Annotated in this window: 95 protein-coding genes, 1 other RNA gene and 1 pseudogene (2 of these 97 only partly in view); 40 read left to right on the top strand and 57 right to left on the bottom strand. The window is 41.9% G+C overall.

What is annotated here, in order from left to right:
- The 4 genes from ACN222_RS14065 to ACN222_RS14050 all read right to left on the bottom strand — a co-directional run.
- A protein-coding gene (locus ACN222_RS14065; RefSeq protein ID WP_010996968.1) for a cysteine peptidase family C39 domain-containing protein crosses the window boundary here: on the bottom strand, positions 1-2,403 show its 5' portion. The gene continues 732 nt to the left of window position 1, outside the view; the window shows 2,403 of its 3,135 coding nt (coding positions 1-2,403); its start codon is at positions 2,401-2,403; the stop codon falls past the left edge of the window.
- A 929-nt stretch (positions 2,404-3,332) separates the two neighbouring features.
- The gene (locus tag ACN222_RS14060; protein ID WP_010996967.1) at positions 3,333-5,747 is read right to left on the bottom strand and encodes a GH116 family glycosyl hydrolase; all 2,415 of its coding nucleotides are present in this window, start codon (positions 5,745-5,747) and stop codon (positions 3,333-3,335) included.
- Between the two features lie 104 nt (positions 5,748-5,851).
- Positions 5,852-6,073, bottom strand: a complete 222-nt coding sequence (locus ACN222_RS14055; protein ID WP_010996966.1) for a hypothetical protein — start codon at positions 6,071-6,073, stop codon at positions 5,852-5,854.
- Positions 6,074-6,196: 123 nt separating this feature from the next.
- On the bottom strand, positions 6,197-6,895 hold the full coding sequence (locus ACN222_RS14050; RefSeq protein ID WP_010996965.1) for a Coq4 family protein: 699 nt from the start codon (positions 6,893-6,895) through the stop codon (positions 6,197-6,199).
- A gap of 100 nt (positions 6,896-6,995) precedes the next feature.
- Here ACN222_RS14050 and ACN222_RS14045 point away from each other — a divergent pair, with 100 nt between their 5' ends.
- A complete protein-coding gene (locus ACN222_RS14045; protein WP_044521510.1) occupies positions 6,996-7,649 on the top strand; it encodes a TetR/AcrR family transcriptional regulator in 654 nt (217 codons plus the stop codon).
- Between the two features lie 104 nt (positions 7,650-7,753).
- Here the strand turns inward: ACN222_RS14045 and rimM are convergent, their stop codons facing one another.
- Entirely contained in the window at positions 7,754-8,494 is a 741-nt protein-coding gene (rimM, locus tag ACN222_RS14040; protein ID WP_010996963.1) for a ribosome maturation factor RimM, read from the bottom strand.
- A gap of 3 nt (positions 8,495-8,497) precedes the next feature.
- On the bottom strand, positions 8,498-9,781 hold the full coding sequence (locus tag ACN222_RS14035; RefSeq protein WP_010996962.1) for a valine--pyruvate transaminase: 1,284 nt from the start codon (positions 9,779-9,781) through the stop codon (positions 8,498-8,500).
- Between the two features lie 292 nt (positions 9,782-10,073).
- Here ACN222_RS14035 and ACN222_RS14030 point away from each other — a divergent pair, with 292 nt between their 5' ends.
- Positions 10,074-11,183 carry an S-(hydroxymethyl)glutathione dehydrogenase/class III alcohol dehydrogenase gene (locus ACN222_RS14030; protein ID WP_010996961.1) on the top strand — a complete coding sequence of 370 codons (1,110 nt, stop codon included), beginning with the start codon at positions 10,074-10,076 and terminating at the stop codon, positions 11,181-11,183.
- A gap of 64 nt (positions 11,184-11,247) precedes the next feature.
- On the opposite strand, the gene ACN222_RS14025 is transcribed toward ACN222_RS14030, so the two are convergent.
- Positions 11,248-11,877 (bottom strand): Uma2 family endonuclease, encoded by a 630-nt coding sequence (locus ACN222_RS14025; protein ID WP_044521508.1) that lies wholly within the window; start codon positions 11,875-11,877, stop codon positions 11,248-11,250.
- 173 nt (positions 11,878-12,050) lie between these two features.
- On the opposite strand from ACN222_RS14025, the gene fghA reads away from it, so the two are divergent.
- Entirely contained in the window at positions 12,051-12,899 is an 849-nt protein-coding gene (gene fghA / locus ACN222_RS14020) for an S-formylglutathione hydrolase (protein ID WP_010996959.1), read from the top strand.
- A gap of 238 nt (positions 12,900-13,137) precedes the next feature.
- Here fghA and ACN222_RS14015 read toward each other — a convergent pair whose 3' ends face one another.
- A complete protein-coding gene (locus ACN222_RS14015) occupies positions 13,138-13,554 on the bottom strand; it encodes a hypothetical protein (protein ID WP_010996958.1) in 417 nt (138 codons plus the stop codon).
- A gap of 544 nt (positions 13,555-14,098) precedes the next feature.
- On the opposite strand from ACN222_RS14015, the gene glgP reads away from it, so the two are divergent.
- From glgP to ACN222_RS14000, 3 genes are all read left to right on the top strand, one after another.
- Positions 14,099-16,312, top strand: coding sequence for an alpha-glucan family phosphorylase (gene glgP / locus ACN222_RS14010; protein WP_010996957.1), 2,214 nt, complete (start codon positions 14,099-14,101; stop codon positions 16,310-16,312).
- Between the two features lie 132 nt (positions 16,313-16,444).
- Positions 16,445-16,681: a UPF0175 family protein gene (locus ACN222_RS14005; protein ID WP_010996956.1), complete on the top strand. Its 237-nt coding sequence runs from the start codon at positions 16,445-16,447 to the stop codon at positions 16,679-16,681.
- A gap of 5 nt (positions 16,682-16,686) precedes the next feature.
- Positions 16,687-17,175 carry a DUF3368 domain-containing protein gene (locus ACN222_RS14000; protein WP_010996955.1) on the top strand — a complete coding sequence of 163 codons (489 nt, stop codon included), beginning with the start codon at positions 16,687-16,689 and terminating at the stop codon, positions 17,173-17,175.
- A 42-nt stretch (positions 17,176-17,217) separates the two neighbouring features.
- Here the strand turns inward: ACN222_RS14000 and nifJ are convergent, their stop codons facing one another.
- Together nifJ and ACN222_RS13990 are read right to left on the bottom strand one after the other, a co-directional pair.
- On the bottom strand, positions 17,218-20,817 hold the full coding sequence (gene nifJ / locus ACN222_RS13995) for a pyruvate:ferredoxin (flavodoxin) oxidoreductase (RefSeq protein WP_010996954.1): 3,600 nt from the start codon (positions 20,815-20,817) through the stop codon (positions 17,218-17,220).
- A gap of 312 nt (positions 20,818-21,129) precedes the next feature.
- Positions 21,130-21,570, bottom strand: coding sequence for a YidH family protein (locus ACN222_RS13990; RefSeq protein ID WP_010996953.1), 441 nt, complete (start codon positions 21,568-21,570; stop codon positions 21,130-21,132).
- 483 nt (positions 21,571-22,053) lie between these two features.
- Between ACN222_RS13990 and ACN222_RS13985 the strand changes: the two genes are divergently transcribed.
- Complete coding sequence (locus ACN222_RS13985; RefSeq protein WP_010996952.1) at positions 22,054-22,941, top strand: spondin domain-containing protein; 888 nt, start codon at positions 22,054-22,056, stop codon at positions 22,939-22,941.
- Positions 22,942-23,144: 203 nt separating this feature from the next.
- On the opposite strand, the gene ACN222_RS13980 is transcribed toward ACN222_RS13985, so the two are convergent.
- The gene (locus tag ACN222_RS13980) at positions 23,145-26,852 is read right to left on the bottom strand and encodes an NB-ARC domain-containing protein (RefSeq protein WP_044521506.1); all 3,708 of its coding nucleotides are present in this window, start codon (positions 26,850-26,852) and stop codon (positions 23,145-23,147) included.
- Positions 26,853-27,213: 361 nt separating this feature from the next.
- Here ACN222_RS13980 and ACN222_RS13975 point away from each other — a divergent pair, with 361 nt between their 5' ends.
- The 7 genes from ACN222_RS13975 (at position 27,214) to ACN222_RS13945 (ending at position 35,118) form a co-directional block, all read left to right on the top strand.
- Positions 27,214-28,113 (top strand): pyridoxamine 5'-phosphate oxidase family protein, encoded by a 900-nt coding sequence (locus ACN222_RS13975; RefSeq protein WP_010996950.1) that lies wholly within the window; start codon positions 27,214-27,216, stop codon positions 28,111-28,113.
- Between the two features lie 159 nt (positions 28,114-28,272).
- Positions 28,273-28,683, top strand: coding sequence for a hypothetical protein (locus tag ACN222_RS13970; protein WP_010996949.1), 411 nt, complete (start codon positions 28,273-28,275; stop codon positions 28,681-28,683).
- A 22-nt stretch (positions 28,684-28,705) separates the two neighbouring features.
- Complete coding sequence (locus ACN222_RS13965; RefSeq protein ID WP_010996948.1) at positions 28,706-29,455, top strand: MinD/ParA family ATP-binding protein; 750 nt, start codon at positions 28,706-28,708, stop codon at positions 29,453-29,455.
- A 58-nt stretch (positions 29,456-29,513) separates the two neighbouring features.
- Complete coding sequence (locus ACN222_RS13960; protein WP_010996947.1) at positions 29,514-30,926, top strand: AAA-like domain-containing protein; 1,413 nt, start codon at positions 29,514-29,516, stop codon at positions 30,924-30,926.
- 412 nt (positions 30,927-31,338) lie between these two features.
- The gene (locus ACN222_RS13955) at positions 31,339-31,584 is read left to right on the top strand and encodes a DUF4278 domain-containing protein (RefSeq protein ID WP_044521502.1); all 246 of its coding nucleotides are present in this window, start codon (positions 31,339-31,341) and stop codon (positions 31,582-31,584) included.
- Between the two features lie 102 nt (positions 31,585-31,686).
- Positions 31,687-33,735: a hypothetical protein gene (locus ACN222_RS13950; protein WP_419756863.1), complete on the top strand. Its 2,049-nt coding sequence runs from the start codon at positions 31,687-31,689 to the stop codon at positions 33,733-33,735.
- Between the two features lie 189 nt (positions 33,736-33,924).
- Positions 33,925-35,118: a PD-(D/E)XK nuclease family protein gene (locus ACN222_RS13945; RefSeq protein ID WP_010996943.1), complete on the top strand. Its 1,194-nt coding sequence runs from the start codon at positions 33,925-33,927 to the stop codon at positions 35,116-35,118.
- 14 nt (positions 35,119-35,132) lie between these two features.
- On the opposite strand, the gene ACN222_RS13940 is transcribed toward ACN222_RS13945, so the two are convergent.
- Positions 35,133-38,702: an AAA-like domain-containing protein gene (locus ACN222_RS13940; RefSeq protein WP_010996942.1), complete on the bottom strand. Its 3,570-nt coding sequence runs from the start codon at positions 38,700-38,702 to the stop codon at positions 35,133-35,135.
- 204 nt (positions 38,703-38,906) lie between these two features.
- On the bottom strand, positions 38,907-39,293 hold the full coding sequence (locus tag ACN222_RS13935) for a hypothetical protein (protein ID WP_010996941.1): 387 nt from the start codon (positions 39,291-39,293) through the stop codon (positions 38,907-38,909).
- A 264-nt stretch (positions 39,294-39,557) separates the two neighbouring features.
- Here ACN222_RS13935 and ACN222_RS13930 point away from each other — a divergent pair, with 264 nt between their 5' ends.
- The 3 genes from ACN222_RS13930 to ACN222_RS13920 all read left to right on the top strand — a co-directional run bounded on the left by ACN222_RS13930 (position 39,558) and on the right by ACN222_RS13920 (position 43,342).
- Positions 39,558-39,935 (top strand): hypothetical protein, encoded by a 378-nt coding sequence (locus tag ACN222_RS13930; protein ID WP_010996940.1) that lies wholly within the window; start codon positions 39,558-39,560, stop codon positions 39,933-39,935.
- Positions 39,936-39,997: 62 nt separating this feature from the next.
- The gene (locus ACN222_RS13925; RefSeq protein WP_010996939.1) at positions 39,998-40,438 is read left to right on the top strand and encodes a hypothetical protein; all 441 of its coding nucleotides are present in this window, start codon (positions 39,998-40,000) and stop codon (positions 40,436-40,438) included.
- Positions 40,439-40,567: 129 nt separating this feature from the next.
- Complete coding sequence (locus ACN222_RS13920) at positions 40,568-43,342, top strand: tetratricopeptide repeat protein (RefSeq protein WP_096637268.1); 2,775 nt, start codon at positions 40,568-40,570, stop codon at positions 43,340-43,342.
- 73 nt (positions 43,343-43,415) lie between these two features.
- On the opposite strand, the gene ACN222_RS13915 is transcribed toward ACN222_RS13920, so the two are convergent.
- Positions 43,416-43,541 (bottom strand): hypothetical protein, encoded by a 126-nt coding sequence (locus ACN222_RS13915; protein WP_269083580.1) that lies wholly within the window; start codon positions 43,539-43,541, stop codon positions 43,416-43,418.
- 54 nt (positions 43,542-43,595) lie between these two features.
- On the opposite strand from ACN222_RS13915, the gene ACN222_RS13910 reads away from it, so the two are divergent.
- Positions 43,596-43,883 (top strand): DUF433 domain-containing protein, encoded by a 288-nt coding sequence (locus ACN222_RS13910; RefSeq protein WP_044521494.1) that lies wholly within the window; start codon positions 43,596-43,598, stop codon positions 43,881-43,883.
- Between the two features lie 168 nt (positions 43,884-44,051).
- Here ACN222_RS13910 and ACN222_RS13905 read toward each other — a convergent pair whose 3' ends face one another.
- From ACN222_RS13905 to topA, 5 genes are all read right to left on the bottom strand, one after another.
- Positions 44,052-46,001 (bottom strand): FAD-dependent oxidoreductase, encoded by a 1,950-nt coding sequence (locus ACN222_RS13905; protein ID WP_096637152.1) that lies wholly within the window; start codon positions 45,999-46,001, stop codon positions 44,052-44,054.
- Between the two features lie 450 nt (positions 46,002-46,451).
- Positions 46,452-48,974 (bottom strand): HD family phosphohydrolase, encoded by a 2,523-nt coding sequence (locus tag ACN222_RS13900; RefSeq protein WP_010996935.1) that lies wholly within the window; start codon positions 48,972-48,974, stop codon positions 46,452-46,454.
- Between the two features lie 152 nt (positions 48,975-49,126).
- Positions 49,127-50,062 carry an ADP-ribosylglycohydrolase family protein gene (locus tag ACN222_RS13895; protein ID WP_010996934.1) on the bottom strand — a complete coding sequence of 312 codons (936 nt, stop codon included), beginning with the start codon at positions 50,060-50,062 and terminating at the stop codon, positions 49,127-49,129.
- 138 nt (positions 50,063-50,200) lie between these two features.
- On the bottom strand, positions 50,201-50,644 hold the full coding sequence (aroQ, locus tag ACN222_RS13890) for a type II 3-dehydroquinate dehydratase (protein ID WP_010996933.1): 444 nt from the start codon (positions 50,642-50,644) through the stop codon (positions 50,201-50,203).
- A 458-nt stretch (positions 50,645-51,102) separates the two neighbouring features.
- A complete protein-coding gene (topA, locus tag ACN222_RS13885) occupies positions 51,103-53,748 on the bottom strand; it encodes a type I DNA topoisomerase (protein WP_010996931.1) in 2,646 nt (881 codons plus the stop codon).
- Between the two features lie 449 nt (positions 53,749-54,197).
- Between topA and ACN222_RS13880 the strand changes: the two genes are divergently transcribed.
- The 4 genes from ACN222_RS13880 to ACN222_RS13865 all read left to right on the top strand — a co-directional run bounded on the left by ACN222_RS13880 (position 54,198) and on the right by ACN222_RS13865 (position 57,505).
- Entirely contained in the window at positions 54,198-54,491 is a 294-nt protein-coding gene (locus tag ACN222_RS13880) for a hypothetical protein (protein WP_010996930.1), read from the top strand.
- A 120-nt stretch (positions 54,492-54,611) separates the two neighbouring features.
- Positions 54,612-55,631 (top strand): DUF6745 domain-containing protein, encoded by a 1,020-nt coding sequence (locus ACN222_RS13875; protein ID WP_010996929.1) that lies wholly within the window; start codon positions 54,612-54,614, stop codon positions 55,629-55,631.
- 196 nt (positions 55,632-55,827) lie between these two features.
- The gene (locus ACN222_RS13870; protein ID WP_010996928.1) at positions 55,828-56,127 is read left to right on the top strand and encodes an RNA recognition motif domain-containing protein; all 300 of its coding nucleotides are present in this window, start codon (positions 55,828-55,830) and stop codon (positions 56,125-56,127) included.
- A 217-nt stretch (positions 56,128-56,344) separates the two neighbouring features.
- Positions 56,345-57,505 carry an NAD(P)/FAD-dependent oxidoreductase gene (locus tag ACN222_RS13865; protein WP_010996927.1) on the top strand — a complete coding sequence of 387 codons (1,161 nt, stop codon included), beginning with the start codon at positions 56,345-56,347 and terminating at the stop codon, positions 57,503-57,505.
- On the opposite strand, the gene ACN222_RS13860 is transcribed toward ACN222_RS13865, so the two are convergent.
- From ACN222_RS13860 to ACN222_RS13850, 3 genes are all read right to left on the bottom strand, one after another.
- Positions 57,485-58,222 carry a hypothetical protein gene (locus tag ACN222_RS13860; protein WP_044521491.1) on the bottom strand — a complete coding sequence of 246 codons (738 nt, stop codon included), beginning with the start codon at positions 58,220-58,222 and terminating at the stop codon, positions 57,485-57,487. The genes ACN222_RS13865 and ACN222_RS13860 overlap by 21 nt on opposite strands.
- Positions 58,223-58,230: 8 nt before the next feature.
- Positions 58,231-58,362: a hypothetical protein gene (locus ACN222_RS13855; protein WP_416365148.1), complete on the bottom strand. Its 132-nt coding sequence runs from the start codon at positions 58,360-58,362 to the stop codon at positions 58,231-58,233.
- A gap of 175 nt (positions 58,363-58,537) precedes the next feature.
- Positions 58,538-59,649 (bottom strand): IS630-like element IS895 family transposase gene (locus tag ACN222_RS13850; RefSeq protein ID WP_096637129.1). Its coding sequence is split into 2 segments (ribosomal slippage): positions 58,538-59,145 and positions 59,145-59,649, totalling 1,113 coding nucleotides; the frame shifts between segments, so codons are not numbered across the junction.
- A 578-nt stretch (positions 59,650-60,227) separates the two neighbouring features.
- On the opposite strand from ACN222_RS13850, the gene ACN222_RS13845 reads away from it, so the two are divergent.
- Positions 60,228-61,199: a sensor histidine kinase gene (locus tag ACN222_RS13845; RefSeq protein WP_419756862.1), complete on the top strand. Its 972-nt coding sequence runs from the start codon at positions 60,228-60,230 to the stop codon at positions 61,197-61,199.
- A 380-nt stretch (positions 61,200-61,579) separates the two neighbouring features.
- Here the strand turns inward: ACN222_RS13845 and ilvD are convergent, their stop codons facing one another.
- Positions 61,580-63,271 (bottom strand): dihydroxy-acid dehydratase, encoded by a 1,692-nt coding sequence (gene ilvD / locus ACN222_RS13840; RefSeq protein ID WP_010996924.1) that lies wholly within the window; start codon positions 63,269-63,271, stop codon positions 61,580-61,582.
- Positions 63,272-63,712: 441 nt separating this feature from the next.
- Here ilvD and ACN222_RS13835 point away from each other — a divergent pair, with 441 nt between their 5' ends.
- Positions 63,713-64,951, top strand: a complete 1,239-nt coding sequence (locus ACN222_RS13835; protein WP_010996923.1) for a glycosyltransferase — start codon at positions 63,713-63,715, stop codon at positions 64,949-64,951.
- Positions 64,952-65,123: 172 nt separating this feature from the next.
- On the opposite strand, the gene ACN222_RS13830 is transcribed toward ACN222_RS13835, so the two are convergent.
- On the bottom strand, positions 65,124-65,744 hold the full coding sequence (locus ACN222_RS13830) for a TenA family protein (RefSeq protein ID WP_010996922.1): 621 nt from the start codon (positions 65,742-65,744) through the stop codon (positions 65,124-65,126).
- Positions 65,745-65,774: 30 nt separating this feature from the next.
- A complete protein-coding gene (locus ACN222_RS13825) occupies positions 65,775-66,545 on the bottom strand; it encodes a pentapeptide repeat-containing protein (RefSeq protein ID WP_010996921.1) in 771 nt (256 codons plus the stop codon).
- Between the two features lie 517 nt (positions 66,546-67,062).
- Here ACN222_RS13825 and ACN222_RS13820 point away from each other — a divergent pair.
- Positions 67,063-67,299, top strand: coding sequence for a hypothetical protein (locus tag ACN222_RS13820; RefSeq protein WP_231865457.1), 237 nt, complete (start codon positions 67,063-67,065; stop codon positions 67,297-67,299).
- Between the two features lie 352 nt (positions 67,300-67,651).
- Here ACN222_RS13820 and ACN222_RS13815 read toward each other — a convergent pair whose 3' ends face one another.
- The 4 genes from ACN222_RS13815 to ACN222_RS13800 all read right to left on the bottom strand — a co-directional run bounded on the left by ACN222_RS13815 (position 67,652) and on the right by ACN222_RS13800 (position 71,489).
- Positions 67,652-67,978, bottom strand: a complete 327-nt coding sequence (locus tag ACN222_RS13815; RefSeq protein WP_010996919.1) for an ArsR/SmtB family transcription factor — start codon at positions 67,976-67,978, stop codon at positions 67,652-67,654.
- Between the two features lie 29 nt (positions 67,979-68,007).
- On the bottom strand, positions 68,008-69,219 hold the full coding sequence (locus tag ACN222_RS13810) for an aspartate aminotransferase (RefSeq protein ID WP_010996918.1): 1,212 nt from the start codon (positions 69,217-69,219) through the stop codon (positions 68,008-68,010).
- Positions 69,216-70,406 carry an iron-containing alcohol dehydrogenase family protein gene (locus tag ACN222_RS13805; protein WP_010996917.1) on the bottom strand — a complete coding sequence of 397 codons (1,191 nt, stop codon included), beginning with the start codon at positions 70,404-70,406 and terminating at the stop codon, positions 69,216-69,218. Before ACN222_RS13805 ends, ACN222_RS13810 begins: the two co-directional genes overlap by 4 nt.
- 561 nt (positions 70,407-70,967) lie before the next feature.
- Entirely contained in the window at positions 70,968-71,489 is a 522-nt protein-coding gene (locus tag ACN222_RS13800) for a Ycf51 family protein (protein ID WP_010996915.1), read from the bottom strand.
- A 197-nt stretch (positions 71,490-71,686) separates the two neighbouring features.
- Here ACN222_RS13800 and ACN222_RS13795 point away from each other — a divergent pair, with 197 nt between their 5' ends.
- Both ACN222_RS13795 and ACN222_RS13790 read left to right on the top strand, forming a co-directional pair.
- Entirely contained in the window at positions 71,687-72,604 is a 918-nt protein-coding gene (locus ACN222_RS13795) for an alpha/beta fold hydrolase (RefSeq protein WP_010996914.1), read from the top strand.
- A gap of 204 nt (positions 72,605-72,808) precedes the next feature.
- Positions 72,809-73,813 (top strand): serine/threonine protein kinase, encoded by a 1,005-nt coding sequence (locus ACN222_RS13790; RefSeq protein WP_010996913.1) that lies wholly within the window; start codon positions 72,809-72,811, stop codon positions 73,811-73,813.
- A 126-nt stretch (positions 73,814-73,939) separates the two neighbouring features.
- Here ACN222_RS13790 and ACN222_RS13785 read toward each other — a convergent pair whose 3' ends face one another.
- Positions 73,940-75,121: an aldo/keto reductase gene (locus ACN222_RS13785; RefSeq protein ID WP_010996912.1), complete on the bottom strand. Its 1,182-nt coding sequence runs from the start codon at positions 75,119-75,121 to the stop codon at positions 73,940-73,942.
- Positions 75,122-75,212: 91 nt separating this feature from the next.
- On the bottom strand, positions 75,213-76,430 hold the full coding sequence (locus ACN222_RS13780; protein WP_044521481.1) for an HhoA/HhoB/HtrA family serine endopeptidase: 1,218 nt from the start codon (positions 76,428-76,430) through the stop codon (positions 75,213-75,215).
- A gap of 503 nt (positions 76,431-76,933) precedes the next feature.
- Here ACN222_RS13780 and ACN222_RS13775 point away from each other — a divergent pair.
- From ACN222_RS13775 to menH, 3 genes are all read left to right on the top strand, one after another.
- Complete coding sequence (locus tag ACN222_RS13775; protein ID WP_010996909.1) at positions 76,934-77,335, top strand: metal-sensing transcriptional repressor; 402 nt, start codon at positions 76,934-76,936, stop codon at positions 77,333-77,335.
- A 327-nt stretch (positions 77,336-77,662) separates the two neighbouring features.
- On the top strand, positions 77,663-78,202 hold the full coding sequence (locus ACN222_RS13770; RefSeq protein ID WP_010996907.1) for a GAF domain-containing protein: 540 nt from the start codon (positions 77,663-77,665) through the stop codon (positions 78,200-78,202).
- 114 nt (positions 78,203-78,316) lie between these two features.
- Entirely contained in the window at positions 78,317-79,138 is an 822-nt protein-coding gene (menH, locus tag ACN222_RS13765; protein ID WP_010996906.1) for a 2-succinyl-6-hydroxy-2,4-cyclohexadiene-1-carboxylate synthase, read from the top strand.
- 102 nt (positions 79,139-79,240) lie between these two features.
- Here the strand turns inward: menH and ACN222_RS13760 are convergent, their stop codons facing one another.
- Positions 79,241-79,864: a glycoside hydrolase family protein gene (locus ACN222_RS13760; protein WP_231865564.1), complete on the bottom strand. Its 624-nt coding sequence runs from the start codon at positions 79,862-79,864 to the stop codon at positions 79,241-79,243.
- A 135-nt stretch (positions 79,865-79,999) separates the two neighbouring features.
- Complete coding sequence (locus ACN222_RS13755; RefSeq protein WP_010996904.1) at positions 80,000-80,656, bottom strand: SDR family oxidoreductase; 657 nt, start codon at positions 80,654-80,656, stop codon at positions 80,000-80,002.
- A gap of 175 nt (positions 80,657-80,831) precedes the next feature.
- Between ACN222_RS13755 and ACN222_RS13750 the strand changes: the two genes are divergently transcribed.
- On the top strand, positions 80,832-81,497 hold the full coding sequence (locus ACN222_RS13750) for a DUF1997 domain-containing protein (RefSeq protein ID WP_044521477.1): 666 nt from the start codon (positions 80,832-80,834) through the stop codon (positions 81,495-81,497).
- 50 nt (positions 81,498-81,547) lie between these two features.
- Here the strand turns inward: ACN222_RS13750 and ACN222_RS13745 are convergent, their stop codons facing one another.
- On the bottom strand, positions 81,548-82,018 hold the full coding sequence (locus ACN222_RS13745; RefSeq protein WP_010996902.1) for a DUF4079 domain-containing protein: 471 nt from the start codon (positions 82,016-82,018) through the stop codon (positions 81,548-81,550).
- A gap of 211 nt (positions 82,019-82,229) precedes the next feature.
- Here ACN222_RS13745 and ACN222_RS13740 point away from each other — a divergent pair, with 211 nt between their 5' ends.
- The gene (locus tag ACN222_RS13740) at positions 82,230-83,510 is read left to right on the top strand and encodes an ankyrin repeat domain-containing protein (RefSeq protein ID WP_010996901.1); all 1,281 of its coding nucleotides are present in this window, start codon (positions 82,230-82,232) and stop codon (positions 83,508-83,510) included.
- 593 nt (positions 83,511-84,103) lie between these two features.
- Positions 84,104-84,553, top strand: coding sequence for a cobalamin biosynthesis protein (locus ACN222_RS13735; RefSeq protein ID WP_010996900.1), 450 nt, complete (start codon positions 84,104-84,106; stop codon positions 84,551-84,553).
- 107 nt (positions 84,554-84,660) lie between these two features.
- On the opposite strand, the gene ACN222_RS13730 is transcribed toward ACN222_RS13735, so the two are convergent.
- From ACN222_RS13730 to ACN222_RS13700, 7 genes are all read right to left on the bottom strand, one after another.
- The gene (locus ACN222_RS13730; protein ID WP_010996899.1) at positions 84,661-85,014 is read right to left on the bottom strand and encodes a phage holin family protein; all 354 of its coding nucleotides are present in this window, start codon (positions 85,012-85,014) and stop codon (positions 84,661-84,663) included.
- 361 nt (positions 85,015-85,375) lie between these two features.
- Entirely contained in the window at positions 85,376-86,293 is a 918-nt protein-coding gene (locus ACN222_RS13725; protein ID WP_010996898.1) for a peptidoglycan-binding domain-containing protein, read from the bottom strand.
- Positions 86,294-86,543: 250 nt separating this feature from the next.
- Positions 86,544-87,827 carry a M16 family metallopeptidase gene (locus tag ACN222_RS13720; RefSeq protein ID WP_010996897.1) on the bottom strand — a complete coding sequence of 428 codons (1,284 nt, stop codon included), beginning with the start codon at positions 87,825-87,827 and terminating at the stop codon, positions 86,544-86,546.
- 84 nt (positions 87,828-87,911) lie between these two features.
- Positions 87,912-89,156 (bottom strand): M16 family metallopeptidase, encoded by a 1,245-nt coding sequence (locus ACN222_RS13715; RefSeq protein ID WP_010996896.1) that lies wholly within the window; start codon positions 89,154-89,156, stop codon positions 87,912-87,914.
- A 415-nt stretch (positions 89,157-89,571) separates the two neighbouring features.
- Positions 89,572-89,755: non-coding RNA, 6S RNA (gene ssrS, locus ACN222_RS13710), on the bottom strand.
- 68 nt (positions 89,756-89,823) lie between these two features.
- Positions 89,824-90,966, bottom strand: coding sequence for a 5-(carboxyamino)imidazole ribonucleotide synthase (locus tag ACN222_RS13705; RefSeq protein ID WP_010996895.1), 1,143 nt, complete (start codon positions 90,964-90,966; stop codon positions 89,824-89,826).
- Positions 90,963-91,511, bottom strand: a complete 549-nt coding sequence (locus ACN222_RS13700) for a pentapeptide repeat-containing protein (RefSeq protein ID WP_010996894.1) — start codon at positions 91,509-91,511, stop codon at positions 90,963-90,965. Before ACN222_RS13700 ends, ACN222_RS13705 begins: the two co-directional genes overlap by 4 nt.
- Before the next feature lie 589 nt (positions 91,512-92,100).
- Between ACN222_RS13700 and ACN222_RS13695 the strand changes: the two genes are divergently transcribed.
- The gene (locus tag ACN222_RS13695) at positions 92,101-92,421 is read left to right on the top strand and encodes a hypothetical protein (protein WP_010996893.1); all 321 of its coding nucleotides are present in this window, start codon (positions 92,101-92,103) and stop codon (positions 92,419-92,421) included.
- A 136-nt stretch (positions 92,422-92,557) separates the two neighbouring features.
- Here the strand turns inward: ACN222_RS13695 and ACN222_RS13690 are convergent, their stop codons facing one another.
- The 3 genes from ACN222_RS13690 to rpsD form a co-directional block, all read right to left on the bottom strand.
- On the bottom strand, positions 92,558-94,333 hold the full coding sequence (locus ACN222_RS13690; RefSeq protein ID WP_010996892.1) for a sensor histidine kinase: 1,776 nt from the start codon (positions 94,331-94,333) through the stop codon (positions 92,558-92,560).
- On the bottom strand, positions 94,330-95,376 hold the full coding sequence (gene phnD, locus ACN222_RS13685) for a phosphate/phosphite/phosphonate ABC transporter substrate-binding protein (protein ID WP_010996891.1): 1,047 nt from the start codon (positions 95,374-95,376) through the stop codon (positions 94,330-94,332). Before phnD ends, ACN222_RS13690 begins: the two co-directional genes overlap by 4 nt.
- Positions 95,377-95,887: 511 nt before the next feature.
- Entirely contained in the window at positions 95,888-96,496 is a 609-nt protein-coding gene (gene rpsD, locus ACN222_RS13680; protein WP_010996890.1) for a 30S ribosomal protein S4, read from the bottom strand.
- A 187-nt stretch (positions 96,497-96,683) separates the two neighbouring features.
- Here rpsD and ACN222_RS13675 point away from each other — a divergent pair, with 187 nt between their 5' ends.
- Positions 96,684-97,304 (top strand): hypothetical protein, encoded by a 621-nt coding sequence (locus ACN222_RS13675; RefSeq protein ID WP_044521468.1) that lies wholly within the window; start codon positions 96,684-96,686, stop codon positions 97,302-97,304.
- 50 nt (positions 97,305-97,354) lie between these two features.
- Here the strand turns inward: ACN222_RS13675 and ACN222_RS13670 are convergent, their stop codons facing one another.
- Both ACN222_RS13670 and ACN222_RS13665 read right to left on the bottom strand, forming a co-directional pair.
- Complete coding sequence (locus ACN222_RS13670) at positions 97,355-97,987, bottom strand: hypothetical protein (protein ID WP_010996888.1); 633 nt, start codon at positions 97,985-97,987, stop codon at positions 97,355-97,357.
- A 249-nt stretch (positions 97,988-98,236) separates the two neighbouring features.
- Complete coding sequence (locus ACN222_RS13665; protein WP_010996887.1) at positions 98,237-98,839, bottom strand: cytochrome c oxidase subunit 3; 603 nt, start codon at positions 98,837-98,839, stop codon at positions 98,237-98,239.
- Positions 98,840-99,016: 177 nt separating this feature from the next.
- Here ACN222_RS13665 and ACN222_RS13660 point away from each other — a divergent pair.
- Positions 99,017-99,304: pseudogene (locus ACN222_RS13660) on the top strand (four helix bundle protein); the annotation flags it as partial.
- 69 nt (positions 99,305-99,373) lie between these two features.
- On the opposite strand, the gene ctaD reads toward ACN222_RS13660, so the two are convergent.
- The 6 genes from ctaD to uvrC all read right to left on the bottom strand — a co-directional run bounded on the left by ctaD (position 99,374) and on the right by uvrC (position 106,481).
- The gene (gene ctaD / locus ACN222_RS13655; protein WP_010996885.1) at positions 99,374-101,041 is read right to left on the bottom strand and encodes a cytochrome c oxidase subunit I; all 1,668 of its coding nucleotides are present in this window, start codon (positions 101,039-101,041) and stop codon (positions 99,374-99,376) included.
- 33 nt (positions 101,042-101,074) lie between these two features.
- Positions 101,075-101,989: a cytochrome c oxidase subunit II gene (locus ACN222_RS13650; protein ID WP_010996884.1), complete on the bottom strand. Its 915-nt coding sequence runs from the start codon at positions 101,987-101,989 to the stop codon at positions 101,075-101,077.
- A gap of 24 nt (positions 101,990-102,013) precedes the next feature.
- Positions 102,014-102,619, bottom strand: coding sequence for a DUF2231 domain-containing protein (locus ACN222_RS13645; RefSeq protein ID WP_010996883.1), 606 nt, complete (start codon positions 102,617-102,619; stop codon positions 102,014-102,016).
- Positions 102,616-103,116, bottom strand: coding sequence for a DUF2231 domain-containing protein (locus ACN222_RS13640; RefSeq protein WP_010996882.1), 501 nt, complete (start codon positions 103,114-103,116; stop codon positions 102,616-102,618). The genes ACN222_RS13645 and ACN222_RS13640 overlap by 4 nt, the downstream gene beginning before the upstream one ends.
- A gap of 772 nt (positions 103,117-103,888) precedes the next feature.
- Positions 103,889-104,068, bottom strand: coding sequence for a replication restart DNA helicase PriA (locus ACN222_RS13635; RefSeq protein WP_084789136.1), 180 nt, complete (start codon positions 104,066-104,068; stop codon positions 103,889-103,891).
- A 529-nt stretch (positions 104,069-104,597) separates the two neighbouring features.
- A complete protein-coding gene (gene uvrC, locus ACN222_RS13630) occupies positions 104,598-106,481 on the bottom strand; it encodes an excinuclease ABC subunit UvrC (RefSeq protein ID WP_010996881.1) in 1,884 nt (627 codons plus the stop codon).
- 642 nt (positions 106,482-107,123) lie between these two features.
- Between uvrC and ACN222_RS13625 the strand changes: the two genes are divergently transcribed.
- The gene (locus ACN222_RS13625; RefSeq protein ID WP_010996880.1) at positions 107,124-107,303 is read left to right on the top strand and encodes a hypothetical protein; all 180 of its coding nucleotides are present in this window, start codon (positions 107,124-107,126) and stop codon (positions 107,301-107,303) included.
- An 11-nt stretch (positions 107,304-107,314) separates the two neighbouring features.
- Here ACN222_RS13625 and ACN222_RS13620 read toward each other — a convergent pair whose 3' ends face one another.
- Positions 107,315-107,737, bottom strand: coding sequence for a response regulator (locus ACN222_RS13620; RefSeq protein WP_010996879.1), 423 nt, complete (start codon positions 107,735-107,737; stop codon positions 107,315-107,317).
- Between the two features lie 457 nt (positions 107,738-108,194).
- Positions 108,195-109,634, bottom strand: a complete 1,440-nt coding sequence (locus ACN222_RS13615) for a deoxyribodipyrimidine photo-lyase, 8-HDF type (protein ID WP_096637151.1) — start codon at positions 109,632-109,634, stop codon at positions 108,195-108,197.
- Positions 109,635-109,867: 233 nt separating this feature from the next.
- On the opposite strand from ACN222_RS13615, the gene ACN222_RS13610 reads away from it, so the two are divergent.
- Entirely contained in the window at positions 109,868-110,416 is a 549-nt protein-coding gene (locus ACN222_RS13610) for a 1,2-dihydroxy-3-keto-5-methylthiopentene dioxygenase (protein ID WP_010996877.1), read from the top strand.
- 6 nt (positions 110,417-110,422) lie between these two features.
- Here ACN222_RS13610 and ACN222_RS13605 read toward each other — a convergent pair whose 3' ends face one another.
- Both ACN222_RS13605 and ACN222_RS13600 read right to left on the bottom strand, forming a co-directional pair.
- Positions 110,423-111,322, bottom strand: a complete 900-nt coding sequence (locus ACN222_RS13605; protein ID WP_010996876.1) for a S66 peptidase family protein — start codon at positions 111,320-111,322, stop codon at positions 110,423-110,425.
- 131 nt (positions 111,323-111,453) lie between these two features.
- Complete coding sequence (locus ACN222_RS13600; protein WP_010996875.1) at positions 111,454-112,752, bottom strand: ABC transporter substrate-binding protein; 1,299 nt, start codon at positions 112,750-112,752, stop codon at positions 111,454-111,456.
- Positions 112,753-112,942: 190 nt separating this feature from the next.
- On the opposite strand from ACN222_RS13600, the gene ACN222_RS13595 reads away from it, so the two are divergent.
- The gene (locus ACN222_RS13595) at positions 112,943-113,686 is read left to right on the top strand and encodes a class I SAM-dependent methyltransferase (RefSeq protein ID WP_010996874.1); all 744 of its coding nucleotides are present in this window, start codon (positions 112,943-112,945) and stop codon (positions 113,684-113,686) included.
- 71 nt (positions 113,687-113,757) lie between these two features.
- Positions 113,758-114,846, top strand: coding sequence for a glycosyltransferase family 4 protein (locus tag ACN222_RS13590; protein ID WP_010996873.1), 1,089 nt, complete (start codon positions 113,758-113,760; stop codon positions 114,844-114,846).
- Here the strand turns inward: ACN222_RS13590 and ACN222_RS13585 are convergent.
- A protein-coding gene (locus ACN222_RS13585; protein ID WP_010996872.1) for an RNA-guided endonuclease InsQ/TnpB family protein crosses the window boundary here: on the bottom strand, positions 114,834-115,343 show its final stretch. The gene runs 849 nt beyond the window's last position; only the last 510 of its 1,359 coding nucleotides appear in the window; its start codon lies beyond the right edge, outside the window — the gene reads right to left on this strand; it ends in the stop codon at positions 114,834-114,836. The genes ACN222_RS13590 and ACN222_RS13585 overlap by 13 nt on opposite strands.

Here is a 115,343-nt window from a genome sequence, read left to right as displayed (position 1 = left end):
TGGCGGCATCACAAGTAAAGTTGTTTGGGAACTGGCTTCTGGGACGGCCGCATAAACATCATTGAGTCGTTCCACGGAAATCAATATTTCTTGAAACTCATCCCATAACCCAACTAATGACAAAACTGGATGAGTCACATTCCCAGTTAGCATATTGAAAGCCACAAACTGTCCCAAGGACATTTTCCCACCCATCACCAAAGTAGCCCCAAACCATAAAACCAGGGTACTACCAACATGATTAATTAACGTCCGCGTCACTTGTAAACGATGGGCTAACTTTTGTCCCCGCAACCGCACCTTCAGCATTTTTAAAAACCGCTCTTCCCAATACTTCTGCAAAGGGCGTTCGGCGGTGGCGGTTTTGACTGTCGCCACCCCAGTCATAATCTCTACCATTGAAGAGTGTTGTCTGGCGGATTCCTGAAAAATTTCTCTTGATGCTTGCTTGAGGTAGGGACTGGCAACTACAGTTAAAATCACTACGGGGATAATCCAACTCAAAACTAAAAGAGTGAGTTGCCAACTGTAATAGGTCATCAACCCCAGATAAGTCATTACCATCAAGATATCTACCGCCGCCCCAATTGCCCTACGGCTAATAAACAGTTGAATTTTGCGGTTTTCTTGAACGCGGCTAATAATATCATCTACCTGGCGGGAGGCGAAAAATTGTAAGGGTAACTGCAACGTATAGTTAATAAAACCGCCAATCAAGCTTAAATCTATGCGGTTAGCAAAATAATCTAGTAAGTTTTGGTGCTGCGCCGTTAACACAGTCCGCCAGATACCCAAACATAAAAAGCTGAACGCAAATATATGCAAATTCGGCAAGTTTTTGATAGGCATTACTTGGTCGAGAATCACCTGAGTAAACAGGGGAGTTGCCAACCCAAAAACTTGTACCAGTAAGGAGGCAAGAATTATTTGCCTAAGCACTGTCCGATAATTCCACAATGTTTGCCCATAGCGACCAAGAGAAAATTTTTCACTCTTGAGGGCTTGAAAACTTTCTGTGGGGTCTAATAATAGGGCGTAGCCTGTCCAACTCGTTTCAAATTGCGGACGTGACAGCCATTTCCTACCTACAGCCGGATCAGAAATTAAGACGCGATCGCCTTTAATCTGCCACACTACTACATAGTGATTTCCTTGCCAGTGAGCAACCCAAGGGTTATAGTGCCACTCTAATTTGGGCAAACTTCCCCGCACTGGTAGCACATCATAACCTAAGGTTTGAGCTGCTACGGTCAAACCTTCAAGGGATGCGCCATTGCGGTCTACCTGGGCTAAATTCCTCAAACTATACAGACTTAAGCGTTTACCCCAATATTGACTAATCATCGCCAAACAAGCTGCACCACAGTCTGATGAACTCTGTTGTTGAATAAATGGGTAGGAGTAGGACGACCGTGATTTGTGTTGTTTGACTCCTTGGGGAAAGTCGATATCTTCGATGTCGGATGTGGCTATGGCTGGTGCTGTAAGCGATCGTAAATTCTGTAACTTGGGTAGGGCTATCTGGGGTTTACTATCAGCCGGGACAACATTAACCACCTCAACGGGCGCTTCTATTGGTTGATAGCTTTCAGTAAAGTAATCAGGAGCGATCGCTCTTGCCAAATCCCAATTTTCCGCAGACAGTTGGTAAATTAGCAAATCTGTTTGCGCTGTGCCGTCTGGTAATGTGGATTCAGGGTATCCCCAACTATCCCCTACCATCGGCAAAAAACTTGCTATTGATATTGATTGTACTTGACCACTTGCTAGCCAAAAACGACCTTTTTCTGATGGAGTTGCTTCTAATAAGGATGTGCCGTTTGGGATATGTTTAGCGATTAAATATGGTAGTAATTCTTGGAGTTTTTTGGTCTTGAGAGAATGTAATTTAGTATAAGTTTTAAAAAATATCAGTGCTTGGCGTTCACTGGTTAAGCGCTGCAAGTAACTTTTGAGTTGGGGGATAGCCTGTAACCAAGGTTTTAATTCAGCAGTTGTCGTAGAGATGACAAAGCCATCACTAGCGGCGATCGCTCGATATGGTAATGTTTGATGACAAAAGAAATGATCTGCCCCGAAAGTTTGTTCAGCCGATACCAATTGAGTAGAAACTTCCCGCCCCAGAGTTTGATTAAACCCTAATAAGCGGACTCTACCTTGACAAACTAAGTAAATAACATTACTACTATCTGTAGCTGCTGCATCTACAACATAATTTGCCAGTTCATCACCTAGTTGAAACTGCCGAACTACCCAGTTTTGGCTCAACTCTGAAACTAGACTCGTATCCCCTGCCACTAACCTCACAAGATTGAGGATAGCCACTTCTGGAGTGGGAGATGGCTGATCACTGGGATCTTTTTGCAGCCCTCCCTGAACTCTTAACGACGAAGAGGGATTCATAGTTTAATTTCTGTTTGGTGTGTAAACTCTTGGCTTAGTTCTGAGCAAATAGATAACAGCTATGAAGGCAAATTTATCTAACATCGGCATTTTAATGTACTGCCAATGTATCTTTTAAAAAATCATATTTGGGTGGAAATTTATTCCGGTATTTCCTCAAACTTTACTGAATCTTTAACCAGTATTCATGAACTTTATTTTTAATTCCTGTTGATTATTCATGAGTAAGTTCACTTAATGGTAAAAGTAGATAGTTATTGAAAGAACTATCTATATTTTGTTGAATCACCTTTAATTTATAACAACAGTAATTTTCTTAAAACATCAGGAAAATTATTTTTTTATTTGGAAAAGGTTCTCTATGAACATAAATTTAATAACATTTTTAATTTAGTAATATTTCTAAAAAATGTGAGCAACATCGACATCTGTAAAAATTGGTTTTACTTTGTGTGTATCCGAAGATATTTAAACATTAGTTACATTTTCCCTTGGTTGATTTAACTCCCGGAAAATAAAGCCGAAAATTGTTAACACTGGTTTTTAAATTGCAGGCAGAATCCCACCCAAGAGAGAGATACTAAAGCAAATATAAATGCTATTGTGTATCTCATGTTACAGATTTTTTCCGATAGCAACCTAACAATAACGACAATATTGGCAAGATAGTTGTCACCCCTCACCGATGTACTAAAACTTGGAAATATAGATAAATAAAGCGAAAAAGCAAAAATATTTTTTGGAAAAAACCGGACTTATTCATCAGAATGGTCGGTTTTTTCCATTATTGCCATGAGAAACTTAAGGAAAATTTTATATTCTCATAGAATTGGGAAGCAGTGAGAAAAATAACCCTCTCCTCATTTCTAGTAGCAAATAATATAACAACACATTAGACTAGACGCGCTACTACGTCTGACAACTGACAACTAACCAATCATCAAATATATTGCCCAAATCGCCATAGGGCGGAGATAGGTACTGGCGCGGAAAGTACCGGCGGCGGTGATGGCTTCGGGTGTGCGGAATTGTAAGCCATTATTATAGATTTGCTCTACTACTGCTTGTGTCAACCTGAAACCTTCGTCTTTCATTCCCATTTGTACTAAAAATGCTGCCAACCCAAAGTTAATTCCTGTCCACACTTCTAAGGGGTGGGTAGCTTTCGGGTTCTCTGGTGAACCATCGGGACGTACTCCATTGGCTGCACCAAATTGACCGTCATAAAACTTGAGGAAGCAAGCATCATAAACAGTTTGGAGTGCAGAAATTGCGCGATCGCTTGGTACAATGTCCGGTAATTCCAGTAAGTTGGCGTAGAATTGTCCACACAATTGATCTGCCATAACAACATCAGAACCACTTTCACTATCTAGCCGATAATATTTACCATTCCAGAGTTTTTCTTGATAGATAGGTAGGGATTTTGTTAACCAAGTTTCATAGGTGGATTTTTGGTAAAGTAGATGTTCTTTGGTTGCTGAATCTTGGTGATTTTGTAATAAGATGTCACTGATAGCGATCGCTGCTGCCAATGCAGCCAACCACAAGCCACCACAATAGGCGCTAACTCCTTGCAAACGCCAATCATCAAAGGTTTGGTCTGGCGCACCGGAATTTTCCGGAATCCCATCGCCATCTAAATCGAATGTTTTTACATAATCAAGGGTTTCCACAATTGCATCCCAGCAATCCCTTAAGAACTGCACATCATCCGCACCAGTTAGGAGAAAATCCCGATACACTTGCAAGACAAAATCACAGCCTAAATCCTTCCACAAATTGCAATCTTGATAGCTGGTGTAATTAGTTTTTTCCCAGACGTGTTCATTGGGTGCGCCTAAATCGTGGGGTGTTGCGCCTGGAGTTTTACGCACAGCAATGGGACTTTCTGCCCCAATGGTGTAGTAATAACCAATCACACGGGGGGTATCATCCCCTTGGGGAATTGCCCGCGCAAAAGCCCGCATAACTGCTTTTTCCAGTTCTGGGAACAGTTGCAACAACCCAAAGGAACCATACAGGCGCACATCTAAGCTTTCATACCATCGGTAATCTAGGCATTCCAGCACCGCAAATTGACCGATGGGATCGCATGGTGTCGCCGCACTCCAGAGAGTCCCCCCGCTAGTGAGGTCATAAAGCTCATTAAACAATGCCATTTTGAACCAGTCGGGCAAATCGGGACGATTCAGTATGGGGTCTTGCCAACTTTCGATTTGTTGTTGCCAAGTTTTATACTGTTCTAGAGCAGTAGTTGCGATCGCCCAAGCATGATCACCAGTTTTACCAAAAAAGTCTGTATATCTGCGATAGTAATTCACTCCAGCAGCAAATTCTGTCACAGGTAAATCCCAACTCACCACAAAGGGGATTTCTAAGGTTTCCCCTGGTTGCAGGGTGAAACGTACAGCAATAGCAGCTCCTAACTGTTCATTTTCTGTGACTGACGAGGTATCTATATGATTAGCTAAGGAACCATCCGCCGCAAAACTCTGCCATACCTCCTCACCCGTACCGACAGGATTCCATCGTGTATGGTAAAAAACTTCAACTTGGGAATGTTTCAGAGTTGCAATGCACCAACTCCCCTCACCTTCCTGTAAAGGTTCAGTCATCCCCACCCGCCCCAAAAAGCAACCCAGATGTTGGGGACTTTCATCTAAATAGTTATAATTTCCCCCACTTTCCCCTAAGCGCGGCTGATACTCATAAACCGGGCTACCATCATCCCGCACCCGCACATCAGGAGATTTGAGGGCATTAGTAAACCAACCCACCATATTTTGCCAGGTCAGCATGATACTGAGTGTTATGGGCGCATTCGTGGGGTTATGCGCTTGCCAAGCAAATACCGCTACAGGGTAACTAGTCTCTTGATAATTATTTGCCCAGATAGGGGAAAACTGCTCACAAGTTAACTCTGCCTGAAACACATTCTCATACACAAACCAACTACGGGGATACAAGGCGTGATATGTCCCTGTTGTCTGTGTTTCGCTAGATGCTGGATACCATTGCCAACTTTTCAAGCTTTCATCGTCTGTTGGTTGTGTAGACAAAGCATAAGCTTGGGAAGAAGTGCCATTTGCTTCAAATACACTAAATTGACAGGCGGGAAAATTTTGGAAAATATGCTCACCACCGTCAATGTGCCATAGGTTAAAGTCTCCCCGCGAAGAACGACCAATACAACCAGCACCAAAGCCGCCCAATGGCATACCATGCCAAGGCCCATCATCAATATTACTCGCATAGCGGACAGTATAAGGTTTATCCCAACCTAAGCCAATAGGACGATTCCAAGTAGAGGAGGGAATTTGCGGGGAGAATTGATTTGTCATTAACTGGTGTTACAAGTATGCAGTTACGCTAAGGAAGCTTAACTCGATGTGTAATTTTTCTCAAGTGTTTGGGGATTGGGAACTCAAAGGTTTACGTGATGTTTTTACGCCCAATATTCTGGCTGGGTTAATTCTATAGCGATCGCTAGGAGACTGGCAAAGTCCAACCGATAAAAAAGCTGCCAAAAACGAACTTGTTCCCGTATCTGATGATTACCGTAGGAAAATATTACTCGCCTAGTTTGTATGAGTAATGATAACCAAGGATAGGTATTGCGGATGAGACGAAACCAAATACAGGAAGAATACTTATTTTCATGGCTCATATCCTAAACTTCTTTCCTCCTGATTTGAAAGGGATGTAGGGGTTTAAGGGTATAAGGGTGTAGGAAAAAGACATCTTTCCTGTTTGGCTGTGAAACTCGCTTCATCGGGACTAGCTCTACCATCTAACTAAAAGCTTGAATATTTAATTCATCCCGCCACTGGGATAAAGGTTTTTCCCAAGCTTCTTCCCACTTTTGTGCGAATAACGGTTTGGCTTGCAAACCCATTGTCCAACCTCGTTCAATAGTCTGGAGAAGTTGCGGTAAGTCTTCTGGAGCGAGTAAAGTGGCACTCATCAAGGCATTGGCAATTAGCATACTGGCTAAGGGTAGACGAAATTGTGCTAGATAAAAGGCTTGTAATCCTATTTCGTCAATACCACTGGCGCTGAATCCCGTAACAAGATGCCAAATATCATGGGTTTGCTGCCAGCGATGCTCAATGTAAGCTGTATCTGAATTGACAATAATTTCAGGATCTATGCGTTCAAAGCCAGATTCTTTGAGAGTCGAGGCATAGAGATAACCCAAAGAATCAGCCGGATATTGCAATAGCTGCTCTACGTCGTGGACTGGCGCATAATATCGCTCTTTGATCAAATGCGCTACCTCAGGATCAGTCTGCATACTTTCCGCCGCCAATTCAAAGGCCCGGCTGTGAATTAAGATGCTACTAAGTTCATCCACCGCATCTATGTTGTCTTCTGTTGTTAGTAACGTGAAAAAAGCTTTCATCGCCGTCAAAAACTGGAAATTCATCTGCCGTTGCACTTCCGAGTCAAGTTTTAACGGCTGAACTGGGTGAGTATTTATCGTTTGCATGGCAAGAGCTACTAGTAATAAAATCAATTAAACATGAACATTATTCATGTTTAAAATATACGAACAATGTTCATGTTTTGTCAAGAGCGAAATTAGATTGATGACAGCGAATAATTCTCCCAGTAATTCCAAGATGCGCCGCCAACCCCAGCAGGCGAGGAGTCAGGAGCGAGTTAATTACATTCTGAGTGCAGCCGAGGAATTATTTATTGAGATGGGATATGAGCAGACAACAACAAGAGCGATCGCATCTCGTGCTAAAGTTCCTGTTGGTTCCTTGTATCAGTTCTTCCCGGATAAAGAATCCATTCTCAAAGCCTTAGCTGTGCGATATTTTCAACAGGAATATCAGTTGTTTGCCCAACTGCACACCAAAGAAGCAGAGACATTACCTGTTGCAGTGTATGTTGATCGGGTAATCGATGCGTTCGATCACTTTATGAACAGCCATCCGGGGTATCGTGCTGTGTATGAGCAATTACTGAACTTGATGACATATTCAGCAATTGAAGCAATGGATAACTATGAGTATCGAATTGTGGATGAACTGGCTGCTTTCTTTGCTAAACTCAACCCCAAACTAGAAGCAGAAAAATGCCAAGCGATCGCCTTAGTAGTAGTGAAGGTAGTAAGTGATCTTCTATGGCTGGCTACCAGTCAGACTCCAGCAAAGCGGCAATTGCTGTTAGCAGAAACGAAAATATTGATGTTGGGTTATCTCAATAATTATTTAGGTAATCAGATAAGGGACTAGGGACTGGGGATTGGGGATTGGGGACTGGGGATTGGGGATTGGGGATTGGGGACTTCTCCCCCTGCCTCCCCTGCCTCCCCTGCTCCCTGCCCCTCTGCCTCTTCTCACACTCCGCTTCCTAACTCCAACAACCCAGGTGGGGGGGTGATTTCGATGCGGCGGGTTTGTAAATCTACTACTGGTGCGATCGCCTTGACAAAAGGAATCAGCACAGTCTTTGGTTTTTTGTCGCTAGTAACTGGCTCATGTAGGCTCACTTCCAGTAAATCATTACCAGCCGGGATGACATCAACTACAGCCCCTACTAAATCCCCGGAGGCTTGTAAGAAGACTTCCATGCCGATTAAATCGACCACATGATATTCATCTTCGCCTAGTTCTGGGCGATCGCTGGCTGGCACAAACAACATACAACCCCGTAATTCTTCCGACTGGCTGCGATTTTCTACGCCAGCTAACTGGAGGACATATAAGTTTTTGTTCTCCAGGTAACGACCATGCAGCAATTCTATAGGTTGTGGTTCCGTTTGCCCCGGACGTAATAACCATCGGGTTCCCGGCACTTCAAAGCGTTCGGGAAAGTCAGAATCAGGATAGACTCGCACTTCCCCAGATAAGCCTTGGGCGGAAACGATTTTACCAATTTGTAGCCATTCGTCAGGATTGGGAGTTGTGAATTGGGGATTGGGGATTGGGGATTGGGGACTGGGGACTGGGGACTTCTCTCCCTGTCTCCCCTGCCTCCCCTGCCTCCCCTGCTTCCCCTGCTTCTTCTCCCCCTGCCCCCTGCCCCCTGCTCCCTGCCTCTTCTCCCCTGCCCCTTTACTTTCTTGTTTACGCTTCATTACTTAAGCACTAATGGGTGTACGCTGGTAAATTTGTTCGACTGCTTTTGCTAGACGCTGCATACCAAGGGCGATTTCAGTATCGCTACCAGTCAAGCTGATGCGGACACATTGGTGTTTGTGCGCCCATTCTTCTTTTAAGCCAGGGAAGAATGTACTACCAGGGACGACAATTACCCCAACTTTTTTGAGTTCTTGGTATAATTCCCAATCTGTGATGGGCAAATCTTGTAACCATAGCCAACTAAAGATAGCACCTTCACCACGATGGAGGAACCAAGGTAATTCTTTGGGCATGGCTGCTTCTAAGGCATTCTCGACGATGGCGAATTTGTTTTTGTAGAAGGGACGGATAACTTGTTCCGCGATTTGTGCCAACGCACCAGAGTTAATGGCACGAGCGGCGATCGCCTGCCCATAGCGTGAGGAATGTAAACTAGCATTAGTCTGGAAAGATTCTAGGACTTGAATTAATCTTTCATTACCGATAGCAATACCAATTCTCTCCCCTGGTAAACCCGCTTTCGATAAGCTGGTGCAATGAAGAATATTTTCCCCAAAAATCAGCGACATATCCGTGAAGTTCAACGCCGGGAATGGGGGAGCGTAAGCCGAATCAATCAGCACTGGCACATTATAAGGTGCGGCAAGGGCGGCAATTTTTCTCACTTCGTCATCTGTGAGGACGTTGCCTGTAGGGTTACAGGGGCGGGAGAAAATGACGCAGCCGGTGCTTTCGGAAATAGACACTTGGCTAAAATCGGGGCGATATTTAAAGCTGTGTGCTGCTGCATCAATATCTAGAGAAGGTTTGTAAGCAACTAAAGCTTCGGGAACTAGACAAATACCACCGTAGCCAGTGTAATCGGGACTCAGGGGTAAAACAATTTGCTTGAGGTCGCCGCTACTGGTGTAACCGCCGAAAACATTAGCAGCATAAAAGTACAGAGTTTGACTACCCGGAGTGATTAAGATGTTGCGATCGGTTAAATTCAGACCATAGCGACGGTTAAAATCTTTCACAACCGCTTCAATTAATGGCGCATAGCCTTGACTAGAACCATAGCGACAAACTACTTCACCATATTCTTGACTTGCTAAGAGTTCTGCTGTGCAGTCCCGCCATAACTGTTCTACCTCTGGCAAAATCAACGGGTTCCCCGCACTCAAATTAATTAAATCCTGCCCTCCACCAGACTTCAACGTTTCGATAATGTCCTTCATAATCGCTCGTACACCAGTCAGGTTGGACATTTGATCGCCAATTTTAGTTAGGGCAGGGTTCATAAGCTTTAACAGTAAAGATAATTGAAGGGTTGACAAAAATATGAGTCTAGTGCAGCAGACCAATATCATTTTCTAGGCTTGCCGCCTGTAACTAATGTACCAATCTCAGCAAAAAATGCAATTTTAGTTAGTTTACAAAAAAGTTATGTAAATTTTCTGCAACTACCATTCGATAGAATCTTGCTCACCCCATCATTTTTAATTTTTCAGTGTTGCAGGTAAGATACTCCCAGGTAAGGGCTTTTTTTGAATTTTGAATTTTGAATTTTGAATTGATGAGGAGGGCTAACTCGTGGAAGTGAAAGCAGCAATAGCTTACGGCGCGGGTAAGCCGTTGACAATTGAAACCGTTCAACTAGAGGGGCCAAAAGCTGGGGAAGTATTGGTTGAAGTTAAAGCCAGTGGCGTTTGCCATACCGATGCTTACACCCTTTCAGGAAATGATCCCGAAGGTTTGTTCCCCGCCATTTTAGGACATGAGGGTGCGGGGGTAGTAGTAGATGTGGGCGCTGGTGTTACCAGTGTCAAACCAGGGGATCATGTGATTCCTCTCTACACCCCAGAATGTCGCCAATGTGCCTATTGTTTAAGCTTTAAGACTAATCTGTGTCAAGCTATTCGTGGTACTCAAGGACGTGGTGTGATGCCCGATGGGACTAGTCGTTTTAGTATCAATGGGCAGATGATTCATCACTATATGGGTACATCTACGTTTGCTAACTACACAGTGTTACCGGAAATTGCTGTAGCCAAAATTCGAGAAGATGCCCCATTTGACAAGGTTTGTTACATTGGGTGCGGTGTAACGACAGGTATTGGTGCAGTCATTTATACAGCCAAGGTGGAAGCAGGGGCAAATGTCGTCGTTTTTGGCTTGGGGGGTATTGGTTTAAACGTCATCCAAGGGGCGCGGATGGTGGGTGCGAATATGATTGTCGGCGTAGATATTAATCCCAGCAAACGCGCCTTGGCTGAAAAATTTGGGATGACACATTTTGTTAATCCCCAAGAAGTTGAGGGTGATTTAGTTGCTTATTTGGTGGACTTAACGAAAGGCGGCGCTGATTACAGTTTTGAATGTATTGGTAACGTCAATGTGATGCGCCAAGCCTTAGAATGCTGTCATAAGGGTTGGGGTGTGAGTGTAATTATTGGTGTAGCTGGTGCAGGACAAGAAATTAGTACTCGTCCCTTTCAATTAGTGACTGGGCGTGTGTGGAAAGGTTCTGCTTTTGGTGGCGCTAGAGGGCGTACAGATGTGCCGAAAATTGTTGATTGGTATATGGATGGAAAGATAAATATTGATGATTTAATTACTCATGTGATGCCAATTGAAAAAATTAATGATGCTATGGATTTGATGCACAGAGGTGAATCGATTCGCAGTGTGGTGACTTTTTAATAGCTAGATTGTACTCAGAGTGGGTAATACCCAACTTGATTATATAGAGGCAGGTGCGATCGCTTTACCCCATCTGTCCTCGTACCCATTCCCTAATTACTTGTCGAAATACCCGCCTTCCCGCCATGCGGTATCTTTCAATTAGTGATGGAATTTCTTGAATATTTAAATTAGGAAATACTAAACTTGTTTCGGTTTGGATATATTTCTCACCTTGCAATTGGTAAATTTTGATGTCTCCAGCATCATAACACCAGATTTCAGGCACACCTAACCGAACATAGAGAGGAAATCTATCTAATGATTTACTCGTAACATCAATTTCTAAAGCTAAATCTGGAGGTGGGTCTTGATTTAAATCAAAACTGAGCTTACCTCTAATTAAGGCTTCATTTTGGAAATAAAAGCAATTGTCAGATTCTATCCCAGCCTTTTTTAATTCTCGTTTCCAGGTAGTTGAACCATAACATTCATAATCTAACTCTAAAACTTCAGCCGTATCTTTGATAATGTCACCAATTATTTCTTTATAATATTCGTGTTCTGGTAATGGGGTCATAATCTCTAAAGTGCCATCATCGTAAGCAATCCTAGCTGCTCTACTTTCACCTAAATTTACTAATAAATTCTCAAATTGTTGCCAACTAATATTATGGAGAACTACCCGATCAGCACGAAGTTCAGTTAACAGCATATTTCCTCGCAGCATCAGTGAGTATTAGGCTGAGGAGTGTCAACCTACTTCATTTTATCAATGATGATTGATAAATATTTCCCAACCCTAACCACCTTCTTCCCACGGAACTTTCAACGATGAGCGATCGCTTCTATCCGGGTATACCTACAACAGATGATTTAATTAAGTAGATGAATAATCTCAAACTGATCTCAGAATATCAAAGCTTTGGCGGTAAACTCGGCTTTTATTCTCATCCGTCTTCTACCTGTAACGGGGAAATGCGTTTTGCTGTTTATCAGCCACCGCAAGCAGCCGAAAAACCTCTACCAGTCCTCTATTTTCTTTCTGGTTTGACTTGTACAGAAGAAAATTTTATGGCTAAAGCTGGGGCGCAACGTTACGCGGCTGAGTATGGATTAATTTTGGTTGCGCCAGACACTAGCCCCCGCAATACTGGAATTGCTGGTGAAGATGACGAGTGGGATTTTGGTACAGGTGCGGGTTTTTATGTGGATGCGACGGAAAAACCTTGGCGATCGCACTACCAAATGTATAGTTATATTGTGCAGGAATTACCTGCTTTGATTGCGGCTAATTTCCCTATACAAGCTGAGAAACAAGGGATTTTTGGTCACTCGATGGGTGGACATGGGGCGCTGGTCTGTGCTTTGCGTAATCCCCATATTTTTAAATCTGTGTCGGCTTTTGCACCGATTGTTACACCTATGGGCTGTCCTTGGGGTCAAAAGGCTTTTAGTCGTTATCTCGGAAATAATCAAGCAAGCTGGCTGGCTTATGATGCTAGTGAATTAGTTAAACAGTTGGGATATCACAGCCAAATTCTCATAGACCAAGGTACGTCTGATAAATTTTTAACTGAACAATTATTAACAGATGTATTTGCCCAAGCTTGTCAAGCAGTTAACCAACCGCTTAATTTACGTTATCAAGCAGGCTATGACCACAGTTATTATTTCATTGCTAGTTTTATAGCAGATCATATCCGTCATCATGCAACCTCTTTGGAGCGTAGCTGAGTGCTAATTTCCTACCGTTAAGGAAAGGTTTCGTAGGGTGCATCAGTGGGATAGAACCTAACTATACTTAGAAAGTATTCATACTGACGCACCCTACTGGCTACATTTTGGATATTTCTTTATCTGGAAGTCCCTCAGCAAAATTAACAAGGGCTGTTAACTGTCAACTGTCAACAGCCCTCTAGATGGACTTTACAACTTAAAAGCAGAATCGCCTAATATACTGAAAGCGGAGGGATTAATAACGAAACCAGTTACGATTCCAGTCGTCACGACGGTTATTATCCCAGTCATTACGACGGTTGTTATCCCAGCGACGGTTGTTATCCCAGCGACGGTTGTTATCCCAGCGACGGTCGTTATCCCAGCGACGGTTATTATCCCAACGACGGTTTTTGTCCCAGTCGTTACGGCGATGATTATTCCGATGACGACGGTGATTATCCCGATAGCGACGGTCATTGTCGCGGTCATAGCGGATATTATCCCAGTCATCACGACGGTCGTTATCCCAGTTATGGCGACGATTATCTTGTCTACCTAGCTCAAAAATAGAAAACGCTGGTGTGTTCGCGTCAGCCTTGGGGGAAATAGCCAAAGCTGAAGCGGATGCTATCAAACCAACAAGAAAAACAGAGGTAATGCGATTGATCATATGAGTCTAGAGTTATTGTTTGTAAGTTCTCCAAGCCCAGTCAATTTACACAAAACAGATTCCACATGGCTTTCCATCAAACCTATTAATCTTTACTAGCTGGAAAGGTCTTCTTGGATGCAGAGAATTTTTTTGCCTCTAATACAATTTTGCTAATAAGGTTTTGCCTGGTAACACTATATTGTTATATATTTAAATATTTTTTTACAAAAAAATAAATAAATTAAAATTTAGTGCATAGTATTGATATAAAACAACATCAAAAATTCTAATCAATAATGGTAGTCTCTACAAGATATAAAGAATAAACATCACTAATTTTAGGTAAGTTTTGATGTCAATGAAATCCCCCTAATTCAGGTGCTAGTTAACTACTTGAAACTCAACAGAAATCAACCTGAATGGCGTTGGCTGGGGGTAGATGATGAGTGAAATCGAGAAAAACAAGACGTTTACTAATGCTGTGTTGTCAACCATACAGCAAGAAAGTATTTCTTTGATAACCGCAAGTATCTCACACGTAATTTCCAAAGCGTAGAATTTTATGTCTCAGAGCAGTGCAAATACAGCAGCCTTACATTTAAGTGAAAAGCTACCTTTTTCCCTCAAGCGATTAGCAGATTTAGCTTATAATTATTGGTGGAGTTGGAGTGGCGATCGCCTAGCATTATTCCAAGCCATTGATCCCCAAGAGTGGGAACGCTGTGGACATAACCCAGTGGCAATTTTAGAGTCAGTCAGCTACGAACGCCTCACCCAGTTAGCTGAAGACCCGTTTTATCTCAAGCAAGTTTCTGCCTTGGCGCAGGAGTTTGACCAATATATCAACCAGAAAGATACTTGGGTGAGTCGAGTAGCGCCCCAAGTTTCCCACGAAAACCCCGTTGCTTATTTTTGTGCCGAATTTGGTATTCATGAATCTCTACCAATTTACTCTGGTGGGTTGGGGATTTTGGCTGGGGATCACCTGAAATCATCATCCGATTTGGGTGTACCGTTGGTGGGTATTGGCTTGCTATATCGCCAAGGTTATTTTCGTCAGCGCTTGAGCCGTCAAGGTTGGCAAGAAGATTATTATGTGGATAATTCCTTCCATCGGATGCCCATTGAGTTGATTAAAAATGAGCATGGGGAACCACTAACAATTAAATTGGAGATTCGCCAGCGTCAGGTAACAGTGCAAATCTGGCGCGTGCAAGTAGGAAGGGTAAGTTTATATTTACTCGATAGCGATCGCCATGACAATGATCCCATTGACCGTTGGTTGACAGGACATTTATACGGTGGGAATACAGAAACCCGCATCGCCCAAGAAGTCGTCTTAGGAATTGGCGGTGTGAGAGCGTTGCAAGCCTTGGGGATCAAACCTTCTGTCTATCACCTCAACGAAGGTCATGCCGCTTTCTGTACCTTAGAAATTGCCCGTCTGGAAATCGAACGCACAGGTAAATCCTTCTACGATATTGAAGCCAGTGTGCGGAATAGTTGCGTATTCACCACCCATACACCAGTTCCCGCCGGTCACGATGTCTTCTCACCCGATTTAATTGACTCCTTCTTTGCCCACTACTGGACACAATTACGTCTCTCCCGTGAACAATTCTTAGCTTTAGGCGCACGGCGATTAGGTGACCCCTGGGAACCCTTTGGTATGACTGTGTTAGCCTTGCGAATGTCCCGCGCTTGTAACGGTGTGAGTGAACTACATGGTCAAGTATCCCGCAAGATGTGGACTGTCCTCTATCCCCAAAGGTCGGAGGAGAAAGTACCAATTGGTTACATTACCAATGGTGTACACGCACCCACCTGGACAGCACCTTTATTAGCCGACTTATATAATCAATACTTGGGTGCAGACTGGAGAACCCAAGCCATTGATCCCAAAATGTGGGCAAAAGTGGACGACATCCCCGATGAGGAATTATGGTCACGCCATCTCATCCTCAAAGAAAGATTAGTCGCCTACACCCGTTATAAAGTCAGAAAATCACGGGAACATCGGGGTGAAGACCAAAGACTCATTCAAGCCAGTGATAGTCTACTAGATCCCAAAATCCTCACCATTGGTTTTGCTAGACGCTTCAGCCCTTACAAACGTGGCGACTTAATTTTACGTGATGCAGAACGAGCGTTACGCATTTTCAGCAACGCTGAACGTCCAGTGCAGATAGTGTTTGCCGGCAAAGCCCACCCAGCCGATGAAGAAGGTAAGCGGATTATCCAACGCTTGATGGAATGGTGTCATAATTCAGGCATTATTAACCGTGTCGCCTTTATTGAAGATTACGACATTTACACAGGGCAGAAATTAGTCCAAGGTGTGGATGTGTGGTTAAATAATCCCCGTCGTCCCCTAGAAGCATCGGGAACAAGTGGACAGAAAGTCTGCTTCAACGGTGGGATTAATTGCAGCGTCCTTGATGGTTGGTGGTGTGAAGGTTATCAAGCCGATGCAAATGGTAAAGGCTTAAATGGTTGGGCGATTGGTGAAGATGCTCACACCAGCGACCAAGAATTACAAGACCGCATTGATTCCCAATCCCTGTATAAGTTGCTAGAAGAGGAAATTGTACCTCTATACTACGACCAAGATGCCAACGGGATTCCCCATCGTTGGGTGCAAGTCATGAAAGCATCCATCAAAACCAATGCACCATTATTTAATACAGACAGAATGATTGCTGACTACGTTACACAGGTGTATGTACCAGAAATCTCTACCCGTGTGCAGCCAATTTTAGCTAAGGTTCTGCTGTAGCTAATAATCTAAGTTTCCTGGTTCGGTAAGGGGGTAGTATATCTACCCCTTTTTTTGGTAATTATTGATAAGGATTAATTAAATTATCTAGCCTTTATAATTAAAATAATCTGGATACCTTGGTGAACAAAGATGAGTTTAGTCATTTCTGATGAGATTGTCCAAGCAAGTGGATTATCAGAAAAGGAATTAATTCTCGAACTGATTATCCTATTATTTCAAAAAAAGAACATTAGTCTTGGTAAAGCTTCCCAGTTGGCTCAAGTGCCTTTATTGCAATTTCAACATGAATTGGCAAAGAGAAATATTCCTCTTCATTATGATGAAAGTGACTTAGAAATTGATTTACAAAATTTGGGTATTCTTTAATAATTATGCCTATCGTTAGCAACACTTCACCTATTACTAATCTAGCTGCTATAGGCAAAATTCATTTACTAAAACAACTTTATGGCGGCATTATCATACCATCAGCAGTTTTTCATGAATTAACTCAGTGGGGAGATTCTATACCCGGAGCTAAAGAAGTTAAAACATTGCATTGGATTCAAGTTAACCCAATCACCAACGATGATTTAGTGGTGTCGTTAAGAAATAAATTAGATGAAGGTGAATCTTCTGCTATCGCTTTAGCATTAGAATTAAAGGCTGATTGGTTAATTATAGATGAACAGTTGGGCAGACAAATAGCAATTGAATATAATTTGAAAATTACAGGTATTTTAGGGATTTTGATAGAAGCAAAAAGTCGGGGTTTAATTTTATCAGTTAAACCCGTTTTGGATGATTTAATCAATATAGCAAAATTTTGGGTTAGTCGTTCTCTCTATAATCGTATTTTATCGATTGTTGATGAACAATAATAGGTAATAGATTTGTACCTATTACCTATTACCCATTACCCATTACCTACTTGCCAAATATTGATACATCTGCCAACGTGCATCAACTTCAGCTTGTGCTTGTTCTAGCAGTTGTTTAGCTACTTCTGGTTTACTTTTCGTCAACATCTTGAAGCGATTTTCTTGATACATTGATTGCTCTACTGATTGAGTAGGCGATCGCATATCTAACTGTAAGGGATTTTTGCCCTGTTCTTGCAACAGTGGATTATAACGATACAATAACCAGCGTCCTGATTCTACCAGGGCTTTTTGTTGGTTCATGCCTGTGGTCATGTTGATGCCGTGGGCGATGCAATGGCTGTAGGCAATAATTATAGATGGGCCGTCAAAGGCTTCTGCTTCCAAAAATGCCTTGAGTGTCTGGTCATCTTTTGCACCTAACGCTACACTTGCCACATATACGTTACCGTAATTCATCGCCATTAAACCCATATCTTTCTTTTGTGCAGGCTTACCACTGGCGGCGAATTTAGCGACGGCTGCCTTGGGGGTGGCTTTGGAAGATTGACCGCCGGTGTTAGAATACACTTCTGTATCCATGACCAAAATATTCACGTTGCGACCACTGGCTATCACATGGTCGATACCGCCAAAGTCAATATCATAAGCCCAACCATCACCGCCAATAATCCAGACACTTTTTTTCACTAGGTAATCAGCGAGAGATTTGAGATTTTGGATTTTGGATTTGAGATTGGGGTCAAAGGTGGGAATTTTATCTAACTGTTGCTTTAACAACTCAATCCTTTGGCGTTGTTCCCAAATGTCAGCCTCAGTTTTCTGTGGTGCTTTAAGAATCGAATCTACAAGGTTATCCCCCACTTCCGTGCTGAACTGTTGCAGTAATTCCGCCGCAAATTCTGCTTGCTTATCTAACGACAGACGATAACCAAAACCAAACTCGGCGTTATCTTCAAATAAACTATTAGACCAAGCCGGGCCTCGTCCATCGTTGTTTTTCGTCCAGGGGGTGGTGGGGAGATTTCCGCCGTAAATGGAAGAACAACCAGTGGCGTTGGCAATAACCGAGCGATCGCCAAATAATTGTGTTAATAGTTTTACATAAGGTGTCTCACCACAACCAGCACAAGCACCGGAAAATTCAAATAGAGGTTCTTGCAGTTGTTGTTGGCGAATCTGGTTAAGTTTTAAGTTTCGTCGGTCAGGATTGGGTAAATTCAAGAAGAAATCCCAATTGTCTCTTTCCTGTTCCCGTAAAGGTAGCTGATTTGCCATGTTAATGGCTTTGAGTGATGGCTCGGATTTATTTTTGGCTGGGCAGACATTCACACAAATAGCGCAGCCTGTACAATCTTCTGGAGCGACTTGGATAGTGAATTTTTGGTTAGCAAAGTCTCTGTCTTTAGCATCCACTGACTTAAAAGTAGGTGGTGCATTCTCTAACTCACTTGGCTGATAAACCTTAGCGCGAATTGCCGCATGGGGACAAACCATCACACACTTACTACACTGTACGCAGATATCTGTATCCCACACAGGTATTTCTTGAGCAACGTTGCGCTTCTCCCATTTAGCTGTACCTGTGGGAAATGTCCCATCTGGTGGTAGTGTACTTACAGGTAAGTCATCACCTTGCCACACCATGATTTTTCCCAGAACGTCCCGCACAAACTTGGGGGCGCTGGTGGAGAAGGGACTTTGGTTAGATAGGAGTGCTTCCTCATCTATCCATTTCCCTTTTTCCTCAATGGGAATCTTCACTTCATGTAAATTTTCGAGGGTCTGGTCTACCGCTTGCAAGTTCATGCGGACAACTTCTACCCCTTTCTTACCATAGGTCTTTTCTATCGCTTGTTTTATTTTGGCGATCGCTTGCACTTCTGGCAATACCCCCGCCAAAGCAAAAAAGCACACCTGCATAATGGTGTTAATGCGTCCACCCATCCCACTATCACGGGCGACTTGATTGGCGTTGATGACGTAGAGTTTGAGTTGCTTATCGAGAATTTGCAGCCGGACTTTCAGGGGTAAATTTTCCCAAACAGTAGCCGCATTGTATGGACTATTTAACAAAATAGTCGCCCCATGAGCAGCCGCATTTAAAACTTCGATACGTTCCAAAAATCCCCAGTGATGACAACCAATAAAATTGGCTTGGTCAATCAAGTAAGTAGAACGTATGGGTTGAGAACCGAAGCGCAAGTGAGAAACCGTCATCGAGCCAGATTTTTTGGAGTCGTAAACAAAATAACCTTGGGCGTAATTGTCTGTTCCTTCCCCAATAATCTTAATTGAGTTCTTATTCGCCCCCACTGTCCCATCGGAACCCAAACCATAGAACATCGCCCGGACAACGTTATCCGGTTCCGTGGAAAAGCTAGGGTCATATTCTAGGGATGTATGCGTTACATCATCATTAATCCCGATAGTAAAGTGATTCTTCGGCGTAGCTTGAGCCAAATTATCAAACACAGCCTTCACCATCGCCGGTGTAAATTCCTTCGACGACAACCCATACCTTCCACCAATAATTTTGGGGACTGGGGACTGGGGACTGGGGACTGGGGAATTATTTTTATTTACCCATCCTTCATGAATCGCTGTAACTACATCTTGATACAAAGGCTCCCCCGCGCTTCCTGGTTCCTTAGTGCGGTCGAGGACAGCGATCGCCTGTACACTATGAGGTAAAGCCTGGACAAATCTCTCTACATCCCAGGGGCGAAATAGTCGGACTTTGAGAACGCCTACTTTTTCACCACGGGCGTTGAGATAATCCACTGTTTCATGGACTGTTTCACAACCAGAACCCATGATGATAATTAGGCGATCGGCATCACTCGCGCCGTGGTATTCATATATTTGATAATATCTCCCCGTCCGTTCGCCAAATTTATCCATAATCCCTTGGACAATTGCGGGACAAGCGTTGTAGTAAGGGTTTGCACCTTCACGGGCTTGGAAGAAGACATCAGGATTTTGGGCTGTCCCCCGCAACAAAGGACTATCTGGGGTGAGGGCGCGGGCGCGGTGTGCAAATATTTTATCTTCATTAATGAGCGATCGCACATCATCATCTGCTAAAAGCTCTACTTTCTGTACCTCATGGGAAGTACGGAAGCCATCGAAGAAGTGCAAAAAGGAAACCCGTGTATCTAAAGTTGCCGCATGGGCAATTAAAGCAAAATCGTGACTCTCCTGCACCGAAGCCGAACACAGCATAGCAAACCCAGTACCACGCGCCGCCATCACATCACTATGGTCACCAAAAATTGATAGGGCGTGGGTAGCCAAAGACCGCGCCGCCACGTGAACCACCATACTAGTCAGTTCACCCCCAATTTTGTAGAGATTGGGAATCATCAACAATAGCCCTTGAGATGCTGTGAAAGTCGTACTTAAGGAACCCGTTTGCAAAGCCCCATGCACCGCACCAGCCGCCCCGCCTTCACTCTGCATCTGTACCACACTGGGAACTGTCCCCCAGAGGTTGGGACGACCTTCCGCCATCCAAGCATCAGCCCATTCACCCATTGCTGAAGAGGGGGTGATGGGATAGATAGCAATTACTTCATTTAATTTATAGGCAACACGGGCGACAGCCTCATTCCCGTCAATAGTTGCGAAGGTTTGGCTCATAATCTGATTTTTGTCCTAGTCTCTAAACTGCGAATGGGGAGACAGAAGAATGAGAAGTAGCCAAAGCCAAAAAATTAATACTGATTAAAAATTCTCAATTCGGATGTCATTTGTTGCTTTTATAAAAATGAATATTGATTTGCGGCTAAGGGCTGATTCGACTTTCTGCAAATACTCCATAGATTAGTATCTCATCCGCAATACTTCGTATATATACAATCCATTAGGAATGTACTCTATTGATCAATTAATTATAATGATGGGCTTTGGAGATGATTTTTCTATGGTTGTGGGGTAGAGGTGCGGGAATTGTTAACGCAATTTTTGGGATTGAGGCTGCTTGAAAATAGAAGATGGTCGCGGTATGGATTGCTCCCGTAACAAGAGTAAAGGAATACTTAAAAATCCCAAAATCATCACGACTCCAGTCATGACCCATATTGCTAATCGATTGGGTCGATAGTCGCCTCGCTCTATTTGCCAGAATACCTGATTGTAACGCCATGCAGCTAGAGCGATCGCCAAAATTCCCACAAGCACTAAAGTAATCCCTAAATTCTCTGAGTTGAATAGAGGATTGACAGATGTTTCTCTTTGTGTAATTGCTGTATCAAGCTGACGCAAAAATAACCCAAATCTAGCAATAGCAAACCCAAAACTAATTAAAGCGATAGAAGTGCGTAACCATGCTAAAAAAGTACGTTCATTCGCTTGATGCTCTCGCTGACGGTCTATTTTCGGCAGCTTATTCATAAAGTAATTGGTTTTTAGGCTTATAGAAATACTAATACAAATTTAATATGAAGCTACATATATAGGAATCCGATTTGATTTCTGTTGGCGTAGCCTGCGCTTACACATAAAATTCTCAGTATCTGTAGGGTGGGCATTGCCCACCGGCTCATGGTTTTGGTGGGCAATGCCCAACGCCACTTGCTCCAAGCCGGGAAACCCGTCCAACGCAGTGGCTCCCCTACGTATATTTCAAAAATCAAGTATGAGTCCTATGGCAGATAAAACAAACTAGATAAATTAAAGTAGGAAATAGTATATTGAGCCTCTACCAGGCTAGAAACTGGGAGATTCACAACAATTGAACACTCATGTCATTAACTGCTCCGTTATACAGAAAAGTTAAGATAGCGGTAATTCAGAAACTACATAACTTTTATCAATCGACTGCTGATTGATTAGGCGATATAAAAATGAAGACTCACAATTATTGAGAGCCTAATCATGAAAAATCAGACGAAAAACTGCTGGAAAAATAGAGTACTTACCAGCACCATCTTAGCCATGAGTTCAACATTGATGTTGGCAACATCGGCAACAGCAGCTACTCTGAGAGTCAAGATTGAGAATCTAGCACCCCAAGGGGGTACTTTCTTGACTCCTCTGTGGGTTGGCTTTCACAATGGCAATTTTGATACTTACGATCGCAATGCACCTTTAAACCCTAATTTTCCGGGTACAGAAAGTGTTGTTGAAGATGGTGCAACAGCAGAAATTACAACTCGGTTCGCCAATTTTGGCGCGGGTGACGTTCAAGCTACAATTCTTGGAAATAATGGGATTCCAGGGCCAATTGATCCAGGTGAGACTGCTACATTTGATTTCGATTATCAAGCAGTTCGCAATAGTGGCCGCTTTTTTAGTTATATTTCAATGGTGATTCCCAGTAACGATTTATTCATCGCTAATGGTAATCCTCTGGCTCATCCTATTTTCGATGAAGTAGGTAAATTCATCGGGACTGAATTTTTGGTACTGGGTTCTCAAGTGCTGGACGGTGGTACAGAAGTCAATGATGAATTACCTCAAAATACAGCTTTCTTTGGTCAACAAACCCCTAATACTGGTGTTGATGAAAATGGCGTAGTCCGCCTAGCTTCAGAGTTTGGTGGTTTCTTACCTGCTGGTAGTGGCGGTATTTTAGATGATCCGAGATTTGCGAATGCTAACTTCCTCACCCCAGGCTATCAGGTAGCTCGGATTACTGTAGAAAAGGTTCCCGAACCTGCTGCTAGTGTTGGTTTGCTGGCATTTGCTGGTTTACTGTTGCTAGGACGTGGTTGGCATCGGCAAGTTAAGACTAAATCACTGATGAAAACTGGCGAATTGTAAAAGAGCGTTCGAGATGCGATCGCCTTTAGCAATTATTTTCCTCAATCTAGAAAAATTGAGAAATCAGACTTCTTAAAAAGTTAAGTTTGTCAGGAATAATGATCTCAAAATATGCGCCTAATACACCCTGATCCAGGTTGGGTTAAGCTGCGCTTAATTAAACCTACAATTTTTGAACATTTAAGTCTTGCTGCACTATTTAACTATCTCAAAGCACCAAGAGCTTGTAATGTGAAAATTGTAGCTTTTGTTAACCCTGTGACACCAGTAATATTCATTCCCTCATAAAGCCGTTTCGCCCGCAAAATCTGCAAACATTCACCAGTTTTTACATTCCAAATCCTCACGGTTTGGTCTTGAGAACCACTAGCGACCACTTCCCCATCTGGACTAAAAGCCACAGAAGAAACTAAGTGTGTATGCCCAATGCAGATATGATGACATTTTCCTGTGTTAACATCCCAAATTCTTACGGTTTGGTCATGGGATGCGCTGGCCAGGATTTTTCCATCAGGGCTAAAAGCAATATCAAATACCCAGTTAGTATGTCCAGTCAAGGTTTTGAGGCATTTACCCTGCTGCCAATCCCATATTTTCACTGTTTGGTCGGTGCTGCAAGTGGCAATAATTTCTCCATTGGGGCTAAAGATAGCTGAGTAAACGCGATTACTATGTCCTCGCAATATGCCAACACAACGACCTGTACAACAATCCCATAGTCTCACAGATTGATCAGCACTAGCACTAGCTAAAAGTTGCCCGTCTGGACTCCAAGCCATTCCCAGGATTTTATCGCTATGTTCGCTCAAGGTTTTGAGACATTGACCTGTGCTAATATTCCATAGCTTGACTGTACAGTCAGCGCTACCGGTGGCGATGATTTTACCTTGGGGATGAAACACAACAGCATACACCCAATCTGTATGTTCGAGTAAAATCTGGAAGCATTGACCTGTGCTAATGTTCCACAATCTGACTGAGGAATCTGTACTCGCACTAGCTAGGGTTTGACTGTCTGGACTAAAGGCAATTCCATAAATAAAATCGGTATGCCCTTCTAAGCTGCTGATGTATTTGCCGGTTTGCCAATCCCAGAGTTTAACTGTTTTGTCGTTACTACCACTAGCTAAAATCTGTCTATCAGGACTAAAAGCTACAGGTAATGCCCAATCTGTATTACCGTACCAAGCTTTCAAACATTGACCAGTGCGACAATTCCAGAGCCTCACGCTTTGGTCTAAACTAACACAAGCTAGTGTTTGACCATCTGGGCTAAAGGCGACGGAACAAACTTCATTAGTGTGTCCGTGTAGAGTTTTGATGCAGATATGGGTTTGACAATCCCAGAGTTTAATTGTGCGATCGCCACTACCACTGACTAAAATTTTACTATCAGGACTATAGGCAATAGAATAGACGCTGTTAGTATGTCCGATATAGGTTTTCAGACATTCACCTGTATGATAATTCCAAATTTTAATTGTGCGATCGCCGCTACCACTAGCTAAGGTTTGTCCATCTGCACTAAAGGCTACGGAACGCACCCATCCTGTATGTGATTTTAACGTTCTCAAGCATTTACCTTGAGACACATCCCACAGTTTAATTGTGTGGTCAGCCGCACTACTCGCTAAAGTGTTACCATCTGGACTAAAAGCAACGCAACGCACCCAATCTGTATGTCCTGTCAGCGTTTGCAAGCAAGTACCATCTTGAATATCCCAGAGTTTGATTGTCTTGTCACCGCTTGCACTGGCTAGAGTCTCACCGTCTGGATGAAACGCTACAGAAAATACCTCATGTTCATGCCCAGTTAACGTTTTTATACAAACACCATCGCGGACACTCCAAAGTTTCACATTCTCGTCAGCGCCGCAACTCGCTAATATTTCTCCATCTGGGCTAAACACCACAAAGCGCACCCAATTACTATGTCCTCGACAAATTAGTAATAATTTCCCGCTTTTCACTTCCCATACACGCACATGACAGTCAGTATCGCAGGTTGCTAAAAGTTGACCTTCGGGACTAAAAGCAGCCGATAAAATATTACCTAATGTTTCCGTAAATACACAGCAAGATAAATCTGAGTTAGCAAAATCCACATCATGGAGGTTTACGCCTTGAAGATAAGCTTGCCAAACAGTTAACCCCGAAAAATCATAGCCACTGAGGTCAACTTGTGCATGATGCAGCAAATTAAGAACATTCCCTCCAGCATAGCCCGTTTCTTGGGGCGACTTACCCCGTAGCCTAGAGAGGATGTGAACCAGACAATTACTGATATTTTCCAGACTGCCAAATTCTGTAATTAATTGATTGATTAGAGGCTGAAGAATCAAACTAATTTGACTCTCCCGCACATAATCTTTAGCTTGTGCCTTAATGAGTGCATGAGTAGTAAATAAGGGAGTGCTGAGTGCTGTTAGCGGAAGCGCGGCGTTTAGCTTGTATTGAGTGTGTATTTTCTCTCCCCTGCTCCTCTGCTCCTCTGCACCCCTGCTTCTTACCAGTCCCCATTCCCTCATCTCCTCACACACTTGCTCAATTAAATGATTGCTCACATACTCCATTACTACAGGTTGCTGAGTAAACCCGCCAGCACTTTTTTCAATTAAAGAACGTCTTTGTAGAGAACTTAGAGACTCTAGCAGTTCACGGGGTGGGATATTAGCAACAAAATCGGCTTGTAACTCTGCTAAAGTTACAGGTTCACGATTGATGGCTAACCAGTACATAATCTCTCGTTCCAGAGTTGTGAGACGCTGGAATTGTTGGTCAAGTAAATCCCGAATATCATCAAAAATGAATGTACCTTGCTGAGAAACTTCCAGAAATTGGGAAACATCACCATCAAAAAAGTCGCGGATGGAAGACGCTACAATTTTGAGAGCTAGAGGATTACCGCCATAGCGTGAAATTAAAACTTGCCATTGGTCACAAGAAGCAGCAAATTTACCCTTAACATTAAATAATTCGCGTCCTTCTTGTTCTTGTAACCCTGTCAGTGGTAGAGAACGTACTGGCAAACTATCACCTTCATACTTAGCCAGTCCTTGGGGTTTTTCCCGTGAAGTGAGAATTAAACAACTTTGGTGGGAAGTTTCTGCTATACATTGTAGGAATTGACCGTAACCTTCACATCCAGCACGATAACGACCATTGCGATCGCCTGCTTGTAAAATTGACTCAGCATTATCCAAAATAATTAGACAGCGCGACGAACGTAAATTTTTGAGTAACAGCGAAATTCTCCCCTGTAGATGATTTGATAAATTTGTTTCCTGCTGTCCAGATAAAAATTGAATTAACTCCGCCAAAATATCTTCCACTGGTGGCGCGTTTCGCAAACTACGCCAAATTATGTATTCAGGGGACTGGGAAAGATAAATTTTCTCGCTGTTGATAATTTCCTGCGCTAGTTTTACAGAAAGTGTCGTTTTTCCAATTCCACCCATTCCCAGCAGCGTTATCAAGCGACAATTTTCTTGTGTAACCCATCGCTTCACCGTGTCTAGTTCTTCACTTCGACCATAAAAAATAGATACATCAGGTGCTTCACCCCAATCTGTATGAGGATGGGAAGATGACAAAAATTTTTCTTGTCTGCTTGTTCCTGTGTCTTTTCGTTCCTTGGTGCGTCCTCCCTCCTGCACCTCTTCCCAATTCAACCCCAGTACCTGACAGTAAGCTTTAAAAGCTTCAGCATTAATCGCTTGCTTCCCAGCCAAGAAACGCTTCCATGTTCCTTCTGATATCCCAGCAGCGAGAACACCATTTTCTTGCCAACAAACACCTAAAATTTCACTGGCTAATTCTAGCCATCTAAAATCATCAACAGACCAACCCCTATCACTTCTAGCTTGTTTAATTCTTGCGAGTCCCTGTGGAGAAGCTTTGAGAGTAGCCACGATTTCTCGGTTAATATACCTGCAATTATTTATATATTTACAGAACAGTGACGTTGATTGCAATATCATAAAATTCTGCGATCGCCAAGATCAGTTATCTTTCAACCCATCAATCCAAAACTGATCTTGGAAAATAGAGTTTATATAAAAAATACTAAAGAAATGTATAGGAAATATACGATGTGATTTCTAAGAGGGCATCTATCCCGCCTCAGAATCCATTCCGAGTCTCATAGTACTCCTCTCAAGAGGATTCAATGAGAAATTCCATTCAGTCCACTTCAGTGAACTTTAGCTATTAGACCGGAACTTTGAATTACGTAGCCGTTAGCCTAGCCCTAGACTATGACGAGTTAGTAAAATGTCTTCTTTTCATTCTGGAGAAATTACAGTCCAAACTCAGGCGGGCGTGCGAGAAGAGGCGCAACGTCTATGTCATTTCATCAGTAGCACCATCAAACCACCTGCTGAGGAGTTCCTGCACACACAACAATTAGCAGTTGCTAGTACAGTGGACACAGAAGGTAGAGTCTGGGCATCGTTGTTAACAGAAAACCCTGGTTTTGTAGAAGTATTAAACACACAAACAATACAGATTAATACTATCCCCATACAAACCGATCCTCTACACCAAAACCTAAAAGTCAATAATGATATTGGTCTATTGGTAATTGATTTAGCAAACCGTCGGCGTTTACGTTTAAATGGCAAAGCAGAGGTAAATCAAAAGCATATCAAAGTAGAAATTCAGCAGGTATTTTTTAACTGTCCTAAATACATCCAAATACGTCATATAGAAAAAGCGGTAATTGATGCAATAGAACAACCTGAAGCTTTTACCAGAGATAGTTTAAGTGATACCAATCAACTTTGGATAACCCAAGCAGACACTTTTTTCATCGCTAGTTATCATCCAGAAAGTGGGGCTGATGCTTCCCACCGAGGAGGCTTTCCAGGGTTTATACAAGTTGTGAATAGTAATCAGCTTGTTTTTCCTGATTACTCTGGAAATAATATGTTTCAAACCTTTGGTAACTTAAATGTAAATCCCAAAGCAGGTTTATTATTTATCGACTTTGAAAAAGGGCATACCTTACAAATCACTGGTAAAGCACAGGTAATTTGGGATGTGGCAAGATTAACTGAATTTGCAGGGGCGCAACGTTTAGTAGAGTTTGCTATTGAGCAAGTGTTGGAAAGCTGCAATGCTACTTCCCTACGTTGGCGATTTGGGGAATACTCCCCAGCAAATCCTGGCTAAATTGATTTCCATCTATAAATAATGTCTTTTGTCAAGATCAGTTTTACAAGTACCGCTTTATGACAAAACTGATCTTTCATTATGTCAGGCGATCGCGTCATTCTAAGAAAGTAAAGATCCGCCACTCCCAACGCAGACGTTGATGACATGGAGTAAATCATGCCCCAACATCCCCTTAATATTGGTATCGAAGTAGTTCCAGCAAACGTAATTAACCTCATTGCTTTCAACAATGCAGTAAGGAATAATGCTTCCAGACTAACCCAGAAGCAGTTAAGGAAGAATCAGGTAAAACACAAAGTTAAATTTTACTTACAAGATACCGAAGAGAGTTTAAGGGCAGAAGTTGCAAATTTGCAGCAAAAATTGGCAGTTGTGAAGCAAGAAAAAGCTGAATTAGAAAGCCTATTGCAACAGCAGGAAAAGGAGAAAAAACTCCAACTCCAAGAAATGCAAATAGAGATTGATTTAAACAAACTTGCACATCAAGTAGCAGAAATAACTCAAACAGAATATTTTCAACAATTGCAGATAGAAGTTAAATATCTTCGCAATAGCAAGATATCTTAATCCCAATACGAATTAGTATTCTATGTCTAAAATTATTGCGATTCACTCCTTTCGAGGTGGAACAGGTAAATCTAACTTAACAGCGAATTTAGCAGTCGCAATGGCACTTCAAGAAAAGCGAGTGGCAATTGTAGATACTGATTTACAATCTCCGGGCATTCATGCTCTATTTGGTATTGATAAGACAATTACAGGCAAAACCTTAAATGACTATTTGTGGAATCGTAGTTGTATTGAGGATACCGCCTGTGATGTTACTTCTCATCTAGCAATTTCTCAGGGAACAGTTTTCCTCATACCCTCTAGTATCAATGCTGATGAAATTGCCAAAATTTTGAGCGAAGGATACAACGTTAGTTTACTAAATACTGGCTTTCAAAGATTAATTAAAGAATTAAAATTAGACTACTTATTTATTGATACTCACCCTGGATTAAGCCGAGAAACTTTACTATGTATCGCTATTTCTGACTTGTTAATTATTATCCTGCGTCCAGATCGCCAAGACTTTCAAGGCACGGCAGTAACCGTGAATATTGCTCGTCAACTGCAAGTCCGCGAGATGATGATGGTCATTAATAAGATACCAAATCGCATGAATTTTGCATCACTACAGCAAAAAGTAGAGAAAACTTATAACGTTCCAGTTGCAGGTATATTGCCACTTTCGGAAGATATGGCACAACTGGGCAGTAGTGGCATATTTTGTTTACAATATCCTGACCATCCATTCACTCAAACCCTACAAAAATTAGCAGATAAAGTAAGTTAAGAAATCCGAAGCTATCTATTAATTAAAAAATAAAATAAATTTATAAACATTAAAGAAAATGACGGAAATAATTCAAGAAATAGCAATCACATTTGAAGCAGCTTTGAAAATAGTAGATGCCGCAGTATTTGCCAAAACTAAAAGACATCTGAAAAACATTGAAGTAGCTGTACTACGAGGAGCTTTGCTAGGTCAAAAATATGATAAAATTGCCGAAGAACGTGACTACGCTCCTGAGTACATCAAACATGATGTTGGCCCGAAACTATGGCAGATACTTTCAGCTAGTTTAGGGGAAAAAGTCAGTAAAACTAATTTGATGGCTGTCCTCGCACAACGAGCATCTGAAGAATTAAAAATCGAAAACTCTTCCTCATTAGCCAACTCCCAATCGCCAGTTATTAATCCCCAATCCCTAGAATTAGAATCACCAGTTGGAGTCATAGCATTGGACTCTGCTTTGTATATGGAACGTCCTCCGGTAGAGTCTCGCTGTTATGAGGAAATTACCAGAGATGGGGCGTTGATTCGTATTAAAGCACCCAGTCAAATGGGTAAGACTTCTTTAATGGTAAGAATTTTAGCCCATGCTCAACAACAAAATTCTTCAGTACGTACTGTAGCTTTGAGCTTACAGCGAGCTGAAAGTGCTATTTTTAATGACTTAGATAAATTCTTGCGTTGGTTTTGTGCTGCGATTACTCGTAAGCTTCAGTTACCCCATCGAGTAGAGGATTATTGGAGCGCAACTTTTGGCAGTAAAAGCAACTGCACCGCTTATTTTGAAGATTGTGTGCTACCAGAAATTAATGGTGTTTTGGTCTTAGCTTTAGATCAAGTTGATGAGGTGTTTTTACATCCAGAAATTGCTGATGATTTCTTTACTTTATTGCGTTCTTGGTATGAAGAAGCTGCTTATGGAGATATCGGTAATCCTCTGTGGCAAAATTTGCGTTTGGTAATTGTTCATTCCACAGAAGTATATATTCCTCTAGATATTAATAAATCACCCTTTAATGTGGGTTTAGCAATTGAATTGCAAACATTTACACCTGTGCAGGTATGCAATTTAGCCCAACGTTATGGAATTCATTTATCTGAAAATGAGTTATCAGAATTGATGCAGCTTGTGGCTGGACATCCGTATCTAATACAGCAAGCTTTATATCATTTAGCGCAACAAGACTTGACTTTTAAGCAGTTAATCCAAACCGCAGCTACAGATGCAGGTATTTATAGTAATCACTTGCATCGCCATTTAAGAAGCTTACAAGAACATCCGCAATTAGCAGCAGCCTATGAGGAAGTAATCCGTTCATCAAATCCTGTGGAGTTGGAACAGATTTTAGCATTTAAGTTGCACAGCATGGGGTTAGTCAAGCTGCAAGGAAATCAGGTTATATCCAGTTGTGAGTTATATCGACAGTATTTTGAAGATGCCTTAAGACCAACTGCTACACGTAATATGTAGATACGTGATTAGATTCACTGGCGATCGCTCTCTTCCAAAGTATCCTCTGTCTACCCAGCAATATTTTCTCAACACACGGGCATTTTGCTTGATCGGTGCGGGTGTTCTATCATGTCCTGAAGGTACTTCCTCTTGCTGATAATACAACATAGCAGAGATACCTTTACCTGACACAGTGCGATCATCAAATCCAAAACTCGTCCGTTGAATACCAGGATTATCCCCTACAGGTGCGTCAGATTGTACCCACTGCGCTAGCTAAAAGTTAAGTAAATCGACTCTGTGCTAAATCCTTAACTTTTATACATCGACATTAATTTCTAGAAATCCTATAAATAAATCATTGCTGAAACAAAAAATAAAATGTTGCAGCAAACTAGCAGTTTATTCACTTACAATGAGGCTTAATAAGATGGAAATAAATTATCAATTATTACCCTATAAGTGTGATTATCCTTTATCTAAAATAACAGCAGCAAAAGTATCTTTAAAGTATCGTGGTGCTGATTACAATATTAACTATTCAGTTGTTAATCAAAATGTACCAACACATCAAACTCTAATTTATCGTGGCGCACTTTATATTAAAAACCAAGTTATATCTACAATTTCCCAACCACGGAGAAATTTAAAATATCGTGGTGTAATTTACTCTTAATTTTTCTTAAAATCCACAAATTAAAACTAAATGTAACGCCGCTTCTCCAAAGGTGGTGATATTCCCTATTCTGCCTACATTTATTAATCAAAGGATACTCACATGGCAACTTTTACCGTTACTACACTCAATGATGTTGTTAATCCTAATGATGGGCTGTTGAGCCTACGAGAAGCTGTCACAGCCGCCGAAGCCTTACCAGGAACAGATACGATCGCTATTAATGGCATTGCTCTCTTAAATAGTCCAGTTGTCATCAGACAAGGCAATAGCATTAACTTTCAGGGGAATGGCACTAGTTTTACTGGCTTCAATGGACAGGGGCGCACTTCCCTATTTCTGATTGATAACAGCACTGTTACATTTAATAATTTGCAGATTAACAGGGGTCTTGCTCAAGGAGGCAACGGTAGTCGGGGTGGCGGTGGCGGTTTAGGTGCTGGAGGTGGCCTGTTTCTGAATCCAGGTGCTAATGTCACAGCAGATAATGTTGTGTTTTTTGATAACCGAGCAGTCGGAGGTAATAGTTTTACTGGTCGTGGCGACGGTGGGCGGGGTGGAAATGATTCCTCGGCTGGGAGCAATGGCTTTCCTGGTGGTAGTGGTGGCTTACCAAGTTTCTTTGCCATTGGAGGTATAGTCCCAACTAGTGGGGGTAACGGTGGTGCTGCTGGTCGGATAGTCGGAAGTACAGGCTTGGGAGCTGGTGGCGGTGTGAGTGGTAGCTCAGGAGGCTTTGGTGTTGGTGGCGGTAGTGGCGGCGGCGGAGGTGGCGGTGCTGGCGGTGCTGGTGCTTTCCGAAATGCTACTGGTGGCGGCGGCGGTGGTTTTGGTGGCTATGGTGGTGGCGGTGGTGGCGGCGGCGGCGGTGGTGGTGGCGGCGGTGCTAACGTGTTGGGAGGACAAGCTCGCCCCGGTGGTGCTGGTGGTCTTGGGGGTGCAGCTGGCGCATTTGCTGGGGCTGGACGCGATGGGGCGAATGGAGGTAATGGTCGCTCAACCTTTAACGGCAACAGTCCAGGTAACGGCGGTGTGGGAGGACAAGGCGGCGGTGGTGCAGGTTTAGGAGGTGCAGTCTTTGTCTCTAACAGCGCCACCTTCAACGTCAGGAACAGTTCATTTCTCTTCAATTCTGCTGTTGGTGGTAGTGGCTTTCAAAATGGTCAAGGCCGTGGGGGCGCAATCTTTGTTCAATCAGGTGGTCTATTGCGGGATATGGGTGGAGTGCGTTTCATCCAAAATTCTGCATCAACGGCGAATCCTGATAGCAATATCTATCCAGTTAAAGTCAACCGTGGCGATCGCACTATTGAGGTAGAAGGGTTTCAGGGAGTAGGACGGGGAAGCAATCCCTCGCTGGAAGTGCGGGAAACCTTTGATGAACTCATATTTACAGGAGAGGGTTTAGTTGCCAAAAACTTGCTCCTTACCCAAACTGGTGATGATTTAGTTGTCAGTTTTGAAGGGGTTGATGATACCCAAGTGATTCTCAAGGACTTTGCTTTAGAAAACCTGGATAACTTGCCGATTCCTGGTGGTCAGCATGGTCAGATTGGTAACATCATGTTTGATGGTGATGAAACCCTGCAAGATAGTTTTGATGTCTTTGACGCAGACTCCACGCAAAACAGAATTTGGAATCGCAACACCGTCACCTTCCTGAATGATTTAGATAATCATGTACGTGGCTTTGACAACTCCGATGATGTCATCAACGGTCAAGGTGGTAATGACATTATTGGGGGTTTGAGTGGCGATGATATTTTGCGCGGTGGTGAAGGTAATGATATCCTTTATGCTGGAACAGGTACTGATATTCTCGTAGGTGGGCTAGGAAACGATACCCTGTATTTGGGAAGTGATCGCCACATTGATACAGTAATATATCGTCAAGGTGATGGCAGTGATGTGATCCATCAGTTCCAGCGTGGTGCAGGCGGAGATTTATTGCAATTTGAAGGTATCGAGGCGATCGATGTAGTGGTGCATGGCCGCAATACCTATTTCCATTTAGGTGACGGGGTGACTGGAAATACAGGATTTGGTTCAGGTGAGTTATTAGCCGAGTTACGCGGTGTCGGGGGATTTACCTCAGATAACATCGGGTTAAATCTGGCATCTGGCAATACTGCACAGTTCTTGTTTGCATAAACTACGAATTGCAAAAGTGCGTAGAATAGTGTTTGTATCAATATAAAATTTGCAGACTTACAATAAACTGGGTCGTTGGTATCTCGATGAAGATTACTTGACGGCGGAAAGCTTCTTTTTGCGCGCTTTAGATAACGTAATTGTTGAGTGTAGTGCGATCGCCTGACGACATTACTTAGCCTGTATGTTATGGTAGACACCTTTAAAGCTATGGAGGATACAGGCGTGTCAGATAGCTTGTTTAGCGCATTACGTAAATATCCCAAAAGCCAAGAACTCGATCCAATTGAGAATTTTATTACTGAAGGTTTTGCTTGGCTTTTGAGAAATAAAGAGTTGCTGGCGCGTGAATTTGTAGATTATCTCAATCAAAAATTACCAGAACCTCTTCCTTTAACTCACATATTACCTGAGTGGAAAACTCAATATACATTTCCTGGTGGACAAATAGATATGGTGGCAGATTTTGGAAAATTTGCCTTGATATTTGAACACAAGGTATGGTCATATTTACATCCAGGTCAATTAGATAAATATCGTGAATATGCAGAAGCAAATTTGAAATGGTCACAAGGATACAAATTAATTCTAATTACTGGATTAACTCGACAACATGAACAACAGCCTGATTTAGCTCTGAATTGGAGTGATGTATATAGGTTTTTGAAACATTGGTTAGAAACAAAATCAGAAGATAGTCTAGTTCATGATTTTATAGATATGCTTGCAGAGGAGAATTTAGGCCCAGCAGCACCAGTTTCTTATGAAAGTATAATTTCTTATTTACCTGCTCAATCATTAATACCTAATCTGAAAAACATAACATTACGCGCTGCTGAAGCAGATTGGCGTTGGGTAGCAGAAAAAATTGGATTTAATAAAGATGCACCTATTCCTTTTATGGAAGTGAAATATCAGTGGGGACGATTAGGATTAGATATTTTGGATGGGTGGTTTCCAGGTATATTCATTGGTACTCTTTTAGATGGTTCTGATCATCGTGTGCAGCCTTCCAAGCCCTATTTAAGTCCCGATTTCTGCTTGATTATAACTTTTGATATACACAAATGGAAATCATTTGAAGGACATTTTTTGCATTCTGATGAATATACTAAATTACGCTCAAGATTGAAAAGCAATTTCGGTAAATGGGATTTTCACGATCACATATTTGAAGTAGCGAAACCAAATCGTTGGCATCCTCTTCATCTCAGGAAACCTTTAGCTGAAGTATTTCGAGGTACTATCACCTTTGAAGAGCAAGTTGAAACCTTTATTTCTCAAGGTCGTGAAGTGATTGAATTGCTGCTTGCTGGCGGTGAATTAGAAGCTTTAACAAATCGGCTTCATCCTCTTGCTAGAAATAATATTTCTGCTGTTTAACGATGAGTTACTGACTATAATGCTTTTACTGTACCGAGCTTATCGCACAAAACCCTCTCATGCTCTTTGATATCTGCACTATTGAGTAAATAATCCCTCACGCAATTACAAGCCTGCGCCAACAATTTCTCAGGACTGGAATCAAAATCTAAATTCCAGAGAGTGACTTTACCCAGGGAATCAGAGGAAGCCAAAACCTTTCCATCTGGGCTAAAACTCACGCTTTTAACTCCAGCATCAAGACCTGAAAGGGTTTGCATCTGTCCTCCTTTAAGGTTCCACAGCTTGACTGTCATGTCTTCACTGGCTGTAGCAATGGTTTCTCTATTCGGGCTAAAACTTACAGCATTCACCTCACCTCTGTGTCCCAGCAGAGTCAATAGCTCTTTCCCCTGTCGGTTCCAGAGTTTCACGGTTTTATCTTTACTGGCTGTGGCGATAACTTGACTATCAGGACTGAAGCTTACAGCCTGTATCCCTGCTTGATGTCCTTTGAGGGTAACTAGTTCTTGTCCCTGGCGATTCCAGAGTTTAGCCGTTCCATCTTCACTTGCGGTAGCGATAATTTGGTCATCAGGACTGAAACTAACATTTCTCACGCCGGCTTGATGTCCGCGCAAAGTCATGATTTCTCTACCATTCAAATTCCACAGTTTAACTGTTGTATCCCAGCTTGCACTAGCGATGGTTTTACTGTCGGGGCTGAAAGTTGCGCTTCTGACATCTGCTTGATGTCCGTGCAAAGTTGCTCTTTCTTTACCATTTAAATTCCACAGTTTGACTGTTTTATCTCGGCTGGCGGTAGCGATAATCTGTCCATCTGGGCTGAATTGCAGACTTCTTAAGGTGTCGCTATGACCGTTAAGTGTTACTAGTTCTTGTCCTTGGTGATTCCAGAGTTTCGCCATTGTGTAACGACCAGTTGTACCCAAAATTTTACCATCAGGGCTAAAACTAATAGTTCCTGCCGCAGCTTCACCAAGATTGAAACTTAGGGATTGAAATTTTCCGGCTTCCCCGTTTTCCATATTCCACAATCTCACCGTCCCATCTTCGCCACTGCTAACTAGAAGTTTTCCATCTTTGCTTAAGTTGACACCCCAAACAGCATCGGTATGTCCCCAAAAAACTTGCAATTCTTCGCCTTTGCGGTTCCAGAGTCGCACGGTTTTATCCGAGCTTGCAGTAGCAATAGTTTGACCGTCGCGGCTGAATACTGCACTAGCAACGGTATCACTATGACCGCGTAGTGTTGCTAGTTCTTTCCCTTGTAAATCCCAAATTTTCGCGGTTTTGTCTCGACTTGCTGTTACTAGGTTTTTGCCATCCTCACTGAAATTAACATACATTACCCAATTCTTATGGCCTCCCAGAGACAATAATTCTTTGCCATCTAAAGACCAAACCTTTGCTGTACCATCTCGACTAGCGGTAGCAATCATGTTTCCCTTGGGGCTGAAATGGACAGCAACAACTGGGGCTTTATGGGTAGGGAAAGATTTTAACTCCTGTCCTTGGAGGTTCCAGAGTCTCATTGTCCCATTCCATTCCATTGATGCCACTGTCTTACTATCAGGGCTAAATCCGATACACGCTACCCAATTTTGATGAGTTAAGGTGGCAATTTCTTGACCATCCTCCACACGCCAGACTTTCACGGTTTTATCTCGACTAGCACTGACCAACATTTTGCCGTCAGGGCTAAAATTAACGCTCCACACTGCATCCGTATGACCACGCAAGGTATGCAATAATTTACCGTCACGCTGCCAAATTTTCACGGTTTTATCCCAACTGGCACTGGCGAGTTTTTCTCCATCGGGGCTAAATTTAACTCTTGTGACTACATCCCCATGACCTACTAAACGATTGCGTTCACGTACCCAATATAGAGACTGACGTAAATTCTTTTCTACCTGCACCTGTAATTCTGTATCTGCGTTTTTCCAACCAATCTGGTTTAACTTGATACCAGCCTTGAGACTTTCGAGTAAAGCATCAAAGTTATTATGGGACTCAAAAGCTGTTTCTGAGGAGAGAGCCAAAGCTTTAATCTCGCCTAAGCTTACTTGTCGCTTTTGTTGCGCGGTTTGCCATGTAAGTAAACCTGATAATCCCAAAAGAGAAACAGTCACTAGAGACAGGGCGGATAATCTCACCACTCCCTGCCTAATTGTTTGTTTTGCTTGCTGTTCGGCGGTGAGAAGGATTTGGTTTGCTTGTTGAGATGCAATTAGCGCACTCTGTACCTCGCGTTTCTCTAGTTCCTCACTGGCGGCTAAAAAGCGATAATCCATATTACTCAAACTCTTGCCCTTGGCCCAAGTTTGAGCATCTTTGAGGGCTTGTCCTCGCAGCAGGTTGGTTTCATCCTGATAATTTGAGGCTACCCAAGCGTTAATTAAATCTGCGTAGGGACGTAACTTTTTTAATTGCTTCTCTACCCACTCTAAATTAAAAACTTCTTGATAGATGCGATTATAAACTTGTAAGCTACCTTGTTTTTTAACAACTAACCCTGATAGGAGCAATTCGATTTTTTCTGGTGAATCGTCGGCAGGCACATTATCGTTTTGTAAGATTTGCAGATATAGTCCCAATAATCTGCTGGCGCGTTGTTCGTGGCAAAGTAATCTGTCGCGGATGGTTCTTAAATGGGGTGGTTCATCGAGGGAAGCCCAATTTTCGACGATATGCGATCGCACTATAGCAGATACTTGGTCAGCTATCGCCTCGCTTGGAGTCAATATCTCCTGCATCAGTTTCTTGAGGAAAGGGGATTCTATGGCAGAAAAGCTTCCCTGTTCTCCTGTTTCCCAATGCCAATGCTGTGTAACTAATTGACAAAGTTTTTGAGTTAAAAATGGTTGACCTCCCGTCCAAGCCAGTATTTCCTTCAGTGCTGCTTGAGGATTTTCTACTGTATTCGCCAATCCTATTTCTAAAGGTTGAACTTCTGCCAGATTAAACCCATTTAACTCAATTGCTCGTCCAATATTAAACGGTGTGCGAGCTTTATCTGTAATTAAATCGGAAGGCGTAGCCACACCCAACAGCGCAAAAGTAAAACGCTTATGTTCGTGACAAGCACGAATCAGGGCAAAAAAATCATCAGTATTAAATGGCAAGCTAATAGTACTGTCGATTTCATCAAAGAAAATCACAATTGGCTGCTGAATCAATTCCGGTAAAACAGATTGTAATAATTCAGCCAAGCGACCGACTGGAGACAGGTCTTGTCTTTCTCCTAACCAATTATGAACATTAACTTCAGTAGAAAGCTGGAAACTCCGCACCAGTCGCATAATGATGTCTGCATACCACTGGTTAGAGGTGATGTTGCTGTTGCCAATTCCTGAGAGGTCAACTGTTGTACAAGCAATACCATCTTCTTGCAGACGTTTAGTAACCTGCACCCGCAAGCTAGATTTACCCATCTGCCGACAGTTGAGAACGTAACAAAACTCACCTGCTTTGAGAGCATTGTAAAGCTCTTTGTCTGCCTGCCGTACTACATAGCTAGGTGCATCAACTCTGAGACGACCGCCAACTTGATATTCGTAGGATGAAGTTAGTTTTTGCACGGGTATCTCTGCCTGACAATTCTGAATTAATGCGATACTTTACAAAGTTGACTGCTATATTTATAGAGGTACTGCCCGTGGCTGTCGATGTAGAAAAGTTAAGGATTTTCCTCACTTAACTTTGGCGATTGGCAAGTTGTCAAGGGAATTGTAGAAGGTGAAAGTACACGTTTACGTCATTTCGTTAGTCCATTGCGAATTGGTTTAATATTGAGTTTTAAATTTGGAATTTTGAACACCTTCTAATTTGGGTTGGTTTAATAATGTGGGTGATAAGTGAAGGAATTGCCCTTGTATTGCATTAATTCCGTCTTCAGAACCCTTTGGCCCTCTTGGTCTAGGACGTTCCCGTAATCCTGACGGATTAATTATAGTTGTTTCTTGTACGGCTTCAATTTCATGACCACCGGGGCCACGGGGTCTAGGTCTTGATACTTCATCTACACCAGTGCTTGGTATCTGGGCAATGTAACTAGCATCTAGTCTCTGAATCTGGGAAGCGTTATAATTATTGCTTGCCAAGCTAGGCAAAGCAGTGAGTAATATAGTTGGTAATGCGATCGCTACACTATAAATTTGACTATTCATCATTAACCTACGTTTTTTGTTAAATAATTACTCGTAGCCAAATCACCGGAAATCACAAATAAAAACAAGCTACAGCCATATCTGTATAGATATTGCATTGTGATTGTTAACTACAAACTCAACTTACAGCATTCCTGATTTCCAGAAAAAATTCCCTACATTATTTCAATAGATGTGACTTGTGTTTTTTATGCACAAAGACTAGTAACTACTAATAAAAGTTGTTGACGGTTGACGGTTGACTGTTAACAGCCTTCACGATTGATTATGCAACTTAAAAGCAGAATAGCTTATTACTCCATAATGTTATATCTGTGTGCTAGTGAACTCACTGAAAAAACTTGCGTTGGTCACGAAACTAAGTTGATTGGTCACGAAACTGAGTTGATTGGTCACGAAACTAAGTTGATTGGTCACGAAACTAAGTTGATTGGTCACGAAACTAAGTTGATTGGTCACGAAACTAAATTGATTGGTCACGAAACTGAGTTGATTGGTCACCAAACTAAGTTGATTCGTCACGAAACTAAGTTGATTGTGGACGATAATCTCCGACAGACAGCCTCTTACACTCCGCGCCCCTCTGCGCTTACCTCCGCGACCCTCCGCGTTAAAAATCCCCGAAAATCTAAATTTCCCGCTTAAATTACGGGAATATACACACCAGCCATGTGTTAATAAAAGATATGCCGATAATAAAATAGTACATGGAACCACTAACTACTGCGGCGATCGCCATTGGCACAGTCCTAGCCACCAAAGCCTTAGAAAGAACCGGGGAAATAATCGGTGAAACTCTCTGGGATAAAACTAGTAAGTTTCTCGTCACCTTGAGAAAACACTCTCCCCAGACTGTAGTCGCCATTGAAAAAGCATCAGACGAACCCCTGGATTATGGTAAAGCTGTAATTGATGTAGAAACAGCAACTCAAGCGCACCCAGAAGTTAAGCAAGCTGTACAGGAATTAGCCGCAGCAGCAGAAGTTAATCCTCCCAAAAATTTGGCTCAAATTCTCGAAGAAATTAAAGCAACCATAGAAAAATCGCAACATCCATTTCCTACAACTTTTAACCAAAACATTCAAAAAGCAGTTAATGCCGCACAAAATCAAACTATTGACCAAAGAGGTAGTAGTTTTAATTTTTGACTACAGTCGTCTGGCAGGGAACAGACAAAGTTAACCCCCACAAAATATATACCTCGTGGTTCCGTTCATTTCGTCGGTCGAGAACAGGAACTCAGACTGCTGCATGAAGATTTGCAGCGTGGTAATTATGTGGCAATATCAGGGATGGGAGGCATAGGCAAAACCGAATTAGCCACCCAATACGCCAGACGATATCAAGCTAATTATGATGGTGTTGCTTGGTTTAATGATAGAGCCAACAATCTCGCCGCCGGAATTTTGGAGTCTTTTATCGGTCTTGGTTTAGAGATTCCCCAAGAACTAGGGGGAAGACTATTAACCCTCAAGGAACAAATCGCTTGGTGTTGGCTGCAATATGCTGAATCTCTTTTACCCATATTAATTATTTTTGATGATGTCACAGACCTAGCCAACTTACGGGAAGTTATCCCCACTGATAACCGTTTTCGCGTTTTAGTGACTACTCGCCTGCGGAATTTAGAACCAAATTTTATTCAAGATATTCCCTTAGATGTTCTTTCCCCAGAAAAAGAACCAGACAAAGCATTAGAACTGTTAAAAGGACTGTTGGGAAACACAGACAGGCGAGTTGATAATCAACCAGTCTTTGCCAACGCAATTTGTAAATCTCTGGAATATTTGCCTTTGGGGATAGAGTTAGTGGGGGCTTATTTGCGACAAGACCCGGATTTGTTTCTAGATGTCATGTTAGAACAATTGCAACAGCGCAAATTAGCAGAAGCAGCCTTACAAAACCGGGAAACCCTCACCTCAACCCAATTGGGAGTGAAAGCCGCCTTTGCTTTAACATGGTCAGAACTTGACCCATTAGCCCAACAATTAGGCAGATTTTTGAGTTTATTTTCTCCCCAGTCCATTCTGTGGGATTTGGTGGTGTGGGTGGCGACTAGTGGAGGAGAGGAAGAAGATGACCCCTCTCCAAACCTCTCCCCGACGCGGGGAGAGGCTTTAATTCCCCCATGCCCTGGTAGAGAAGGGGGGTTAGGGGGGTTAGGTTTGTCAGCAGAGGAATTAAACGAGGCAAAAAAGCAACTCTACAAACGTAACTTGCTGCAACTGGTACAAGACAGCCAAGGATATTATCAAATTCATACTCTAGTGCGGTGGTTCTTGCAAGAACAATTAACTGATGCTTGGGAGATGAAAGCGGTTTTAGAAAACACCTTTGCTTGGGCGATGATAAATAAAGCTCAAAGTCTTCCTCCGTTACCCACCTCGAAGGATATCGAACGCATCAAAGATGTTGTTCCCCACATTGAAGACTTAGGAAATCGGGTAATTGACGACATTAATCAAGCAGGTGAGGAACAGATAAATTCCCCAGCATCAGTCCCCAATGATGAAGTAATTTGGGTATTTGTGGGCGTAGCCAGATTTTACAACGGACAAGGACTATATCAATTAGCAGAACCTTGGAATCAGGAATGCCTCAAGGTTTGCCAAGCTGTATTTCCAGGCGACCATCCCAATATGGCTACTAGCTTGAACAATTTAGCTGAACTTTACCGTAGCCAAGGCAGGTATAGAGAAGCAGAACCCCTGTTTATTGATGCTTTAGCGATGACAAAGCGCCTGTTTGTGGGCGACAATTTCGATGTCGCACTAAACTTGAACAATTTAGCTGGACTTTACTATAGCCAAGGCAGGTATGGAGAAGCCGAACCCCTGTTCATTGATGCCTTAGCCATGACAAAGCGTCTGTTTGTGGGTGACCATCCCAATGTGGCTACTAGCTTGAACAATTTAGCTGAACTTTACCGTAGCCAAGGCAGGTATGGAGAAGCCGAACCCCTGTTCATTGATGCCTTAGCCATGACAAAGCGCCTGTTTGTCGGCGACCATCCCGATGTAGCTAGTAGCTTGAACAATTTAGCTGGACTTTACCGTAGCCAAGGCAGGTATGGAGAAGCCGAACCCCTGTACATTGATGCCTTAGCCATGACAAAGCGCCTGTTTGTCGGCGACCATCCCGATGTAGCTAGTAGCTTGAACAATTTAGCTGAACTTTACCGTAGCCAAGGCAGGTATGGAGAAGCCGAACCCCTGTACATTGATGCCTTAGCCATGACAAAGCGCCTGTTTGTCGGCGACCATCCCGATGTAGCTAGTAGCTTGAACAATTTAGCTGGACTTTACCGTAGCCAAGACAGGTATGGAGAAGCCGAACCCCTGTACATTGATGCCTTAGCCATGACAAAGCGCCTGTTTGTCGGCGACCATCCCGATGTAGCTAGTAGCTTGAACAATTTAGCTGGACTTTACCGTAGCCAAGGCAGGTATGGAGAAGCCGAACCCTTGTATTCGGAAGCTTTAGCCATGAGAAAGCGCCTGTTTGTGGGCGACCATCCCGATGTGGCTACTAGCTTGAACAATTTAGCTGCACTTTACAAAAGCCAAGGCAGGTATGGAGAAGCCAAATCCCTGTACTTGGAAGCTTTAGCCATGAGAAAGCGTCTGTTTGTGGGCGACCATCCCGATATGGTTATTAGCTTGAACAATTTAGCTGCACTTTACAAAAGCCAAGGCAGGTATGGAGAAGCCAAATCCCTGTACTTGGAAGCTTTAGCCATGAGAAAGCGTCTGTTTGTGGGCGACCATCCCGATATGGTTATTAGCTTAAACAATTTAGCTCTACTTTATGAAAGCCAAAGCAGGTATGGAGAAGCCGAACCCCTGTACTTGGAAGCTTTGCAGATGTGTCAACGGGTGTTAGGGGTTAATCATCCCACTACGGTGGTAATTCGAGGAAACTTGGCATTTCTGCAACGCCAGTTAACTCCCGTTGCTATTTGGCGACGGCAATTAGGTAGAATTTTACAATTATTGTTGAGAATATTCTTTTTACCATTCTACTGGTTATGGCGATCGCTAAATCGTCATTAATTGGGTAGTTTGGTGGGGTGCGTCAGCATGAATAATTGCTGAGTATATTTAGGTTCTATCGCACTGACGCACCCTACATCTTGGATATTTTTTGATCTGGTAGTTCCTTAAATCGCGTTGCGATCGCTTTGCCATATTGTAGGCGATCGCGCGGAACGAGATCATTGTTTTGCTGCAATTGAATGTGAAATACTGCCAAGCGATGGGAATGTTAACCTAGTTTATGTAAAAACAAAATATCGAGGAACAAACCTTGGTAACTATCACTGATATCGGTACACTTATTACCAGAGATTCTAACTTCCGTGGTGGTCGTCCCATTATTGCCGGAACAGGTACATCTGTGCGTCGAATTGCAGCTTTATATAAGCAAGGTTATAACGCCGAAGAAATTGCTGCTGACAAAAACCATTTGAATATAGCGCAGGTCTATGCAGCGATAACTTACTATCATGCTAACCGGGAAGAAATTGATACAGATTTGGCAGAAGAACAAGCAGAGTATGAAAGACTAGCTGCACTACATAAAGCTGCAACTTAAAAATGAGTATTATTCGTTTATATTTAATTTAAGAGAGCATTCAAATTATACGCATTCTTTATGCAGGGCAAGATATAGAAAGAATTTTAGAGCAAGAATGATATTGCTTAGGGATCTACAAAAGATGCAGATACCCGACTTTTTGAAAAAGTCGGGTATCTATAATCCTTAAATCTGCAACAAACCCTCTGGATTCACCGATAAAAGCGATCGCCTCTGCAAACCTTCTCGGTGTAAAATCTCATTAGCTGCGATTAAACCACTACTGACGGCGCGTTCCATTAAGCCGCAGGGAAAAGGCATTTTTACCCAATCACCAGCAAATAATAAGTTAGAAATGTTTGTACTGGTTTCTGGACGTTCTCCATAACTATTTGGTGGATAGCCAGAAAAGTTATGTTGATTCACTAATTCCCGATGCAGGAGTTTTGCTTGCTTCAACTGGGGGACTATCTCATATAATTCGTTTTCAAAGGTAGTTAACAAAGCTTCTTGGGTGGGAAATTCTTTTTCTTTGTAACAATAGGCGTGTAACTCCACTACACTACCACCAGTCTTTTTTGACCAATCAATAAATTGTTGCTGAATGCGGTGATATAAGGTGATGCTGTCGGTTAACTGATAGCCAGATAAGGAAGTAAAGTTACTTTGTTCCCACTCAAAATCTTGATCAAACCAGAAACGACACACAGCAAAAGGATCAGCGATACTCAAGTTTTCCACTTGCGATCGCACTGTTTGATCTACATCACCACTAATATGCTTAAATAATTGTTGCACTCCAGGTACATCGGTAGCAAACACGTAATAATCTGCGGTGATTGTCTCTGGTAAGGGTGCATCATTGGTTGTAGCTAGCAGTTGCAATTCATCATTTTGTTTTTGTACAACCTGCAACTTTTGTAAATCCCGCTTGGCTGGCCCCTTCAACACTTTACCATCAGCCGCAAACTCAGCCCCATGACAAGGGCAACGGTATTTACCATCTGTGGATTTTTTCACAGTACAACCTTGATGAGTACAAGTGAGAGAAATTGCTGTTTCGCTACCAGATTCTACAGCAAATACTTCATCAGCAGCACCAAAATATTCTGTTTTTTCTTCAGTAATAACTGAGTTACGTTTTACCCAAAAAGGGACATTATTTTGATTATTGCCAACATAATATTTCAAGCCTTGAATTTTACCATCCTTGGCAATAATTTCACTCACCGTAGCATCAGTGATAATTGTCCCACTCTTATTTTTCACACTCTTGGCAATGGGTTGGACTAAACTTGTCCCCATATCATCTTTCGTACCATTAAAAGCCAGTCCTTCTGGATTGCCAAAAAAATAAAAATGGAAGAATTGCATTAATTCTCCCACACTCATCGTATCTGGTGCGTTCAAGCTAGACTTAGCAAATGGGAGAAAATACAAATCATATAAACCTTGGGGAAATTCCGTTTTCACCCAATCAGCCACGGATATATTATCAAAGCGTTGATAATTCTTTTCTCGCTGAAAACCTGTGATGGCTTGAAATACTTGTAGGTGTTTAATCTTCGTTAAATTAATTCCCCATTGGAAGCGATTAGGAGAGGCGATCGCTAAGTCTACAATATTCCAAGGAAATGCTGAATGACTGGGACGAAAAACCTCTGGTTTGTATTGATCTCCTCGATAGACAACTGAATAAAAGTTTAATGATTGGAAATTCTCATTTATTCCCAGTTCTGCAACTATACTTTTCAAATTATAGTACTGGGGAAAAAAGCCATGAAAGCCATGTTCCATCATGAAGGTTTCGCCCACGGCTTCTATTTGCCAGCTAGCAATTTTACCACCGAGTTGGGGTGATTTTTCTATCAGTGTGACTGTAAACCCCCGTTGACTCAATTCATACGCACAAGCTAAACCCGCTAAACCACCCCCGATAACTATGACACTTTTTGCTTGATTCAGTAACCGTGGCAAACTCAAGGTATCTTTTTGAAATACCGTTGGCTTGGGCTTGGTAAACCGAGAGTATCCTGTTACTCCTGCGACTGCACCAACACCAAACACCTTTAAAAGGGTGCGACGGGATATATGGGATATATTAGTAGACTCTGGCAAATTAGATAATAAACTCATTGGTGATAAAATTAACTCTTCACAATGAAATACTGACGTAAATCTATAACTTTAAGCTCATCCCATCCCTAAAAGGGTATAGGATTTCACGTTGACAGTTGACAGTTGACGGTTAACAGTCATCAGTCAGCAGTTAACGGTGGCGATCAAGAAAATTGTCAATGATTTGACGTAGAAAGTGTAATAAATTACATTTGCTTACGATAATGCTGTATGTAGATTTGTTAGCATATATGTATCAAAATAAAAAAGCAACCCCTTGGATTAATACCAATGAGTAAATGTTTTGATAGTTTCAATCAACATATTCTGCTTTTGAATTGCACAATCCATCGTGAGTAATGTCAACAGTCAACAGTCAACAGTCAACAGTTAACAGTTAACAGTCAACACTCAACAGCCCTGATTAGTATTTATGCAATTTAGGCGCGTATTAGCTTAACGATCCAATTACCCCTTACCAGACTTCATCTTGGGATAAGCAATGCGTTTATGATGAAACTGTTGCCAAACTTCTACAAAGATTTCGGCAATTTGTGACATTTCTTCCCGTGTTAAACCGGAATCAATGAGTTGATTGTCTTGCCATCTAGCGCGGAGAATATTATTTAGTACAGTTAATGCCTGTTCAGTATTTACATCCTTGAGCGATCGCAGTGCAGCTTCACAAGCATCAGCCAACATCACTATTCCCGTTTCCCGCGATTGGGGAATCGGGCCGTCGTAGCGAAAATCCACTTCCTTGACGACAATGTTAGGATCTGCCTGTGCCATCTGTTCTGCTTGATGATGAAAATAGGCAATCAACATCGTCCCTTGATGTTCGGGGATAAAAGCTTGAATCGCTGTGGGTAAAAGATGTCTGCGCGCCATTACCAAGCCTTCACTGACGTGCTTTTTAATAATTTCTGCACTCTTCCACGGGTCTTTGATTTCCGTTTCGTGTTTATTTGGCCCCCCCATTTGGTTTTCAATAAAGCCCAGGGGGTCGTGCATTTTGCCAATATCGTGATACAAAGTCCCAGCCCTCACCAATTCCACATTACATCCCAGGTGTTTCGCCGCAGCTTCCGCCAGGGTTGCCACAAATAGGGTGTGTTGAAATGTCCCTGGTGTTTCTGTCGCTAACCGTTTTAATAAAGGTCGATTGGGATTTGCTAATTCTGCCAAGCGAATGGGGGTAACTAAATCAAATAGCTTTTCTAAATAAGGACTTAAGCCCAAAGCCACCACACTCCAAGCCAGCCCAGATAAAGTAAATAACCCTGCTTCTTGGAGGATGAGATACCAGGAGGAGCCAAAAGCCGCACCAATCAGGACTTTCATTAGTAGGTAAACGCCACCTTGAGTAAGAGCGATCGCCCCACCCAAAAGCGCTAATTCCTCACGCGATCGCAATCTGTGGGCGATGTAACTACCTAAAATTCCCCCAGCCGCACCAGCTACTAGCCCAATGGTGCTAATTTCCATACTCATGGGTAGTATGAACAGGAGTAAGCCGATAACTGTCATACTCAACTCCCGGCCATAGAAGCTACCCAACAGCAAACCGACAGCGCTCCAAGTCGTGTAGGGTACACCCATTGCCAGGACTCCTGGCGTACTCAAGGTAAGTAATAAAACTAACAGGCGATCGCGTTGTCTAAGTGGGCATTTACTCCGAGTTTCGACTAGAGCAAATATACAAATTCCCCCTGTCACCAAACCGCCTAATTTCAGCAAGGCTAACCAGTTATTTTCTCGGCTAATCAGTTGATAATGATCTAATACCTCAAAATCCCACTCAGTAATTTCCTTCCCTTTGTTAACGATAATTGCACCTCGTTTCACCTCTACCATCACAGGTTCAATAACAGATGCGGCTTTTTGAGCGTATTTTCTGGTTTGTTCCTCATCTTTCTTCAGATTTGGTTCCAGTACAGCCAACAATAGTTTAGTCGCTAAAGATTCCGCATTTTTGGGGACAAAAGCCTGCACTTGCAAAGTTACGGCATTTTGTAAAACACTTTGGGGTAAACCCGCAGGAATACCTTGGGCTAAAATCCGTTCTGCACCTTGGCGGATTCCCTTTTGTGTTTGAGTCCATTCATAATCTGACAATTCCAGGAGAACAGTTTCGTGATAAATTGTCTGTGTTGTAATTGTATCTACGTGTAAAATTTGGACTCTAGCTTGGGCATAAGCTTCCCTTGCTTGAGTAATTTGGTTGATGAGTCTAGGCAAATTTTGATTGGCAGTTGTCATCCGAAAAGTAGCTAATTCTGCCAACGCTTGCACAAACTGAGTGTTTGTAGAGACTTCAGGATTTTGTGTTTTTGGGGAAGATATACTTTCCTCTGGTTGACCAGCGTCAATAGAAATACCTAGAACTGGACTTTCCTGACTGAGGGAAACTGTCGGAGGGGGAAATACTAAAGAAGTTTGTGTTTTCGTATTCGGGAAATTCTGGGAATTTTCTTGTTTGTGCAGGCGAGTCCTGGGTTTTTCTAAGAACAATCCCAACCTTTTTTGACCCGTATTTTCTAAAGCCATCAGCATCATTTGCCATTCTGCATCAGAACAAGAGCGCAGGTAATGCTGGCTAGATAAGGACAGGACTGAAGTATCATAAAAAGGGAAAGAACCAGCAGATATGCGAATTTCGTTCCCCTGCTCCAGCATTTTCTCTAAGTTTTGGTCGATTTGTGCTGTGATTTTGGCATCGACCATTAACACTGGTGTCGAACTTTTACTAGCTGCTTTGCGCTCAACTTCAGTACGCTTTTTATTTTCGATACTAGCAGTATGAGGCGCTTTAATCGTTTGGGGTGCAACAGTCCCTATTTTCAGCTTTGGTTGATTGTATAACTTATGACCGATTATTCCCGTAAGAGAAACAACTGCGATCGCCAAAACAACGGATGAACGCTGTTCATGCACCCAGCCCAGATTTGCTGCATCTACCCAACTTTTCTTTTTGAACGATTTTGCCATTTTTTGCTAGGTCTCTCAGGCTCAAAAGCTGATGCAACGAGCTTTTTCCACGGTTACGAATTTCTTCAGGGATTAGGGAATAAGTAAGTTATGAGTAGATAGAGAGTTATTACTTCTAATTTTGAATTGATCTGCTCCCTGCTTCTTCCTCTCTAACGCCCTCGAATAATGTGAGGCGCTGCATAAACAGAAAATGGAACCGGTTGATTAAGCATGATAAACCCTGATTCTGAAAACTCTCTGGAATGTAGGGGAAGATTATACACCCCCGACCACACCGCAGCAAGAGCATCGGCCAATTCTAGCATCTGCCAGAGGTTGGTTTCTTCGTTGGCTGCTGAGTTAGTTGGTAAAAGTGAAGTCTGCCAATTAGCAGGAATACCTACAGTACTGTTATAACCTCCAGACAAAGCACCAGTAATAGCTGTTATTGTCTGTGAGTGAATAGATTCTAGTTGCAAACTACGCAAAACTGAGAAACGAAAGTCTTCCAAGGTGCTGAGAAAGCAATAAAATGCCACAGCAGTAGCATAAGAAAGTTTCTCTTCTCTACTCAACTCAGCTTGTAGTCTTTCTAAACCGGCCTGTTCTTCTAACAGTTTGTGTATTATTAATAATTTTTGTGGAAGTAATGTCTTGGTTTCTCCAATAAAAGAGATTATTTGCGGTATCAGGGTGTGGAGGTGCAGCTTTTCTGTCAGTGATTGAGCGATCGCATACCCTATTGCTAGTGTACTATCACGAACAACTAGAGCATCATCCCAGATATTTGACACCCGCGCCAAATTTTGACGCAGTTTCACAGGATTTTCATGAAAAAAAAGCGCTACTGGGATTGTGGCAAAAATTGTATTGTTTTTGATACCTGAGGTTGCAGATGAAGCAATAAATTCTTTTTGATAAAGTGCTAGCCACTCATCTATATCTAGATTTCCCAGCTTAATTAAACTTTCAGTACCAGGAATAATACTTCTAGCAAAGTTGGAGGAACGTTCGCTGTTATTCTTTACTCCACCCTTAGCCAAATTTTCCCCTAATACTCCTCCAACAAAAGCACCCTTAAACCTACTAACCAACGAGTAGCGCATAATCTTAAAAAGTTAAAAGCAAGTTATTCTACCTTTTTACTTTTAACTTTTTTAACAGGAAAAGTGCTGAGTTTAAGCGAGGTTTTAAACCTAACTTTTTTTCATAAATAGATTCTTTCTCACCCCCTGCTCTCCATTTCATCCCTTCAAATGCGCCACTAACCCCTGCAATCCTAATAAATAGCTTTGCACACCAAAGCCACTAATTTGACCAATAACTACGGGGGCGATGTAGGAATGATGGCGGAAATCTTCTCGGCGATAGATATTACTGAGATGGACTTCTACTGTGGGTAAATTTACAGCAGCGATCGCATCTCGTAAAGCTACGCTGGTATGGGTATAAGCTCCTGCATTAATCAAAATTCCCTGATGTTTCCCCAACGCCTCATGAATAGCATCTACTAACACGCCTTCATGATTGGACTGTAGGGGAAACACTTTTGCCTGTAACTTGAGGGCTGCTTCTGCCAATAAGCTATTAATCTCAGCCAAAGTTGTGGAGCCATAAACTCCTGGTTCTCTTTTTCCCAGCAAATTTAGGTTTGGCCCGTGCAGCACCAAAATACTTAGAGGTTGCACTGTCAAGTTTCGTACCTTCAGGCTTTTAGCGACGACGTGAGCGACGATGCTCCCCCCCGGCGGTGGCGATCGTTTACAGGAATCGGAATTAGCTCCGGTTCCGGCTCTGCTTCTGGTCCTAGTAAGGACTCAATTAGCTTTCGTGCCAATTCTTTCAGCTTTTCCAGTACCTTTTCTATATAGTCCATTAAACTGACCGCTCCTGAGATACTACCTCAATTTTGACTAACAGCTACGCAGAAACTGGCGTAATTTTGCACCTCTGGCCTACAACCGAACTCATACACAATTCTGTATTGCAGTCGCAGGCTAATTTTAAAATTTTCGTGTTGTTATCTCTCTTACTTTTTAGAGTATCACATTAGCAACCTATCGGACTGCATCTAAGGGCGGTCATTGGTTATTGGTCATTAGTCCATAGTCGAAAATCTTGGACTGTTGACTGTTGACCATTAACCTTACGCCCCCTTCTTTTTCGTAGCAGCGTTAGATGATTTTGCCGTTGATTTGGATTTAGTTGTACTGGTTTTACTTGTTTTGCGTGTGGTTTTAGCCGTTGCCGTTTTGGCAGATAGTAACTCTAATGCCGTAGCTAATGTTACATCTTCCATTGAAGTCCCCTCAGGAAGACCTACATTGGTCTTACCGTGTTTAATATAAGGGCCATAGGGGCCGTCGTAGATATTTATGGGTGCATCATCCTCTGGGTGTGTACCTAATTCCCGTAAAGCAGCCTTTGATTTACTACTAGTAGAACCACGGGTCTTCTTCGGTTCGGATATCAACTCCAGCGCTCTTTCTAAAGAAATTGTTAAAACATCATCACTCGCTTTGAGAGAACGGTAGTCTTTACCTTCTTTACCTTGGTCATGGACGACGTAAGGGCCAAAACGTCCTAGACTGGCTTGGATCTTCCCGCCAGTACCAGGATGGGTTCCTAAGGTTCGGGGTAGTGATAACAAACCAATAGCCTTCTCTAAGGTGATGTTTTCTGGGGTAACTCCCTTGGGTAGAGAAGCTTGTTTGGGTTTGGGATTTTCATCAGACTTATCACCCAACTGGACATAAGGCCCGTAAGCACCAATTTTCACGTAAATTGGTTCGCCGGTTTCAGGATGGCGGCCTAGTTGGTCTGGCCCGACGGTTTTTTGCCGCAGGATTATTTCCACCTGTTTGGGGTCGAGGTCAGCTGGTGTTAAGTCTTTAGGAATTGAGGCTGTGACAACACCGTCACCGTTTTCCACTTCAATGTAAGGCCCATATTTACCAATACGGACTTTAGCGTCTAAGTTTTCTAGTTCAACAGTTCTGGCTTTACTGGCATCAATTAAGCTTTCTCGTTCTCTGACCAGAGTTTCCAAACCTTTATCCCCTAGATAAAATTTCTTTAAGTAGGGTAGCCACTCAACTTCACCGTCAGCAATATCATCCAAGGTTTGCTCCATTTTGGAGGTAAAGCTGGGGTCAACGATATCAGGGAAATTTTTTTCCAACAAGTCGGTGACGGCGAAAGCGGTAAAGGTGGGAATGAGGGCGTTATTCACCAATTGGGAATAACCCTTATCGATAATTGTGCCGATAATGCTGGCGTAGGTACTAGGACGACCAATGCCTTCACTTTCTAGGGTTTTGACTAGGGTCGCTTCGGTGTATCTAGCTGGGGGTTGGGTTTCGTGACCAACTGCTTCGATATTTTGACAATCTGGATGATCCCCAACTTTCAGACTGGGCAAAATTACCTCTTGGTCTTCCAAGGCTGCTTCTGGGTCATCGGAACCTTCAACGTAGGCGCGTAAATATCCAGGGAAGTCAATCCGCTTACCAGAAGCACGGAAACCAGCGTCTTCTACTTGCAACTGCACAGTAATTTGGGTTTGGCGAGAGTCAGCCATTTGACAGGCGACGGTACGCTTCCAAATCAAATCATAGAGGGCAAGTTCTCGACCACCTAAACCGGTTTCTTGGGGCGTGCGGAAGGTGCTACCAGCCGGACGAATGGCTTCGTGGGCTTCTTGTGCGCCTTTGGATTTGGTGGTGTATTGGCGCTTCTGGGGACTGAGATATTGTTTGCCGTATAATTGTTCTACACAATTGCGAGCAGCTGCGATCGCCTGTTCTGACAAATGCACTGAATCTGTACGCATATAGGTAATATACCCTTGCTCGTATAAATTCTGGGCAATCCGCATGGTGTCCCTTGCTGACAGGCGCAGTTTCCGGTTAGATTCCTGCTGTAATGTCGAAGTGGTAAAGGGTGGCGCGGGTTTGCGCGTCACTGGGCGTTCTTCTACCTCTGAGACATTCCAAGGTTTACCAGTCAGCCGTTCTTGGAGAGCAACTGCTTCTGTTTCACTCAGCAGCACCACATTACGCCCGGCGGTAATTCTGCCGGTAGACGCATCAAAATCGCTCCCAGTTGCCACTTTCGTGCCTGCCAGGGTGGTTAGCTGGGCGGTAAATGGACTTTTGCTTTGCTCCAAATACGCCTTTAAATCCCAGTAGGTACCTTCATGGAAAGCCCGGCGTTGGCGTTCTTTGGTTACCAACAGTCGCACCGCCACAGACTGTACCCGTCCCGCAGATAGTCCCCAAGCAATTTTTTTCCACAGCAGAGGGGAGAGGGTATAGCCCACCAAACGATCCAAAATCCGCCGTGTTTCCTGGGCGCGGACTAGCTGCTCGTCGATGTTGCGGCAGTCCTTCAAAGCTTTTTTGATGGCTTCTTGGGTAATCTCATGAAACACCATCCGCTTTGTCGGTACTTTTGGCTTCAGCAACTGGAATAAATGCCAACTGATGCTTTCACCTTCTCGGTCTTCGTCAGTTGCTAGAATCAGTTCGTCAGCATCTTTCAGCGCTTCTTTGAGCTGGGTGACAACTTTCTTTTTGTCTTTGGGGACAACATACACTGGTTCAAAGTCCGCGTCCACATTTACCCCAAGCTGCGCCCATGCTTCCCCTTTAACACTGGCGGGAATTTCACTAGCTGACTGGGGTAGGTCACGCACATGACCCATCGACGCTTCTACCCGATAGTCTTTTGGCAGGTAGTTACGAATGGTACGAGCTTTGGTTGGAGATTCGACAATGACGAGAGTTGACATGGAATTTCAAAAAAAAGAATAGCTGTGAAGCTAAACAGTCAAATTGAGTTAACTTCGATGAAATGTCAAGATGAAACGTCACGATTGCTTTAGATTGAGCCTCATCAAGACTGTCTGTTGGGTTGAAAATCCTTCAAACTGCGGGTGTAGTCCTTTCTAGAGCATATGTTAGAAGAATGGTGCTGGAATTTCCAGCTATTTCCATCTTTAACTTATCAAAGGCAAATTGGCGACTAGAGTTTTCAATATACCCCGTGAGTTTAGTACAACGATACCTTAGCTTTAGGCAGGAGGCAGGGGAGCAGTAGGGGAGAAACTCTTGCTTGAGAACTCAGCACTCATCACTCCCTAATACCCAGTCCCCAGTCCCCAACATCCTGTGCCAAAATTAAACCAAACTTGAGAGAAAAAGCGAAGAGGGGTTTGTACTTATCCCCAGAGGCAAAATCATGCAGGCAATTCGCCAAGGCGATGTTATTCTACTACCTGTGCAGGAAGTTACTGGAGAAATGATACCTCACTTAACTTTGGCAGAGGGTGAAGTTACAGGGCATAAGCATCGCATCACTGAGGGTGAGGCACAATTATTTAACAAAGATGGCACACTCTACTTGCGTGTGTTTTCCAAGACTGCTTTGCTAACCCATGAGGAACATCAAGCAATTCCCATACCCCAAGGTCATTGGATGGTGAAAATTCAACGCGAATACGAACCTGAAGGTTGGCGTTATGTCGCCGATTAAAAATCCCCGTCTCTCTTACAAACCTCCGTGTCCCTCCGCGTAAACAAACCTCCGCGCCCCTCTGCGTTTTAAAATGCTCTTCCAAAAAATATGTTTATTAGGAATAAACTAAAGTGAAAAATGATAAACCAGTTAACGAATGAGCAAGAAAGTTTGATTACGGTTTATCGAGAGAAGTGGCGAAATATTGCGCTTTTAACCCAAAGAATTAAACGAGAGAAAGCCATAAAAGCGGCAGATCTAGCATATTCTTTACTTGGTAAATCAATACCGAAAATTATCTTTTTAGAAAGCCCTAATCAATTTAATAATAATTTCCTAAAAATTGATGCACACAATTTAATAGAACAATCTTTAGTAAAACAAGTTCAAGTTAAAATAAATTTACCTCTTAAAGAGAAGATAAATAGTCAAATCAATACTGAGATATTCAAAAAGGTAAGAGGAAAAATTTATTATCCTTTTGGAGGTATAAGCAAGAGATTATTGATGTCTATTAGCGAGAATCAGTTTTTATCTTGGGATGATCTTAATTTAATAACAGGATGGGTATATTATGCAACTTATATTGATTATTGTATCTCTGTATTAGGTTGTGAATATCATCATCATCTTTGGGAGTTTTGGTTAGCACTCGCTAATGAGTGTCCCTGGTTCTTTCCTTATAATCATGTTTGTATTATCTGCGATCGCCCACTTCACATCCGCTTCGACAATCAAAATCAACTCCACGCCGAAGGCGAACCAGCTGTAGAGTTTGCAGATGGATACAGTATCTACTCCTATCACGGTATCACCCTACCGGAAAAATACGGCAAACTCCACCCGCAGCAATGGGAACCGCAATGGCTGTTAACAGAAACAAATGCTGAACTACGCCGCGTTTTGATTCAAGGTATAGGTTACGCTCGTATCTGCCAAGAATTGCAAGCGGTTGAATTAGATAGTTGGGCAGAATATACCCTTGTGCAGATTGACAACTCCATTGATGTTGAGCCAATCTACTTATTAAAAATGACCTGCCCCAGCACAGGATTCATTCACGTTTTGCGGGTTCCACCCCAGACAAAATCAGCCCGTGAAGCGATTTGCTGGATAAACTGGGGAACTGATCCAGAGACTTTCTTTGTAGAAACTTAATTTCTAGATAGTCAAAAAGTTTTGTATTATACCATACATTAAAACAAAAATTTCAATACATACTTTACTAATCATGAAGATGTGATAAAATATAATTAGAGAAGTTAAGTTCGGTGATACGTATCTTGTTTTTAGTAATAATTTCAAGCGGCTCTCCGGATAAACATCTCTGCATCAATGGATTCTGGAGAGTTTCATGTCAATATACGTAGGGAATCTGTCCTACAGCGTCACACAAGACGACCTTACTAAAGTATTTTCCGAGTACGGTTCAGTCACACGCGTTCAGTTACCCACAGATAGAGAAACCGGACGTGTTCGCGGTTTTGGTTTCGTAGAAATGGAATCATCAGCCGCAGAAGATGCAGCCATTCAAGCTCTTGATGGCGCAGAATGGATGGGGCGTGTACTTAAAGTTAATAAAGCTCGTCCACGGGAAGAGAAAGGCGCTCGTTCCGGTGGGGGTAGTTGGTCAAGAAATAATGGTGGCTACTAACGTCAATACTGTTTCTTGAGAAAATTTAGTATTTCTTAAAAGCAAATCATCCCATAATCAGCAGATTAGTGATTCACTGATCTGCTTTTTTGTAAAATCATGCAAATACCATTAGGGGAGATAGTAGCGAGCAAGTTGTCAGCCAGACAGAGCGCCCATATATCCTCCCATACTTGCGGGAGAATATCTTGTAAGTCGTCTACAAGCAACCTATTAAATGAAAACTTACGATTGGATTGTGGTTGGCGGGGGAATGACGGGTGCTGTACTCGCCTATGAATTGGTGAAAACAGGCTTTAGTGTACTTTTATTAGAAAAAGACGCTGTAGCCCAGAATGCTACTCGTTACAGTTATGGCGGACTTGCCTATTGGTCGGGGAGTACACCATTAACAAGACAATTATGCCAGGAGGCGCGCGATCGCTACAATATTCTTTCCCAAGAGTTAGATGCTGATATTGAATTGCGAGAATTGGATTTATTGCTGACAATTCCTGCTGACAGTGACCTAGAAGTTACAGCAGAGTTGTATGCTCAGTGTGCAGTACCGCCATGTCTATTAAGTGTACCAGAAGCTTGTGAGTTAGAACCACTGTTGAACCCAGGAGCGATCGCAGGTGCGTTAACTGTCAAACATGGTCATATTCATCCCCAAAAAACTGTGCAAGCTTACATTCAAGCCTTTTTGCGTGCTGGGGGTGAGTTGCAAATAGGTGAAGTATTGCAGGTAATGTCAGGTGGTGTCAAAACGACTACTGCAACTTATCACAGTGCTAATGTAGTCGTTTGCGCTGGTGGACTCAGCCGACGCTTACTAAAATCAGCAGGTGTTTCCATTAAAGTGTATTTCACCCATGCAGAAATAATTGAAACTCCTCCCGTTGATTCGCGGTTAAATACTTTAGTCATGCCAGCGAACCTGCAAAGATTTAAATTAGAGTCTGCATCTACTAAAGTCGATGAATTATGGGATGAATCCGGTAATCAACTGTTACCACCTATATTAGATGCGGGTGCAGTTCAGTTTTTAGATGGAAGTTTACGCTTGGGTCAAATTAGTCGGGTACTGACAGATGTAGATGCTGATATCAACCATGAAGAAAGTGAGCGTTGGTTGCGACAAAGTATTAGTCAAATTTTACCTACATTAGGTGATTTACCAGGAGATTGGCATCATTGTTTAGTTGCATTTAGTAGTAGTGGCTTACCTGTAATTGGTGCTATTCCCGAATTTACAGGCGTGCATATTTTTTCTGGTTTCAGCAATCCTTTAGTTTTGATACCACCATTAGCACAGCGCTTTGCTCAATTTTTATCTGGCACAGAAGATGATATCATTCCCCAATTTTCTGATGTTTTAATATTGACTGGGAGTTAATTTTATTTCCGGATGTTTTACCTCAATGGTATCTGAAGCAATTAGCTCTTGAGCTTCTTGTAAAAGCTGTTGCTGTTCCTGTTGAATTTCTTCCAGGCGATGGGAAATATCTATTAATCTTTGCTGTTTATCTTGATGAAACACTTCAGTTTTCGTCATTGACAAAGCTTTTGCATCGTCTATTATGTGATGATTGCTGATTTTTTGTATAGCGAAGCTGCCAACTTTAGTTAAAGATAAAATCACAAATTGAATTAAAGCCTGAATAAATTTTAATGGTACTTGCAAAATTGACGCGCTAGCTGTCTCAATCAAGCGCATTATTGCTTTGATAATGCTCCAAATGAGAGCTATGGTAAATAGTAGTATGATTAAACTAATAATTGGGTGATTAGTTGCCCAAACTAATATCTGCACTAATCGCCAAAATGTAGGGTGTTGTACTAGCCAATCATTTACAGAAGCATCTATGGCTGTTTTTAGCGCCACAGATGTTGTACTCTTAATTTGTTCTGCCGTTTGCCAGCTTTGTCCCAGAGTTTTTGTAACGGCATCAATAGTTTTATCAGTGGTTGTATTAGTCGTTTCTTGTAAAGATTGCCCAAGTTTTTGTGCTGAGTCAGTTAAAGAGTTAACCCTTTGGTCAACATAACCCTTTGCTGTTTGCCAATGTTGTAATAAACCTTCAGATAAGTTTATTTTTACTGGGAGTGACATAAAACATCTCACAGAGGTTGGAATCGAACTCGCAACCCATCTTGAGGTTGGTTAGTAGGGACTAGCACCGAATCTAAACTTTGATTGGGCAAGATTTCCCAATGATAGCGACGTAAAAGATGGGCTGCAACAATCTTCATTTCCATTTTGGCAAAAGCTATGCCGAAAAATAGTGTCGGCGGCTTTCAAGTTCGCGGGGGTGAAGGTATTGAGCAACACCTGATGCTTGGCTAATTCTGGATATCAGTTGTTTGCGTTCTTCCTTAACTTAATTTCACACCCGTATTTTCTAGTATTTATATAAATATAGGAATCCTATTTGATTTTTGAATAAGTTCCGTACATCTGTAGAGTGTCAAAATCAAAGGTAGTGTGTCTAATAAACCACTCAAATATCCACTTTAAATGTGAAAATGAAGGAATTAAAGCACAAAAACGTCTAACCCATGTTTTGGCTTGTAACCAAATATCCTCTATCGGATTTTGTACTGGGCAATTAGGGGCAAAACGGACACAGTGTATTTTCCATTGCTCGGTTGGTAAGCTTTGATTAACAGAGTCCAAGAAACCTCTAATTTCCTTGGAACGGTGGTAGCTAGCCCCATCCCAAAAAATTAGTAATCGCTGGTCGGGAGAGTTAGCTAGTAAGTATTCTAGGTAGTTGATAGTATTTTTTGAGTTTCCAGCATCATAAGCTTTGAGAACTAATTCTCCAAGGAGATAGTCAACTGCCCCATAGTATGTCTGCTTATCTCGCTCGTTGACAACTGGGACTGCGATTTCTTGGTCACTTTTTCCCCATACATAACCACTTAAATCTCCCCACATTAAATGACACTCATCAATTAACAATACTCTTAACTTTCCTGTTTCGATTTCTTCTCGGTTATTTGCCAGCAATGTTTCAATCTCTTTTTTTTTTCTGCAACAGCATTCTCATCGGCTTTCGGATTTACCTTTGTGGTTTTCTTCCAACTGATTCCTGCTTCGGAGAACAAGTCGTAGTAGCTTTGCTTTGACTCATAAACTACGTCATACTCAAAAGCTAGTTGATACTCTAGTTCCCCAAGCTCCCAACAATCTTTTGTTTGTAGCCAGCTCAACACCTCTTGGAGTTGTTTAGCATTCAGATAGCTCTTTCTCCCTTTGTAGTTTAGTCGCAGTCCGTCAATTCCAGTTTCTTCATAGGCTTGCTTCCAGCCTGTGATTGACCCTCGCGATACGTCTAAAATTTTTTGGATTTCATCATACAAGTAACCTTGATAAACTAGCTTGACTGCCAATGCTTTCCTTACTTCACGCGCATCTGGACACATATCTATAAAATCTTGTAATTCAGCAATCGCATTCAGTGCAGTTTCCTCTTTTAAATATTGCTGCGATACTTCCCCCGCAAGTGTAGTAGCTTGTAAATGCTGACTTTTCATTGTTTACTATTAGACTTTTATCCCTCTCCGTATTATCTCTTGGTCTTGTTCACAAATCAAATAGGATTCCTATAGATGTAATATCTATAACATTAAATACATGAGTATAAAAAATATTTGATGAAGCTAAAAAAGGAGTGAGCGCGAAACCCCCACTATACCTATTTATGAAGCATTACGTGAGCGCTGTAAATCTATTTATATAGATAAAGTTACTGAGACGTATCTCTATAACTTATGTCTACTAGGCGTAGATATAGTAGGAGTTTACAGAGCATCTTGCGGTTTTTTATGTTTATGTCGGCTTAATACTATGTTGAATTCTTCCATTGTTCTGTCTTTCATTATCATTCTGATTACACTTGGGGCTGGGATAATGGGACTATCCATTCTCAAGACTCAAAAAATTCTCAAATTATTCAAGACCGAACCAGAGCAACTGAGTTGGCAAATCATGTTTTTACTAATGATTTTTTTTTCTGGGTGGTTATTTGGGGAGCATCTATTTAACAATTGCGAGGCTGATTGAATGGATACCATTGCTCACTGGGATGGTTTTCTTTTTCGGAGCATTATTCGTGTTTTTTAGTGTTACTATCTACTACCACACACTGCAACGACTATTTATAGTACAGGAAAAATACCGCGCAGCAAAAGAAAATGCTGAATCAGCTTTATTTCAATTAAAAGAAACTCAGCAAGCTCAAATGCAATTAATTCAACGTGAAACTATGTTAGCGTTGGGAACAATGGTTGCTGGGGTTGCCCACGAAATTAATAATCCAGTGAGTTTTATACATGGCAATTTAGAATATCTTCACCAGTATGCTCATGACTTACTAAACCTTGTAACAACTTATGCTTCTGTATATCCAAATCCAGATGTCAGAATTGTTAAGGCTCTTGCTAACAGCGATTTGAAGTATATCCAGAGCGACTTGCCAAAGCTGCTGAATTCCATGCAGGTTGGCGCAGTTCGTATTAAGGAGATTGTAGAATCGCTCTCAAATTTCTCACGTTTGAATGAAGCTAACTATAAAAAAGCTGATATTCACGAGGGTATTGATAGTACACTCGTCATTTTGCAGCATCGGCTTAACTGTGATGGTAGTAATGGCCAGCCTATTTCAGTGATTAAAGAGTACGGGAAAATTCCTCAAATTTTTTGTAATCCACGCTTTTTAAATCAAGTATTTCTAAATTTAATTAATAATGCCATCGATGCTTTAATTTCAAAGTTAGCTACTCTCGCTCCAAATATAGATGAAACACCAACTATTTGGATTCGTACATTTCATTCTCAGGACAATCAAATTACTATCTCAATTGCTGATAATGGTTGTGGTATGAGTGAAGACATTTGTCGGAGCATTTTCCAACCTTTTTTTACTACTAAGCCTGTTGGTCAAGGAACTGGTTTAGGTTTGTCTATTAGCTATCAAATTATTGTTGAGCAGCATGGTGGCTCTATCAAATGTACTTCTATTGAGAACCAAGGAACTAAAATCGATATTATACTCCCAATTAAACAAGTAGAGAATAGCAATTAGGGTAACTTATATGCCAGCCATTTCACGGCTAGGCGGATGCTCGTTGTAGACTTCAGCATTTATCCTCTCTCTTTCCACTAATTCAACGTGAGTTCGACAAGTCTTTTTTGACCTCTCCCCCAGCCCCTGAGACTTTTCGCTCCGACACGGAGAGGGGAGTAAAGAGCTAACATCTCAACGAGAAATGGGGTTTTAAAGCCTCTACGCCACTTGCTACAACGCGGTGGCTTCTCCTTGCAGGCGGGTAGCCGCATCTAGAGGAGAGGGTTGTTTTATTCGTCGAACTCACGTCTAATTAAAACTTAAAATCAAGAAAGGTGATTCTGCACTAATTCAAAATGCAAAATCTAAAAATAGGAGGCTTTTTTGGAATTTACCGCCTATTTATTGAATAAGTCTAAATCGGTGACAGCACCCACACTACTAGAAGCTACCAACTTGGCGTATTTTGCCAGTATGCCTGTAGTGTAACGTGGGGGACGGGGTTGCCAATTGGCACGACGACGGGTTAATTCTTCGTCTGATATGTTCAACTGCAAAGAACGGGCGTGGGCATCAATTGTGATGCTATCACCTTCTTGTACCAGAGCGATCGCCCCACCAACGGCTGCTTCTGGTGCAACGTGTCCCACAACCATACCGTAAGTACCACCGGAGAAGCGTCCATCGGTAATTAGTCCCACTGAGTCGCCTAAACCTGCACCGATAATAGCTGAGGTGGGGGCTAACATTTCTCGCATCCCAGGGCCGCCTTTGGGGCCTTCGTAGCGGATGACAATCACGTCACCGGCTTTAATTTTACCTGCCAAAATTGCATCTAAACAATCCTCTTCTGATTCAAATACTTTGGCTGGCCCTGTAATCACAGGATTTTTCACACCAGTAATTTTGGCAACTGCGCCTTCTGTTGCCAAATTACCTTTGAGTATAGCCAAGTGGCCTTGGGCATACATGGGGTTATTCCAAGGACGAATTACATCTTGATTAGGCGATGGTTCTTCTGGGATATCTGCTAAAACTTCGGCAATGGTTTTACCTGTGATGGTCATACAGTCGCCGTGGAGTAAACCATGCACGAGTAACATTTTCATGACTTGGGGTATACCACCAGCTTTGTGCAGGTCTGTAGCCACATATCTACCGCTTGGTTTCAAGTCGCACAAAACGGGGACACGACCACGAATAGTTTCAAAGTCGTCCAGATTTAGTTCTACACCAGCCGCACGGGCGATCGCTAGAAAATGTAACACCGCATTAGTAGAACCACCCACAGCCATAATTACAGATATGGCGTTTTCTATGGACTTACGAGTGATAATCTGTCTGGGTAATAATTGATGACGAATCGCCTCTACCAATACCTTGGCTGATTCTTCCGTACTATCAGCTTTTTCGTCATCTTCTGCCGCCATTGTAGACGAATAGGGCAAACTCATCCCCAGTGCTTCAAAAGCAGAGGACATGGTATTTGCTGTGTACATCCCACCGCAGGAACCTGCACCAGGACAAGCATTGCGTTCTACTGCTAACAGTTCATTTTCGTCAATTTTACCGGCGCTGTACTCACCAACAGCCTCAAAAGAACTGACAACAGTTAAATCTTTACCGTTGTAATGTCCGGGTTTAATTGTGCCACCGTAAACAAAGATAGCAGGGATATTTATCCGGGCGATCGCAATCATTGCCCCTGGCATATTCTTATCACAGCCACCAATGGCAATTACCCCGTCTAAACTTTGCCCATTACAAACGGTTTCAATGGAGTCAGCGATTACTTCTCGTGATACCAGGGAATATTTCATCCCTTCGGTTCCCATCGAAATCCCATCACTAATCGTAATTGTACCGAATATTTGCGGCTTTGCTCCAGCAGTATTTATACCAGCTTCTGCCCTTTGTGCTAGTTGATTTATCCCCATATTACACGGGGTAATCGTGCTGTAACCATTGGCAACACCTACAATGGCTTTGGTAAAATCTGCATCCTGAAAACCAACAGCCCGCAGCATTGCTCTGTTAGGCGATCGCTGTACCCCTTGTGTGATAGCCTTGCTTCTAAAATTCTCCGACATCGTTTTTCCTTCTGTGCCTTCATCGCTTGTGTTGCGATTGTATTACCTGTATTTTCTCATGCAGATGATGTACTAATTTGCATCCATCTTGAAAGAAAATTCATCTGCTTACCATCACCTATAGTCTAGATTGATGATGATTTGTCATCTAGTCAAATTCACATATATGTATATTTGTCAATAGATAAATCGTAAATTGTATAATAATTCAAATAACAACATTACATTCGTGATTCAACAGCATTATAGATAAATCTAGTGCCTAGTAACGTCTTTGAGTCGGGAAAATTTAGATACAGAGATAAAATACTTGTATCCGATAGCTGATTTCACCGAGAAAAATATTGAAGATTTCATGAAGAATATCTACTGACTCTATGTATACTTAAGCAGATACAGTTAATGTCATAAAAGAATCTTCTACCACCTGAATTCTAATACATGAGTATCAATAAAACTCAGTCATTGTTGCCAGTACCCGCAGGTAATTTACAAGTTCCTGAGTTTCCACCTAGTGATTCGGGTGTGACTGGTCAACCCATCCAGTTTTCTCTCATTATTCCTACTTATAAAGAGAGCGGGAATATTAGGAATGTCATTGAGAGATTAAGTCAGATACTGGATGAGTTTATACCGGGAGATTATGAACTGATTGTAGTAGATGATGATAGCCCAGATGGCACTTGGGAGGTAGCCCTATCTTTGACGGCAGAATATCCACAGTTACGAGTGATGCGACGGCAGGAAGAAAGAGGACTATCTACAGCCGTAATTCGTGGGTGGCAAGTAGCTAGAGGTAGCATTTTAGGGGTCATTGATGGAGATTTGCAGCATCCACCCCATGTATTGCTGGAACTTTTAAGTAAAATCCATAGGGGTGCAGATTTAGCTGTAGCTAGTCGTCACGTAGATGGCGGTGGTGTAAGTAGCTGGAGTTTTATCAGACGTTTTTTGTCTCGTGGGGCGCAATTATTAGGACTAGTCATTCTACCCAGTGTATTGGGTAGGGTTTCTGACCCGATGAGTGGTTATTTTATGGTGCGGCGCAACTGTATTACCAATGCCACCTTTAATCCGGTAGGATACAAAATTTTATTAGAAGTGATTGGGCGAGGTAAAGTAGACGAAATTGCCGAAGCGGGTTATGTATTCTGTGAACGCCAAGAAGGTGAGAGCAAAGTTACTTGGAAGCAGTATGTAGATTACATCCACCATTTAATTCGCTTGCGAGTCTCCACCGGCAGATTGCAAAGGATTCATCAAAGCTTTCCCTTGGATAAATTCATCCGTTTTGGTTTGGTAGGGTTGAGTGGTGTATTTGTAGATATGGTAATACTTTACCTACTAAGTGACCCATCAACACTAGCCTGGCCACTGACCCGCAGTAAAATTATTGCTTCAGAAATAGCGATTTTCAACAATTTTCTCTGGAATGATGCCTGGACATTTGCCGACGTATCAATGCAGCAAAGAGGTTGGAATCAACGTGTGAAGCGATTTTTAAAATTTAATATTGTTTGTCTAGCCGGGGTAGTGCTGAATGTACTGATATTGAATATTATCTTTAATTATCTCATTCCTAACCGCTATATTGCCAACCTGATTGCGATCGCCATAGCCACTGTTTGGAACTTCTGGGTAAACTTGCGCCTCAGTTGGCGAGTCACTCAAGTCAAATAAGTATAGCAATCCGATTTGATTTCTGAATCACTCGTAGAGGTAAGGGACTGGGGACTGGGGAAGGTGGGGCCCCCTCTGGGGATAAGGGGTAATGGGGATTGGGAAGAAAGCAATAAATGTGTACTGAGTTTTATTCAAAAATCAAATATGAGTTCTATAGAATGTGCTGTGATTAAATCATCCAGGCTGCTTGAAAAAATTCTTGTTCGCAAAGCATGGCGTAGCGATAAGTTGAACTGGTTAAGGTATTAGCAGTAGCATAGTTTTCTACTAAACTTTCCAATTGTTGTACTAATGGTAGAAAATCAGCACTACAGTAAGTCCGAATCCAATCAGCGTATTGATGATTAGGAATACCATTCTTAGCTAACTGTTCTCCCAAAAAAGCATACAGACGCATACAAGGAGACATGGCCGCAGCAGTTAAACCTACATCTCCACCCCAAGCAGTAGCCAACAAAAAATCGGTATAGCGACGGGTAGCCACTCCTGGTTGCACAGAATGTAAATCAACTCCCCATTGGACTGCGTAGCTTTCATGTAGACGCATCTCTGCCAATACACCACCAGCTAAATTGTGAAACGTAGTAAAACCTATCCAGTCTGGTGATTTAGCCGCAGCAATACTGTAAGCACGGGCGAAGGCTGCTAAGAAAAAAGCATCCTGCCCTACATAATAAGCAAATTTTTGCTCCTCCAGGCTACCATTACCAATACCTTGAACAAAAGGATGCTCTAGGCAAGCTGCGGCTAAATCTTGATTTGCTGTCCAAAGTTGATTTGAGAAAGTCAAGTCGCTTACCTCCAATTCAAAATTAAGCATTCAAAATGGTAGGAACTGTAGCAATACTGAACCTAGACTGCCTAAAAAGTCGAAAAAACTGGGTTTACCGGCACTTAACTTTTCTGTGTATGGTGTTTGTAGTTCTTTGATGAAAGCTTGGGCTGTTTGTATTCCTGTGGCGTTATCTTGAGAGGTAAAGAGTTTTTCTGCGGTTTGGGCATCTTGGGCTGCACCTTGGCGGTCAAATAGCTGGTATCGAGCAATACCACGGGCTAAATATGCACCAGCGTATTCTGGTTTAGATGCGATCGCCTGGTTAAAATAATTAATAGCCTGTTGTTGATTGCCTTTTTGTGCCTCTGCTACACCCAAAGCATAAAATTCGTCTGGTGTCGCAATTTGCAATGGTATCCCTAACGCACCTTGAAAGTTAGTTCCCTGCAAATATGCACCAGTAAATTCGGCATTACTTAAAAATGTACTTCTTAAATCAGCACCGGCTAAATTTGCTCCACCGAGTTTGGCTTCACTCAAGTTCACCCCAAATAAACCCGCACCACTTAAGTTTGCGCCGCGCAAATCAGCACCACTCAAATTTGCCCGGCTCAGATTTGCACCCGCAAGGTTAGCGCCGCTTAAATTGGCTCCAGTTAAGTCAGCCATCACTAAACCAGCACCACTCAAGTCACAGTTTTGACATTGCTTAGTTGCCAACAACTGTCTAATATGTTCTTGATTTGCGGCTTGGGCAATATTGGTCAAACTAATTGTAGTTATAAAAGTAGTAGCAATAAAAATTAGGTTTTTCATCGTCGGTTTCAGAGTTTTTCTACTCAGTACTCAATCGCTTATAATATGAGTCACTTGAGCAGTTTGCCCTCCGTATAGACCGATATAAAGCAATTAGGACTTACGCACTGAACCAAAAAACTCTTCTGAGGGTGGTCAATAGTCCACAGTCCAAAAACCTTGATTTTGATTATTGACTGTGAGGCAGTCGCATTCTTCTATCAGGTTCAGTAAGATAAAGCGTATAACCCTTTTTACAAGGTCGTTTCAGACTTAAACGGATTTTTAATAGAGAATGTCAAGATATAATCCCTAATAGGGATTGAAACTCTTAAAACTTGTAATTAATAGAAAGTATCAAGATACAATCCCTATTAGGGAAAGAAACTCCCACAACTTCTAAGACGACCAGCTAATTTTCACAAGGAAATTAACAAATTAAAAATCCCCTTACGGGATTGAAACTATGCTAAGTGTCACAAAACCAAGCTTCGGATTGAGAATAAGAAATATCGCTGCCCCTAAAGAAAATGAGCAAATGAGGGCCATTACTTATAGTATGGATTTGCTAATCCCTGGCTTATATATTTGGTTGCCAGCCTTTAGTGTTCGGATTGGTGGTAGTGTACCGGATGATCATCCTTACAAATATCCAGGAATAATTCACAGTGATACCGGAATTGCTTTAGTATTACCAGGGTATAGGATTTTCTCGACCTACCAGGGCAACTATGACCCTAAACAAGCATCTGATACAGGGACTTCCAGCTTTTAGTACTACTGTCTTAGACTCAAGCGCATTTGAAACAACGATGACTAGTGCAGGGTACTCAAAATCAGGAAGCGCGCCAGCACAAGGAAATAGAGTAAAAGTCTGGTGGATTCATAGTAGTTATCCGAGAGTTGAGTCAATATATAGTCCAGACCAAAAGTTGGTAATAACTGCGTATCACGTTGTTTAGAACTACCTCAACCCCTCATTAAATAAGTGAGGGGTTGTTTACTATAGAACTAGTATTTGATTTCTGAAATATAAGTAGGGTGGGCAATGCCCACCCTACTGCAAAGGAATTTAGTTATATAAATCCCTATACCCTTGCCCAGCGTCAGTCCTAACCTATTATCGGCTACTTATTATCACAGCAGCGTGCAGGTAATACTTGCCCAAAGTGTTGGTAATCTGTCAAATACTTTTCTAACACAGCAAATTGAGGCAAATTCAGACTGTAATAAATCCAGCGCCCTTGTTGACGGGAGTTAACTAAACTAGCTTCTTTGAGAGTTTTGAGGTGAAAAGACAGTTTTGATTGACTTACCCCCAAAGCTTCGCACAAGTCACAGACGCACAATTCTCGCTGACGAAGTAATTCCAAGACATTAATCCTGATAGGATCAGAAAGAGCATGGAAACCGGCAGCGATGAAATGAGGAACGGTAGCAGTGGGGGTTTGCATGAATGAAAGTCAATAAAGGGCTGCTATCTCTATTCTGGGGCAGAAACGAGAGCTTCTGGACGATAACGGATGCCAGCTTGCTTAATTCGGTCTAAGGCTTCACCTAAACGATCGCAATCTGCAATTAAGCTTATCCGCACATATCCCTCCCCGGCAACCCCAAAGGCATTACCAGGGGTGACGACAACGCCTGTTTGTTGCAACAAGTTGAGGGCGAAATCCGTTGAACCCATACCCACAGGACATTTCACCCACAGATACATGGTGGCTTTGGTCTTGGGAACATCCCAGCCCAACTCGCCTAATCCTTGGATGAGGAAATCCCGACGGGTGCGGTAGCGTTGTTGTACTTCGTGCAGATAAATATCTGGTAGTTGTAAGGCTGTTTCGGCGGCTGTTTGCAAGGCGGCGAAAATGCCATAGTCCAGGTTGGTTTTGAGTGTCCGCAAGCCTTGAATTACATGACGATTCCCCACAACAAAGCCCACACGCCAACCAGCCATATTGTAGGTTTTCGATAAGGTGTGGAACTCCACGCCGATATCTTTTGCGCCAGGAATTTCTAGTAAGCTGGTGGGTTGATAGCCATCAAAGGCTAACTCGGCATAACACAAATCATGCACCAAGAGAATTTCGTATTTGCGGGCAAATGCCACAATTTCCTCGAAAAATTCACGGGGTGCAGTTGCGCCTGTGGGGTTGCTGGGATAGTTAAAGTATAATATTTTGGCTTTTCTGGCAACTTCTTCAGGAATGGCGGTTAAATCAATTAACCAGTCATTCTCAGGTTTAAGAATTAAGCTGTGGACTGTACCCCCAGCGATTACCGGGCCACGAAAATGGGCGGGGTAGGCGGGAGAAGGAACCAGCACCACATCGCCAGGGTTCACATAGGCGATCGCTAAATGAGATAATCCTTCTTTAGAACCGAGTAGGGGTAAGGCTTCACTATCAGGGTCTAGTACAACCCCATAGCGGCGATTGTACCAGTTAGTAATGGCACGGCGGAAACTTGCTGTACCTTCAAAGGGAGGGTAACCGTGATTTTTGGGGTCTTGCAAAGCTTGGATAGCCGCATCTACCACTGGTTGTGGCGTCGCGCCATCAGGATTCCCCATCCCCAAATCTATTAAATCAATTCCTTGCTCCCTTGCCTTAGCTTTCAGCTCGTCAAGACGGGCAAATACATAAGGTGGTAGTTGCTGTATCCTATCTGCTGGCGTAATCCAATCGAAACTCATTCCTCAACCTCGTCACTTATTCCCCTGGTGGAGACACGATGAACTGAGTCTCTACTATCTGTTGGTGCAGTGGTAGAAACCATCGCTGCCATTAACTGTTCCAACACAACTTTGAATGGTAGACGATGAATGTCAGATTGAGGTGTTAAAGCGATTTCGGCGGCTGTTTGTAACTCGCCTAAGGTAATATTACCCAACCCCAAGTCTCCTAATTTTTGTGGCAGTCCAATCTCTGCATAAAACTTTAATAGTTGTTGTCGTGAGGCGGCTGCTAATTGATTACCTTGTACCATTTCTTCCAGACGCAGCTGTACCAAAATACCGTAGGCAACTTTTTCACCGTGGATACTACTGTGTCCGGCAATGTGGGTTAAACCATTATGGACTGCATGGGCGGCTACTGTACGGCACTGCGCCCCACCGAGTCCACCGATGACACCAGCTAGTAAAACTGTGGCATCAACAACTTCCCGCCAAGCTTCACTACCTGGTTGTTGTAAGGCAATTGCCGACTTTTGGAATAAAATATCGCGTAAAACTCGCGCTTGTTGGACTGCGGAGATAATTAAAGTTTGTTCTAAATGCCCACTACTAACAGAAGCTTCATACCATTTAGCGATCGCATCCCCAATCCCTGCCACTAGTGTATGTTGTGGTGCAGTTTGGATCAAGTCGTAGTCAAGTATCAGCAAGTCGGGACAGCGAGATAAAGCCACATCGTAAAGAAACGCCCCGTCCTCAGAATATACATTTGATAGCGCCGTCCAAGCGGCACAGGTAGCTGCCGATGTGGGAATTGTGACTATAGGTATATCTAACTGATGGGCAACTAACTTTGCTGTATCTAAAGCTTTGCCCCCACCAATCCCGATAATCGTATCGGCTTTATGTTCTTTGGCTGCTTTCCTCAAGGCTTTTAAGCTAACTTCCGCACAATCTGCACCATAAGAGGCTTGGGCAACGTGCAGATTCTGGGCTTCTAAAATTGGCTGTAGTTTCTCTTGGCTGATAGCAACGGTGCTATTACCTGCCACAATTAAAGGACGACTGCCCAATTTGGCAATTTCTGTGGCGGCTACCTGCAATATATTACAGCCACGGATAACTTTTGCCGGGGCAACCGCGAGGGTGATTAATGAACTAGCAGTTTGATTAGACAAGGTTTGATTAGATAATTGATTAGGCATATACTCTAGTTTGCCAAAAACCTTGATATATCTTAATAAAATTAGACTAATTAGAACTTATATCAGTTTCCCCAGAGAAGGGAAACGCTTGTCAGAACATGATTAGCGGGATTGCCTGAAATTAAATATTGCCCATTATCCTTAAATTCTGAACTACCAAACTTTGGAATAAACATATAGTTATTAACAATACCACTGTCAGAATACTCAGCCAAAGTATTGTTATTGATAAAAGCGGCGGGAAACTCCATCCCTCAGAACGCGGGACACTGCACGAACGTGGGTGGTCGAGGTTGCTCAAAGCGCCGACGCAGGTAATAGTCCAATTACCTATTACCAATTACCTATTACCAGATTCCTCATCTGTGGGTGAGGAATTTCATCACCCATGAATGACACGTTGATTAAATTTAGGTAAATAACATCTTAATCTAAAAATAACAAAAATTGTATATGAAAATACAAAAAACTCGTGCGCTCGTCATATTCGGTAAAAGAACATAATACTTGATGTTTGCGGGGCGTTCAGCCCGTGCTGAGTTTGACTCAGCACTCTTGATGTTAAGCTTTTGCTGGTGGCAATTGAGCAAATTTCTCTGGATATATTTCCACTGATATCTGAGTATCTTCTCGACTAGCGAGCGATCGCTTAACTTCTCCCAGGTAAAGTGGTACTGTTAGCCCTGGTTCTGGGTGAATCAGAGTACGAGCGCGAATTGTCACCTTGTTATCATTCCTGTCACCAGAACGCCCAAAAGAATTGAGATTGCTGGCAGCTTGTAATAAAGTTGCTTCTACTTCCGGAGGGGAAATTTTCGGAGATAGGGAGATTACCGCTTGGCTTGAGCCATTATCGTAAACTAGAGTGTACTTAACAGCCCCAGGAATCACGGTACGACTCAAGGGAACTATTGAAAGTCCAAATAAACCAGCAGTCAGTACCAACATAAAGCCAGTCGTACCTACTAGCCGAAAACGGATGCCCCATTTGAACAGGAACGCTAGTATTGCCAAAACTGCAAATATCACAGTGGCAATACCAGACCATTGAGTATATTTCAGAAATTCAGCCGTTGTGAGCATACAGATTGGCTACTTAGGTGTTTTTTATTTGATCACGGACACACCTATTTTACTGGAGTAGTGCATAGAGTAATGGGTAATAGGTAATTGGTAATTGGTAATGAGTGGATTATCTTTTCCTTTGGGGGGGTTTTCTCCTCTGCTCCCTGCTCCCCTGCTTTAATATATAAAGCAATAGTTTAGAAATCTTAATAATAATGACTTTAAAGGCTCAACCGCCAGCAGCGATAGACTACGCCACACAGGTGATCGCTAATTTTGATAAACTAGTGTGGACTTGGCGCAATCACAAAATTCAGTACACAGTCATGGGTACTGGACAGCCATTAGTACTAGTTCACGGCTTTGGTGCTTCCATCGGACATTGGCGCAAGAACATTCCAGTTTTGGCAAATGCTGGCTACCAAATCTTTGCTATTGATTTGTTGGGTTTTGGTGGTTCTGAGAAAGCAGCAATTGACTACAGTGTAGATGTTTGGGTAGAACTGCTCAAAGACTTTTGGACAGCCCATATTCAACAACCAGCCGTATTTGTCGGTAACTCCATTGGTGCGCTTTTAAGCCTGATAATATTGGCAAAACATCCAGAGATTACATCTGGTGGTGTTTTAATCAACTCAGCAGGTGGTTTGAGCCATCGTCCCCATGAACTGAACCCACCACTACGGATTGTGATGGCAACATTTAATAGAGTAGTGCGATCGCCCATTACAGGTAAATTTGTCTTTAACCGTATCCGCCAAAAATCTCAAATTCGCCGCACTCTCTACCAAGTTTACCGCGATCGTACAGCCGTCACTGATGAATTAGTTGATTTACTTTATACCCCATCCTGTGATCCTGGAGCGCAGCAAGTTTTCGCCTCCATCCTCACAGCACCTCCTGGCCCCACACCAGAGGAACTATTACCCCAAGTAGAGCGTCCTTTACTAGTAATTTGGGGTGCTGATGACCCCTGGACACCAATTACAGGGGCGAAGATTTACGAACAAGCCCAGGAGAATGGCAAAGACATAACAATTATTCCCATTCCTGGTGCTGGTCATTGTCCCCACGATGAAGTTCCAAATGTCGTCAACGCCCAGATTATTGATTGGCTTGCACGGAGAAAATAAAGACTGAGATTGGCAAAAGTTAGGAATTGGGGCAAGGAGTAAAGGAAGGAGGGAAAATCTGGGCATCAGTTCTGCTCCCGGCTGCTTCTACTCCCTATGCCCCACTCCATAGCGCGATTAAGGCAGAATGGCAGGTAATAATCTGGGTGAGTATTTATAATTTTTGGATTGCACCTTGACAAAATCAAACTCAGGTGGTGTGTAATGGAGCTTGATGCGTTTAATAAAGGAGCAATTCCCTTAATCAATCATCCAGATTGTTCTGCTTTAGGTTATCAAGTTATTCAAGAACTCGGACGGAACCAAGAAGAAGGTCGCATCACTTATTTAGCTCATCATCATCAGTCTAAGCAACAGGTAGTAATTAAAGAATTTAGTTTTGCTCATACCTATACTGACTGGTGTGATTTTACAGCTTATGAAAGTGAAGCGAAAATCTTGCAAAAACTAAATCATCCCCGCATTCCTCGCTATCTAGATTCTTTTGCAACTCAGACAGGTTTCTATTTAGTCCAGGAGTATAAACACGCTCTACCCTTAAGCTCAAAACGCAGCTTTCAGCCAGAAGAAATTAAGCAAATAGCTGTATCAGTTTTAGAAATTTTGGTGTATTTACAGCAACGAATTGACCCAATTATTCATCGGGATATCAAACCAGAAAATATCTTAGTCGATGAGCAACTGAATGCTTACTTAGTAGATTTTGGTTTAGCTAGGGTGCAAGATACAAAAATAGCTCTCACCAGCTTACTAACAGGAACACCAGGCTTTATACCACCAGAGGAACAATTAGGCTATTCTTTATCTTTGGCTTCAGATTTATACAGTGTAGGGGCGACACTAATTTGTTTACTTGCTAATATCCGTTCTGTAGATATTGGTAAGTTGATTGACAGTAAGGGTTATTTTGATTTTCAGAAACTAGATTCTCAAATCGATTTACGCTTCCGCTCCTGGTTAATGGGTATGGTGGAACCCAAGTGGCAATATCGCTATACTAATGCCGCCGATGCTTTGGCAGCACTACAGCCTATTCAAGTCACTGGTAATGCTACAGCTATGGAAATATTAGCCACAGTCATCAAGTTGAAATATCAAACTACTGTTTTGGGTTTAGCAATAATTGGGGTGCTAGCAGTCGCTGGGGCTACTTTGATACTGTCTCAACAGGGTGGAGCCGCTCAACAGTTACAAGAGGCGAGGAAATAAGGAATTGTGCAATTAGCGCTCTTTTAAGACAGTCGCTACACTAGTTTTTTATTTTTAGCCGTAACTGAACGGTATTGCCTTATACCCCTATACCCCTTTCAAGTCAGGAAGAGACTGCCCTTTGCCTTAGCTCTGAGATAAACGCTGCAATTCTTCACCTGCTAATAATTGATGCGCCTTGGCTAAAAATTGGGGAATTTTATCAGCATGAGGACTATATCTGAGGCATTGCTGCAAGTCTATTTCGTTGAGTTTATCGGCTTTGTTACCAGGGAACCAGTGACTAGCGTTGCCCAATAAGTTGTACCGCATTTTGGCATAGTCCACTAAATCGTAGGTAGTAGCTAGATTTAGCAGCCATAAAATCACCCGGATATTTATCTGACCAGGGGTTTGTTCCCATTGGGGTAAATTGGTTTCCCAGGTTTTTACCCAATCTTCTCCCAAAGAGGCGATCGCTGCATCTTCCAACCTCCCTAAAATTGGTGGTAAAATCTCTGATGCCCGGTTTATTAAGTCCAATGTCTGCAAGTGTTCATCAAAATCTTGGGGTTTAGCTGCGCCTAAACTCAAGGTATGCACTTGAGAATGACTCAGACAAAATAAATCATTAAACACCATCGGACTTAAAGGGGCGCATAAATCCACTAATTTTTGAGGTGGATTATAAAGCTGACCTCCCTTATCTGTGGGGCTAATAATAAACACCCCCATATCATGACGGGTAGCCGCTTCAATGGCTGGCCAATTCCATTGATTGATGTAGTACCAGTGCAGGTTGACATAATCAAATTGGTTAGTATTAATTGCCTGGATGATTACATCCGTAGAACCGTGGGTGGAAAAGCCCACAAATCGGACTTTACCTTCTGCTTGCAACTGTTGCACTACGTCCAAACAACCCCCAGGACGTACACTATAGTCTAATAACTCAGGAGTATTAATTCCATGTATTCCTAGTAAATCTACGTAGTCTAACTGAAGATAACTCAATGATTGCTCAAAAGTTTTGCGGAACTCTTTCCCATCGGCAACAGGCGCAAGTTTGGTTTGGACAATTAATTTTTCGCGGGGAAACTTAGGCAATATTTTCCCCAATTGCATTTCGGAACTACCATAACCACGGGCAGTTTCAATGTGATTGATCCCCACCTCAATAGCGCGATTAATAGTTGCTTCCAGATTTGCTTGCTGATCCGCCGGAATATCCGAATAACTAACATCTTGCCATTTATATTGGTATCTCATGCCGCCGCAAGAGAACACCGGCATCTGTAATTCTGTGCGTCCAAATTTTCTATATAGCATTAAATAGCAGCCCTATAGCAGTCACTAACCTATAAAAAATATAGGGGTATTAAAAAACACCCCTATACTCATGAATCAACCTGATTATTCCTTAAGCAGCATTTTGCAATTCAGCCGTGCGTACTGATAACTGCTGTGTCTGATTACCTCGTTGCAATCTCACTTGTAACGCTTGACCGAGGCGACTGTTTTCCACAACGTTTTGTAACTGTTCCGCAGTGGTGATTGCTTGACCATCAACTTGCAAAATCACATCACCGCGTCGGATACCAGCATTAGCAGCCGGGGAGTTAGGTACTACTCGAATCACCAAAACACCGTTAACTTCGGGAATTGCAAAAGCCGAATTGGGGTCAATATTATTTTGTTGAGCTAATTCAGGTGTTAAAGTTGCCATTTGTACACCTAAATAGGGGTGAGCAACTTTACCATCTCGTTCCAATTGAGTAGCGATCGCTTTAGCTTTATCAATAGGAATCGCAAATCCAATCCCCATTGCATCAGCACGAATGGCAGTGTTAATCCCAATCACTTCACCCTTGTCATTTAACAACGGGCCACCAGAGTTACCAGGGTTAATGGCTGCATCAGTTTGGATGAAATCTAAACGCTTATCAGTAATCCCCACTTGAGCGCTAGAACGCTTGAGGGTGCTGACAATACCCAAAGTAACAGTATTATCAAAACCCAAAGGATTACCAACTGCGATCGCCCAGTCTCCCACTTGGACATTATTAGAAGAACCCAAGGGTGCAACTGGTAGACTATTACCCGCGTTGATTTTCACCACCGCTAAATCCGTGACTTCATCAATGCCTTGCACCTTACCGTCAAAACTACGGCCATCTTTCAGGCGAACAGTCACGCGATCGGCTTTATCTACCACATGGGCATTAGTTAAGATTAAGCCACTTTTATCAATGATAAATCCCGAACCTAAACCACGCATCTGTTCTGGTGGCAACTGTCCCTGAAAGCCTTCACCAAAAAAGCGCCGGAAAAAGGGATCTTCCAAAAATGGATCTACCCGGCGTGTAATTGTGCGTTCTGTATCAATCCTCACCACTGCTGAACCAACACGATTCACAGCTGCTGTCACAAAACTACTGTTACCGATAACAGCCGCAGTTGGTGATTGTCTTTGAGCAACTAGTTCCGGCGCAGATCCAGTTGTACTAGGATTAGGCGCTGGTTCCGCTTGCGACGGCAAAACACGCAAACTGCTAACCGTTAATACAACTCCTATAAATATTGCTAATACATGAGTACCGAGTTGGCGTATAGACCTGGATAATTTGGAAAATTGCATATTCACAACCTAATCTAGAAGTCTAAATTTTGCCCAATTTAAAATTATTTTGACAAATTTGCATACTAATCACTACATGGAAACCTCACATTCCTGCTTAAAATTTCAATCGGCTATAGAAATCGGATTAGATAATTTGAAAAAATCTGAGTGTCTGTAGCAATGCCCACCGTATCACGATCTTGGTGGGCATTGCCCAACCTACTTATCAAAAATCAAGTACTGATTCTCTAGCTCTAATTAAAGTTAATTGAATATTTAACCTCATAGCTATTGTAGAGATTCCCACTTCCAAGGTTCGGGTTTTACCAAAGGACTAGGGATGAGGAGAAAGCAGAGGGGCTGGAACAGGTGTGAGATTTCGAGTTTTGAATGCCCTGTACCCCTGCGGGAAAACAAGCGTTTGATTAATCTCACGCCGAAGTCTACGCGTAGCCTCACCTATTGAAGGGGCTGACCATCTCTAGGGTAGGATCTGAATATTACCAGCGCTATAACTCCCTATGAATGGATCAGACCAATTAGCTCAAGAATCCTTGCCTGTGCCTCAAAAAGTTGAAGAGTCCCACAATCATGATGCAGAACATGACCACAAACATCATACTCACGGACAGGCAGAGTCGGTTCACGCTCACGTTCATAGCGAAGAATCTTTACGGCGAATTGTCAATCGGTTGTCACGCATAGAAGGACACATTCGCGGTATCAAAACAATGGTGCAACAAAATAGCCCTTGTCCTGACGTTTTATTACAAATTGCTGCTGTACGGGGTGCATTAGATAAGGTAGCCAGAATTGTTCTCGATGAACATTTAACAGAATGTATTGCCAGAGCTTCCAAAGAAGGCAATATAGAAGAAGAAATTAAGCAACTTAAAGCAGCGTTAGATAGATTTTTACCTTAATTTTTATATCGATTCCCGGCTTTTAAGATAAGTCGAGAATCTATTTTTTAGTAAGTTAAATTGTAGAATATTTGGACTAATCCAGTATCAAAGCTTTTCACCTCTGGTAAATAGGACTTACGCACCCAGGTTTTCTGTTGAGACCGGGTGTAGGGGTGTAAAGGTTTCAAACATTTATATCCTTCCCTATACCCTTGTTCAAACCCTTTATCTTTCGTTTTCATGCGTAAGTACTTGTAGAAAATTAGCACATTATATGTGTCTATAGAGTGATGTGTTCAGTTATAGGTCATTGACAAGATATGAAAGTTTAGGATTTGCTTGTTAATGAATGACTTAGCTTTACCAGAAATCATACAAAGTATTTTAGATAAACACATTGAGCCAGATGCAGTCTTTTCTGCAATTCTGCCAGCACTGGGAGAAGTATTACAATGCGATCGCTGTTTTCTTTACCTGAGAAATCCGCAAACCCGCCTTGGTAAAGTAGCTTATTGCTGGCGGCGACATCGAGATATTCCCGATATGATCAACTCCCAATGGAATTTAGAGCCGCCATCATTACCCGAAGAAGATCCCTTATTTGCGGCTGCGCTACGAACTGAGGCTTCCGTTTATGTTGAAGATGTGGAAACTGCAAGCCCAAAAGTTGTAAATAAAGAATTTGAGCGCAAGAACTTTGGACATCGAGCCTTGATTCATGCTCACTTTTGCCAAGATGGTCAACTGTGGGGGATTCTACAACCTTGTGTCTTTGGTGAAAAACGCATCTGGTCAGATTTTGATCATGCTGTCATGACTCAATTGGAAAGAGAGTTAACGCCTTTAGCCGTTACCTACGTCACAGCAGAACAGAACCCAATGTGAATGTAGCTTGATACTTGTGAAAAATCAGGAAAGCGATCGCATAACTTTTTCAGTGGTAACATCTCGCCGGAAAATAGACTCTAAATAAGTCATCGATCGCTTTTCTTTTAAAATATGACTATAGAGAATTACCAATTTAATTATTCCCTAACTGGCAATACTGATAAACCTGTGATTCTGTTACTCCACGGTTTCATGGGGAATATTGATGAATTTGACGCGGCTATAGAATTACTAGGTGATGATTTTTCTTATCTCAAACTTGACTTACCCGGACATGGGAAAACTCAAGTGTTGGGTGGAGATGAATATTACTCAATGGCAAATACTGCTCAAGGCTTAATTAATTTATTAGATAAATTAGAAATAACTAAATGCTTTTTAGTTGGCTATTCAATGGGTGGAAGATTAGGTTTATATTTAACTCTACATTTTCCCCAACGTTTTTATCAAGTAGTCTTAGAATCATCCTCCCCAGGTTTAGCCACAGAAGCAGAACGATTAGATAGAGTTAAACGCGATGCCCAAATAGCTAAGAAGCTAGGCAGAAGTTTAGAAAAAACCGATTTTACGACTTTTTTACTTAATTGGTATAATCAGCCTATTTTCGGCAATATAAAAAATTATCCAGAGTTTCCCAGGGTGATAGAAAGTCGATTGCAAAATCATCCCCTGGAGTTAGTTAAATCATTACAATTTATGGGAATTGGTAGCCAGCTATCTTTATGGGAAAAACTGCAAAATAATCAGATTCCTTTACTTTTACTTGTTGGTGAGAATGACAAAAAATTTATAGATATCAATGTCAAAATGACAAAGATAGCCCCAGCATCTCAGCTAAAAATAATTAGTAATGCTGCACATAATATTCACTTTGAGAATACCTTAGAATTTGTGCAGAAACTAAATAATTTTTTTGACATAACGAGGTACTGAGTACACCGCTAATAAAATTGGGCAATCTCCGCGCCCTCTGCGTTTAAAAACATTATTTCTGTACTAACTTAACTCTTAATCACTACAAGTGTTAACTAATGACTATTGACTAGCCCTTGTTAATTCTTCTTGCAACATTTTCTGATAAATTCTAGGCAAAGAACGACTAATAGAATTTGTTTCTATGCCATAACCTAAACTTGTCCAAGTGGGGGAGAGTCGCCGCAAAACGTCATTGATTTTGCCTTGGCGCAGTAGTTGAGAAATATCCACTCCCCAAACCCGCGAATCGTTTAACCAACGGTAAACAACCAAATCTTGATATTCTGGCTCAAAACTGTAGGAAGACCAAAACATCATTTGTGATGGTTTGGGATGATAGCGGGGGGCTATGTCAAACCAAGTAGTGTTGATGATTTGATACCTTCCCGCCGCCGTGGAACAATCACCTGTGTTTGGGCCTGTGACAATAGTGACGCATATCTCAGGATGCTTGCTCAGGTCAGTTACTTGTTGTCCACCATACAACAAAGAGTAGGGGCGGTTTCCATTGGCTTCACTTGCGGAAATGGTACGCATTAAAGCGCGAATATGGGGATCACCGCCTTTCATGACCAAAGGTGGTAAGTTATTTCCAAAGATCGGATCAGAAGGCGATCGCAATTCTCCAAATATATACCATTGAAATAAATACACAAAGCCGAGAAGTGCGGCTATAGGGCCAATGAATTTTTCTGCCCCTTTGAGTTCAAAGCCTTTCAGATTCTCACTCCTTGCAAATTAGCTCTCTAATCTAACAACAAAAATAGACGCACCAATTCCGGTAAAGTTCAAAAATCTTCCTTAGTTATTGACTGTTAACTAACACTGTTGAAATAATTCTGTAAAAGTTTTGGAACTAGCTTCTGGTTTAGCGACAATCTCAACTATTTTATTGCGTGCGTCTGGCTCAAACAAGGACTCGACGCAGACTTGAGCTACTTTTTGCCGAGGAATACTACCATCAAATAAAGTATCAGAACTTTGCATGACGATCGCATCTGAGTTATCCTCGTTCTTCAAACCACCGGGACGAACTATCGTATAAGTAAGTCCGCTTTTTTGCAGATACTCTTCCGCTTGTTTCTTCCACACCAGAATTAGCCAAAATAAGTTCAATGGGTGAAAAAATTGGGAGACACACAAAGAAGTTACTAAGACAAAATTTTCAATTCCCTTGGCTTTTGCCACATCCACTAAATTTTTAGTGCCTTCAAAATCTACTTTATAAGGCCCGGTAGGGTCAAAACTTGGTTTTGCGCCAGTAGCACACAATACCACTGTACTATCACCCAAGGCCGCAGTTAGACTAGCAGGGTTCAACACATCACCCACCACTAATTCTGCATCAGGAGGCAAAATAGCTCTAGCTGTTTGTTCATCTCGTACCAAAGCACGTACAGGAATATTCCGCGCTATCAACTCTTGGACGATGCGGCGACCTGTTTCACCTGTTGCTCCTGCTACAAATGCTTTCATGATTAACGCTATCCTGGGTAACTAATGTATAACTGCTCTGTATATTGTAGTGATTCCATGAAGTTCATGACAGATTCATAAGGTTTCGGTCAAAATAGTAATTTAGTGCTAAACCACCCACACAGCCTGGGAATTATTAATATAGACAAACGCCAAATTAGAGGGGAACGCATTGATGCTTTCAACAAACGGCGAATATCAATCTTTGGATATCACAGAAAAAACTGTGCCTGTTGTTCCCAATTTCCCAGAAACTGAGGATGCAGACACAGGATTGAGTGCTGGTACACTAAGTAAATTTTATGGTCGCTATAGCGACTCAATGGAAATGTATGCTCCAGCACAAAAAGTTGCTGAATATCTTAATAGTCATGGTTCTTGGTTTACACGCTGTGCCGAACCGATGAAAGTGCAACCTCTAGGAGAACATGGTTATGCTCTAACTATTGGTCGTTTTGGCTCTTTTGGTTATGAAGTCGAACCAAAGATTGGTTTAGAATTGTTACCGCCACAAGAGGGTATTTATTGCATCCGGACAATTCCCATTCCTGACTATCAACCGCCTGGTTATGATGTGGATTATCGAGCTGCGCTTCAGTTAAGAGAAGATTTTGGTGAACATACGGTGACAAAAGTTGAATGGGAATTGGATTTAACTGTTTGTCTCCACTTTCCACGGTTTATTCAGCGTTTACCTAAATCTCTAATTCAGTCTACAGGCGATCGCTTACTCAACCAAATTGTCCGCCAAGTTTCCCGTCGCCTAACTCGCAAAGTTCAAGAAGATTTTCACCACTCTGTTGGAGTTTCCTTTCCTGGTAATTGTAAGAAAAAGCGGTAAGTTAATAGTCAATAGTCAATAACCGATGACTAATGACTATTGACTATTGACTAAGCTTGAGTCAGAATTCTTTGGACAATCTGCACGCCAGTGATAGCCTGCCAAGTAAAGAGTCCTAAAATCACGAAGTTGATTAAAATATGACTCACCCTCGCCCAGTTTGCTCCTTTCTGCATATAAGGAGATAGAGCTGCGGAAAATGCAATTAAACCTGTCATACCTAAGCCCGCTAGTAGGTGAGGCCCGACAAATAATTTACCGTTATTAATGTAAGTAACAGCCATCCCACCAATCGCACCTGCTACCATCAAGGCTAAAAGTATCGATCCTATTTGGTAGTGTCTGACATTGTATCTACCTTTAATCAGTTCTTTCTTTTGTTCTCCTTGAGCATTCCTGGTGCGCTGTAGCTGTAGTCCTAAGTAAGCCGCATAGAGTGATAACGCCAATAACACCCACATCATCAATGGGTGAAAGAAGTTTAGCCAATATTTAACCGAGGCAGACAATTCCAGATTCATTGTGTTCTCGCCTAATCCTTAAATCTTAATAAAAATTAGCATAACTCTAAGTTACGTGATTGAGGCCACAGAGTGTGAAGATGATTGTTAAGCCCTGTGAGCCTAGCTGCGCTTAACCCAAGAGGAGCAACTTAGAGCGGTAGCGGGGCGTTGAGCAACTTGCTGAGAAAATAATATTGACTGTTGACTATTGACTAATGACTAATAACTAATGACTAATAACGATGTTTTGCTGCTAAAGGTGGCGAAGAGTGGCGATATCAAGGGGCTGGGTGCGCTACTGGCTGCTGGTGTTGGGGTGGATATATGCGATCGCGACGGGACTACAGCGCTGATGTTTGCTGCTAATCTAGGGTACACGGAAATTGTGCGATCGCTTTTAGATGGGGGGGCTAATGTCAATTTAGCTAGAAAACGCTATGGTTTGACGGCTTTGATGTTAGCGGCTAGTGCTAATCAAGTTGATATTGTGCAGCTTTTAATTTCTAGAGGTGCTGCTGTCAATGCTACCAATGAAGATGGTAGTACGGCTTTAATGGCAGCAGCCCTAAAAGGTAATGTAGAAGTGGCGCGGGTTTTGTTAGCGGCTGGTGCTGATGTCAATATCACCGATAAAGATGATGATACTGCTTTAAAGCTAGCGGTGAAGCGAGGACAAGCGGCTGTAGTGCAGTTAATTTTACCAAGTGGTGCAGACGCTAATTGTGAAGATGAAGAAGGCGAAACCCTGTTAATGTTAGCAGCCGATTCAGGTCATGGGGATGTGGTACAAGTGCTGCTGGCAGCTGGGGTTGATGTCAACGAACAAAACCAAGACGGTGGTACAGCATTGTTAGCAGCCGTAGCAGCAGGAAATGGAGCGATCGCCAAAATTTTACTAGATAGAGGGGCTGATGTAAATCACCAAGACCAAGATGGTGAATCAGCCCTACACCTCGCCACAGTGGAAGGTTACGTTGATGTGGTACAGGTGCTACTGAATCAAGGCGCAAATACCCAAATTAAAAACAAACTTGGCGATACGCCCTTATTGGTAGCAGCATTACAAGGACATGATCAGATAGTCGAAACACTATTGAAATATGGCGCAAATGTGCATGGAGATAATTTAGGTGAGACACCTTTAACCCTAGCCGCATCCCAAGGCCACACCGCAACCGTCAGAATATTGTTAGACTATGGCGCTAATGCCAATATCCCCGCCAGTGATGGTAAAACAGCCTTGATTAAAGCCACGGAACGTAACCATCCGGGGGTAATTCAGTTATTGCTGGCGAAAGGCGCGAATGTTAATTACCAAGACTCTGTGGGGGCTACAGCCTTAATCTGGGCTGCTTCTGGGGGCTATAACAAGGTGGTGCAAATATTATTGGAAGGCGGGGCTGATACAAATTTAAAAAACCGGGGTGGTTACACGGCTTTGATGATTGCCGAGTTTAATGGTTTTAGGAGTATAGTCCAGATTCTCAAGCAGGCTGGGGCGCAGGAGTAATAAAACATTCTCCAGTTTGGGGGAGTCAAAGCTTCTTTGATAATTTTTCCTTTGAAAACCAAATCGGATGCTGAGAAATGGAGCTAAGGACTAAGAAATTTATTTCAAAAAATTACTATTTTTTAGGGAATTCTGACTTAAATTTACTTATTGTTCAAAACTCTTGATATACATCTTGACAGGAAGTAAAAATAACGTTATTTAATTAAATACTAAGCTAAGGAGGTATCAAAAACTATCTCAGAAATGAAAAACTAAAGATATAAATTTAGGTTGAAACTTTTTGACGTGGCTATCGTCGAAAATATGAAGAAATTGAAACACCGAAGTAAACCAGGTAAAATATTTTTGCTTTAAAGATATCAAAAAAGCAAAACTTAAGAAGTAAATATACTTTCTACTTTTACCTCGTCCTCCCCCCGGCGTTTCCTACTGTGCTAGATATGCTCAATATATAGTTTTTCGTTTCTGAGAACAGTATTATAACTATCAGTTTATGGGTATCTTAGTAAACGCCAAAATAGTATAGAATATCAACTTTTTCAGTACTGAGCAATTAAAAGTCTCAAGCTCTACCTAATAGCATTTTAGTAGTGAAACTCGAAATTACTAAACAACCGTTACTTCAGGGAAATTTGTGGCTAGGGTTTGGTTGTCAATCAGGTATTTCTCATCACTTAATCACTGGAGCAATCAACCAAATTTTTCAAGAAAACCAACTTGATCAAAAAATAATTGTAGGTATTGCCACTATTGATACAAAAGTCTCAGAACTGGGTTTAGTGGAATTTTGTCGATTGTTTCAATTGCCATTAAAAACTTTCCCGGCAGAAATGCTGGCTAATGTTGCCGTTCCCAACCCTAGCAGAGTGATTGCCAAAAAAGTGGGAACTGCTAGTGTTGCCGAGGCGGCGGCTATTCTTGCTGCTTCATCTCATCAAAAGCAGAATCTGGGGGTGAAGTTGTTGGTTCCTAAAAGGATTTTTCGCTTACCGGGACAACCAGGAGTAGTGGCGATCGCAGTTGCTCAAGTATCATCATGATCAACAAGCTGAAGTTCGTAGTAAGTGGCTCTCACCGTGAAGAATTACTTCACAGACCCATTTAATCGCTCACTACGAACACAAAGTCAATCTGGCATTAATTACCTTTATTCAACTGCTCGCAGAAGATAATTAATGAGGCTGGAAACAATAGACAGCACAATTGATCCCAAGAAAGCAGCGAAAAAGCCTTCAATTTGGAAGTCAGAACCAGGCATGAGGGCGCTAGCTAACCATAGGGTTAAAGCATTGATGACAAATGTGAATAAGCCAAAAGTCAGTAAGGTAACGGGAAATGACAAAATACTGAGAATTGGTCTGACTAAGGCATTGACTAACCCAATCACTATTACGGCAACTAGAGCCGCGACAAAACTCTTAACAGTGAATCCAGGGACAATATGGGCAGTAATTAGCAAAGCTACCGCAGTAGCCAGCCATGTCAATAAAAAGTGTTTCATCAGTTGTTGTTTGGCAAAAATCAGCAATCACTGGAAGAAGAATTACATAAAACTAGCACTTACGCACCCAGATTTTTTATTGAGACCGGGTGTAAGGGTATAGGGGTATATGGGTGTAAGGGTGTAAGGGTTTCAAACATTTATTTTGAATTTTGTAGCTTTAGCTTCCCGTAGGGTATTTTGAATTGATTCATACCCCTATACCCTTCTCCAAACCCTTGATCTTTTGTTTTCATACGTAAGTCCTAAAAACTAATTTTCGTTGTCCTCGGTGTGAGGAACGAAATTAACGCTGAGTTAAGATAGCCATTGAGGACTCAAAACTCGGCTCAACACCACACTACTGCTAACTTGTTTCAGTCTATCGTCGTTGAGGAGATGAGCGCCGCAATAACGCCTCCCAAGTAGCGCCACCAGCTACGCCGTCAGGTTCTATACCATAGCGTCTTTGAGCAGCTTTGAGTGCTTCCTCAGTCTGAACCCCAAAGTATCCATCCACACTACCCTTTAAAAAACCAAGCTGACTCAATCTTTGCTGTAGCTTGGTAACTTCCGAATTCTTCATTCCTACACGCAAAATCGGCCAGCCTTCGGAGGTGTATTGTATACCAGAAATTCGTTGAGCAGATGGTGTAGGGCCGAAACGTGGGGTGGAAGATGGTCGTTGAGGGGTTTGTTGTCTTGGGGTTGGCGTTGTTGGTCTGGGAGGTGTAGGTCTAGGATTAGCCAGTCTAGGTTCAGGTCTGGTGTTAGCTGGTGGATTGGGTGTTGTTGGTCTGGGGTTAACGGTAGGAGTGGTAACGGGTTGAGTGGGAACAGGGAAACCAGTTGTTGACACGGCTGGTGGATTGGGCGTTGAGTTTGGTATAGACGCTATTGGCGTACCTATTGCTTGACTAGGAAACAACCTTTGCCAGGTAGCAGCATCAACAATGCCATCTGGAGTTAAGCCAGCTGCTTGTTTAAACCCAGACACAGCATTGGCCGTATTCTCGTTGTAGACTCCATCTATTGCACCTGAGTAAAAGCCCAAAAGCCTCAGCGCTGCTTGAAGTTCCGAGACACGTTCACCTTGACTACCAATCTTAAGGGTAGGACGGTTGATAACAACTTGTTGGGCAATTTGTTGTGGTGTGGCGATCGCTACTACAGCCAACGAGTCAACAAACATAGTTGTAGAGGATAACATAAGTAGCCAATACAACTTGCTTGTGCTGAAATAGCAAAATGCCTTTTGTGGTTTTAAGTAACTGATACTTGCTCTCAAGCAGCCTTTCATAGAAATTGCTCTCAGAATCTTCTGATGCTAATATTACTGCCGTGTGAGGTAATTGAGTAGTCTTTTTTGAGTAATGAGTGGTAAGTGATGAAGGGATTAAGACTAAGGAGTCAGACCTCTTTAGGACTTACGCATGAAAACGAAAGATCGAGGGTTTGGACAAGGGTGTAGGGGTATAAATGCTGGAAACCCTTACACCCGGTCTCAACAGATAACCTGTTTGCGTAAGTCCTACTCTTTTAGCATCTACTTAATTAATTGCTCGATTAATTGCCTCTTCCTGCCCAACTAAAGACACATAGGGTTGCTGCAAATACTGCTGTGCCGATGTTAAAGCGTCTTGAGCAGTTACAGAAGCAATCAGTTCTTGAAATTCTCCGTCAAAGTCAATTCCTAAACCCAAAATTTCATACCAACCGTAGATTTGAGCAATTTGTCCATTAGTTTGTTTACCTAAGGCATATTGTCCCAATATTTTGTTTTTAGCAGCTTGTAAATTGGTTGTAGATACTTCTTCACTACAGAGTAGCTCTACTTCTGTCCGTAATCCTTCTAAAGCGATGCTGGTATTTTCTGGTGCTGTACCCATGTACACTACAAATGATGCTGGATAAAGCCTAGTTGGGTAGAATGCTGATACTTCATAGGCTAACCCCCGCTTTTCTCGCAATTCTACGAACAAGCGGCTAGAAAGACCATTGCCTAAGTAAGTAGAAAGTAATTTGAGGGGGGCATAATCAGGAGAACTGACTGATGGGCCTAAATAACCCAACATGACGATAGATTGCTGGGTTTGTACAGGCTTTAAGCGGTGCTGGGGGTTGACTGAGATTTCTGGTAAGTTAACTACTGCTGGGGCTATGGTTGGTGCTTGCCAATCACCGAATATTTGTTCTACTAAGGCTACTACTTCTTGTAGAGTGATGCGACCAGCAACACTGATGACTAAGTTATCTGGACGGAAATAAGTTTGGTGATACTCGACTAAATCTGTTCTGGTGATGCTGTTCAGGGTGGTTTCATCTCCTAGCACTGACATGGCGTAGGGATGATTTTGATACATTACCTGCCGCATTTGCTCAAAGGCAAGAGTGAAAGGCTGTTCTTTTTGGGAGCGAATATCTTGGAGTGCTAAACGCCGTTCCAGTTCAATTTGAGTTTCGGGGAATGTAGGCGATCGCAATATCCGCCCCGCCAATGCTAAAATTTCGGGAAAATCCGATGTTACCGTCTTCAATGACACGAGAAAGTAATCAGTAGAAGTATCTGCACTCAAACTTGCGCCCACAGATTCTACTTGTTCGGCTATTTCCAAACTGGAAAGTCCTTCACATCCCTTAGTCATTACAGCAGCCAGCAAATGGGCTAACCCCGCCTGTTCTCGCTTTTCGTAGCAGCTACCAGCACGGATAAAAATTCGCCCAGCAATAATATCTGCGGCTGGATTTTCTGCTACCAGCACGACAATGCCATTGTCTAGTACAGTGCGATGAATGGGAGATTGAGCGAGGGATGGTTTCACGGTTTGGGTCATTTGTCAGTTGTCAATTATCAGTTGTCAGTTGTTCAGTTGTCGACTTCTTTGCAGCCTCGGACTACTAGCCACTGACGACTGACATTATGAATAAGGTTTAAGGATGGTAACAGCGTAATTCTGGAGAGAAAGATGCTGTTTAGCTAATTGTTGCAGTTCTTGGGTATCAAATGATTGAATTTGGTGTGGATATGTGACTGCTAATTCTGCTTGAGCGATGGTGTTGTAGTAGCCATAAAGCCCTGTTAGCTGGTTGGGGGTTTCTGTAGAGAAGGCGTACTCGTTGCATAAAAGTCTGCGGGTACGGGCTATTTCTTGTTCGCTAACACCACTGGTTTGGATATCATCTAAATGACTCAGAATTAAATCCTCAACTTGTTCTAGGTTTTCCGGTTCCAACCAAGCAGTAACTGTAAATAAGCTCGATTCACATTGCAGAGAAAAATTACTGCATATCCCTTGGACTAATTGTAGTTCTTCTCGCAAATCCCTGACTAGGCGAGAAGTCCGCCCTTCTGCTAATACCACTGACAACAAATCTAAACCGTAGGCTGTGCGGAGTTGTTCTACTCCTGGTACAACCCATGCCATCAACAATCGGGCTTGCTCTATGCGTGGTAAACTCAACTCTTGACGATGAATACCCTTGATTACTGGTTTGCTTACTGGTTTAACTAGCGGACATTCAACAGGCTTAGAAAAATTCTCAAATGAACGATTTACCAGTTCCCAGGCTGCTTGTTGGGCAATACCTCCAGCAATCACTACTGTCATATTTTCCGGTTGGTAGTGAGCGCGATGAAAACGGCGCATCGCTTCTGGTGATTGCTGCATCAGTTCTTCTTCAGTACCCAGAACTGAACGCCCATAAGGATGGTCTTGGTAGATGCTCTGCGACAGACATTGAAATCCTACCCAGTCAGGATCATCATAGCAGGCACGAATTTCCTCTAGTACTACATCCCGCTCTCGGCTAAATTCATTATCTGGAATTGCCGCATTAAGTAGTAAATCTGCCAAGTAAGGTAGAGTATCTGTCAAGTAAGACGCGGCTGTAGTCAAAGAGTAATTAGCGTAATCGTAGCTGGTAGCGGCATTACTTACTCCACCTCTGTTCTCAATTTGATGATCAAACGTTCCTGGGGGTAAGGTGGCTGTGCCTTTAAAAATCATGTGTTCTAGAAAGTGTGCCATCCCAAACCAAGGTTCTGGTTCACGAATTGCTCCAGCCCTCACCCAGACATCAGCCACAACTACAGGCGTGGTGGGAATTTCTTGATGAATAAATGTCAAACCGTTGTCTAATCGAAACACTGAGGCTGGAAACACAGGATTGGCAAGTTGTTGTTTTGACAAGGTTTTGTATCTTTAACCACAATTTAACTTTGATGTTTGTGATCTTAACTCTGAACGATCGCCAAATTCGCATCAAGTTATACAGAATCTTATATTCATCACCAGGAAAAAGTAGCCTCTAACGCTCTAATATTGGTTGAATTTGTTGCATCTGTGTTGACTAACTTGAAATTCTGCCATCAATTAAGATTCTTTATTCTGACTGAGAAATTACTTATATGGCCGTAGCTGGATAAATTAGGACATCAAGCTAAGATAAAATCCTGATAATAAAAGGCTTTCAAGTCTGTCAACAGTCAACAGTCAACAGCTATATAATCTATAAACTTTACTAATCAATAATTAAAGCTCCCAGAGTTTTAACTAAACTTTGGGAGCCAAATATTTTGAGTTCACCGCAACGCCGTTTTACCTAAGTTTATGACCTGGTTAAACCAGGTGGGTACCGATTTTCCTCGTTTAAAGTTTCCGGGTACACGCCCGGTATACTGCCACGAGAGACGTTTGGTTCCCTTTTTCTTAAAGACATAGATCAAAAAACTTGATGGCAGTCACCAACGTCGCAGTGCAACTCACTCATTATAGCTTTCAAAAACAGGTTCTACCAATTCAAAATGCAAAAATTTCTCTCTCTGCTTTCCTAAGTGGGATACCAGATGGATTCTACGGTTTGAGCAATCGCCTGGGCGGTGGTTTGGTCATGATTATTTAACAAAACTGTGACGTGTCCGAGTTTACGCCCTGGGCGAGATTCTGTTTTGCCGTACCAATGAACGTGAGCTTGGGGGATGGCGGCTAGTTGTTGGCGCTGGTTTTGGTAATCACTTTGGGAGTTTTCATAGCCTAGTAGGTTGACCATAACAGTACCAGCACATTGCAATGCTGGGTTTCCTAACGGTAGTCCACAAATGGCTCTCAGGTGTTGTTCAAATTGCGATGTTTCGCACGCATCTAGAGAAAAATGCCCAGAGTTGTGGGTACGGGGAGCGATTTCATTGACTAATACTTGACCATCGGCGGTGAGAAATAACTCAATTCCAAACACACCAACCACTTCTAGACTATTTAATAGTGTAGAGGCGATCGCTTCTGCTGCTGCGGCTTGATCGGGTGTAATATGGGCGGGTGCTATAACTCGCCTACAGACTTGCTGTTCTTGCTGTGTTTCTACCACAGGATAGATGACAACTTCTCCATCTACAGAACGAGCTGCGATTACTGCTAGCTCCCGTTCAAAGGGAATAAATTCTTCTATTAAATATGTGGTGTTTGTATTGTGATTTAAGTCTATTTTCTCTTGTAAGGTTGCTAAATCATGGATGATAAAAGTACCTTGTCCGTCATAACCGTGGCGGCGAGATTTCAACACTAAAGGAAAACCCAAATCATCTATTTTGGATATCAGATTCTCTTGGTTTTCCAGGGCAAAAAATTGCGGAACAGGTAAACCTAAATTTTTTAAATAGCAACGTTGATGATATTTATCTAATAGAGGTGATAAAGCGTCTAACTTGGGACGGAAACAAACACCTTGATTTGCTAACAGCGATAAAGCCTCTAGATTGACAAATTCGTTTTCAAATGTGATAACGTCACTCTTTTTCGCTAAAATCTCTGTGGCATGAGCATCATCAATATTTGCCAAAACAATATCCTGGGCAATAGATACGGCAGGATCATTACTGCTAGGAGTCTGCACTATCAAATCAAGCCCTAATTTATTCGCTGCGCCTCCCATCATCCAGGCCAGCTGTCCACCACCAATTACACCTACACGCTTCATCGACATCCCAAAGAATCACGAGTTTCTACACCAGTTTTTGTATTTACTCCGCTAGCTTTGGTACAAAGTTCTTTAATTTGTGCTTTATCCAAAATTGCATCAGTAAAATCTGCGCCTTCTATGTTCACGTTAGCGAATATGGCACGGAGTAAAAGAGCTTCTTTAAGAACGACATCACTTAAATTAGCCCCTGTTAAGTTTACCTGATCAACCATCGCATTCGTTAAATCTGCTCCCTGGAGATTTGCTTGTGTCATCACAGAAGCACTTAAGACTGCACCACGTAAGTCAGCACCGACAAAGTTCGTCATTTCAAGATTGGCATTGGAAAACTCAGCAGCTTGCAAACTTTCACCAGCAAAGTTGTGCCTGGATAATTCGGCATTACTAAATGATAGAGGATGAGTCCAGTCGGCTAGAACTGGCGAGGGGAAGCAAAGTACAACTATCCCCAAAATTAAAGTTATTGCTTGCCAGTAAAACTTTTTGATGATTGCGTTTACAACTACGGCATTTTTTATTACCACTTGCAGCTCTTCCCCCATTTTCTAGCTGTTTTGAATCACCTACTGCTTAACATTTTGTCACAAAAGACTGATGTTAGCCGCCTATATCCAGAAATTTATGACTAAATGCTGACAGGTAGTTAACCAGATATAACCTGAGGTAATAGCTAAATTAGGACTTGAAGACGATATATAAAATATTGAGTCAATGCTCAACTCATCAATGATTTTTTTATTTACAATTCTTGATTTTTGATAGCGATTTTTGCGATATAAATATTTTTATTAGTAATTAGGCGATGAGTTTCGATAGACGAGAGTTCATTGCTTGCAGTGAGGAGGAGTGTGATCGCTATTGAATTTACATTTGTTTACTTTGTTTTTTTGTAGGTAAAGTTTATTGTCTTTTATGTTTACCAGGAAAAATTGACTGTTAGTCTGTTAATTAAGGTGAGCGTTAGGCAATGAAATAAGCATGAATACTATTACATTTTTCTGATGCTTAATCAGCTCCTAGAAGTACTCTTAATCGTAATTCCTAAATGAACTGTTAGCTAGCTATATATTCTCTCAAGCTTTATTTTTACCACGTCAACAAATTCAACAAGCCGAATAAGTAACAGCAATTATGACACACTACTCTATTGAATGGATCGAAGCATGGTGCGAAGACAACGGCTGGACAGAATTATTTGAAGAAAGGAGAAACCACTATTGGGCTTTTCCTCCTGGTTGCGTCATGCCCGAACCCATTCCTAATCATGTCCTTAGAGGGATTAAAGCCGAAAAAGGATTAACATTTGATGAAAGAATATGGTCTATATCAGCCGTAGTTAGCACAGTTTTAGCGGTCGTTTCAACCTTTGTACTCCGGTGTCCTATGCCATTGGTATTTGCTTTTGCTGTCAATGCGGTTACAGTAGCTCAACTGGAACCAGAAGAGGTTTAAGTTATCAAATTCGAACGTGAATTAATTTATTACTGCTCTAGGAATTTCTTCATCCGAGAGCAGTTTTTAAAATCTAAAGACTGTAGTATTAACCGCACTCAATAATTATGAATCAATTATCCTTGGAGAGAAAATTTTAAACTTCCATTGTACTGAAACCGTGTTCTGGTTTCTCCGGTTGCACCTGACGTAAAGGAATTTCAATCCAAAACTCTGTTCCTTTGCCTATTTCAGACTCACATCGTAGCACTCCAGAATGTTTGTCAACCACAATTTGGTAACTAATGGATAAACCCAACCCCGTACCTTGACCAACAGGCTTGGTTGTGAAAAACGGGTCAAACAGCTTTTGCATCACCAGTTGATTAATACCTGGGCCGTTATCAGCGATTCTAATTACCACCCGGTTATTATTATTTATTTCAGTACGAATTGAAATTTGGGGGCTGTTATTTGTCAGTCGTTCATTATTAGTTGTTTTGCCATTTACAATTGACCACTGACCACTGACCACTGACCCTTCTAAAGCATCAACGGCATTATTAATAATATTCATAAATACCTGATTTAACTGTCCTGCATGGCACTCTACTAAAGGTAATTGTCCATATTCCTTAATAATTTCAATATTATAAGATTGCGATTTAGCCTTAAATCGATTTTGTAGAATCAGCAGAGTACTTTCAATGCCTTCATGAATATCTACCTCTTTCATCTCTGCTTCATCCAGGCGAGAAAAATTGCGTAAAGATAAAACAATCTGTTGAATTCGCTGAGACCCCATTTTCATTGAACTGAGGATTTTGGGAAGGTCTTCTTGTAAAAATTCTAGGTCTATTTCTGCAATTTTTTCTTGAATTACTGCACTCGGCTCGGTTAACTCTTGTTGATAGAGATGGATTAATTCTAAAAGTTTTTCTGTATATTCCTTGGCATGAGTAATATTGCCATAGATAAAACTAACTGGATTATTAATTTCATGAGCTACTCCAGCTACTAGCTGACCTAAGCTAGACATTTTCTCAGTTTGAATCAGTTGGGCTTGAGTTTGCTGTAGTTCCTGTAAAGCTTTTTGCAATTCTAATTCAGCTTGTTTGCGTTCGGCAATTTCTAATTCCAAACGCTGATTCATGTTAGTTAACTCAGTATTTTTCATCAAGGTTTCCCGCGATTGGGATAACTTAACTGCCATATCATTGAATGCTTGAGCTAAGTCTTCAATTTCATCACCTGTGTGGATGTTTAAGCGATAATCAAAATTACCTGCTGCAATTTCTGCCGTACCTAACTGTAAATTTTGTATAGATTTGATTGTTGGTTGCCAAATGAGTATAAATTTCCCAATCAATAGCATTAAAATTACGGCTACAACCACTATAGAGATGATTCTCTGTACTTGGTAGAGGTTTTCTAAGTCTTGCTCTAATAAAATTCGCTCTTGATAAGCACGTTGAATTATCTGTTCTAGAAATAACTGAATATCTTGATTAAAAGAATTAATTGCTCTAAAATACTGCTGAGAATCTTCTAGATATGTTGGACTAGAACTACGTTGAGTTAATTGTACTGCCATATTGTCAAGCAATTGATGCCGCCGACGAATTAAAGCAATTTCGGGTGAATTTGGCATTAACTGTTCTACTTGATTTAAGGAATCAAGGAACTCGGCGTGCAGTATTTCTGTACGTGTGCTTTTAGTTTTGAATAAAACAATATCTTTGAGGGCAATTATTTCCGACTTTAAAGTATTATTTGTTTCTAAAACGGCCTTTATAGTTTGAGTAGTTTGATAACTTTTTTCGCGGACATTCTGCCTAATTTGCTGCACAACTACAGTATTGCCGATAAGAATAGCCACTATGAGTCCGACAGATATAGTAGAACCTGTGAGAAACTTGGTGGAGATTTTCATTTTTTCGGGATGGATGTTAAGTTGAGTTCTTGACGGAGTTGTTGAATAGGAGCGTAGTGGTCTGGGCCGACAAGAGTATAGCCGGCTGATTCAGCTCCTAAAATATCTTTCATGCCTTCTGGGGTACTAATAAAAACTTGCTTTAGCTGTTGAATCAATTCTGGTGCCAATTTTTGGGATATTACTATAGGAAAATTAGGGATGGGTGCAGATTCCCAAATTAATCTATAGTCTTGTGGTGTGAGCTTACCACTTTTTTTGAAGGTGATGTAGGAAGAAACATTAGTTGCAGCTGCATCGACAGAGCCATTTTCTAATGCTGCTATACTTTTTCTATGGTTGCCGGCATAGATGACCGTTCTAAAGTCCTTTTGAGGATCAATACTTTGTTTACTAAGAGCTACTAGTGGCATGAGATATCCAGAGGTAGATGATTTATCTACAAAAGCAACGCGCTTGCCTTTGAGGTCTTTTAAGGTTTTGATAGAACTATCAGCTTTGACAATAATACAAGCTCGATACCAAGGTTGGCCTGTATGTTTGTCGATGGAAGTCACTAATGGTTGAATTTCTGCACCCCTATCTACTGCCTCAAGATAAGCTACAGAGCCTAAATAAGCAAGGTCTAGTTTGTCTTGAGTCAACCATTCTATAATTTCTTCGTGATCTTTAGCTATGAAAAAATGGACTTGTCGTCCCAGGGAGGTTTCTAAGTAATCATTCAGGGGTTTAATGATTTGCTGTTGTTCTGTGAAATTTTGGGTAGACAGTAGTCCGATTTTTAGTTTAGGTAAAACATTTCTACTTACAGAGGATACAGAGGTATTATCATACACTGTACCTTGTCTTTCCCTCGTCCTTCTTACTACCCTAATATCGTCTGTGGCTAGCTGGGATGAGGTTTTATTTACAAGAGGCTGATTTTTACTAGAAATGCTATTATGACAACCAATACTAAGTATACAGGCGATCGCAGTTACGACAACAAGCTGGCTACTGAATAACATTTTTCTACTAATCAGCCACTGCATGGCTTTTTTCATAGGATTTAACTCACATATATATAGCCCAAGGAATTTTCAGGGTTTGGTTGTTTCTGGGAAATTAGCTAGATATATTTTTCCCTCAAAAAATGCCGTCGTAACACTAGTATCACAAAGTGGAATACCCTAAGGAAAAGCTGCACTACAAAAATTTAAAATGAATACATCATGTTTATTTACACCATGCTGTACTTGTTAAAACATGGCTGTAGATAAAAGCATCATGCAGGCGATAGTGTTCTGCCCAGGGTAGATGATGAGCTATTGGTCTTGGTGCAAAAATATTCAGATAATTTACTTGATGAGGATTTTCTATACAAGCCGCTAAATTGGCAAAGGATGATCACACAATTGCCAATAAGCGGCATTATTTTCATCATCAGGTAGGCAAACGCCCTGTAAATATTTTGAGGTCGTTGCTGATGAAGACCTCAAGATAAAAATATGCCAGTGAGAAATAAATCGGAAAAGCCCGCGCCGTGCTGCTAAGGCAGTTGGCGGCGGGAGTTCGTTACGCTTGTCGGGAGTAGTATTCCACAACTAGCAGTTCGTTAACTTGCAGCGCCACCCATTCACGTTCGATAACACTGTTAACCTTACCAACCAACTTGTTTTTATCAAACTCTAAATGGCTGGGGAGGTTAGCTAAACCCGGATATTGTAGGTTATTTTCTACCAATTTCCGTGATGGTGCTTTGTCTCTGACAGCAATTTCTTCGCCAGGACGGCATTGGTAGCTGGCAATGTTGACCACGCGACCGTTAACTGTGACATGACCATGATTTACCAGCTGACGAGCGGCTGGAATTGTGGGAGCCATACCCAAACGAAAAACCGTATTATCCAAGCGCATTTCTAACAGTTGCAGCAGCACTTGTCCGGTAGAACCAGTTACACGTCTAGCGCGACGCACATAGCGTAACAGTTGCTTTTCAGTCAAACCGTAGTTTAAACGCAGTTTTTGCTTTTCTTCTAGACGGATAGCATACTCAGAGCGCTTCTTGCGGTTCTGACCATGCTGACCTGGTGGATAAGCGCGTCTAGCGCTCTTACGAGTTAATCCTGGCAAATCGCCCAAGCGACGTACAATTCTAAGACGTGGCCCTCGATATCGGGACATGAGTTTCCTTAATTTAATCCTGTTTAATTTTACCCAGACATACTATTATAAGTACCTGGAAATCACAAATGCAAAAATCATTGATCAAATCAGCAAAATTTTATTTTATATTTGCTGTTTTACCTGATTGTCCGAAGATTCGCTGCACATTTGAGTTAGCATAACTTTGGGTGTTTGGAGAACGGCAATGTGCAGAAAACAGGTTTTTGGGTTGGAAGAACACAAATTAGCTCTCAAAACTCGTCTCATGGGTTTGACAACACCAGTTCTGGCTATAGCTGGGCTTTTGGGAATAAGTATCCCCAGTGTGGCTGTGACTGCTTCTTACAGCAATGATTATCGTGCCTGTGCAGGTAGGCTCATCAGTGTGGGTGTGACTGCACAAGCAGCAGCCGAAGGCTGTGCTACGGCATTACGTCCAACAGATTTATCTGCTTGTGTGGTTGATATTAGCAAAAATACGCAGATACCTGCTGTAGATGCTCTGTCTGGCTGTAGACGGGCCAGACAGCCGAAGGATGTAGCTACTTGTGTAGTTGCGCTAAGTAAAAATACTGAAGGTGCGGTTAATCCAGATGTATTGAACTACTGTGGTCGTAGTTTATTACCTATGCGTTTTGCTCAGTGTGTTGTCGGGTTGCGTAGTGAAATATCTCTGGCTCCTAATGTGGCCCTGGATACTTGTATTGATGGCAGCGATCGCATTAGCGGATTTACTCCTCCATCAACTTTACCAAATCAACAACCAGGGACACAGTTCAACCCTACTTTTGAAACTCAACCAGTACCAGCAAATCCTATTAAGTAAGTAGTAAGTGCTGAATGCGGCGCGTTAGCCCATTCAGCACTTATCTGTTTTCAGGAAATTGTCAGTTGCCCTTCTTTATAGGCTTGGCGGAGAGCGATCGCTTCTGCTACGATTTGTTGGGCGCTTAATCCTTCCTCATCCATCATTCTTTGCAGTGTTGTCCCAGTTTGTTCTGAGGCTTCGTGGATTGGGGGAATTTGGCAATATCTCCCACCATTCTTTAAGCGCCGCCAAATACTCGGTTTTTTCGGTCTATCTGCTCTAGGGGTACGCTGTTTTTGAATTAATGTGCGTACCGTTTCTTGGTTAATCACACTTAAATCTAACAGTCTATCTATAACTTTTTGATACTGCTTATTTCTTTCTGCTAATTGATATATTGTTCTTGGCTCAACTTGAGCAAAGTCTTGTGGTTCAAACTTGCCAAAGGTAGCAGCAATCTTGAGGTATTTCTTTTCCTCTCCTTGCCAACCTTGATTGTAAAGTAGTTTTTTATACTCTTTTAAGGAAAGATTTTGTTTTTGTTCAGCTAACCAAAAAGCGTGATTTAAAATTGCCTTGGTGACATCAGCAAGGGTTTGAAAGGAAAAATCTGCGTTTGCTTCAGAATTTTCTTTAGTGTATGGCTCAAACTGGTGTGAGTTAATTGGTGTTGCAGCTACACCCTGCATTGGTGTCATCATAGTAATGATCTCACAGTAGGGTTTTTCTAGTAGGCGATCGCCCAGGCTTAAAGCCTGCTTAGTACAATTGTACTATATATTTACTAAAAAACCCTAATGATGGCGAGATTTTTTGCAGATGAATCAAACCCTTAATATGTAAGAGGTTAGGCTAATGTGATTTTACAGGCATAAAGCAGAGCCAGTGTATGGGTTGGCTCTGCTGAATTGGTTACTTTTTGTAAGTACTGGTAGGGATTGAGTTTGGTGCTACTGCCAGATGTAGATAAGGATAAACAAAATAATCCAGATGACATCGACGAAGTGCCAAAACAAAGAAGTTGCGTTTACGCCGAAGTGACCTGTATCGTAGTTACCAGGAATGAGCGATCGCACAAGAATAATAAACTGTAACAAGATACCTGTAAAAACGTGCAAACCGTGGAACCCTGTTAACAGATAGAACATTCCACCATATACGCCAGAAGTAAAGCCAAACTCTAAATGACTCCATTCAATGGCTTGTCCTACCAAAAAGTAGCTACCCATTGCCATTGTTGCTGACAAAAAGATGCGGAATAACCGCAAATTTTGGCGTTTTAGGGCGAGTTCTGCAAAATAAATCACAAAGCTACTAGCAACCAATACTACTGTATTGATGGCTGGGTCTCTAACTTCTAACCCCTCCACACCAACTGGTAGCCAGTTAGGAGTAGTTGTTTTGTAGACAATATATCCGGCGAAAAAGCTCAAGAAAATGACGCTTTCAGATAGTAAAAAGACAATAAAGCCGAACATTTTATTGCCTTCTTCATCATGTCCATGTTCATGGCTGATTTCATGACCTTCATTATGAGATAAAGAACTATCCATAGGGGTGTAGGGTTATATGGGTGTAAGGGTGTAAAGACTTGAGAAAAGCTAGGCAATTTCATTGAATCTGAGATATAACAAATCAAAATTCATTGAATGAAAGAGCCTTTGATGCAGTCATATCGAGATTTGAAGGTTTGGCAAGAGGGAATGAATCTTGCATAATCTTGCTACAAAGCAACAAAAGCATTTCCCAAAGAAGAAACCTACGGAATGATTTCACAAATTCGGCGCTCTGCTGCATCAATTCCAGCTAATATTGCGGAAGGCTACGGACGAAGAACGCGAGGGGAGTATGTGCAATTTTTGTACATTGCCCAAGGTTCTTTAAAAGAGCTAGAAACACATTTATTATTGTCGCTTCGTGTTGAACTAGCTCCATCGGACATTATTAATCCTGTTTTCCATCAATGCGAATCAGTCAGTAAGCTCTTATTATTTCTGATTCGCTCATTAGAGAAATAGGGGTGTAGGGGGGGGTGAGGGAAGAATTTACTTTTAGTCTTTCCCCTATACCCCTATACCCCTATACCCCTATACCCCCATACCCCTTTCCGCCGTCAATGGTTCTGATTTGCCATAACCGTAGGGTTCAGAAATCACAACGGGGATTTCTTCAAAGTTTTCTACAGGTGGAGGAGAAGCTACCAACCACTCCAAACCAATAGCGCGCCAAGGATTATCTGGTGCTTTCTCACCGTGCATCCAAGAAACCACCATATTGAAGATGAAGGGCAAAGTAGACATACCTAACAAGAATGCACCAAGACTAGCAACGATATTCCAGCCTTCATATTCTGGTGCGTAGGAAGAAACTCGCCGTAACATCCCTTGTAAACCTAAGGGGTGCATGGGGAAGAAGTTGAGGTTAGTACCGATGAATGTCAACCAGAAGTGTAGTTTACCCCAGCCTTCGTAGTACATTCTGCCGGTCATTTTGGGGAACCAGTGATAGATAGCAGCATACATACCCATCGTCACGGTTCCGAACAGGACGTAGTGGAAGTGTCCGACGACAAAGTAGGTATTGTTGACGTGGACATCAACAGGTACAGAAGAAAGCATGATGCCGACAATACCGGCGAAGACGAATAAAATTAGTCCACCCAAAGCGAACAGCATGGGGGTGTTGAGTCGAATTTTTCCGCCCCAGATAGTTGCAACCCAAGCAAATACCTTAATACCTGTGGGAACGGATACTAACATCGTCGTCAGCATGAAAAACATCCGCATCCAAGCAGGTGTACCACTGACGTATAAGTGGTGTACCCAAACAATGGCGCTAACTACGGCAATTAACATGGAAGAAATTGCCACTACCTTGTAACCAAACAATGGTTTACGAGAGTAGACGGGAAAGATTTCTGAGAAGATACCGAAGATGGGCAGAATAATCACGTAAACAGCCGGGTGGGAATAGAACCAGAAATAATGTTGGAACATGACTGGATTTCCGCCCTTGCTAGGGTCAAAAAAGCTAGTCCCCACGGTAATGTCCAACAACAGCATGACTGCGCCTGCTGTCAGGGCTGGTAAGCCAAACAATTGGATAATTTGAGCGCTAAATACTGCCCAGACAAATAAGGGCATCCGAAAGAAGCCCATCCCTGGCGCACGCATCTTGACGATAGTGGTTACAAAGTTCACAGCCCCCATAATTGAGGAGACACCGGAAATAGCAACTGCTAATAGCCAAATTACTTGACCATTAATTAAGTTACCTGTGGGATTCTGGGTACTTACCGGAGGATAAGCCCACCAACCGGATTGGGCTGGGCCACCAGGGACAAAGAAGCTAGTCATCAAGAGAATCCCGACTACGGGAACCATCCAGAAGGCGGCGGCGTTGAGGCGAGGGAAGGCCATATCCCGCGCCCCAATCATCAAGGGTACTAGGTAGTTAGCTAGTCCAACGAGTGAGGGGAATGTCCACAAGAACAGCATCACCGTGCCGTGCATGGTGAACATTCCGTTATAAACGGTGCGGTCGATGAGGTCTGATTCGGGGGTGATGAGTTCTCCCCGCAGTATCATGGCGAAGATACCGCCAACGAGAAAGAAGATAAAGGAGGTTACAAGGTATTGGATACCAATAACCTTGTGGTCATGGCTAAAGCTGAAATATTCCTTCCAGCCTCCGGGAGATGGGTGGTGAGGCTTCCCCTCAGGGAGTTGAACGCCTTCTATGGGGATGTTGGTCATTGGTGAAATAGTAGTGGTGTAGGGGTTGAGCTTTTAACCAGGGTAATTAACCAAAGGTGCGGCGGCTGGTGCTACGGTTTTCCAACCAGTTTTGACTTGCTGAGTGATGCTTTGTGCATATTCAGCAGATGCTTGATTGTAGGCAGTGCCAGGTTTGTGGGTGGCTATTTTGGCTAACCATTTGTGATACTCTTCAGGAGATTCCACCACTACATTGGCTTGCATAGTGGCGAAGTATGTACCACTATATTGAGAGTCGGTTAGATGATATTTACCTTCACGGATGGGGGTAAATTCAAAGTCGATGTTGTGGTTGGGGATGATGTCTTGCTTGAGGCGGAAGGCGGGAATATAGAAGCCGTGGAGTACATCTTCAGAATGCAGCGCCAATTTTACCCGGCGATCGCTTGGTAAATGTAACTCGGTGCTGGTAACATTCTTTTCGGGATAGTGGAATACCCACGCCCATTGTTTAGCAATTACATCAATTTTTTCTTCTGGTTCAACTAAACCATCCTCTGTGGCTGCATAGGCGGATTCCATCTCCATTGGGTTATGCAGGTGTACTAATGCTGTCGGCCCTTGGATGCCCATTTGTTCGTAAATTTGGTAGCTATAGGTGGCAATCCAAACTACTAAGAGGATAGGAATAGCTGTCCAAACCACTTCTAAGGTGACATTACCTTCAATGTGGGGGCCATCGCTGAGGTCGTTTTCAGCCGCCCGATGGAATAGTAAAGAATAGAACAGAGTGGAGGTAACACCAAGGAAGATGAATGCACCCATAGTTACCAAGAAGCTAAATAAATCATCAATTAAGATTGATTCAGCCGCCGCTTGGGGAGGTAGCCAGGTGTAAGCCAGTTTACCAATCCAGAAACTGGTAATAGTCACAGCGATCGCGCCTATTACCAATGTCACAATGTTGAAAAATTTACTGATTGTCATGGTTAGTGGTCAAAGACTCTAGAATTACTTGAGGACTGTGTTGAGGTCTTCGCCTAATCGCAACAAGCTATCTGCTGTGTTGTGTACGCCAAATTCAGCAGCTAATTGCGCTCCTAGTGTGCCGTGGAGATACATGATAAACATGATGGCTACACCTGCGGCTAAATAACTCCACTGCACTTGTGTAACTTCTCCCACAGACCAGACATAGCGTTGCCATGCCCGCCATAGGGTCATGACAGCAATTAAGCCTAAGAGAAATACTCCACCTACGCCATGCCAAAGCATTGTTTGCATGGCTTGTAATCCCCAGGTACTTTTGATATCAGCTGATGGTGCGGCGAGAAACATTTCATAAAAGCCAGCAGCTACGGTGAAAAATGTGATGACAGTGGAACCAACCATGTTGTACCAGCCGACATCAAAGAAGTTTTCCCGTTCTACAGTAATCGCCAAAAATTTGAAAACCCATTTGTCCCAGGGGAATAGTACGCCAACGATATCAAAGGTAATCCCGATGATGAACAAGCCCAAGGTTAAATGCACTAAGTTTGGATGAATGGGGATGGTATAAGGTAGTCCATTCGCCCCCAGTTGGATGTTTAATTGGTCAATTAGTTCTGAGTTCATGGCAGAAGTCCTTCCTTTACCGCTTCAACAACTGGTACGGTGTGTAGTCCATATATCCACACCAGTTGATCACCGAGATATACCTGCACGCCAACTATCATGGTTAACACCAATCCTGCAACCAAGTAATGAAAGGGGATTTTGAGGGGGTTGCGGAGACGGATGACGTAGCGCCATGCTGTTAGGGCGGCGATAATTCCCGAAAGTGACCAGCCAAGTAAGGTATGGAGATTCAATACTGATTTAGCGACTTCGTAAGGTTTTGCTAAACCAGCTTCAAACTGACCAAAAATAATCGCCACAAAAATGGCGATCGTTGCCACAAACATATTCCACCAACTCACTTCAAATAAGCGAGTTTTACCAGTGAGATAACCAATTAAATCACAAGCAAAAGCAAACACTACCATCGCAATTACGAAGTGGACAACGATGGGATGTATCGTATCTGGATAGGGTAAATCGTGGTCGTTCAAAGATGTAAGAAAATCAAACATTGTCCTCTCCTAGACATATCTACTGCACCGCAGCTAAACTTCAATGATTGACATTACTCACATCGAAATAGGCATTCACTCATGACCAGAATTTGTTGATCAGATTTACACGGCTAATTCCCATCACGCCAGTATCAGCCGTGTTATCAACCAATTGGATGAGGCTATTATTTATAGTCAATGATTGAGGTTAATTTATTTGTTCATGCTGATACGCTGCAACAGCGATTTTAATTTATCTAACAAAATTGCTGCTGTCTGGCTATTTGGTGAGTCCTATCTATTAGCTTAAGGATTTTTTTAGTACTTGTCAAAAGTAATTGTAACAAATTGATAAAAATATTCTGACTAGCAAAAATAATCGTTTTACAATGTATCTTTACTAGCTATTTTACTATATTGCATATATGAATTGTTTAAGTGTGCGATAGCAACATCTATCGATTATTAATTTGTAATTAAAAATACCATCAATATTTAATAAATAGGAAAGTTAATCAATAAAAACTGATTTAGTATCTTCAATCTTATCTAAGACCTAAATCATTTGTGCAAGGATCTAAAATGTATGTCTTAAATTTCTATATCCTTGCACCTTTGTAGTTACAATTTCTTGGTATTTTACTACAAAGGCACAAAGGAAAAGATGTTGCTTAAGAAAACCAAAACTTCAGCAAAAGGGTTAAGTTTTTCACACCACATAAATTAACTTAACCATATCAAGAGATAGCAAAAATCTATTTTATTCTCAATGGAAAACAATATTTAATTTTTACCGATGTACATGAATTCCAGGGGCGTAAGCTTCAATAACTTTACCCGTGCGGGTGCAACTGATCATCAAGTAATCACAACTTGGACATTGTGTTCTTGTTAATTCCTGATCCGTGAGATAATAACGTTCAGCATCACTACCACAATTAGGGCAGTAAATTTTTTGTATTATTTGCATTGAAAAATCCCTGGTTTTAACTATTTTGGTAATATTTGTTAAATGAAACCCAAAATATTTTGGTTTGTCTAAATTAACAACCAAAGATAATAATGGCTGTTTACTTAACTAAAATTTTAGATTTGAACGGTTCGATACCCTGGAAATATTATCCTAGTAATTTGATGATTTCACCATCTGACTTGGGACATATTGAGGTAGTCTAACGAGACAATATTTCATGGATATTGACTGATCCCTAATGCTAATGCTTTGAGATAGAGCATGAGCATCTATCATAAACACATACAAAAGGTATCTTTGTATTCAAAATTTAAAAGCTAGAAAATACTGTATCTTTAGTAACAAAATATTTTTCTTAATCTTTGCTTAAGGTTTAGTTTGCATTATCTTGGCGTGATAATTTAAGCAAAAATTTCAATGTTAGTAATCAGAGAGATTGGTGAAGAGGTCTATTCTAGTTGTTGGTAATGGGTAATATTGCTTTAGTAATAAATTACCCGTAGCTTTTCTCGATAGCGTTTAAAAGCTAGAGGTGAGATGGATGGAAATAGTCGTAAATTGCTTGAGCCAGATGTGGGCCTATCCCTGGAACTTCGGCTATTTGTGAGGGTGTGGCTTGGCGAATATAGTCAACGGAGCGAAAATGAGCTAACATCTGCTTTTGGCGGTGGTGTCCTAAACCAGGGATTTCATCTAAGCGCGATCGCTTTAATTTATCACTTCGCTGCTGACGATGGAAACTCACAGCAAAGCGATGGGCTTCATCCCGCAGTCGTCGTAACAATTGCACCCCTGGTTGTTCAGCATCAGTTTTTAAGGGTTGGGATTCCCCTGGTAAGAAAATCTCCTCGCGCCGTTTTGCTAAACTGATAACCCGCAAGTCTTCTAATAAGTTCATCTCTTGCAAAACAGTAACTACCGATGATAACTGACCTTTACCGCCATCAATCATAATCAAATCAGGCCAGTCAGGGTTTCCCACCCGTGATAATTGTGGATCTTCTGCATACTTGCGAAATCTTCTTTGGATAACTTCCGCTAAACTGGCAAAATCGTCTGAATGTCCGATGGTAACAGTGGGATTTTTAATTTTGTAGTGGCGATAATTTTGTTTGGCTGGTAATCCATCGATGAACACGACTTGGGAAGCTACCGCATTAGAACCTTGAATGTGAGAAATGTCGTAACCTTCGATGCGGTGGGGTAAGTTGGGTAAATCGAGAATAGCAGCTAAATCTTGGGTTGCTTGATGATTGCGATCGCCTAATTTTTGCATTCTTTGCAATTCATATTGGGCGTTACGCTCTACCATCTCAATTAATTCTGCCTTAACTTGGCGCTGGGGCGTGAAGATCGTTACTTTTCTTCCCTTAAGCTGGGTTAAAACATCAGCTAATATCTCAGCATCTGGTAACTCATGCTGGACTAAAATTTCTGCGGGAATTTCTACAGATTCCGCCGTTTGGTAATGTTCTTCTAGTACCCTTTGTAAAATAGCACCTGGTTCAGCATGGGATTCAGCCACAAAAGCCAAGCGTCCCACCAATTGACCAGCGCGAATCTGAAATAATTGGATGCAGGCGTGTTGTGCGTCACCTGCTAGAGCAATAGCATCCCGTGACACCGTATCATCCGGTAAGGAAACTTTCTGTTCCGCAGTTAGGGATTTTAACCCAGCAATTTGATCACGAATCCGCGCTGCTACTTCAAAATTCAACGCCTCCGCCGCTTTCTCCATCTGTTCGCTCAAGATATCAATCAATTCCTGAGTGCGTCCTTGGAACACCATTGCCACTTTCTGCACAGTTTTACGGTATTCTTCTGGGGAAATCAGCTGTTGACACACACCAGGACAGCGACCTAAATCATAATTTAAGCAAGGACGGTCTTTAAATAATGGTTGTGGGCGTTGTCTGAGGGCAAATATCCGCTTAGATATACGTAAAATCTCCCTTAACAAACCCGAATCCGTATAAGGCCCGTAATATTTATCTTTTTCTTTACCTAGTTGTCGTTTTCGGGTAATGAAAATACGCGGATAGTCTTCTGACCAAGTAATACAAACATAGGGATACTTCTTATCATCCTTCAGCAGCACATTAAAGTATGGCTGGTGCTGCTTGATTAAGTTGGCTTCCAACGCCAAGGCTTCAGCTTCGGTATCGGTGACAATAAATTCAATTTCTGTCACCAACTTGGCCATCGTGGCTATGCGTTCTGTTTTGTTGTACCCTTCGCGGAAATAGGAACGAACCCGCGATCGCAATTTCCGTGATTTCCCTATATATATTATGCGATCGCTTCCATCTCGCATGAAATAAACCCCTGGTTCCGGTGGAATTTCGGACAGACGGGCTTCTAAACGCTCTGGATCTTTCACCAGTGGTAGTATCTGAGCAGATGTTGTCACAATCTCCAGCAGGTAATCTTACAAATTTACCTATATCTATTTTAAGAACAATTACTGCTTTGTGCTGAGTGTACAGGTTTTTATCAAGCAAATATAAAGTCAAGATTTACTATATTGTTAGTTTACATTTATACCAAGCTTTATAGATTTGGGATTTTCTGATTTTATATCTCATGGAATATTTTTTTACGTCAATTTTCCTATTTCATAATCAAAATAAATAGTTTAAACAAACCGTCAAACAACATATGAATTTACCGATTAAGTAGTTTTCATAGACTACATAAACTAAATTATAGAAAACTTTTTGGTATGGTATCTAAACGACACAAGCCTTGTTAAGAGCTAGTTGCAGACACTGCAAATATGATTGCCATTCAGTTTTAGTAAAGATTAAACTATGAAAAAAAACTTTAACTTGTTTATGAGTAGATAATTCTGTACCCCATTGTTTACCAAAGTAAAGAATATATGAAGCACCGATATTATTCCAGTTTTAAGGCTATTCTCAATTTTTATATTCAGGAGTTTTATTAAGAATTTGTATTTTCAAATTAAGCAGATTAACGGATTCACATCTTTTCAGATTGTGAATATGATTGTCCATATAAATATTTACAGAGTTTTTGGAGTTCCAATTACATGAATGTCAATGACTTTGAAACTTACTACAAAGACGCTATGGCTGAAGCACTTAACGAGCTTCAATCTGCTGTTTTGCTATTAGAACAGGTGCAACGTAAAATTTACATAATTGGCAGCTCTGTACAAAATTTAAATGAAAACATGGAAGATTTTATTAATAAACAGAAACCAAAATAAACCTATAAAAACTATACGCAGTTAACGACTAATTCTTCAGAAATTTTTATAAGCAAAGCATTCAGATTTATCGGTTTAACAAAGTAACCACGAGCGCCCAACTTGATAGCTCTTTCTTGATCAACTTTAAAAGCAAAACCTGAAACAACAATAACTGGTATCCTAGCAAAGTCTTGCTGTTGCTGGATTTGTTTAAGTAAATAGTATCCATCAACATCTGGTAATTTCAAGTCCAACAAAATCAAGTCAGGCTGAAAATTCTCTATTGTTTTGAAAAAAATTGAGCCATCAGATAAACTTTGCACATGATATCCGCTATAGCTCAGATAATCACTCAATAACATCCTATTGATATCATTATCTTCGACAATTAAAATTCGTTTTAGAGGTTGCAAATGAAATTGCTGATATTTTGTCAGTAAATGTACTGTCATTTTACTTACGGCTTTCGGTTAATGATGAAAAACCTTCGTTAAATACTGAAATTACGTGTGTTTAGAAATAATCAGATACATTTTATAAAATAAAACTAGATAATGCCAATTCAAAGCTTCGACAATAAAATTTTGATTTTTAGCAGTAATTAGTAATTTTAGTTTAATACATAAAATTAAGCAAAATGCCATATTAATCCTTTGATTAGGTTGCTTTATTTCAACAAGTATCGATCAAATACTCTAGACCATAAGTTTTCATGGGTTAACGTAAATATACTTACTGACTTTACTGATTAGTAGTATTGATAACCATTATGATCATCAATGAGTCAGATTAAGAATGGGTAAAAAAAAGGAGCTATTAGCCCCTTTGCTGAAATTTATTATTGCTGCTCGAACTATGTAGGACTTCCAAACAGTAGTTCAACTGGTGAAGTACTCTAGCGTTAAAAGATTAAAGACTGGTGGCTTTTTGTTGTTGATAACGTTGTTTAAAGAGTTGCTGCTGTTTTTGATGATCCACGATTGGTTTAACATAACCCACAGCATGACGCTCAAGAGGTGTAATCTTACCCGTTACTAGATACTCCGTATCCATTGACCTCAATTCAGGTACCCACCGACGAATATATTCTGCATCTGGGTCAAATTTTTGTGATTGGCTGGCGGGGTTAAAAATTCGTAACGGCTTCGGGTCCATCCCGCTAGAAGCACTCCATTGCCAGCCGCCGTTGTTGGCAGATAAATCACCATCAATCAGCTTCTGCATAAAGTATTTTTCTCCCAATTGGGGATTAATTAATAAGTCTTTGGTCAGGAAACTGGCTACAATCATTCGACAACGGTTGTGCATCCAGCCGCTTTCGTTCATCTGGCGCATGGCTGCATCTACGATGGGATAACCTGTCTTTCCTTCACACCAAGCCTGAAAATGTTCTTCGTTGGTTTCCCAAGGAAAATTCTTGAAGGTTTCGCGGTAAGCACCATCAGCTAATTCCGGGAAGTTATACATGGCGTGTTGATAAAATTCTCGCCAGGCTAATTCTTGTTGCCATGTGCGGATAGCTGCGGATGCTTCTTCGCTGCGGCTATTTTCTAACGCTTCTAAAGTTGCTTGCCAAACAGTGCGAATGCCAATGACACCAAATTTTAAGGCTGCACTTAGTTGTGATGTGCCATCAACGGCGGGAAAATTACGCTGTTCTTGGTATTCGGTGATGGCTTTGGCTGTAAATTCTTCTAACTTGGCTTGCGCTGCTGCTTCCCCTGGGGCAATTATCAAGTCTGCATCCCAGAAAAATCCTAAATCTTTCGCCGTGGGTAAGGTTTTCACTCCAGCTTTTTGAGCAAGTTCCTGTTCAGATTCTGTTAGTCCTTCGGCGTTTTGCAGGGTTTCTACTGGTTTGGCTTTGGGTTTGCTACTCCAATTTTTCCAAAAGGGAGTGTAAACAGTGTAAGGTGTGTTGCTACCTGAACGGATTTCGTCTGGGGAATGGAGTATTTGATCCCACTTGTGGGTTAAAAATTGGATACCTTTATCTTTTAGGATATCAAGAATTGCGCGATCGCGTGTTTGTGAATATGGTTCCACATCCCAATTCCAAAACACAGCTTTGGCGTTCAATGCCTCTGCTAAATGAGGGATAGCTTGCACTGGGTCACCATGCAGGATTAATAATTGGCTTCCTGCTTGCACATATCGCTGTTGCAACTCTTGTAAACTACCAATCATGTAAGTAACTCTGGCAGGGGCTACATCATCTCTTTCTAAAATATTAGGGTCTAGACAAAATACCCCCACGACTTTAGAACTTTGTTGTCTAGCCGCAGCTAGCCCTATATTGTCAGCAATACGTAAATCACGGCGATGCCAAAATAAAACTAAGTCAGACATTTTCTAATTTTTATAGTTCGCTTGTACTAGATTAGACCTAGTAGTATTATTGAACATCATTCTGCTGACAAATTTCTTGAGAAATGGGGATTGGGGATTGGGTAATGAGTAAAAGTTATGCTCGATTACCAATTACCACAACTCCACTATGTCTATCGGGAATAGTGGCTTATTGCTCGAAGATGAGTTAAAGTTGAGTATACTCTTCTTAACACTTAATTAGTTATTCTGTCATGGCGACCTTGTTACTGGAAGACGGCACAATTGAGAGCAATTTAGATGAGATAGTTCGTGAACTTGCCCCACTAGGAATTTATTTAAAGCACTACGACCCTGGTACATCTATACTCTTTCCTCACCTTTTAACACAGGATGCTTTGACAGACAAAGAGAAGTGTCACATTGTCGATTTACACAACAGTGTGTTCGAGTTTATTCAGCAAGAAAATGGCTATCTGTGGTGTGATTTGCTGAATGTGCATCCAGGTTCGCCTAATCTTCAGACTTTAATAGCTACCTACGCCCAATATCACACTCATACCGCGCCTGAAGCATTGTACGTTTTAGCAGGTGAGATGATTTTTGGTTTTGTTAAACCCGATGGTAGCCAAGTACAACTTTTAGTCCAGTCCCAAGATTATCTTCACATTCCATCTGGGGTAGAACACTGGTGCAGCCTGACTGCCTCTTTAAATTTTAAAGCAGTGCGTTATTTCACAGCAGCAGATGGCTGGGTTCCTAATTATACTGGTACTCGGTTAAATGATAGTTTAAACAAGTAGATTTATTTAAAGGGTTACTATATCCAAGACTCCGTGATTTGCATCTAAGGTGACAGGTACACCTACGGGTAGGCTGGCATTGTGTTCACCATGACCAAATGGTAAATCGGAGACAATAGGAATACCCAAGTCAGCCAAGCGATCGCGCAGAACTTCTTCTGTGTTAAAACTGGGTATATTTGGGGCTGCTTCGCATCGAGTAAAGCTTCCCAAGGCAATACCTTTGACTTTTGCTAAAACACCACTTAAACGCCACTGTGTCAGCATTCTGTCGATACGGTACGGTGCTTCTGTGACATCTTCCAGAGCTAAAATTACGCCATCAAAGTTAGGTTGAATTGGTGTGCTTAAAAGATGGGTGGCCACCGTAAGATTACCGGGAAGCAAAATGCCAGTAGCCACACCACCACCCCAACCACAGCCTTTAAGGGGTGCAATAGGTCGTCCTTCTACCAAATTAAATAGGCGCTCAGTTGACCAGTCTGGCTCATCTGCCAAAGTTGTGAGTACAGGGCCGTGAACACCGGATATACCTGCGTTATAAAGACTCCACAACAAAGCAGTAATATCAGAAAAGCCAATCAACCATTTTGGGTCTGAGTTGGTTTGCCAATGCCAATCTTCTAAGATGCGTGTGCTACCAAAACCACCTCTGGCGCAGAGAATACCGCGACAATCAGGGTCTTGCCAAGCAGAAGCTAGCTGATGACGACGCACTTCATCTTTATTAGCCAGATATCCCCAATGATGATCAATATCTGAGCTAACTTCTATACGATAACCGCGCGATCGCCAAATTTCTACACTCTGCTTCAAAGCCGCAAATTCTCTTAAAGCACCGCTAGGAGCAATAACTCGCAGTAAATCTCCGGGTTTGAGGGGTTTAGGTAAGATGGTCGATTTCATCAATAATTTTTGCAAAAGTCAAAATTCAGAATAGCCCATAGGAAAGATTTATACCAGTTTGTCAATCAGATGTGTGCATCTAAACCCGCATCTGTTTTAGTATTGACAGTTGACTAATGATGAATAACAATTCAAAAAAGATCTAGGTGTGCTTGGGCTTTTTTCAATGCGCTTTCTGGAGATGCACCCAACATTGTCGCCTCAATTGCTCTACCCAAACTTTCTGATAGACGACTATACCCAGAAATAATTGGACGGGAACCAGATACAGCCATTTGCTCCAGAAAAACTTGCAGCGCCGGTTTTTGTCGGATAGCTTCTTGATAAGCTGGGCTTTGAATAGATTTTAAATTTACTGGCAAAAAACCTGAACCAATACTCCACTCTGTTTGGAATTGCTCACTGAGAATGTATTCTAAAAACTTCCAAGCTGCTTGTTCTTTTTGTGGTGTGGTTTTCATCACAAACATATTGCCACTGGCGAGGACACTGGCAGGATGAAGGTTAATAGGAATTGGTAGGACATCAAAATCAACTTGACTTTTCATAATAGATGTCCAAGGCCCTGTTAGCTGCATCGCCACACGACCAGCCACAAAATCATCTTCTTCGTATCCCCGTTCTGGTGCAGATAACTTGGCTGAACCGTCTTGAATGAGGTTTTGCCAAAATTGTAAAGCAGCGATCGCCCCTGGATTGATTAAACTAGGATGATTATTTTCTACTATTGTCCCATCACTACTCAATAAGAAGGGAAACCATGTAAAAACCGTCCATTCCCCTTTACCCAAGGGCATGAGCATACCATACTGATCGGGAATGCGATCGCCATTACGGTCTATGGTGAGTTTTTTAGCAACTTGTCTGAGTTCTTCCCAAGTCCTGGGTAATTCGGTAATTCCCGCCGCTTTAAATAAATCCGGTCTATAAAAAATCCCCACATTCCCAGCAAAAAGAGGGACTGACCAAATATGACCATCTAACTCCATTTCCCCAAAGCAATTAGGAATAATTTCTGCCTTGAGGGGAGATTTATCTAGCCATTCTTCCAAAGGTCGAATAGCTGCCAAGTCTACCAATTGACCAGTGATTTGCGGGTTGAAAAACAAAATATCTGGTGGTACATTACCCACAACTGCGGTTAAAACTTTGGGTATTTGTTGTTCAAGCTGACCTGCATAGAGAGATTCTATGTGGATATCTGGATGAGTTTGATTAAATTTGTCTACTAGTTGTTGAAATACATCTCGATTACTGGGGGGATTAATCCCATGCCAAAGGGTAAGATTGATAATACTTGATTGTGCCTGTATTGTTGATTGGCAAGCTGATAATATCAGACACATAGTCAGAGTTAATGCTATTAATAAATAGCGTGTAGCTAAGTTAAAATGTTGAATTATTCTGGATAAAAAAATAATACTTATCATAGCAATTGATTAGAGTAATTAAGGTTTTCTCACGGGTTTTACTCAATTTTTGATGATGTGTTTATTTTAAATATTCGTAGTATTATATCCTTTTACATCAATAGAAAAATGATCAATTTGCTTGATCGTTATTTTTCTGCACTATTATAAGGTATCATACATAAGTTGTATTTCTTATATTACAGAGATTATGCAAACATTACCTAAGCCATCATTTTTAAATGGTTACTGGCAAAATTCATTTAACTTAAAGCAGCATATACAGGAGTTTTTAAATATAGATGCAGAAACGCTAGAAACAAAGTTAGAGTTCAGTCAGCAACAAATGGCTGAATTGGGTCACAAAGATTTTGACTGGGAAAAAGCCACAGCTTTTTATCGTGACAAAGTACGGGAATCTTATTTATTTGAATTGGGTGCATGGCATTTAACTAGCCAAGATTATATAGGCGATACGCTGCGTTTGGTGGCGGATTATAGTCAGGGTCGAGTGTTAGATTTTGGTGGGGGTATTGGCACTCACGCCATTGGTGCTGCTCTTTGTCCTCAAGTTGAGCAAGTAATTTATTGCGATATTAATCCTATTAATCGTGATTTTGTGAAGTATAGAGCCGAAAAGTTGGGTTTAAATGAAAAGATAACTTTCTGTCTTGAAGTCCCGCCACAAGAAAATTTTGACACCATCATATCTTTTGATGTTTTAGAACATTTACCAGACCCCAGTTTGCAATTAATCAACTTTTACGAAATTCTGAACAACGAAGGAAAGATTATACTCAACTGGTGTTTCTTTAAGGGTTTTAATCAAGAGTATCCCTTTCATATAGATGACCATCAAGTAATAGAGCAATTTTTTAAAATTCTGCAAACCAAATACTTAGAATTGTTTCAGCCTTATAATATTACTGCTCGATGTTATCGTAAATGGAGATAAGATTTATGGGTAACAATAGACCTAATTAATTTATTAATAACATCAGTAAAAATTCGATTAATTACAATCAAATGACTTCATCTCCAAGCGACTTACTAAAGTTGCTCATGTTATCTACTCCTGTGGGTGCGATTGGTTCAGGTATTGGCGGTGGGGTAGAACTCACTCTCAGCAATATTTCCCAGGAAATGATTCGGCGCGGTCATAGTGTCAAAATCGTCGCTCCTCAAGGGTCGATAGTGAAAAATGTACCTGTTTTAGAAATTGCTGGGGAAGTGCAAACACCAGCCCAAACCCAGACTCGTGATGAGCCGATTATTCTCCCAAAAAATTCTGTCTTGGCGAATATGTGGGACTATGCTCACCAAGTGCAATCTGATTATGATTTAATTGTCAACTTTGCTTATGATTGGCTGCCTTTATATTTAACTCCATTTTTTAGCTGTCCCATCGCTCATTTAATTAGTATGGGTTCTTTGACTGATGCAATGGATTCCATCATTGAGCAAGTTGCAACTAATTTTCCCGAAACTATTGGTGTACATACCCTCTCTCAAGCACAGACATTCACCTTCGCGGATAAATGCCGTTGTCTAGCCAATGGGATGGATTTATCTATTTATCAATTTTGCGCCCAACCGAGTGATTTTTTAGCTTGGGTAGGGAGAATCGCCCCAGAAAAAGCTTTAGAGGATGCAGTCGCAGCAGCCAAAATTACGGGTATTCCCCTGAAAATTTTTGGATTCAAGCAAAATGAACAATACTGGCAGGATATTTGTCAAAAATATGCAGACGCTCCAATTATATATAGAGGATTTTTGCCTACAGAGGAACTGCAACAGGAATTAGGTCAATGTCGGGCGTTATTAGTCACGCCTCGTTGGGTGGAAGCCTTTGGTAATGTGGCGATTGAGGCTTTAGCCTGTGGTGTACCAGTGATAGCTTATCGTCGTGGGGGACTCACGGAAATTGTCAAAAATGGGGAAACGGGTTTCTTAGTAGAGCCAGATAGTGTTGATGGGTTAGTGAATGCGATAAGAAGCTTAGATAAAATTGATCGCCGTGCTTGTCGCCAACAGGCAGAGTTAGAATATTCTCAACAAGCAATGGGCGATCGCCTAGAGTATTGGTTTAGAGATATTGTGAACTACCCACACTGACTTGGAGTACCAAGTACAGTGTCGGCTTCTGTAATCACGGGGGAATGCCCAAACTTAGACTTTCGCCCAAGCTTAGGACTTACCTCCCCTCCTACAGCAGAGACGGCTGAACCTTCCGCCTTTATCATTCTGATGCCTTCGGCTCTAATATTTATAGCTGCGTTTCCATCCCTGTCATGATGAGTGCCACAACTAGGACAAGTCCATTCACGGACATCCAACGGCATCTCACCAATTTGGTAGAAACAATTAGAGCAGAGTTTGGAACTAGGAAACCACCTATCAATCTCAACTAACTTTCCACCCTTGCGTTCTAGCTTGTAGGCTAAAAAGTTGGTGAACATTCCCCATCCTGCATCAGATATTGACTTCGCCAATTTATGATTGCGTACCATGCCCAGAAGGTGAAGATTCTCTACTATGACAGCTTGGCTATCGCTGACCAACTTATAACTAAGTTTATGTAGAAAATCTTGCCGCGAATTACTAACTCGCTC

It is taken from the genome of Anabaena sp. FACHB-595 (assembly GCF_048568275.1).
Taxonomy (GTDB): Bacteria; Cyanobacteriota; Cyanobacteriia; order Cyanobacteriales; family Nostocaceae; genus Trichormus.
Note: the sequence above shows the minus strand (reverse complement) of the source record. Positions and strands in the feature narration are given on the sequence as shown.

What these genes read in the sequence shown, in the direction of transcription:
- ACN222_RS13635 (WP_084789136.1), bottom strand. Translation starts at nt 104,068, where the DNA reads ATGCAAATAATACAAAAAATTTACTGCCCTAATTGTGGTAGTGATGCT.
- ACN222_RS14055 (WP_010996966.1), bottom strand. Translation starts at nt 6,073, where the DNA reads ATGAGCCATGAAAATAAGTATTCTTCCTGTATTTGGTTTCGTCTCATC.
- ACN222_RS13985 (WP_010996952.1), top strand. Translation starts at nt 22,054, where the DNA reads ATGAAAAATCAGACGAAAAACTGCTGGAAAAATAGAGTACTTACCAGC.
- ACN222_RS13695 (WP_010996893.1), top strand. Translation starts at nt 92,101, where the DNA reads ATGACACACTACTCTATTGAATGGATCGAAGCATGGTGCGAAGACAAC.
- ACN222_RS13590 (WP_010996873.1), top strand. Translation starts at nt 113,758, where the DNA reads ATGACTTCATCTCCAAGCGACTTACTAAAGTTGCTCATGTTATCTACT.
- ACN222_RS13625 (WP_010996880.1), top strand. Translation starts at nt 107,124, where the DNA reads ATGAATGTCAATGACTTTGAAACTTACTACAAAGACGCTATGGCTGAA.
- ACN222_RS13740 (WP_010996901.1), top strand. Translation starts at nt 82,230, where the DNA reads ATGACTAATAACGATGTTTTGCTGCTAAAGGTGGCGAAGAGTGGCGAT.
- ACN222_RS13805 (WP_010996917.1), bottom strand. Translation starts at nt 70,406, where the DNA reads ATGCCTAATCAATTATCTAATCAAACCTTGTCTAATCAAACTGCTAGT.
- ACN222_RS13965 (WP_010996948.1), top strand. Translation starts at nt 28,706, where the DNA reads ATGTCTAAAATTATTGCGATTCACTCCTTTCGAGGTGGAACAGGTAAA.
- ACN222_RS13595 (WP_010996874.1), top strand. Translation starts at nt 112,943, where the DNA reads ATGCAAACATTACCTAAGCCATCATTTTTAAATGGTTACTGGCAAAAT.
- ACN222_RS13865 (WP_010996927.1), top strand. Translation starts at nt 56,345, where the DNA reads ATGAAAACTTACGATTGGATTGTGGTTGGCGGGGGAATGACGGGTGCT.
- ACN222_RS13675 (WP_044521468.1), top strand. Translation starts at nt 96,684, where the DNA reads ATGTGCAGAAAACAGGTTTTTGGGTTGGAAGAACACAAATTAGCTCTC.
- ACN222_RS13835 (WP_010996923.1), top strand. Translation starts at nt 63,713, where the DNA reads ATGAGTATCAATAAAACTCAGTCATTGTTGCCAGTACCCGCAGGTAAT.
- ACN222_RS13790 (WP_010996913.1), top strand. Translation starts at nt 72,809, where the DNA reads ATGGAGCTTGATGCGTTTAATAAAGGAGCAATTCCCTTAATCAATCAT.
- ACN222_RS13600 (WP_010996875.1), bottom strand. Translation starts at nt 112,752, where the DNA reads ATGATAAGTATTATTTTTTTATCCAGAATAATTCAACATTTTAACTTA.
- fghA (WP_010996959.1), top strand. Translation starts at nt 12,051, where the DNA reads ATGAATAATCTCAAACTGATCTCAGAATATCAAAGCTTTGGCGGTAAA.
- ACN222_RS14000 (WP_010996955.1), top strand. Translation starts at nt 16,687, where the DNA reads ATGCCTATCGTTAGCAACACTTCACCTATTACTAATCTAGCTGCTATA.
- rpsD (WP_010996890.1), bottom strand. Translation starts at nt 96,496, where the DNA reads ATGTCCCGATATCGAGGGCCACGTCTTAGAATTGTACGTCGCTTGGGC.
- rimM (WP_010996963.1), bottom strand. Translation starts at nt 8,494, where the DNA reads ATGAAGCGTAAACAAGAAAGTAAAGGGGCAGGGGAGAAGAGGCAGGGA.
- ACN222_RS13800 (WP_010996915.1), bottom strand. Translation starts at nt 71,489, where the DNA reads ATGCTCACAACGGCTGAATTTCTGAAATATACTCAATGGTCTGGTATT.
- ACN222_RS13605 (WP_010996876.1), bottom strand. Translation starts at nt 111,322, where the DNA reads ATGAAATCGACCATCTTACCTAAACCCCTCAAACCCGGAGATTTACTG.
- ACN222_RS13775 (WP_010996909.1), top strand. Translation starts at nt 76,934, where the DNA reads ATGAATGGATCAGACCAATTAGCTCAAGAATCCTTGCCTGTGCCTCAA.
- ACN222_RS13875 (WP_010996929.1), top strand. Translation starts at nt 54,612, where the DNA reads ATGATAAACCAGTTAACGAATGAGCAAGAAAGTTTGATTACGGTTTAT.
- ACN222_RS13720 (WP_010996897.1), bottom strand. Translation starts at nt 87,827, where the DNA reads ATGACCCAAACCGTGAAACCATCCCTCGCTCAATCTCCCATTCATCGC.
- ACN222_RS14015 (WP_010996958.1), bottom strand. Translation starts at nt 13,554, where the DNA reads ATGATCAATCGCATTACCTCTGTTTTTCTTGTTGGTTTGATAGCATCC.
- ACN222_RS13770 (WP_010996907.1), top strand. Translation starts at nt 77,663, where the DNA reads ATGAATGACTTAGCTTTACCAGAAATCATACAAAGTATTTTAGATAAA.
- ACN222_RS13970 (WP_010996949.1), top strand. Translation starts at nt 28,273, where the DNA reads ATGCCCCAACATCCCCTTAATATTGGTATCGAAGTAGTTCCAGCAAAC.
- ACN222_RS13730 (WP_010996899.1), bottom strand. Translation starts at nt 85,014, where the DNA reads ATGAAACACTTTTTATTGACATGGCTGGCTACTGCGGTAGCTTTGCTA.
- ACN222_RS13705 (WP_010996895.1), bottom strand. Translation starts at nt 90,966, where the DNA reads ATGAAGCGTGTAGGTGTAATTGGTGGTGGACAGCTGGCCTGGATGATG.
- ACN222_RS14025 (WP_044521508.1), bottom strand. Translation starts at nt 11,877, where the DNA reads ATGCTGTTAACTGAACTTCGTGCTGATCGGGTAGTTCTCCATAATATT.
- ACN222_RS14035 (WP_010996962.1), bottom strand. Translation starts at nt 9,781, where the DNA reads ATGAACCCTGCCCTAACTAAAATTGGCGATCAAATGTCCAACCTGACT.
- topA (WP_010996931.1), bottom strand. Translation starts at nt 53,748, where the DNA reads ATGTCAACTCTCGTCATTGTCGAATCTCCAACCAAAGCTCGTACCATT.
- ACN222_RS13870 (WP_010996928.1), top strand. Translation starts at nt 55,828, where the DNA reads ATGTCAATATACGTAGGGAATCTGTCCTACAGCGTCACACAAGACGAC.
- ACN222_RS13670 (WP_010996888.1), bottom strand. Translation starts at nt 97,987, where the DNA reads ATGATGACACCAATGCAGGGTGTAGCTGCAACACCAATTAACTCACAC.
- ACN222_RS13810 (WP_010996918.1), bottom strand. Translation starts at nt 69,219, where the DNA reads ATGAGTTTCGATTGGATTACGCCAGCAGATAGGATACAGCAACTACCA.
- ACN222_RS13745 (WP_010996902.1), bottom strand. Translation starts at nt 82,018, where the DNA reads ATGAATCTGGAATTGTCTGCCTCGGTTAAATATTGGCTAAACTTCTTT.
- ACN222_RS13925 (WP_010996939.1), top strand. Translation starts at nt 39,998, where the DNA reads ATGGAACCACTAACTACTGCGGCGATCGCCATTGGCACAGTCCTAGCC.
- ACN222_RS13665 (WP_010996887.1), bottom strand. Translation starts at nt 98,839, where the DNA reads ATGGATAGTTCTTTATCTCATAATGAAGGTCATGAAATCAGCCATGAA.
- ACN222_RS13780 (WP_044521481.1), bottom strand. Translation starts at nt 76,430, where the DNA reads ATGCAATTTTCCAAATTATCCAGGTCTATACGCCAACTCGGTACTCAT.
- ACN222_RS13650 (WP_010996884.1), bottom strand. Translation starts at nt 101,989, where the DNA reads ATGACAATCAGTAAATTTTTCAACATTGTGACATTGGTAATAGGCGCG.
- ACN222_RS13935 (WP_010996941.1), bottom strand. Translation starts at nt 39,293, where the DNA reads ATGATGAATAGTCAAATTTATAGTGTAGCGATCGCATTACCAACTATA.
- ACN222_RS13930 (WP_010996940.1), top strand. Translation starts at nt 39,558, where the DNA reads ATGCAACTTAAAAGCAGAATAGCTTATTACTCCATAATGTTATATCTG.
- ACN222_RS13960 (WP_010996947.1), top strand. Translation starts at nt 29,514, where the DNA reads ATGACGGAAATAATTCAAGAAATAGCAATCACATTTGAAGCAGCTTTG.
- menH (WP_010996906.1), top strand. Translation starts at nt 78,317, where the DNA reads ATGACTATAGAGAATTACCAATTTAATTATTCCCTAACTGGCAATACT.
- ACN222_RS13945 (WP_010996943.1), top strand. Translation starts at nt 33,925, where the DNA reads ATGGTAGACACCTTTAAAGCTATGGAGGATACAGGCGTGTCAGATAGC.
- ACN222_RS13645 (WP_010996883.1), bottom strand. Translation starts at nt 102,619, where the DNA reads ATGAACTCAGAACTAATTGACCAATTAAACATCCAACTGGGGGCGAAT.
- ACN222_RS13690 (WP_010996892.1), bottom strand. Translation starts at nt 94,333, where the DNA reads ATGAAAATCTCCACCAAGTTTCTCACAGGTTCTACTATATCTGTCGGA.
- glgP (WP_010996957.1), top strand. Translation starts at nt 14,099, where the DNA reads ATGTCTCAGAGCAGTGCAAATACAGCAGCCTTACATTTAAGTGAAAAG.
- ACN222_RS14060 (WP_010996967.1), bottom strand. Translation starts at nt 5,747, where the DNA reads ATGACAAATCAATTCTCCCCGCAAATTCCCTCCTCTACTTGGAATCGT.
- ACN222_RS13615 (WP_096637151.1), bottom strand. Translation starts at nt 109,634, where the DNA reads ATGTCTGACTTAGTTTTATTTTGGCATCGCCGTGATTTACGTATTGCT.
- ACN222_RS13855 (WP_416365148.1), bottom strand. Translation starts at nt 58,362, where the DNA reads ATGAAGATTGTTGCAGCCCATCTTTTACGTCGCTATCATTGGGAAATC.
- ACN222_RS13990 (WP_010996953.1), bottom strand. Translation starts at nt 21,570, where the DNA reads ATGAATAAGCTGCCGAAAATAGACCGTCAGCGAGAGCATCAAGCGAAT.
- ACN222_RS14045 (WP_044521510.1), top strand. Translation starts at nt 6,996, where the DNA reads ATGACAGCGAATAATTCTCCCAGTAATTCCAAGATGCGCCGCCAACCC.
- ACN222_RS13725 (WP_010996898.1), bottom strand. Translation starts at nt 86,293, where the DNA reads ATGAAAGGCTGCTTGAGAGCAAGTATCAGTTACTTAAAACCACAAAAG.
- ACN222_RS13815 (WP_010996919.1), bottom strand. Translation starts at nt 67,978, where the DNA reads ATGCAAACCCCCACTGCTACCGTTCCTCATTTCATCGCTGCCGGTTTC.
- ACN222_RS13700 (WP_010996894.1), bottom strand. Translation starts at nt 91,511, where the DNA reads ATGGGGGAAGAGCTGCAAGTGGTAATAAAAAATGCCGTAGTTGTAAAC.
- ACN222_RS13750 (WP_044521477.1), top strand. Translation starts at nt 80,832, where the DNA reads ATGCTTTCAACAAACGGCGAATATCAATCTTTGGATATCACAGAAAAA.
- nifJ (WP_010996954.1), bottom strand. Translation starts at nt 20,817, where the DNA reads ATGAGCCAAACCTTCGCAACTATTGACGGGAATGAGGCTGTCGCCCGT.
- ACN222_RS13860 (WP_044521491.1), bottom strand. Translation starts at nt 58,222, where the DNA reads ATGTCACTCCCAGTAAAAATAAACTTATCTGAAGGTTTATTACAACAT.
- phnD (WP_010996891.1), bottom strand. Translation starts at nt 95,376, where the DNA reads ATGAAAAAAGCCATGCAGTGGCTGATTAGTAGAAAAATGTTATTCAGT.
- ACN222_RS14050 (WP_010996965.1), bottom strand. Translation starts at nt 6,895, where the DNA reads ATGCAAACGATAAATACTCACCCAGTTCAGCCGTTAAAACTTGACTCG.
- ACN222_RS13620 (WP_010996879.1), bottom strand. Translation starts at nt 107,737, where the DNA reads ATGACAGTACATTTACTGACAAAATATCAGCAATTTCATTTGCAACCT.
- ACN222_RS13820 (WP_231865457.1), top strand. Translation starts at nt 67,063, where the DNA reads ATGAGGGCCATTACTTATAGTATGGATTTGCTAATCCCTGGCTTATAT.
- ilvD (WP_010996924.1), bottom strand. Translation starts at nt 63,271, where the DNA reads ATGTCGGAGAATTTTAGAAGCAAGGCTATCACACAAGGGGTACAGCGA.
- ACN222_RS13955 (WP_044521502.1), top strand. Translation starts at nt 31,339, where the DNA reads ATGGAAATAAATTATCAATTATTACCCTATAAGTGTGATTATCCTTTA.
- ACN222_RS13755 (WP_010996904.1), bottom strand. Translation starts at nt 80,656, where the DNA reads ATGAAAGCATTTGTAGCAGGAGCAACAGGTGAAACAGGTCGCCGCATC.
- ctaD (WP_010996885.1), bottom strand. Translation starts at nt 101,041, where the DNA reads ATGACCAACATCCCCATAGAAGGCGTTCAACTCCCTGAGGGGAAGCCT.
- ACN222_RS13950 (WP_419756863.1), top strand. Translation starts at nt 31,687, where the DNA reads ATGGCAACTTTTACCGTTACTACACTCAATGATGTTGTTAATCCTAAT.
- ACN222_RS13785 (WP_010996912.1), bottom strand. Translation starts at nt 75,121, where the DNA reads ATGCTATATAGAAAATTTGGACGCACAGAATTACAGATGCCGGTGTTC.
- ACN222_RS13640 (WP_010996882.1), bottom strand. Translation starts at nt 103,116, where the DNA reads ATGTTTGATTTTCTTACATCTTTGAACGACCACGATTTACCCTATCCA.
- ACN222_RS14005 (WP_010996956.1), top strand. Translation starts at nt 16,445, where the DNA reads ATGAGTTTAGTCATTTCTGATGAGATTGTCCAAGCAAGTGGATTATCA.
- ACN222_RS13880 (WP_010996930.1), top strand. Translation starts at nt 54,198, where the DNA reads ATGCAGGCAATTCGCCAAGGCGATGTTATTCTACTACCTGTGCAGGAA.
- ACN222_RS13795 (WP_010996914.1), top strand. Translation starts at nt 71,687, where the DNA reads ATGACTTTAAAGGCTCAACCGCCAGCAGCGATAGACTACGCCACACAG.
- ACN222_RS13900 (WP_010996935.1), bottom strand. Translation starts at nt 48,974, where the DNA reads ATGGCAAAATCGTTCAAAAAGAAAAGTTGGGTAGATGCAGCAAATCTG.
- ACN222_RS13895 (WP_010996934.1), bottom strand. Translation starts at nt 50,062, where the DNA reads ATGCGCTACTCGTTGGTTAGTAGGTTTAAGGGTGCTTTTGTTGGAGGA.
- ACN222_RS13905 (WP_096637152.1), bottom strand. Translation starts at nt 46,001, where the DNA reads ATGAGTTTATTATCTAATTTGCCAGAGTCTACTAATATATCCCATATA.
- ACN222_RS13825 (WP_010996921.1), bottom strand. Translation starts at nt 66,545, where the DNA reads ATGAAAAACCTAATTTTTATTGCTACTACTTTTATAACTACAATTAGT.
- ACN222_RS13975 (WP_010996950.1), top strand. Translation starts at nt 27,214, where the DNA reads ATGTCTTCTTTTCATTCTGGAGAAATTACAGTCCAAACTCAGGCGGGC.
- ACN222_RS13610 (WP_010996877.1), top strand. Translation starts at nt 109,868, where the DNA reads ATGGCGACCTTGTTACTGGAAGACGGCACAATTGAGAGCAATTTAGAT.